This is a genomic window from Xylophilus sp. Leaf220 (assembly GCF_001421705.1).
Taxonomy (GTDB): Bacteria; Pseudomonadota; Gammaproteobacteria; order Burkholderiales; family Burkholderiaceae_C; genus Xylophilus.
This window is the reverse complement of sequence record NZ_LMKO01000024.1, coordinates 1-111247: the sequence shown is the minus strand read 5'-3', so window position 1 is coordinate 111247 and position 111247 is coordinate 1. Positions and strand designations below refer to the sequence as shown.

The 111247-nt window shown below is 69.4% G+C and carries 105 protein-coding genes and 2 pseudogenes (1 of these 107 cut by a window edge); 53 read left to right on the top strand and 54 right to left on the bottom strand.

Going from position 1 to position 111247, the window contains the following annotated elements:
- The 10 genes and pseudogenes from ASE76_RS16115 to ASE76_RS16070 form a co-directional block, all read right to left on the bottom strand.
- On the bottom strand, positions 1-517 hold the 5' portion of the coding sequence (locus ASE76_RS16115) for a glutathione S-transferase N-terminal domain-containing protein (protein ID WP_055841955.1). It extends 188 nt beyond the left edge of the window; the window shows 517 of its 705 coding nt (coding positions 1-517); it begins with the start codon at positions 515-517; its stop codon lies beyond the left edge, outside the window.
- 103 nt (positions 518-620) lie between these two features.
- A complete protein-coding gene (locus tag ASE76_RS16110; RefSeq protein ID WP_055841741.1) occupies positions 621-1232 on the bottom strand; it encodes a DUF4142 domain-containing protein in 612 nt (203 codons plus the stop codon).
- 173 nt (positions 1233-1405) lie between these two features.
- Positions 1406-1849, bottom strand: a complete 444-nt coding sequence (gene cynS / locus ASE76_RS16105; RefSeq protein ID WP_055841738.1) for a cyanase — start codon at positions 1847-1849, stop codon at positions 1406-1408.
- A 37-nt stretch (positions 1850-1886) separates the two neighbouring features.
- Positions 1887-2717: an ABC transporter ATP-binding protein gene (locus ASE76_RS16100; RefSeq protein ID WP_055841736.1), complete on the bottom strand. Its 831-nt coding sequence runs from the start codon at positions 2715-2717 to the stop codon at positions 1887-1889.
- 22 nt (positions 2718-2739) lie between these two features.
- Complete coding sequence (gene ntrB, locus ASE76_RS16095) at positions 2740-3654, bottom strand: nitrate ABC transporter permease (protein WP_055841734.1); 915 nt, start codon at positions 3652-3654, stop codon at positions 2740-2742.
- On the bottom strand, positions 3617-4987 hold the full coding sequence (locus tag ASE76_RS16090) for a CmpA/NrtA family ABC transporter substrate-binding protein (RefSeq protein ID WP_055841730.1): 1371 nt from the start codon (positions 4985-4987) through the stop codon (positions 3617-3619). The genes ntrB and ASE76_RS16090 overlap by 38 nt, the downstream gene beginning before the upstream one ends.
- A 145-nt stretch (positions 4988-5132) precedes the next feature.
- Entirely contained in the window at positions 5133-5804 is a 672-nt protein-coding gene (locus tag ASE76_RS16085) for a response regulator transcription factor (protein WP_055841726.1), read from the bottom strand.
- Between the two features lies 1 nt (position 5805).
- The gene (locus ASE76_RS16080; protein ID WP_055841724.1) at positions 5806-7005 is read right to left on the bottom strand and encodes a PAS domain S-box protein; all 1200 of its coding nucleotides are present in this window, start codon (positions 7003-7005) and stop codon (positions 5806-5808) included.
- 42 nt (positions 7006-7047) lie between these two features.
- On the bottom strand, positions 7048-7380 hold the full coding sequence (locus tag ASE76_RS16075; protein WP_055841721.1) for a GNAT family N-acetyltransferase: 333 nt from the start codon (positions 7378-7380) through the stop codon (positions 7048-7050).
- Positions 7381-7631: 251 nt separating this feature from the next.
- A pseudogene (locus ASE76_RS16070) lies at positions 7632-8123 on the bottom strand (ferritin-like domain-containing protein); the annotation flags it as partial.
- 317 nt (positions 8124-8440) lie between these two features.
- On the opposite strand from ASE76_RS16070, the gene ASE76_RS16065 reads away from it, so the two are divergent.
- From ASE76_RS16065 to ASE76_RS16055, 3 genes are all read left to right on the top strand, one after another.
- Complete coding sequence (locus tag ASE76_RS16065) at positions 8441-9535, top strand: ROK family protein (protein WP_156362822.1); 1095 nt, start codon at positions 8441-8443, stop codon at positions 9533-9535.
- A 131-nt stretch (positions 9536-9666) separates the two neighbouring features.
- Positions 9667-10821, top strand: coding sequence for an acetylornithine deacetylase (gene argE / locus ASE76_RS16060; protein ID WP_055841718.1), 1155 nt, complete (start codon positions 9667-9669; stop codon positions 10819-10821).
- 121 nt (positions 10822-10942) lie between these two features.
- Positions 10943-12769, top strand: coding sequence for a hypothetical protein (locus tag ASE76_RS16055; RefSeq protein ID WP_156362820.1), 1827 nt, complete (start codon positions 10943-10945; stop codon positions 12767-12769).
- A 13-nt stretch (positions 12770-12782) separates the two neighbouring features.
- Here ASE76_RS16055 and argC read toward each other — a convergent pair whose 3' ends face one another.
- The gene (gene argC / locus ASE76_RS16050; RefSeq protein WP_055841713.1) at positions 12783-13706 is read right to left on the bottom strand and encodes an N-acetyl-gamma-glutamyl-phosphate reductase; all 924 of its coding nucleotides are present in this window, start codon (positions 13704-13706) and stop codon (positions 12783-12785) included.
- A gap of 206 nt (positions 13707-13912) precedes the next feature.
- Here argC and sucC point away from each other — a divergent pair, with 206 nt between their 5' ends.
- The 7 genes from sucC (at position 13913) to ASE76_RS20185 (ending at position 21602) form a co-directional block, all read left to right on the top strand.
- Entirely contained in the window at positions 13913-15079 is a 1167-nt protein-coding gene (gene sucC / locus ASE76_RS16045) for an ADP-forming succinate--CoA ligase subunit beta (protein WP_055841710.1), read from the top strand.
- A gap of 12 nt (positions 15080-15091) precedes the next feature.
- A complete protein-coding gene (sucD, locus tag ASE76_RS16040) occupies positions 15092-15994 on the top strand; it encodes a succinate--CoA ligase subunit alpha (protein WP_055841707.1) in 903 nt (300 codons plus the stop codon).
- Between the two features lie 156 nt (positions 15995-16150).
- The gene (locus ASE76_RS16035) at positions 16151-16852 is read left to right on the top strand and encodes a TerC family protein (protein ID WP_055841704.1); all 702 of its coding nucleotides are present in this window, start codon (positions 16151-16153) and stop codon (positions 16850-16852) included.
- A gap of 186 nt (positions 16853-17038) precedes the next feature.
- Positions 17039-17845, top strand: a complete 807-nt coding sequence (locus ASE76_RS16030) for a PP2C family serine/threonine-protein phosphatase (protein ID WP_055841700.1) — start codon at positions 17039-17041, stop codon at positions 17843-17845.
- A gap of 29 nt (positions 17846-17874) precedes the next feature.
- A complete protein-coding gene (locus ASE76_RS16025; protein ID WP_055841698.1) occupies positions 17875-18576 on the top strand; it encodes an FHA domain-containing protein in 702 nt (233 codons plus the stop codon).
- A 37-nt stretch (positions 18577-18613) separates the two neighbouring features.
- Complete coding sequence (locus ASE76_RS16020) at positions 18614-20860, top strand: CHASE2 domain-containing protein (RefSeq protein WP_055841693.1); 2247 nt, start codon at positions 18614-18616, stop codon at positions 20858-20860.
- A 295-nt stretch (positions 20861-21155) separates the two neighbouring features.
- Positions 21156-21602: a pilin gene (locus ASE76_RS20185; RefSeq protein ID WP_304437654.1), complete on the top strand. Its 447-nt coding sequence runs from the start codon at positions 21156-21158 to the stop codon at positions 21600-21602.
- A 146-nt stretch (positions 21603-21748) separates the two neighbouring features.
- On the opposite strand, the gene ASE76_RS20180 is transcribed toward ASE76_RS20185, so the two are convergent.
- The 4 genes from ASE76_RS20180 to ASE76_RS16005 all read right to left on the bottom strand — a co-directional run bounded on the left by ASE76_RS20180 (position 21749) and on the right by ASE76_RS16005 (position 26648).
- Complete coding sequence (locus ASE76_RS20180) at positions 21749-22126, bottom strand: hypothetical protein (RefSeq protein ID WP_082448651.1); 378 nt, start codon at positions 22124-22126, stop codon at positions 21749-21751.
- Positions 22127-22683: 557 nt separating this feature from the next.
- Entirely contained in the window at positions 22684-23994 is a 1311-nt protein-coding gene (locus ASE76_RS16015; protein ID WP_201781876.1) for a phospholipase A, read from the bottom strand.
- Positions 23991-24512 (bottom strand): hypothetical protein, encoded by a 522-nt coding sequence (locus ASE76_RS16010; RefSeq protein ID WP_055841687.1) that lies wholly within the window; start codon positions 24510-24512, stop codon positions 23991-23993. Before ASE76_RS16010 ends, ASE76_RS16015 begins: the two co-directional genes overlap by 4 nt.
- Positions 24513-24533: 21 nt before the next feature.
- Complete coding sequence (locus tag ASE76_RS16005) at positions 24534-26648, bottom strand: ATP-dependent helicase (protein WP_055841685.1); 2115 nt, start codon at positions 26646-26648, stop codon at positions 24534-24536.
- A gap of 255 nt (positions 26649-26903) precedes the next feature.
- Here ASE76_RS16005 and ASE76_RS16000 point away from each other — a divergent pair, with 255 nt between their 5' ends.
- Positions 26904-28202, top strand: a complete 1299-nt coding sequence (locus ASE76_RS16000) for a phosphatidylserine/phosphatidylglycerophosphate/cardiolipin synthase family protein (protein ID WP_055841682.1) — start codon at positions 26904-26906, stop codon at positions 28200-28202.
- A 103-nt stretch (positions 28203-28305) separates the two neighbouring features.
- On the opposite strand, the gene ASE76_RS15995 is transcribed toward ASE76_RS16000, so the two are convergent.
- From ASE76_RS15995 to ASE76_RS15975, 5 genes are all read right to left on the bottom strand, one after another.
- Positions 28306-29181 (bottom strand): PhzF family phenazine biosynthesis protein, encoded by an 876-nt coding sequence (locus ASE76_RS15995; RefSeq protein WP_055841679.1) that lies wholly within the window; start codon positions 29179-29181, stop codon positions 28306-28308.
- Positions 29182-29239: 58 nt separating this feature from the next.
- Positions 29240-29869 carry a glutathione S-transferase family protein gene (locus tag ASE76_RS15990; protein ID WP_055841946.1) on the bottom strand — a complete coding sequence of 210 codons (630 nt, stop codon included), beginning with the start codon at positions 29867-29869 and terminating at the stop codon, positions 29240-29242.
- A 17-nt stretch (positions 29870-29886) separates the two neighbouring features.
- On the bottom strand, positions 29887-31086 hold the full coding sequence (locus tag ASE76_RS15985) for a PLP-dependent aminotransferase family protein (RefSeq protein WP_055841677.1): 1200 nt from the start codon (positions 31084-31086) through the stop codon (positions 29887-29889).
- A gap of 88 nt (positions 31087-31174) precedes the next feature.
- Positions 31175-32122 carry a DMT family transporter gene (locus ASE76_RS15980; protein ID WP_055841674.1) on the bottom strand — a complete coding sequence of 316 codons (948 nt, stop codon included), beginning with the start codon at positions 32120-32122 and terminating at the stop codon, positions 31175-31177.
- Positions 32119-32718, bottom strand: coding sequence for a LysE family translocator (locus tag ASE76_RS15975; protein WP_055841671.1), 600 nt, complete (start codon positions 32716-32718; stop codon positions 32119-32121). The genes ASE76_RS15980 and ASE76_RS15975 overlap by 4 nt, the downstream gene beginning before the upstream one ends.
- A gap of 103 nt (positions 32719-32821) precedes the next feature.
- Between ASE76_RS15975 and ASE76_RS15970 the strand changes: the two genes are divergently transcribed.
- Positions 32822-34273: a PLP-dependent aminotransferase family protein gene (locus tag ASE76_RS15970; RefSeq protein ID WP_055841669.1), complete on the top strand. Its 1452-nt coding sequence runs from the start codon at positions 32822-32824 to the stop codon at positions 34271-34273.
- A gap of 18 nt (positions 34274-34291) precedes the next feature.
- Here ASE76_RS15970 and ASE76_RS20175 read toward each other — a convergent pair whose 3' ends face one another.
- The 4 genes from ASE76_RS20175 to ASE76_RS15955 form a co-directional block, all read right to left on the bottom strand.
- On the bottom strand, positions 34292-34555 hold the full coding sequence (locus ASE76_RS20175) for a Txe/YoeB family addiction module toxin (protein WP_082448650.1): 264 nt from the start codon (positions 34553-34555) through the stop codon (positions 34292-34294).
- Positions 34552-34794 (bottom strand): type II toxin-antitoxin system Phd/YefM family antitoxin, encoded by a 243-nt coding sequence (locus tag ASE76_RS15965; RefSeq protein ID WP_055841666.1) that lies wholly within the window; start codon positions 34792-34794, stop codon positions 34552-34554. Before ASE76_RS15965 ends, ASE76_RS20175 begins: the two co-directional genes overlap by 4 nt.
- 89 nt (positions 34795-34883) lie before the next feature.
- Positions 34884-35795: an SDR family NAD(P)-dependent oxidoreductase gene (locus ASE76_RS15960; RefSeq protein WP_055841663.1), complete on the bottom strand. Its 912-nt coding sequence runs from the start codon at positions 35793-35795 to the stop codon at positions 34884-34886.
- A 180-nt stretch (positions 35796-35975) separates the two neighbouring features.
- A complete protein-coding gene (locus tag ASE76_RS15955; protein WP_236698499.1) occupies positions 35976-36911 on the bottom strand; it encodes a LysR family transcriptional regulator in 936 nt (311 codons plus the stop codon).
- Between the two features lie 199 nt (positions 36912-37110).
- On the opposite strand from ASE76_RS15955, the gene ASE76_RS15950 reads away from it, so the two are divergent.
- The 7 genes from ASE76_RS15950 to ASE76_RS15920 are packed head-to-tail and all read left to right on the top strand — an operon-like array spanning position 37111 to position 43401.
- Complete coding sequence (locus tag ASE76_RS15950) at positions 37111-38334, top strand: ABC transporter substrate-binding protein (RefSeq protein ID WP_236698498.1); 1224 nt, start codon at positions 37111-37113, stop codon at positions 38332-38334.
- A 16-nt stretch (positions 38335-38350) separates the two neighbouring features.
- Positions 38351-39232, top strand: a complete 882-nt coding sequence (locus ASE76_RS15945) for a branched-chain amino acid ABC transporter permease (protein ID WP_055841657.1) — start codon at positions 38351-38353, stop codon at positions 39230-39232.
- The gene (locus ASE76_RS15940; protein ID WP_055841654.1) at positions 39232-40119 is read left to right on the top strand and encodes a branched-chain amino acid ABC transporter permease; all 888 of its coding nucleotides are present in this window, start codon (positions 39232-39234) and stop codon (positions 40117-40119) included. The genes ASE76_RS15945 and ASE76_RS15940 overlap by 1 nt, the downstream gene beginning before the upstream one ends.
- The gene (locus tag ASE76_RS15935) at positions 40112-40885 is read left to right on the top strand and encodes an ABC transporter ATP-binding protein (protein ID WP_082448648.1); all 774 of its coding nucleotides are present in this window, start codon (positions 40112-40114) and stop codon (positions 40883-40885) included. The genes ASE76_RS15940 and ASE76_RS15935 overlap by 8 nt, the downstream gene beginning before the upstream one ends.
- A gap of 1 nt (position 40886) precedes the next feature.
- Positions 40887-41591, top strand: coding sequence for an ABC transporter ATP-binding protein (locus ASE76_RS15930; protein WP_055841650.1), 705 nt, complete (start codon positions 40887-40889; stop codon positions 41589-41591).
- Complete coding sequence (locus ASE76_RS20900) at positions 41588-42148, top strand: GAF domain-containing protein (RefSeq protein WP_055841646.1); 561 nt, start codon at positions 41588-41590, stop codon at positions 42146-42148. The genes ASE76_RS15930 and ASE76_RS20900 overlap by 4 nt, the downstream gene beginning before the upstream one ends.
- Before the next feature lie 8 nt (positions 42149-42156).
- Positions 42157-43401 carry an amidohydrolase family protein gene (locus ASE76_RS15920; protein WP_055841643.1) on the top strand — a complete coding sequence of 415 codons (1245 nt, stop codon included), beginning with the start codon at positions 42157-42159 and terminating at the stop codon, positions 43399-43401.
- Between the two features lie 41 nt (positions 43402-43442).
- On the opposite strand, the gene gshA is transcribed toward ASE76_RS15920, so the two are convergent.
- The 14 genes from gshA to ASE76_RS15850 all read right to left on the bottom strand — a co-directional run bounded on the left by gshA (position 43443) and on the right by ASE76_RS15850 (position 58202).
- The gene (gshA, locus tag ASE76_RS15915; protein ID WP_055841640.1) at positions 43443-45002 is read right to left on the bottom strand and encodes a glutamate--cysteine ligase; all 1560 of its coding nucleotides are present in this window, start codon (positions 45000-45002) and stop codon (positions 43443-43445) included.
- A gap of 182 nt (positions 45003-45184) precedes the next feature.
- The gene (locus ASE76_RS15910; protein ID WP_055841638.1) at positions 45185-45856 is read right to left on the bottom strand and encodes an alpha/beta hydrolase; all 672 of its coding nucleotides are present in this window, start codon (positions 45854-45856) and stop codon (positions 45185-45187) included.
- A gap of 82 nt (positions 45857-45938) precedes the next feature.
- The gene (locus ASE76_RS15905; RefSeq protein WP_055841635.1) at positions 45939-47219 is read right to left on the bottom strand and encodes an HDOD domain-containing protein; all 1281 of its coding nucleotides are present in this window, start codon (positions 47217-47219) and stop codon (positions 45939-45941) included.
- 84 nt (positions 47220-47303) lie between these two features.
- Positions 47304-48545 (bottom strand): flagellar hook-associated protein FlgL, encoded by a 1242-nt coding sequence (flgL, locus tag ASE76_RS15900; RefSeq protein WP_236698497.1) that lies wholly within the window; start codon positions 48543-48545, stop codon positions 47304-47306.
- A 26-nt stretch (positions 48546-48571) separates the two neighbouring features.
- The gene (flgK, locus tag ASE76_RS15895; protein WP_055841629.1) at positions 48572-50503 is read right to left on the bottom strand and encodes a flagellar hook-associated protein FlgK; all 1932 of its coding nucleotides are present in this window, start codon (positions 50501-50503) and stop codon (positions 48572-48574) included.
- A 64-nt stretch (positions 50504-50567) separates the two neighbouring features.
- Positions 50568-51602, bottom strand: coding sequence for a flagellar assembly peptidoglycan hydrolase FlgJ (gene flgJ / locus ASE76_RS15890; protein WP_082448646.1), 1035 nt, complete (start codon positions 51600-51602; stop codon positions 50568-50570).
- A gap of 43 nt (positions 51603-51645) precedes the next feature.
- The gene (locus ASE76_RS15885) at positions 51646-52824 is read right to left on the bottom strand and encodes a flagellar basal body P-ring protein FlgI (protein ID WP_055841626.1); all 1179 of its coding nucleotides are present in this window, start codon (positions 52822-52824) and stop codon (positions 51646-51648) included.
- Positions 52825-52843: 19 nt separating this feature from the next.
- Positions 52844-53533, bottom strand: coding sequence for a flagellar basal body L-ring protein FlgH (locus tag ASE76_RS15880; protein ID WP_055841622.1), 690 nt, complete (start codon positions 53531-53533; stop codon positions 52844-52846).
- Positions 53533-54315, bottom strand: coding sequence for a flagellar basal-body rod protein FlgG (gene flgG / locus ASE76_RS15875; protein ID WP_055841619.1), 783 nt, complete (start codon positions 54313-54315; stop codon positions 53533-53535). Before flgG ends, ASE76_RS15880 begins: the two co-directional genes overlap by 1 nt.
- A 41-nt stretch (positions 54316-54356) precedes the next feature.
- Complete coding sequence (locus ASE76_RS15870; RefSeq protein WP_055841616.1) at positions 54357-55097, bottom strand: flagellar basal body rod protein FlgF; 741 nt, start codon at positions 55095-55097, stop codon at positions 54357-54359.
- Positions 55098-55278: 181 nt separating this feature from the next.
- The gene (gene flgE, locus ASE76_RS15865) at positions 55279-56481 is read right to left on the bottom strand and encodes a flagellar hook protein FlgE (RefSeq protein ID WP_055841613.1); all 1203 of its coding nucleotides are present in this window, start codon (positions 56479-56481) and stop codon (positions 55279-55281) included.
- A gap of 76 nt (positions 56482-56557) precedes the next feature.
- Positions 56558-57259, bottom strand: a complete 702-nt coding sequence (locus tag ASE76_RS15860; protein ID WP_055841610.1) for a flagellar hook assembly protein FlgD — start codon at positions 57257-57259, stop codon at positions 56558-56560.
- A 34-nt stretch (positions 57260-57293) separates the two neighbouring features.
- Positions 57294-57698: a flagellar basal body rod protein FlgC gene (gene flgC / locus ASE76_RS15855; RefSeq protein ID WP_055841607.1), complete on the bottom strand. Its 405-nt coding sequence runs from the start codon at positions 57696-57698 to the stop codon at positions 57294-57296.
- A 33-nt stretch (positions 57699-57731) separates the two neighbouring features.
- On the bottom strand, positions 57732-58202 hold the full coding sequence (locus ASE76_RS15850) for a flagellar basal body protein (RefSeq protein WP_055841604.1): 471 nt from the start codon (positions 58200-58202) through the stop codon (positions 57732-57734).
- Between the two features lie 470 nt (positions 58203-58672).
- Here ASE76_RS15850 and flgA point away from each other — a divergent pair, with 470 nt between their 5' ends.
- The 3 genes from flgA to ASE76_RS15835 all read left to right on the top strand — a co-directional run bounded on the left by flgA (position 58673) and on the right by ASE76_RS15835 (position 60414).
- The gene (gene flgA / locus ASE76_RS15845) at positions 58673-59440 is read left to right on the top strand and encodes a flagellar basal body P-ring formation chaperone FlgA (RefSeq protein ID WP_055841937.1); all 768 of its coding nucleotides are present in this window, start codon (positions 58673-58675) and stop codon (positions 59438-59440) included.
- Positions 59441-59621: 181 nt separating this feature from the next.
- Positions 59622-59978, top strand: a complete 357-nt coding sequence (gene flgM, locus ASE76_RS15840; RefSeq protein ID WP_055841601.1) for a flagellar biosynthesis anti-sigma factor FlgM — start codon at positions 59622-59624, stop codon at positions 59976-59978.
- 34 nt (positions 59979-60012) lie between these two features.
- Positions 60013-60414, top strand: a complete 402-nt coding sequence (locus ASE76_RS15835) for a hypothetical protein (RefSeq protein WP_055841598.1) — start codon at positions 60013-60015, stop codon at positions 60412-60414.
- Between the two features lie 356 nt (positions 60415-60770).
- Here the strand turns inward: ASE76_RS15835 and ASE76_RS15830 are convergent, their stop codons facing one another.
- The 10 genes from ASE76_RS15830 to motA all read right to left on the bottom strand — a co-directional run bounded on the left by ASE76_RS15830 (position 60771) and on the right by motA (position 70997).
- Positions 60771-61484 carry an RNA polymerase sigma factor FliA gene (locus tag ASE76_RS15830; RefSeq protein ID WP_055841593.1) on the bottom strand — a complete coding sequence of 238 codons (714 nt, stop codon included), beginning with the start codon at positions 61482-61484 and terminating at the stop codon, positions 60771-60773.
- Complete coding sequence (locus ASE76_RS15825; RefSeq protein ID WP_156362818.1) at positions 61484-62302, bottom strand: hypothetical protein; 819 nt, start codon at positions 62300-62302, stop codon at positions 61484-61486. Before ASE76_RS15825 ends, ASE76_RS15830 begins: the two co-directional genes overlap by 1 nt.
- Positions 62295-63875 carry a flagellar biosynthesis protein FlhF gene (gene flhF, locus ASE76_RS15820; protein WP_055841587.1) on the bottom strand — a complete coding sequence of 527 codons (1581 nt, stop codon included), beginning with the start codon at positions 63873-63875 and terminating at the stop codon, positions 62295-62297. Before flhF ends, ASE76_RS15825 begins: the two co-directional genes overlap by 8 nt.
- Before the next feature lie 2 nt (positions 63876-63877).
- Complete coding sequence (gene flhA / locus ASE76_RS15815; RefSeq protein WP_055841582.1) at positions 63878-65959, bottom strand: flagellar biosynthesis protein FlhA; 2082 nt, start codon at positions 65957-65959, stop codon at positions 63878-63880.
- Entirely contained in the window at positions 65956-67173 is a 1218-nt protein-coding gene (locus ASE76_RS15810) for a flagellar biosynthesis protein FlhB (RefSeq protein ID WP_055841579.1), read from the bottom strand. Before ASE76_RS15810 ends, flhA begins: the two co-directional genes overlap by 4 nt.
- Positions 67174-67298: 125 nt before the next feature.
- On the bottom strand, positions 67299-67895 hold the full coding sequence (locus ASE76_RS15805) for a hypothetical protein (RefSeq protein ID WP_055841577.1): 597 nt from the start codon (positions 67893-67895) through the stop codon (positions 67299-67301).
- Positions 67895-68614: a protein phosphatase CheZ gene (locus ASE76_RS15800; protein ID WP_055841573.1), complete on the bottom strand. Its 720-nt coding sequence runs from the start codon at positions 68612-68614 to the stop codon at positions 67895-67897. Before ASE76_RS15800 ends, ASE76_RS15805 begins: the two co-directional genes overlap by 1 nt.
- On the bottom strand, positions 68611-69003 hold the full coding sequence (gene cheY / locus ASE76_RS15795) for a chemotaxis response regulator CheY (protein ID WP_055841569.1): 393 nt from the start codon (positions 69001-69003) through the stop codon (positions 68611-68613). The genes ASE76_RS15800 and cheY overlap by 4 nt, the downstream gene beginning before the upstream one ends.
- A 59-nt stretch (positions 69004-69062) precedes the next feature.
- Positions 69063-70124 (bottom strand): flagellar motor protein MotB, encoded by a 1062-nt coding sequence (gene motB, locus ASE76_RS15790; RefSeq protein WP_082448645.1) that lies wholly within the window; start codon positions 70122-70124, stop codon positions 69063-69065.
- A gap of 12 nt (positions 70125-70136) precedes the next feature.
- Complete coding sequence (motA, locus tag ASE76_RS15785; protein WP_055841566.1) at positions 70137-70997, bottom strand: flagellar motor stator protein MotA; 861 nt, start codon at positions 70995-70997, stop codon at positions 70137-70139.
- 227 nt (positions 70998-71224) lie between these two features.
- Between motA and ASE76_RS15780 the strand changes: the two genes are divergently transcribed.
- The 7 genes from ASE76_RS15780 to ASE76_RS15750 are packed head-to-tail and all read left to right on the top strand — an operon-like array spanning position 71225 to position 80533.
- On the top strand, positions 71225-75619 hold the full coding sequence (locus ASE76_RS15780; protein WP_168389266.1) for a glycosyltransferase: 4395 nt from the start codon (positions 71225-71227) through the stop codon (positions 75617-75619).
- A 25-nt stretch (positions 75620-75644) separates the two neighbouring features.
- Positions 75645-76400 (top strand): class I SAM-dependent methyltransferase, encoded by a 756-nt coding sequence (locus ASE76_RS15775; RefSeq protein WP_055841560.1) that lies wholly within the window; start codon positions 75645-75647, stop codon positions 76398-76400.
- Positions 76401-76425: 25 nt separating this feature from the next.
- Positions 76426-77103, top strand: a complete 678-nt coding sequence (locus ASE76_RS15770; protein WP_055841557.1) for an acetyltransferase — start codon at positions 76426-76428, stop codon at positions 77101-77103.
- Positions 77100-78026 (top strand): hypothetical protein, encoded by a 927-nt coding sequence (locus tag ASE76_RS15765; protein ID WP_055841554.1) that lies wholly within the window; start codon positions 77100-77102, stop codon positions 78024-78026. The genes ASE76_RS15770 and ASE76_RS15765 overlap by 4 nt, the downstream gene beginning before the upstream one ends.
- A complete protein-coding gene (locus tag ASE76_RS15760; protein ID WP_055841551.1) occupies positions 78026-79012 on the top strand; it encodes a GNAT family N-acetyltransferase in 987 nt (328 codons plus the stop codon). Before ASE76_RS15765 ends, ASE76_RS15760 begins: the two co-directional genes overlap by 1 nt.
- Positions 79013-79019: 7 nt before the next feature.
- Positions 79020-79430, top strand: coding sequence for an FdtA/QdtA family cupin domain-containing protein (locus ASE76_RS15755; protein WP_055841548.1), 411 nt, complete (start codon positions 79020-79022; stop codon positions 79428-79430).
- Entirely contained in the window at positions 79427-80533 is a 1107-nt protein-coding gene (locus ASE76_RS15750) for a DegT/DnrJ/EryC1/StrS aminotransferase family protein (protein ID WP_055841545.1), read from the top strand. Before ASE76_RS15755 ends, ASE76_RS15750 begins: the two co-directional genes overlap by 4 nt.
- A 102-nt stretch (positions 80534-80635) precedes the next feature.
- Here the strand turns inward: ASE76_RS15750 and ASE76_RS15745 are convergent, their stop codons facing one another.
- Entirely contained in the window at positions 80636-81805 is a 1170-nt protein-coding gene (locus ASE76_RS15745; RefSeq protein WP_055841542.1) for a flagellin, read from the bottom strand.
- Positions 81806-82177: 372 nt separating this feature from the next.
- Here ASE76_RS15745 and ASE76_RS21400 point away from each other — a divergent pair.
- The 4 genes and pseudogenes from ASE76_RS21400 to ASE76_RS15725 all read left to right on the top strand — a co-directional run bounded on the left by ASE76_RS21400 (position 82178) and on the right by ASE76_RS15725 (position 85676).
- Positions 82178-83327: pseudogene (locus ASE76_RS21400) on the top strand (flagellin).
- Positions 83328-83500: 173 nt separating this feature from the next.
- A complete protein-coding gene (fliD, locus tag ASE76_RS15735; RefSeq protein WP_055841539.1) occupies positions 83501-84862 on the top strand; it encodes a flagellar filament capping protein FliD in 1362 nt (453 codons plus the stop codon).
- A gap of 87 nt (positions 84863-84949) precedes the next feature.
- A complete protein-coding gene (gene fliS / locus ASE76_RS15730) occupies positions 84950-85375 on the top strand; it encodes a flagellar export chaperone FliS (protein WP_055841536.1) in 426 nt (141 codons plus the stop codon).
- A 1-nt stretch (position 85376) separates the two neighbouring features.
- A complete protein-coding gene (locus tag ASE76_RS15725; RefSeq protein ID WP_055841533.1) occupies positions 85377-85676 on the top strand; it encodes a flagellar protein FliT in 300 nt (99 codons plus the stop codon).
- 465 nt (positions 85677-86141) lie between these two features.
- Here the strand turns inward: ASE76_RS15725 and fliE are convergent, their stop codons facing one another.
- A complete protein-coding gene (gene fliE, locus ASE76_RS15720) occupies positions 86142-86471 on the bottom strand; it encodes a flagellar hook-basal body complex protein FliE (protein WP_055841530.1) in 330 nt (109 codons plus the stop codon).
- A gap of 174 nt (positions 86472-86645) precedes the next feature.
- Between fliE and fliF the strand changes: the two genes are divergently transcribed.
- From fliF to fliR, 13 genes are all read left to right on the top strand, one after another.
- Positions 86646-88373, top strand: coding sequence for a flagellar basal-body MS-ring/collar protein FliF (gene fliF / locus ASE76_RS15715; RefSeq protein WP_055841528.1), 1728 nt, complete (start codon positions 86646-86648; stop codon positions 88371-88373).
- Positions 88374-88526: 153 nt separating this feature from the next.
- Positions 88527-89522 carry a flagellar motor switch protein FliG gene (fliG, locus tag ASE76_RS15710; RefSeq protein WP_055841934.1) on the top strand — a complete coding sequence of 332 codons (996 nt, stop codon included), beginning with the start codon at positions 88527-88529 and terminating at the stop codon, positions 89520-89522.
- Positions 89506-90285 (top strand): flagellar assembly protein FliH, encoded by a 780-nt coding sequence (locus ASE76_RS15705; RefSeq protein WP_082448639.1) that lies wholly within the window; start codon positions 89506-89508, stop codon positions 90283-90285. The genes fliG and ASE76_RS15705 overlap by 17 nt, the downstream gene beginning before the upstream one ends.
- A gap of 4 nt (positions 90286-90289) precedes the next feature.
- On the top strand, positions 90290-91735 hold the full coding sequence (gene fliI / locus ASE76_RS15700; protein ID WP_055841522.1) for a flagellar protein export ATPase FliI: 1446 nt from the start codon (positions 90290-90292) through the stop codon (positions 91733-91735).
- A gap of 2 nt (positions 91736-91737) precedes the next feature.
- Complete coding sequence (fliJ, locus tag ASE76_RS15695; protein WP_055841519.1) at positions 91738-92211, top strand: flagellar export protein FliJ; 474 nt, start codon at positions 91738-91740, stop codon at positions 92209-92211.
- The gene (locus tag ASE76_RS21265) at positions 92211-93839 is read left to right on the top strand and encodes a flagellar hook-length control protein FliK (RefSeq protein WP_055841517.1); all 1629 of its coding nucleotides are present in this window, start codon (positions 92211-92213) and stop codon (positions 93837-93839) included. The genes fliJ and ASE76_RS21265 overlap by 1 nt, the downstream gene beginning before the upstream one ends.
- A gap of 240 nt (positions 93840-94079) precedes the next feature.
- Positions 94080-94679 carry a flagellar basal body-associated protein FliL gene (gene fliL, locus ASE76_RS15685; protein ID WP_055841514.1) on the top strand — a complete coding sequence of 200 codons (600 nt, stop codon included), beginning with the start codon at positions 94080-94082 and terminating at the stop codon, positions 94677-94679.
- A gap of 12 nt (positions 94680-94691) precedes the next feature.
- Complete coding sequence (gene fliM / locus ASE76_RS15680; RefSeq protein ID WP_055841511.1) at positions 94692-95696, top strand: flagellar motor switch protein FliM; 1005 nt, start codon at positions 94692-94694, stop codon at positions 95694-95696.
- A complete protein-coding gene (fliN, locus tag ASE76_RS15675; RefSeq protein WP_055841509.1) occupies positions 95686-96120 on the top strand; it encodes a flagellar motor switch protein FliN in 435 nt (144 codons plus the stop codon). The genes fliM and fliN overlap by 11 nt, the downstream gene beginning before the upstream one ends.
- The gene (locus ASE76_RS15670) at positions 96120-96473 is read left to right on the top strand and encodes a flagellar biosynthetic protein FliO (RefSeq protein WP_055841506.1); all 354 of its coding nucleotides are present in this window, start codon (positions 96120-96122) and stop codon (positions 96471-96473) included. The genes fliN and ASE76_RS15670 overlap by 1 nt, the downstream gene beginning before the upstream one ends.
- Positions 96466-97257 carry a flagellar type III secretion system pore protein FliP gene (gene fliP / locus ASE76_RS15665; RefSeq protein WP_055841503.1) on the top strand — a complete coding sequence of 264 codons (792 nt, stop codon included), beginning with the start codon at positions 96466-96468 and terminating at the stop codon, positions 97255-97257. The genes ASE76_RS15670 and fliP overlap by 8 nt, the downstream gene beginning before the upstream one ends.
- A gap of 6 nt (positions 97258-97263) precedes the next feature.
- Positions 97264-97533: a flagellar biosynthesis protein FliQ gene (fliQ, locus tag ASE76_RS15660; RefSeq protein WP_055841501.1), complete on the top strand. Its 270-nt coding sequence runs from the start codon at positions 97264-97266 to the stop codon at positions 97531-97533.
- A gap of 22 nt (positions 97534-97555) precedes the next feature.
- Positions 97556-98320, top strand: coding sequence for a flagellar biosynthetic protein FliR (fliR, locus tag ASE76_RS15655; protein ID WP_055841498.1), 765 nt, complete (start codon positions 97556-97558; stop codon positions 98318-98320).
- A gap of 209 nt (positions 98321-98529) precedes the next feature.
- On the opposite strand, the gene ASE76_RS15650 is transcribed toward fliR, so the two are convergent.
- Positions 98530-99159 (bottom strand): response regulator transcription factor, encoded by a 630-nt coding sequence (locus ASE76_RS15650; protein ID WP_055841495.1) that lies wholly within the window; start codon positions 99157-99159, stop codon positions 98530-98532.
- Positions 99156-100310 (bottom strand): histidine kinase, encoded by a 1155-nt coding sequence (locus ASE76_RS15645; RefSeq protein WP_055841492.1) that lies wholly within the window; start codon positions 100308-100310, stop codon positions 99156-99158. Before ASE76_RS15645 ends, ASE76_RS15650 begins: the two co-directional genes overlap by 4 nt.
- A gap of 220 nt (positions 100311-100530) precedes the next feature.
- Here ASE76_RS15645 and ASE76_RS15640 point away from each other — a divergent pair, with 220 nt between their 5' ends.
- From ASE76_RS15640 to ASE76_RS15610, 7 genes are all read left to right on the top strand, one after another.
- Positions 100531-100977, top strand: coding sequence for a hypothetical protein (locus ASE76_RS15640; RefSeq protein WP_055841491.1), 447 nt, complete (start codon positions 100531-100533; stop codon positions 100975-100977).
- A gap of 57 nt (positions 100978-101034) precedes the next feature.
- Positions 101035-101397 carry a response regulator gene (locus ASE76_RS15635; RefSeq protein WP_055841488.1) on the top strand — a complete coding sequence of 121 codons (363 nt, stop codon included), beginning with the start codon at positions 101035-101037 and terminating at the stop codon, positions 101395-101397.
- A 57-nt stretch (positions 101398-101454) separates the two neighbouring features.
- Positions 101455-103668, top strand: a complete 2214-nt coding sequence (locus ASE76_RS15630; protein ID WP_055841485.1) for a chemotaxis protein CheW — start codon at positions 101455-101457, stop codon at positions 103666-103668.
- Positions 103669-103717: 49 nt separating this feature from the next.
- Complete coding sequence (locus ASE76_RS15625) at positions 103718-104215, top strand: chemotaxis protein CheW (protein WP_055841481.1); 498 nt, start codon at positions 103718-103720, stop codon at positions 104213-104215.
- 16 nt (positions 104216-104231) lie between these two features.
- Positions 104232-105107: a CheR family methyltransferase gene (locus ASE76_RS15620; RefSeq protein ID WP_055841478.1), complete on the top strand. Its 876-nt coding sequence runs from the start codon at positions 104232-104234 to the stop codon at positions 105105-105107.
- Positions 105094-105771, top strand: a complete 678-nt coding sequence (gene cheD / locus ASE76_RS15615) for a chemoreceptor glutamine deamidase CheD (RefSeq protein WP_055841475.1) — start codon at positions 105094-105096, stop codon at positions 105769-105771. The genes ASE76_RS15620 and cheD overlap by 14 nt, the downstream gene beginning before the upstream one ends.
- Before the next feature lie 70 nt (positions 105772-105841).
- Entirely contained in the window at positions 105842-106939 is a 1098-nt protein-coding gene (locus ASE76_RS15610) for a chemotaxis response regulator protein-glutamate methylesterase (protein ID WP_055841473.1), read from the top strand.
- A gap of 110 nt (positions 106940-107049) precedes the next feature.
- Here the strand turns inward: ASE76_RS15610 and ASE76_RS15605 are convergent, their stop codons facing one another.
- Positions 107050-108759, bottom strand: a complete 1710-nt coding sequence (locus tag ASE76_RS15605) for a phospholipase D family protein (protein ID WP_082448635.1) — start codon at positions 108757-108759, stop codon at positions 107050-107052.
- A 95-nt stretch (positions 108760-108854) separates the two neighbouring features.
- Positions 108855-110747, bottom strand: a complete 1893-nt coding sequence (locus ASE76_RS15600; RefSeq protein WP_055841467.1) for an ATP-binding cassette domain-containing protein — start codon at positions 110745-110747, stop codon at positions 108855-108857.
- Positions 110748-111247: the final 500 nt, after the last annotated feature.

Below are 111247 nucleotides of genomic sequence, written 5' to 3'. Positions count from 1 at the left end.
AGTCGCGGCCCTCCAGGCGCTGCTCCAGCACCGCCAGCAGGCGCTTCGATTCGGCCACGTAGCGGTCGCGCGGGCGCTTGTCCTCGTAGTCCTTGCCGGCGAACTTGTGGAAGAAGCCCAGCTGGCCGAACATCGGCCCGACGCCGCCCATCTGCCACATCAGCCACTGCAGCGTCTCGTAGCGGCCGGCGGCATCCGTGGGGATGCACTGGCCGGTCTTCTCGGCCAGGTAGACGAGGATCGCACCGGACTCGAACAGCGCCAGCGGCTGGCCGCCCGGACCGTCGGGATCGAGGATCGCCGGGATCTTGTTGTTGGGGTTGAGCGAGAGGAAGGCCGGCGAGGTCTGGTCGTTCTGCCCGAAATCCACCAGGTGCGGCTCGTACGGCAGGCCGGTCTCCTCCAGCAGGATCGAGACCTTCACCCCGTTGGGCGTCGGCAGCGAATAGAGCTGCAGCACGTCGGGGCGCTGCGCGGGCCACTTGGCGGTGATCGGGAAGGCGGAGAGATCGTGCATGTCGGGCATCCGGGGAAGGTCGGTGGGGAAGCGCGTGGCGAACGTGCCGCGCGGCCTGGGCTGCATTCTGGCCCGGCGCCGCAAGACCGCCCGGCCGGTGCGGCTACAACGCCTGTGCTTGTTCCAGGTGGCGGCGCATCACCGGCAGCGACTGGTCGATCCAGGCCCGGATGTCGGGGGTGCGGCTGGCGCGGCGGGCCCGCTCCATCAGCTTGATGTCGTCCTTGTGGTCCTCGATGCCCACCTGCAGCCGGAACACGGTGTCGAATTCCTTGCCCGAGAGGGACTGCAGCCGCGCCAGGATCGCGGCCTTGTCGTCCGGGGCGTGCTCTGGCAGCGGGTAGTTGTGGTCGAGCGAGATCTGCTTGAGGCCCCCCATCGCGCGCTGGTGGTCGCGCTGCAGGGTCTGGGCGTAGGCTTTCACCCGGGGGTCGGCGGCGCGGGATTCGGCGAGCTTGGCGGCTTCCATCTCGTAGAGCGAGGAGCCGGCCGCCTTGGTGACGAAGTCGCGGTCGGCCTTGCTGATGGCCGAGGGCGCCGACTTGGTCGTGCCTTCGCCCTCGGGATTGTTGTTGCGGGCGCCCGGCTTGTCGGCCTGGGCGCGCTGGCTGCGCTCGGGGGCGGCCGGGTGGCTCGCCTCGTTGGCCGCGTGGGCGGCGCCGGTGAAGGCCAGGGCGGCGAGCAGGCAGGAGGAGAGTGCGGTGGAAGGGGACATGGCGGGGTTCCGGCAAGGGCAGACAGAAGCGGCGGCGATGCCGACAAGGCAACACCGCCGCAGGAATGCCGCAAGACTGGGCCCGCCGACCCGCGCCGGCTGTACGGACAGACGCCCATCGCGTGTCAGCCCGGGCGGCCAACGCGGCCGTGTGGGCCGCCCGCGGGCCGGCCTCAGTAGGTCTTGTACGGCAGGAACTTGCCCGAGAGCACCACCCGCACCCGGTCGCCCTTCGGGTCTTCCTGGCGCTGCATGTCCATCGAGAAATCGATCGCGCTCATGATGCCGTCGCCGAACTCCTCGTGGATCAGTTCCTTGATGGTGGTGCCGTAGACGCTCACCAGCTCGTACCAGCGGTAGATCAGCGGATCGGTCGGCACCGGGGTGGGCAGCGAGCCCTTGTACGGCACCACCTGCAGCCACTTCTGGTCGTCGGCGCTCAGGTCGAAGATGCCGGCGATGGTGGCGGCCTGCTCGGCGGTCAGCGTCATCTGGCCCAGGCAGGCGGCGGTGGTCCATTCCTTCGACAGGCCGACCTGCTCGGCCACGCTGGCCCAGCTGATGCCCTTGAGGACCTTGGCGGTGATGATTTTTTCGGTGACGTCGTTGCGGCTCATGGGGTGGCTCCTTTGGTGTGAGGGAAGAGGCGGGGTGTCAGTCGGCGCGGGCGCGCCCGACCAGGAAATCGACGATGCCGTTGCGCAGCGGGTAGTAGCCGGGCAGGTGGTGCAGGCTGTGCCGGGTGCGGTCGCGCGGCAGCGGGTTGACCACCACCTCGGCGATGCCGCCGGGCCGGTAGCCGGCGGGCGTGTCGGCGCCGTTGCGCATCAGCAGGATGCGGTCGGCCAGCAGGATGGCCTCGTCCACGTCGTGGGTGATCATGAAGACGGTCTGCTGCGTCTGCCGCACGATGGCCATCAGCTCGTCCTGGATGGTGCCGCGGGTGAGCGCGTCGAGCGCGCCGAAGGGCTCGTCGAGCAGAAGCATCTTGGGGCTGATCGCGAAGGCGCGGGCGATGCCGACCCGCTGCTTCATGCCGCCCGAGAGCTGCGAGGGTTTCTTGTCGATGGCGCCGCTCAGGCCGACCAGCGCCACGTACTTCTCCACCTGCGCATCGACCTGCGCGCGGCTCCAATCGGGCCAGCGCGACTCCACCGCGAAGGCGATGTTGCGGCGCACCGTCAGCCAGGGCATCAGCGCATGGCTCTGGAACACCACGCCGCGCTCCAGGCTGGGGCCCGCGACCTCGCGGCCGTCCATGAAGATGTGGCCGGCGCTGGCGGTGTCGAGCCCCGCCAGCACGTTCAGGATGGTGGTCTTGCCGCAGCCCGAGTGGCCGATGATGCAGACGAACTCGCCGCGGTCCAGGGTGAAGGACACGTCGGCGAAGACCGGCCGCGCCGGCACGTAGGACCTGGCCAGGCCCTCGATCGACAGCAGGGGAGGGGAAGACCCGGAAGAAGCGGTGGAACGGTCGAGGGGCATGGCACGGCTCCGGGGCGGGGCGTCACTCCACATAGGTGACTCTCTTCTGCAGGGCGGCGAAGGCCAGGTCCAGGCACATGCCGACCACGCCGATCACCAGGATGGCGAAGATCACGTTGGTGAGCGAGAGGTTGTTCCACTCGTTCCACAGGAAGTAGCCGATGCCGGTGCCGCCGACCAGCATCTCGGCCGCGACGATCACCAGCCAGGCGATGCCCATGCTGATCCGCATGCCGGTGAGGATGGTGGGCGCCGCCGCCGGCAAGACGACCCGGAAGGCCTTGCGCAGCGGCCGCACCTCCAGCGTGCGGGCCACGTTGAGCCACTCGCGCTTGACCGAGGCCACGCCGAAGGCGGTGTTGAGCAGCATCGGCCAGACCGAGCAGATGAAGATCACGAAGATGCCGCTGGCCGACGAATCCTTGATGGTGTAGAGCGCCAGCGGCATCCAGGCCAGGGGCGAGATCGGCTTCAACACCTGGATGAACGGGTCGAGCGCCTTGTGGAACAGCGGCGACATGCCGATCAGGAAACCCAGCGGCAGCGCCACCAGGCAGGCCAGCAAAAAGCCGCTGCCCACCCGCAGCAGCGACCAGCCGAGCTGGATCGCGATGCCCTTGTCGTTGGGGCCGTTGTCGTAGAACGGATGGCGCAGCTGCCGGCCGATGGTGGCCGCCATCTGCGCCGGCGTGGGAAAGCCCGCGCCCTTCTGCTCGGCGCCGGCGGTCGGGTCCTTGCCGAGCATCTTGGCGTACTCGATCTGCTCGGGCGTCATGCCGCCCGCACCGGACGCGGCGCCGGTGGACTGGGTGGCGAGCTGCCACACGCCCACCAGCAGCAGGAAGACCGCCAGCGACAGCAGGGCCGCCTTGAGGTTGGTGCTTTTCACGTATGCACCTTCAGGCCGCGGCCTTGGAGATGGCGAAGCTCTTCGCATAGTCGTCGGCCTTGGCCGCGTCGAACACCTTGCCCATGATGGTGAACTTGGGGTAGGCGCCCTCGGGCGGCTTCTGGCCCAGCTCGGCCATGCGCTTCTTGGCGTCGGTCAGCAGGAACACCTTCTCGGCGATCTGCTTGTAGTCGACGTCGCCCTTCACGTAGCCCCAGCGCTTCATCTGGGTCAGCATCCAGACGGCCATCGACTGCCACGGGATCGGGTCGAAATCGGCCCGGTCGGGCACGGTGCGGATGTTGCCCAGGCCGTCGGCGAAGCGCCCTGTCAGGACCTGGGTCAGCACCGTCTCGGGCTGGTTGAGGTACTGCGCCGGCGCGATCACCCGGGCGATCAGCTCGCGGTTCTTCGGGTCGCGCGCCATCGCCGAGGCGGTGAGCACCGAGCGCACCAGCGCCGCGAAGGTGTTGGGGTTCTGCTGGATGAACGCGGCCGAGGTGCCGAAGGCGCAGCAGGGGTGGCCATCCCAGATGTCCTTGGTGAGGATGTGCAGGAAGCCTACTTCCTCGAAGACCGCGCGCTGGTTGAACGGGTCGGGGCCCAGGTAGCCGTCGATGTTGCCGGCGCGCAGGTTGGCGACCATCTCGGCCGGCGGCACCACCCGGATCTGGATGTCGGTATCGGGGTTCAGGCCGTGCTCCGCCACGTAGTAGCGCAGCAGGAAGTTGTGCATGCTGAACTCGAAGGGCACGGCGAACTTGAAGCCCTTCCACTTCTTCGGGTCGCGGTTGTCCTTGTGCTTGTTGGCGAGGGTGATCGCCTGGCCATTGGTGTTCTGGATGGTGGCGACCTGCATCGGCACCGGGTTGGAGCCCACGCCCATCGAAATGGCCAGCGGCATCGGCGACAGGAAGTGGGTGGCGTCGTACTCCTTGTTGATCATCTTGTCGCGGATCAGCGCCCAGCCGGCGGTCTTCACCACCTCCACGTTCAGGCCCTGCTGCTTGTAGAAGCCCAGGGGGTGGGCCATGATCAGCGGCGTGGCGCAGGTGATCGGGATGAAGCCGATCTTCAGGTCCTTCTTCTCCAGCGGGCCCTTGTCCTGGGCCATTGCCTGCAGTGCGCCCAGGGGCATCAGCGAGGCGATGGCGGCGCGGGCGGTGCTGGCGCCCACCGCCTGCAGGAAGCGGCGGCGCACGCTGTCGACCGGGAACAGCGCTTTCACCATCGCCGCCTCCAGCTTGTCGTGCGACAGGCTCTCGGCCGAGGCCGCCGCGGCGGCGTGTTCGCCCGGCGCATGGTCGGCGCCGCAGGCGCAGCGCGGCATCAGCGGGCGGTCGGCGTCGTAGGCGGCGGGAAGGGTCGGCAGTCGGGACATGGTGGGCTCTCCTGGTGGGGAAGCCTTCGCCCTCGCAACGGCCGGGCCAGCCGGCGGGTTTTCGGCGGGCCGCACGCCGTATCGCCGCAGAAGTGTGGGCCCGGCGTAGGGCTGGCACTACACGGCGGCCCTGCGCGGCCCTGGTTCAGGCCGGCGCGGCGTCGCGGCCGTGCCGCTCGGCGTAGAGCGCCAGCTCCACGTCGTTCTTGGTACCGGTCTTCTCGAGGATGCGGGCCCGGTAGGTGCTCACCGTATTGGGCGCCAGGCCGAGCTCCGCACCGATTTCGCTCACGGTGCGCCCGGTGGTGAGCAGGCGGAACACCTGGTGCTCGCGGTGCGACAGGGCGATGCCGGCCGCGCCCCTGCCCACCGCGAGGGCCAGCGCCTCGGCGGTGGCGGGCGTCAGGTACAGGCCGCCGGCGGCCGCCTTGCGCACCGCGGCCACCATCGCGTCGGGGTCGGCGCTTTTGTTGAGGTAGCCGGCCGCGCCCAGGCGGATGCAGCGCACCGCGTACTGGTTCTCGGGGTAGGTGGAGAGCATCAGCACCGGCAGGGCCGGCCAGTCGCGGCGCAGGGCCTGCAGCACGTCGAGGCCGTCGCGCTCGGGCAGGGCGATGTCGAGCAGCACCACGTCGAGCCCGGCGTTGCCGCCGCGCGCGGCCACCGCCTCGACCACCTCGGGGCCGGTCTGCGCCTCGGCCATCACGTGGATCTCGGGCGTGCCGTTGGAGGGGTCGCGCAGCACCTGCTTGATGCCTTCGCGCACGATGCGGTGGTCGTCGCCGATCAGGACGCGCAGGGCGTGGGGCAGCGGCATGTCAGGCACCGGTGAGGGGCAGCCGAAGGCCGAAGGTGCAGCCCCGGCCCGGCGCGCTGTGAGCCTCGACCGTGCCGCCGAAGTGCCGCGCCCGCTCCCGCATGCCGCGCACCCCGTAGGCGGTGGGCGCGCTGAAGGCCTGGGCTGCGGCGCCAACGCCGTCGTCCTGCACGTCCAGCTGCAGCAGCGTGCCCGAGGCCAGGATGCGCACCGCCACCCGCCGCGCCCGGGCATGCCGCGCCACGTTGGAGAGCATCTCCTGGAAGATGCGGAAGACGGCGGTGGCGGCCGGTCCGGTGGGTTCGTCCGCGGCGGCGGTCTGCATGTCCCAGTCGAGCGTCAGCTCGGCCTTCTGCGCGAAGTCGTGCGCCTGCCACTCCAGCGCGGCCCACAGGCCCTGGTGGTCGAGGATGCTGGGCCGCAGGTCGGTGATGATGCGGCCCACGTCGTCGACCGCCCGCTCGATCAGGCCGCTCATGCCCTGGCACTTGCAGCGCATCGACCGGCGCATCTCCTGGGCCGCCTCGGGCGCCCGGGCGGGCTGCTCGGCCAGGCGCTTGTCGAGCCAGCCGACCTCCATCTTCAGCGCCACCAGCAGGCTGCCCAGTTCGTCGTGGATCTCGCGGGCGATGCGGGTGCGCTCTTCCTCCCGCACCGAATCGGTCCAGGCCGACAGCGCCCGCAGCTGCTCCAGCGCGGCGGTCAGCTCGGCGGTGCGCTCGGCCACCCGCTGCTCCAGCAGGTTGCGCGACTGGCGCAGCGCCTGGTCGGCCCGCCGCCGCTCGGTGATGTCGACGAAGGTGATCACCGCGCCGCGCACCTTGGCGCCGTCGAGGATCGGGTGGCTCGAATACTCCACCGGCACCGCGCTGCCGTCGCGGCGCCAGAACACCTCGGTGTCGATGCGGCAGGGCTGGCCGCGGCGGAAGGCCCGGAAGATCGGGCAGGCGCTGTCGGGGTAGGCCGAGCCGTCCTGGTAGGAATGGTGGGTCAGCTCGTGCATGTTGCGGCCCAGCACCTCGGCCACCTCGTAGCCGAGCAGCGCGGCACCCGCCCGGTTGATGAACACGCAGTGCCCGTCGAGCCCGATGCCGAAGATGCCCTCGCCGGTCGATTCCAGCAGCAGGCCGGGCCGGTCGGTCCACACCGCCGCATCGGCTTCGGCGGGGCTGGAAGGGGGCGTTTCGGCGACGGCAGGCATGCCCGCCGTCGAAGCAAGGAGCATGCCCCCGCCCGGCGCGCCCTAGAGTCCCAGCCGCTCCCGCGCCGCCGGCGGCACCAGCGGCAGGTAGTCGGGATGGCGCTGCAGCCAGGCGGCCACGAAGCTGCATTCGGGTACCACCTGCAGGCCGCGGGCGCTGGCATCGTCGAGCACCGCGCGCGCCAGGAAGCTGGCGACGCCCTGGCCGGCGTGCTCGGGCGGCACGATGGTGTGGGTGAGCGCCATCGTGCCGTCGGCAGCGGTCTCGTACGCGAGGTGGCCCAGGGTGCGGCCGTCGCGCTGCGCTTCGTAGCGCCGGGCGGCGGTGTCGTGGTGCAGGTCGAGGGCGTGGGGAGGGGTGGACGGTGGAGACATCGGAACTCCGGCTTTTGAAGAAAAAATAGCCGCAGCCGGCGTTGCGCGCCGGCTTGCAGCTATCTATTTTATAGCAAAGGCGGCCCATGCCGCCGCTGCGGTTAGCCCGCGGTCTTGCGGGCCGGCGCCTTGCGGGGCGCGGGGGCGGCCGGCTTGGCCGCTGCGCTGCCGGCGGCGCCCTTGGCGGTCTTGCCGGCCGCCGACTTGGCCGGTGCACGGCGGGCCGGGGCGGGCTTGTCGTCCTGCGGCTTCGCATCGGCAGCGGCAGCGTTGCCGCCGCTCTCGGCCAGCAGGGTCAGCTTCTCGTCGGTGGATTTTTCTTCTTCCAGCGTTTCGCGCAGCAGCTGCATCGCCTCGGTATAGCCGAGCTGCTTGGCCAGGGCGCAGAGGGTGCCGTAGGTGGCGATTTCGTAGTGCTCGACCTTCTGGGCCGCGCCGATCAGGCCGGCGTCGAGCACCGGGCCCTTCTCCACTTCCTCGATCATTTCCTCGCCTTCCTCGACCAGGCCTTCCATCGCGGCGCACTTGATGCGCTTCAGCTTGATGCCGGTGGCTTCCACCGCGCGGTCGATCCGCTCGATCTGGCCCCGGGTCTCTTCCAGGTGGAGGGTGAAGGCCGCGGCCAGCGCCGGGTTGGTGGCGGCGCGCGCCATCTTGGGCAGTGCCTTGGTCAGCTGCTTTTCGGCGCTGTAGACGTCCGACAGAGCGTGGACGAACAGGTCTTCGAGGGTCTTGACGGCCATGGTGGATTCCTTTTTGGGCAGTGATGACGGAGGGAGTTCGCGGCGGTGCGAGGGCACTGCCGCCGGCCACGGCACCTGCCACGAAGGCGTGCGGGCCGGACAGCCCCGAGGGTGCGGGCGCGCCGGGCCGTCCCTGTCGTCTTGCGTCGGCGTGGTGCGTAGGCAGAGGGAGCGCCTTGCGTTTGGATGCAGCCGCGCCGCGCTTGTCGGTCATGCTGTCGACATGCGATGCGGCGCCGGCCGGTGGCGGCGCGGCCGCCCGGCCCTTCCGTACCGCATCCGCGTCGCCCTTCCACCACCGAACCTCCGACACCGCCATGCCCCGCTCCCCGCGCACCGATTCCCGCCCCGCCGACGACACCGCCGCCGACGTCGCGCCCCCGGTCCACGGCGACCTGACCCTGCCCGCCGTCACCATCGAGAGCTACAGCCTGGAGGTGCGCGACAGCGAGACCGACGGCTTCTACGGCGACCGCGCGAGCCGCACCGCCTTCGGCAAGATGCTCGACCTCTGGCGCACCCTGTTCACCGAGATGAACGACGGCAAGGACGCCTTCGGCGCCAAGCCGACCGCCGAGATCGGCAAGCGCCGCCTCGACGAGCTGCTGGCCGAGGGCGGCCCGGCGGCCGCGGCGATCCGCGCCGCCTCGGAGGACTATGCGGTGCAGCTGGCCCAGGTGGTGCGCCGCTTCCAGCGCCAGAAGTCGTGGCAGGGCGTCGAGCGGGTGGTGATCGGCGGCGGATTCCAGCAGAGCGAACTGGGCAAGCGGGCGGTGGGCCGCGCCGGCGAGCTGCTGGCCGAGGCGAAGGCGGGCGTCTCGCTGCGCACCCTGCACCACCATGCCGACGAGGGCGGCCTGATCGGCTGGCTGCACGTGGCGCCGCCCGAGGTGCTGGAGCGGCACGACGCGCTGCTGGCGGTCGACATCGGCGGCACCAACGTGCGCTGCGGCATCGTGCGGGTGCGCGGCAACGGCCCCGACCTGACCCGCGCCGAGGTGGTCGGCCGCGACAAGTGGGGCCATGCCGACGACGAGGACGTGAAGAAGCGCGACGACCTGGTCCAGGGCATCGCCGGCATGCTGGAGGACCTGATCCACGAGGCCAAGCGCGACGGCATCAAGCTCGCGCCCTTCGTCGGCGTGGCCTGCCCGGGCATGGTGCGGCCCGACGGCTCGATCGCCGGCGGCACCCAGAACCTGCCCGGCAACTGGGAGAGCACCCGGTTCCACCTGCCGCGCCACCTGTGCGAGAAGCTGCCCCGCATCGGCGGCGAGCCCACGCACGTGCGGCTGCACAACGACGCGGTGGTGCAGGGCCTGTCCGAGCTGCCCTTCATGAACGACGTCAGGCGCTGGGCGGTGCTGACGGTCGGCACCGGGCTCGGCAACGCGAGCTTCACCAACCGGTAGCGCGCGGCGGGTGGCGCCGGCCCGGCCGGCCGTCGGGCGGGGCGGCGGTCGATATCCGGGTGCGAGCCCTTACCAGAGGAGCCGGCCTACACTGGCGGCTTTCTTTTGTCTCTCTCCCGGTGCCTTCGTCCATGAATACCCGCCAATGGCTGGAACAGCTGGTCGCCTTCGACACGACCAGCCGCAATTCCAATCTCGACCTGATCGACTCCGTGCGCGAGGGCCTGGCTGCGCACGGCGTGCGCGCCGAGGTCATCGCCTCGCCCGACGGCCGCAAGGCCAACCTCTTCGCCACCCTGCCCGCCACCGACGGCCGCACCGAAGGCGGCATCGTGCTGTCGGGCCACACCGACGTGGTGCCGGTCGACGGCCAGGACTGGAGCAGCGACCCGTTCCGGATCGACGAGCGCGACGGCAAGCTGTACGCCCGCGGCTCTGCCGACATGAAGGGCTTCATCGCCACCACCCTCGCCCTGGTGCCCGAATTTTTGGCGATGCCGCGCCAGAAGCCGATCCACCTGGCCTACTCGTACGACGAGGAAGTGGGCTGCGTCGGCGCGCCGGTGATGCTGGCCGAGCTGAAGCAGCGCGGCCTGCGTGCCGAGGGCTGCGTGGTGGGCGAGCCCACCGGCATGCAGGTGGTGGTGGCCCACAAGGGCATCAACCTCTACCGCTGCCGGGTGCACGGCAAGGCGGCGCATTCGTCGCTCACCCCGCGCGGCTGCAACGCGATCGAGTACGCCGCCCGGCTGATCTGCCGCATCCGCGACATCGCCGACCACTACCGCGCCCACGGCCCGTACGACGAATTCTTCGACGTGCCCTTCACAACCCTCACCACCAACCAGATCCAGGGCGGCATCGCGGTCAACACGATTCCCGAGCTGTGCGAGTTCCAGTACGAGTTCCGCAACCTGCCGGGCATGTCGGTCGACAGCATCCACGCCCAGGTCGAGCAGTATGTGCAGGACGAGCTGCTGCCGAAGATGCAGAAGGAGTACGCCGAGGCCGGCATCGACATCACCGTCGGCGCCTCGGCGCCCGGCATGGAGACCGCCGAGCAGGAGGCGATCGTCGCCCTGGCCCGCGCGCTGACCACCGACCGCGAAACCCGCAAGGTCGCCTACGGCACCGAAGGCGGCCTGTTCCAACAGGCAGGCATCCCCACCGTCATCTGCGGCCCGGGCCACATCGAGAACGCCCACAAGCCCGACGAGTTCGTGGCGCTCGACCAGCTGGAGGCCTGCGAAGGGTTCCTGCGGCGGCTGGGGCAGTCGCTGGCGTAGACATCGCCGAACGCAGAGAACCCCCGCCTCTCGCGATGCGTCCGTAGGTTGCGACCGAGGTCCGCCAGGCGGCACCTGTACTTCAGTTGGACCAAGGCGCACGGTGCGCCGCTTTTAGATCATGACCGTTGCCGTCACTCAATCGTCTTTTGGGAAGACGCCAAAGCCAGTTCATTTTCTGCGAAGCAAGTGGTTCTGGCTCTGCTTGTTGGCAGGGTGCCTGTGGTCGCTGCTGATGCTGCTGCCGGTGATGGCACATCCGGGATGGCCGTCCAACCATGATGGAACGGCGCCGGTGATGCGCATGGCCGCAGTATTGGAGCAATGGCGGCTGGGGCATCTTCTACCTGTCTGGTCCACGGCACAGCAATTCGGCCATGGCTCGCCGCTGCCTGCGCTCTATCACAAGACGTTCATGTACACGTCGGCGGCGGTCCTGGCCCTCGCTGGCAGCGTCAAGGCAGCGCTGGTCGTGTCGACGTGGATATGGATGGTCATCGGCTTTTGCGGCATGTGCTTTTGCCTGCGGCAGCTCCTGCAGAAGCGGCACCCCTGGTTGTGGCTCCTCGGTGGTGCCCTTTTCCTGTCGTCGAACTATGCGTTTACCGACTGGCTGGTACGCGGGGCCTTCGCCGAGTTTTCTGCCATGGCGGTTTTGCCATGGTTATTCGCAGGGTGTCTGGTGCTGATTGCGGACGGACGATGGCCGGTCTGGATCGGCGCAGTGTTGGCAGTGCTGGTGCTGTCGCATAGCACCCTGGGCGCCTTCGCGCTGTTCCCGTTGGTGATCGCTGCCGTCGTAGCCGCATGGCGCTGGCGACGTGCTGCGTTTGGCTGGATCCGGCCGGGCATCGCCAGCGCAGCCGTATGCGCGTTGTTGATGGCGCCGTTCGTGTTGCCGATGGTGGCCATGGGTCGCTTCAACCGGATCGAGGAACTGGTGCGTCATCCGCGCTACACCCCGATGACCAACAATCTGCCTGGGGAAATATTCTTCTGGAACCAGGACTGGATCTGGGGGAACGAGTGGACCTACATCACCGTGCAGATGGATCCGGTACTTCTCTTCCTGCTACCAGTGTTTGTCGGTCTGTGCATTGTCCGTTTTCGGAACGCCGAGTGGAGATCCGTTGGCGTTTTTCTCTTGGCCGTGCTCGGTGCCATGGCATGGCTGCAGACCCGATACGCGTTCAGCTTCTACGAATACGTGCCCGGCGCGATCTATCTGCAATTTACGTACAGATTGCTGGCATATGAGACTGTGGTGCTGACGCTGTGCGTCTGCATGGCGTTGGGTGCTGGACTCGAATATGCGAGGCGCTGGCGTTTTTTTTCAATGCCTGACGGTCGCACCGCAGTGGGATGCCTCGCCATCGCGCTGCTGTCCGTGACTGCAGGGCCGAAAGTAGGGCGGGACAGTATTCGCTACGAGTGGATGACCGCGCAGCGCTTGCATGACGATTTGAAAAGCGACTATCTGGCCATGGGGGAGTTCTTCCCATTAGTGGACTGGACCCCGCTGGACGACATCCAGGCAGTCCTTCGGCAAACGCTCGACCACGCGAGGTCGTCTGGGCTGAAGAACTGCCAAGTACTGCAAACCGATATGGCAAAACCGCAAGAACGTAGCCGTGGGCACTGGCAGGTGGGATGTCCGACTGCGTCTTTGGTGTCGCTTGGCGTGTTTGCGGCACCGGGTATGGCGGTACGCATCCGGCCAGCGGGTTCTCAAGAATGGATAAAAGCCCCCGTCGTACGGACTTGTAGCGATCCACGACTGCAGGTGCGCCTGAGCGAAGGGGTAAGCGAGATCCAGGTCGTGTTCCCCACCTGGTGGCGGACCGTCAGGACTCTCTTACAGAAGCCGGCTTTCGATTTCCGCCGCGACTGCGCCCTTCTGCCGGCGGCAAGTTACATCGCGGGACATCGCGGCATGTCGCTGCCCTGACCGCAGGCCCGCGCTACAGGCCCAGCATCAGCTTCAGGTTCTGCACCGCCGCGCCGCTGGCGCCCTTGCCCAGGTTGTCCAGGCGCGCGACCAGCACCGCATGGTGGTGGTCGTCGTTCGGGTACACCCGGATCTCGAGCTGGTTGGTGTCGTTGAGGGCTTCGGGCTCCAGCTTGCCGTCGTCGGTGACGGGCAGCACCTTCACGAACTGCTCGGGCGTGTTGCTCCTGGCATAGTGCGCGGCCAGCGCGGCGTGCAGGTCGGCGGCGCGGGGCGCGCCGGGCAGCAGGTCCAGGTGCAGCGGCAGCTGCACCAGCATGCCCTGCCGGAAATTGCCCACCGACGGGACGAAGACCGGGCGGCGGGTCAGGCCGGTGTAGGCCATGATCTCGGGGATGTGCTTGTGCTTCAGTCCGAGCGCGTACAGCTCGAAGGCCGCGGCCTGGCCGGCCTCGTAGGCTTCGATCATCGCCCGGCCGCCGCCGGAGTAGCCGCTGACCGAGGGCAGGGCGACGGGGAAGTCGGCTGGCAGCAGGCCAGCATCGACCAGCGGCCGTACCAGGGCGATCGCGCCGGTGGCGTAGCAGCCGGGGTTGGCCACCCGGTCGGCGGCGGCGACGGCCGCGGCCTGGCCCGCGTCCAGTTCGGGAAAGCCGTAGGCCCAGCCCGGCGCGGTGCGGTGGGCGGTCGAGGCGTCGATGATCTTCGGCCGGCGGCCGTCGAGCGAGTCGACCAGCGCCACCGTCTCGCGGGCGGCGTCGTCGTGCAGGCACAGCACCACCAGGTCGACCTGCGCCAGCAGCGCCCGCTTGGCCTCGGGATCCTTGCGGCGGGCCGGGTCGATGCTGGCCAGGGTGATCTCGGGCATCAGCTGGAGACGTTCGCGGATCTGGAGGCCGGTGGTGCCGGCTTCGCCATCGATGAAGACCTGGGGCATGGGAAGGGTGTCCTGGCTGTCGTGGGAGGGGGAAGGGGCGCGGGCCCCGGGCGGGCACGGCGCTGCCGAGGCGCTCGGCAACTACGGGAAAACGCCCATGATACAGTCGGCCCCGCTGTGTCCCATGCCCGCTGCCAGCACAGATTTCGCACTTTTCCCTCGGCCGCCGGGTCTGCCTCCCCTCTTTTTCTCCTGAGAGAACCCTCATGAAGATTCACGAATACCAAGCCAAGGAAATCTTGCGCAAATTCGGTGTGCCCGTGCCCCGCGGCCAGGCAGCCTTCACAGTGCAGGAAGCGGTCGAAGCCGCCCAGAAGCTCGGCGGCCCGGTCTGGGTGGTCAAGGCCCAGATCCACGCGGGCGGCCGCGGCAAGGGCGGCGGCGTCAAGGTCGCCAAGACCATCGAGGACGTCAAGCGCATCTCCGGCGAGATCCTGGGCATGCAGCTCAAGACCCACCAGACCGGCCCCGAAGGCCAGAAGGTGCGTCGCCTCTACATCGAAGACGGCGCCGACATCCAGAACGAGCTCTACGTGTCCATCGTCACCGACCGCGCCACGCAGAAGCTGGCCTTCATCGCGTCGAGCGAAGGCGGCATGGACATCGAGGAAGTGGCCCACTCCACGCCCGACAAGATCGTCACCGAGTACATCGACCCGCTGACCGGCCTGGGCGACGAACAGGCCAAGAAGATCTCGGACGCCATCGGCATCCCGGCCGGCTCCACCGCCCAGGCCGTCGACATCTTCAAGAAGCTCTACACCTGCTACATGGAGACCGACGCGTCGCTGGTCGAGATCAACCCGCTGAACGTCGACAGCAAGGGCCAGCTGCTGGCCCTGGACGCCAAGTTCAACTTCGACAGCAACGCGCTGTTCCGCCTGCCCGAGATCGTCGCCCTGCGCGATCTGGACGAGGAAGACGCCGCCGAGATCGAAGCCAGCAAGTTCGACCTGGCCTACATCAGCCTCGACGGCAACATCGGCTGCCTGGTCAACGGCGCGGGCCTGGCCATGGCCACGATGGACACCATCAAGCTCTACGGCGCAGAGCCTGCCAACTTCCTCGACGTGGGCGGCGGTGCCACCCCCGAGAAGGTCACCGAAGCCTTCAAGATCATGCTGAAGAACAAGAAGGTCGAGGCCATCATGGTCAACATCTTCGGCGGCATCATGAAGTGCGACACCATCGCCACCGGCGTGATCACCGCCTGCAAGGCGGTGAACCTGTCCGTGCCGCTGGTCGTGCGCATGAAGGGCACCAACGAAGAACTGGGCAAGAAGATGCTGGCCGAATCGGGCCTGCCGATCATCAGCGCCGATTCGATGGCCGAAGCGGCCCAAAAAGTGGTTGCAGCCGTCAAGGCCAAGTAAGGAACTGAAGTCATGTCGATCTACATCAACAAAGACACCAAGGTCATCACCCAGGGCATCACCGGCAAGACCGGCCAGTTCCATACGGAAAAGTGCCAGGAATACGCGAACGGCAAGAACGCCTTCGTGGCCGGCGTGAACCCGAAGAAGGCCGGCGAGTCGATCTTCAACATCCCGATCTACGCCTCGGTCAAGGAAGCCGCGTCGCAGACCGGCGCCACCGTGTCGGTGATCTACGTGCCGCCCGCAGGCGCCGCCGCCGCGATCTGGGAAGCCGTCGAAGCCGACCTGGACCTGGCGATCTGCATCACCGAAGGCATCCCGGTGCGCGACATGCTCGAAGTGCGCAACAAGATGAAGGCCAAGGAAGCCAAGGGCGGCAAGAAGACGCTGCTGCTGGGCCCGAACTGCCCCGGCCTGATCACGCCCGACGAGATCAAGATCGGAATCATGCCCGGCCACATCCACAAGAAGGGCCGCATCGGCGTGGTGAGCCGCTCCGGCACGCTGACCTACGAAGCCGTCGCACAGTTGACCGAACTCGGCATCGGCCAGTCGAGCGCCGTCGGCATCGGTGGCGATCCGATCAACGGCCTGAAGCACATCGACGTGATGAAGGCGTTCAACGACGATCCGGATACCGACGCGGTCATCATGATCGGCGAGATCGGCGGACCCGACGAGGCGGACGCCGCCCGCTGGTGCAAGGACAACATGAAGAAGCCGATCGTCGGTTTCATCGCCGGCGTCACCGCCCCTCCCGGCAAGCGCATGGGCCACGCCGGCGCGCTGATCTCGGGCGGCGAAGACACGGCCGACGCCAAGCTGGCGGTCATGGAAGAGTGCGGCTTCACCATCACCCGCAACCCGTCGGAGATGGGCAAGCTGCTGCAGGGCCTGCTCAAGCGCGCCTGACCGGCACGGTGCACCGGCGCCACCCTCGGCCGGCGCGTACGCAATACTACGCACCGGCCCGGCCCGCAGTGCCGCTACACTCCGCTGCATAAATAGAAGCGCCCCTGGAATATTCCCGGGGCGCTTCTGCATTCATAACAGCAGGAGCCAGTCAGCATGGAAGTTCTACACAGCCCCGATTTCTGGATCGGTCTTCTCAAGATCGTCTGGATCAACATCATCCTGTCGGGCGACAACGCGGTGGTGATCGCGCTGGCCGCCCGCTCGCTGCCGCCGCACCAGCAGAAGCAGGCCGTCCTGTGGGGCTCGGGCGCCGCGGTGGTGCTGCGGATCGCGCTCACCGTCGTCGCGGCCAAGCTGCTCGAGCTGCCCTACCTGCAGATCGTCGGCGGCTGCCTGCTGCTCTGGATCGGCGTGCAGTTGCTCGGCGAGGAAGAGGAAGAAGACGGCGAATCCAAGGAATACGGCAACCTGATGGCCGCGGTGCGCACTATCCTGATCGCCGACCTGGTCATGAGCCTGGACAACGTGATCGCCGTGGCGGCCGCCGCGCAGGGCGACACCACGCTGCTGATCCTGGGCCTGGCGATCAGCATCCCGCTGGTGATCTTCGGCAGCACGCTGATGATCAAGCTGATGGAGCGTTTCCCGATCATCGTGCTGCTGGGCGCGGCCCTGATCGGCTGGGTGGGCGGCGAGACCATCGTCAACGACGTCTCGATGCGCGGCGTCCTGGCCGCGAACCCGTGGCTGCACTACGTGGCCGCCGCGATCGGCGCCGCCTTCGTGGTGGCGGTGGGCAAGTCGTTGCAGGCCCGCGCCGCGCGGCGCCATGCGGCGCGCCACGCGACGCACTGACGCTCCAGGGCCCGGCCTGCACCGCCGCGAGGCGGGCACGGCCGGGCGACGAGCGCGGCACGGGGCCGTCGCATCCCCCTGCCTGCGCCGTCATCCGGGCCTGGGGGCATTGCCGCCTGCTCTATCATCCGCGGCCAGCCGGTCCCTGCGGGACCTTTTCCCCGCCGACCGCGATTGCCGCCTTCCATGCATTACGAGTTCCATGCCCTGAGCGACACCGGCCGCGTGCGGGACAACAACGAAGACACGGTCGTCCACGACGCAGCCCTGGGCCTGGCGGTTCTGGCCGACGGCATGGGCGGCTACAACGCCGGCGAGGTGGCCAGCGGCATCGCCACCGATTTCGTGCAGCGCGAATTCGGTGCCTGGCTCCGGTCGCACGGCGGTGGCCATGGGGCCACGCCCCGCGAACTGCGCCGCGCGATGGAGGGCTGTGCCGAGGACGCCAACCGCGCGATCCTGGAAGCGGCGCAAGCGCAGCCCGCCTTCCGCGGCATGGGCACCACCCTGGTTTTCGGCGTGTTCCTGCCCGATCGGATCATGCTGGGTCACATCGGCGACTCGCGCTGCTATCGCCTGCGGGCCGGTCATCTGGAGCGTCTGACACGCGATCACTCGGTGCTGCAGGAGCATATCGACGCCGGGCTGGTCAGCCCGGCGCAGGCCAGTTCGGTGCCGTATCGCAACCTGGTGACACGGGCCCTGGGAGTGGAAACCGGCGCACAGCTGGACGTGGCCGAGCACACGCCCCAGCCGGGCGACCGCTACCTGATCTGCTCCGACGGCCTGACCGACATGCTCGGCGACCCCGAGATCGCGGCCCTCCTGGGCGCCGGAATGTCGATGGGCAACACCGCTACGGCCCTCGTCGACGCCGCCAATGCGGCGGGCGGGCGCGATAATGTCAGCGTACTGTTGGCACAGGCCGAGGGCGCCTCTCCCACACGCGGGCGCTGGGCGCGCCTGCTGGGTCTCTCGCCGCGCGGCAGCTAGCGAAAATAAGAACCGGAGCAGGAATCGGCATGGCCAAGCTGTTGTTGTCCCTAGAGGGAATCACGATCCGGGAGGTCGCGCTGGTCAAGGACCGTACCACCATCGGCCGCCGGCCCTACAGCGACATCGTCGTCGACAGCCTGGTGGTGAGCGGCGAGCATGCGGTTCTGCACCTGGCCCCCGACGGGCAGGCCGCCGTCGAAGACCTGCAGAGCGTCAACGGCACCGCGGTCAACGGTGTCCTGGTGCTCAAGCATGTCCTGAAGCATGGCGACGTGATCGAGATCGGCCGCCTGAAGCTCACCTTCGACCAGGAAGCGGGCAGTTCGGTCTCCGCGCGCCGCTCGGTCGCCGCCGACGCGGCCGCAGTGCAGGCCGCCGTCGATGCCGAGCGCGACGCGGCCCTGGCCGGCATCCCGCTGTTCGCCGAGACCGCCATGGCGCCCGACACCGTCGCCGCCTCGGTGCGGCCGGCGGCCATCCGCATCCTGTCGGGTGCGGCCGCCGGCCGGTCGGTCGATCTGCACAAGGTGGTCACCACCATCGGCAAGTCGGGCGTGGGGGTGGCGGCCATCACCCGCCGGCCGCAGGGCTTCACGCTCACCTATGTCGAGGGCGACGCGATGCCTTTCGTCAACGGCGTGAGCGCCCGCCATGCACCGGTGATGCTGCGCCCGGGCGACCTGATCGAGCTGGCGGGCATCCGCATGCAGTTCGACCAGGCGGCCTGAGCCGGCCAGCGGCCGCCGTGGCGAACCCGCCGGACGCATGAACTTCCTGCGCCGCCACGGCCCGCGCATCGCCGTCACCCTGCTGCCGGTGCTGCTGGCCCTGTGGCACGCGGCGCTCGGCACCGAGTGGGCGCCGATCCACCGGCTGGACGCCGCCCTCTACGACATCCGGCTGCGCGCCACCATGCCTGGCACCCGCGACGAGCGCATCGTCATCGTCGACGTCGACGAGCGGAGCCTCGACGAGATCGGCCACTGGCCCTGGGGGCGCGACAAGCTCGCCCAGCTGGTCGACGAGGTGTTCGATCGGCAGAACGCGGCCGTGCTCGGCATGGACGTACTGTTCTCGGAAGCGGACCAGAGCTCGGGCCTGGACAGCCTGCGCCGTCTGGCCGACGGGCCCTTGCGCGGCCAGCCGGGTTTTGCCGAGAGCCTGCGCCAGTTGGAGCCGGTGCTCGACTACGACGGCCGCTTCGCCCGGTCGCTGGTCGACCGCCCCGCCGTGCTCGGCTATTACTTCACCAGCGACCGGGAGGGCCGGACCAAGGGCGTGCTGCCCGCACCGGTCCTGCGCGGCGCCGATTTCGCCGCCCTGGCCCGCGGCCAGGGCCCGGTCGTGCCGCCGCTGCAGGCCTACGGCTGGAACGGCTACGGCGCCAACCTGGAAGGCCTGGTGTCGGCCGTGCCGCTGGCGGGCTTCTTCAACTCGATCACCGACGCCGACGGCGTGGTGCGCAGCGTGCCGGTCATCGCCCAGTACCAGGGCCACTACTACGAATCCCTGGCGATGGCGATGTTCCGCATGGTCCACGGCCGGGCCGACCTGCTGCCGGTGCTCGTGCCGGCGCCCGAAGGCGAGGGCGGGCTGCGGGTGATCGAGAAGCTGCTGCTGCAGACGCCGAGCGCCCTGCTGCCGGTGCGGGTCGATGCCAACGCCTCCACCCTGGTGCCGTACCGCGGCCCGGGGGGCGCCCGCGGCGGATCGTTCAGCTACGTCTCCGCCTCTGCCGTGCTGAAGGGCCAGCTGCCGGCCGGCTCCCTGCAGGGCAAGATCGCGCTGCTCGGCTCCACCGCGCCCGGCCTGCTCGACCTGCGGGTCACGCCGGTCGGCGAAACCTACCCCGGCGTCGAGACGCACGCCAACGTCATCTCGGGCTGGCTCGACGGCCGTAGCTTGATCCGCCCCGACTACGCCAACGGCTACGACGCCGCCGCTCTGCTGCTGGCCGGCCTGCTGCTGGCGCTGGCGCTGCCGTTTCTGTCGGTGGTGTCGGGCAGCCTGTTGACCGTCGCCGTCGCGGCGGTGCTGGCCGCGCTGAACTTCTGGTTTTACCGTGCGCACGGCCTGGTCATGCCGGTCGCCGCGCAGCTCATCATGGTGATCGCGGCCTTCGCGCTCAACATCGGCTACGGCTATTTCGTGGAAAGCCGCTCCCGTCGCCAACTGGCCCGCCTGTTCGGCAACTACGTGCCGCGCGAATTGGTCCGCGAGATGGTGAAGGACCCCGAGAGTTACAGCATGCAGGCGATCAACCGCGAGATGACGGTGATGTTCTGCGACATGCGCGGCTTCACCGCCCTGTCGGAGCAGATGGAGCCGCTGGCCCTGCAGGCGCTGCTCAACACCGTCTTCAGTCGCCTGACCCGCATCATCCGCAAGCACCGCGGCACCATCGACAAATACATGGGCGACTGCGTGATGGCCTTCTGGGGCGCCCCGCTGGAAACACCCCACCACGCCCGGCTGGCCGTGGCGGCCGCGTTGGACATGGTGGAGGAGCTGAAGGTGCTGAACGCCGAACACCGCCAGCGCGGCCTGCCTGAGATCGGTATCGGGATCGGCATCAACACCGGCACCATGTGCGTCGGCGACATGGGCTCCTACACCCGTCGCAGCTACACCGTGATCGGCGACGCGGTGAACCTGGGTGCGCGGCTGGAGAGTCTGTCGAAGTTGTACGGCGTGCAGGTCGTGGTGGGCGACCGGGCCCATGCGCAGTCGGCCGACCTTTGCGCCTGGCGGGAACTGGACCGGGTGGTGGTCCGGGGGCGGCAGCAGGCGGTCACGGTCTACATGCCGATGGCCGAGGTGCCCGAGAACGACACTTGGCCGGACATGCTGCGCGCATATAGGGAATGCCGCTGGGACGATGCCGCCGCCTTGCTCGCGGTGCAGCCGGTCGGGCCGGCGTTGCGCAGCCTTTATGCCTCGCGGATCGAGGCGGGGCGGCAGTGGCCGCCCATGGCGGATTGGGACGGGGCCTATCGGTTCGACAGCCGGTAGAGGTGTGTGGGCGACGATCGGGCGGTGTCCTTCTGCCAAAACGATATCCGTCGCTGGCGTCCGCGGAAGGCGACGCCCTGCGCTGGCTCGGCAGTCCCAACATGTGGCGTGTTGGTTTGAGGATCCGGACAAAAGTGTCAACTCGTATCTTTGTCGCGGTGCTGGTGACAAGCTGGGCGCGCGAAGTTGTCGGTTTCGAGGCTGAGCGTGCAGGTAACCGAGTGTTTGGGCCTTGGCATGGAAGCTGCTGGTGTACGACGTCTTCCCTTACCTCCCAACCTTTAGGAGTCTTTTCATGAAGCGTTCTATGTCTCGCGGTATTCAGCAAGTCCAGAAGGGCTTTACGCTGATCGAATTGATGATCGTTGTGGCGATTATCGGCATTTTGGCTGCTGTTGCGCTCCCTGCTTATCAGGATTACACCGTCCGTGCACGAGTGACTGAAGGCATGGGCCAAGCGTCGGCTGCTAAGACTACAGTCGCTGAGAATATCTCGAGCAATGGCGGAGCGCTTGCTGCGGACAACTGCAAAGGAGTAGGTGTAAGTACTTCTGCAGTTGGTGGAGTCGCATCCATCGCCTGCACTGCAGCTAGTGGAGTTATCTTGGTAACGATGGATGCCAAGGCAAAAAGCGTTCCAATCACTTTTACCCCTACTATCACTACCCAAGGTACAATTACTTGGGCATGCACCACTGATACGGCATCCCAAAAATATGTTCCAGCTAGCTGCAGGACGTAACCTGTTGCTTTGATTAAGGGCCTGGGATGAAAGTCTGGGCCCTTTTTGCTATATAAATCTGCCTAAGCTGCTGCAGATATGGTTTTTATTAATTGAAATTCTTGAAGCAATAAATGCATGGCGCGGTTGCGCATTGTTGTTGGCCATTAGTGTGTGGTATGCGCTGTGTGGACATATTTCCCATGGGGTACCGTTGCTAACCGACGAAATAACCGACGTGTGTACCCTGCGATTCTCAGGCAATTATTAATTTCCTCTACCGGCAACGGCCCCGACACCACCACGATATCGTTAGCCGCTGCCTGCGCCCCCTCGGCCCGCAGTCGACGCCGCGCCCCCAGCGCCCACGACTGAATGCGCGCCGGACTGCCATGTTGGTGAACCGTCCCGGTACTCGCATCGAACGCGATCGCCACGTTGTCCGTCTTCAGCCGCCAACGGCGCTCCCCTGTCGCCACGCTGGGCGCGTCGCCCATGTCGTACAGGTAGTAGCTGCCGGATTTCAATTGGTATTGCAGGTCCATCTGGAATCTCCTCGGTTGGATTGTCCAAGCGGGCTCCACCGAGGATGGGCAGAGAAAGGGTCGGAAAGCAAGGCAATTCCGCCACTTGAAAGTGGGCGGCCCCGGCGTTCTTGGGGGCCGCGGACTAAACCGTTGGCGACTGCGATTCTAGGAATGTGGGCAAGGGCGTGGGGAGAAATTTGCAGCGCGTTGCAGGTCGTGCGCCGTTCGCAGGGTTGCCCGGTTCACAGGCGAATGTGTTTCGACCCAGCATGGAGAGGCGAAATTCCGGTGCGATCGCGCATGTCGCAGTCGGGTCGAACTGGAAGAGCGGGCCGATGGATTGTTCGAAGGCATCGCCCGAGGCGGCGCGCTGACACCCGTCGAATGACGAGGGCCAGCGATCAGCCACTCGGGGGTCGCAACAAGGCGTGCATGCTTGGCCGCACGCGATCCGAACACTCGGGCCCGCGCAGCCGGCACGACGAACGCAATCAGGCGTTCGATTTCCTGACAGTCCGATCTGCAACGGTCGGCCGGCAGCCCCGCATCCTCGGCTGCACGCAGCAAAGCCCGGGTTAGAAGTCCACCAGGCTCAACCCCACGCTGAACACCGTCCGCTTGTAGTTGTAGTCGATCAGGCTGTCCCCGTACCCGCTGAACAGCTGCGTGTGCAGCCGCAAGCCGCTGAAGCTGTTCCCGGCGCCGTCGCCCAGCGACCGCAGCCACTCGATCCGGCCCGATCCGCGCTGGGTGCCGCCGAAGGAGCTGCGTGCGGTGGCGACGAAGGTGTTCTTGGTGTCGTAGTTCCAGGTGCCGGTCAGTTCGCCGCGGCCGATGTAGTTGGCGATCTGGGGGTTGTTGTCCTTGTCGGCCGATTCGTGCAGCCGCTTCCAGGCGCGGGCCTGCAGGCTGAAGTCGTTCCCCTTCTCGAACCCGGTCATCAGGTAGAAGCGGTTCCAGCTGCGGGAGAGCGGGTCGCTCTGGCCGTTGGACTGGTGGACCAGGCCGGCGCCGCTGTAGCGCCAGTTCCAGCCGCCGGGAAGGCTGGCGGTGGTGGGGTAGACGTAGATGACTTCGGGCTCGTAGTCGGTGCTGCGGAACGGGCGCGACAGGCCGCTGTTGAAGAACTGCCAGTACGACTGCTGGCTGTAGGCCACCCACAGCGAGTCGCGCAGGGTGGAGCCTGCGGGCGTCAGCAGGCCGCTCGCGACCTTGGTGCGCACCGACAGCTGCAGCCGCAGCTCTTCCTTGCGGTAGTCGAGCGCGGTGGTGGCGTCGTTGTTCGGGTTGCCCGACGTGGGCAGGCGGTTGACCGAGCTGGCACCGACGACCGACAGGCTGTTCGCGCGGAAGCCGCGCAGGCTGAAGGTGGGGCAGTTGCTGCCCGACTCCAGCTCCCAGAAGCGCGACAGGTTGGAGAACTGGCGGTCCTTGCAGCCCTGTTCCAGGCCGACGCCGATGATGCCCGCCGACGCGGTGACGCTGCCGCCCTCGGCCGTGGCCGGCTGGGCGGTGGCCAGGGCGGCGGCCACGTCGGCGCGCAGGGCCGAGGCCGCGGCGCCCGGCGGCGCGTTGCCGGTGCCGGCCGCCTCGGTGGAGCGGGCCTCGACGGCATCGACGATCTTCTGCTGGGACTTGGACCACTGGTCGAAGCAGACCAGGCGCTCGGTGTCGCCGGCCAGGGTGGTGCACTGCTGCCAGGCGGTGGCGGTGGCGACCCGGCCTTCGGTGACCGGCGCCAGCGGTGCGGCCTTGGCGCCGGGCCGGGCGGCCGGCGGCTTGGCGGTGGCGGCACGCGCCTTCGGCGCTGGCGACTGCGTTTGGGCCTGCGCCGCGCCGGCGGAGCCGATCGCCAGCAACGCCAGGGCGAGGGAGGCCTTCTTCATCGTGCGGCGGCCGGGCGCTGCAGCACGAACGGGCGCTTGGTGTTGGTGGCTGAATCGGTCCATATTCCTTCGATCTTCCTGCCGCAACTGCCGGCGGTGACATGCCCTTCCCAGAGGGCGGTGAGGTTCTTTCCGTCCGACGAGGCATCGACGGCGAACACGCCCTCGTCCACGTCGCCGGCGACGGTGCTCGAGGCATCGCCGTAGGCCACGGTGCCGCGCACCGCGCCCTCGAAATCCGGATGCACCACGAAGTCGACCGTGCCGCGGTCCGGCCGGTTGGCGAAGCGCACCTCCCAGCGGCCCAGCAGTTCGGCCTGGCCCACCTTCTCGGCGGCCGGGCATGCGGCGGCGCGGTTGGCGGGCGGTGCCGCAGGCGCGACGACCACGGCGGGGGGCGAAGCAAGCGGCGCGCCAGAGGCCGGCTCGGCCGCACCGGCGGCGGGCGCGAGCACCGCCGCGAGAATCGACAACAGCGCGGCCGAGACGGCGGCGGCGGCGGGGCGGCGGTAGGGCATGGGCATCGCGCGTGGAACGGGTCAGGTGGCCGGCTGGGCCGTCGCCGCCGCAGCGGCGGCCAGCGCCGAGGCGTCGGCCTTCTTGGCGAATTCGGCGCGCAGGGCGCGCAGCTTCTCGCGGGGGTCTTCGCGGGTGGTGGCCTGGTCCAGGCCCATCTCGGCGATGAAGCGGCTGGGGTGGGCGGCGACCATCTCGCGTCCCTTCTTGCGCTTGCGGGTCCAGCTGACGGCCAGGCTGCGCTGGGCGCGGGTGATGCCCACGTACATCAGGCGGCGCTCCTCCTGCAGGCGCTGGGTGGTGTCGTCGCTCACCACCTTCTGGCGGCCTTCGTCGTCGTCGAGCTTGAAAGGCAGCATGCCCTCGGTCACGCCGACCAGGATGACGTGCGGCCACTCCAGGCCCTTCGAGGCGTGCAGGGTCGAGAGGGTGACCACGTCCTGGTCCTGTTCGCGCTCGCTGATGGTCGAGAGCAGCGAGATCGTCTGCGCCACCTCCAGCAGGGTCTTGGCCTCGGTCGCGGCGCCGGCGCCCGAGGCGTCCTCGATCTGGCCGCCGCAGCGCTGGCTCATCCAGTCGCAGAAGTCGAGCACGTTGGTCCAGCGGGCGGCGGCGACCTTCTCGCTGTCCTCGCCGTCGTAGAGGTGCTGCTCGTAGCCGATCTCTTTCAACCACTCGAGCATGAAGGCCTTGGCGTCCTCGGCGCCGACGGTGCGCCGGGCGCGGAACTCCAGGTCGTTCACGTAGCGGCCGAATTCCAGCAGGCTGCCCATCGCGCGCTCGGGCAGCATCGACGGCAGCGACGCGCTGAAGAGCGATGCGAACATGCTCTGCCGGTAGCTCTCGGAGAACTCGCCGAGCTTGCCGAGCGTGGTGTGGCCGATGCCGCGCTTGGGCGTGGTGATCGCCCGCAGGAAGGCCGGATCGTCGTCGTTGTTGACCCACAGCCGGAACCAGGCGCACAGGTCCTTGATCTCGGCCCGGTCGAAGAAGCTCTGACCGCCCGAGACCTTGTACGGGATCTGCACCCGGCGCAGCGCCTTCTCGAACGCCTTGGCCTGGTGGTTGGCGCGGTAGAGGATCGCGAAGTGCCGGAACTCCTGGAACTGCCCGCCGCTGGTGACCACCGAGGTGCCGGCGCGCAGGCTCTGGATGCGGGCCACGGCGCGCTCGGCCTCGTGCTCCTCGGTGTCGGCATCGACCACCCGTACCGGGTCGCCCTCGCCCAGTTCGCTGAAGAGGGTCTTGGGGAACAGCTTCGGGTTGGGGCCGATCACGTTGTTGGCCGCGCGCAGGATCGCGCTGGTGGAGCGGTAGTTCTGCTCCAGCTTGATCACCTTCAGCTGCGGGAAGTCGACCGGCAGCTTCTTCAGGTTGTCGAGCGTGGCGCCGCGCCAGCCGTAGATCGACTGGTCGTCGTCGCCCACCGCGGTGAAGCGGCCGCGCTCGCCCACCAGGTGCTTGAGCACCTCGTACTGGGTGGCGTTGGTGTCCTGGTACTCGTCGACCAGCACATGGCCCATCGCCTGCTGCCAGCGCATCCGCACGTCGGGGTAGTCCTTGAGCAGTTTCAGGGGCATGCCGATCAGGTCGTCGAAATCGACGCTCTGGTAGGCCGAGAGACGCTCCTCGTAGCGGGCCATCACCTGGGCGATGATCCGCTCGTTGTCGTCGGCGGCCTGCGCCAGGGCGTCGGCCGAATTCATGCCGGCGTTCTTCCACTTGCTGATCACCCACTGCCACTGGCGGGCGGTGGCCGCATCGGCGGTGCCGCCGGCGGCGTCCTTCAGGATGCTGGTGACGTCGTCGGCGTCGAGGATGCTGAACTGCGGCTTCAGGCCCAGCACCTTGCCGTCTTCCCGCATCATCCGCACGCCCAGGGCGTGGAAGGTGCAGATCACCACGTCCTTGGCCTGCCGGCCGATCAGGCTCTTGGCCCGCTCCCGCATTTCCGAGGCGGCCTTGTTGGTGAAGGTGATGGCGGCGATGCGCTTGGGCGCCACGCCGTTCTGGATCAGGTTGCCGATCTTGTGGGTGATCACCCGCGTCTTGCCCGATCCGGCGCCCGCCAGCACCAGGCAGGGCCCGTGCATGTAGTTCACCGCTTCTTGCTGGGCGAGGTTCAGGCCGGCGGACATGGAGCAAAAAGGGGCAGGGGCTGCGGCAAAAAAGGGGGGGATGGGTCGGCCAGAGCCGGGCCGCGGCTCTGGCCGATCGGGCGGCAGGCGGGGCGCGCGCAATGATAGCGGCCCGGCCGACAGCCGGCTGTGGCGAATATCCCGATTTCTGGTAACGCCTGCTTGCGCATCCCGCCCCTGCGGGCCCTAGAGTGGCGCCGCCACCCCCTCGCCCGTTCCCCCGGCTCGTCTGCGCCTCCCCACCGATCGCCCCGCATGCATCTTCGCTCCCTGCCGCTGAAGGCGATCCTCATCACCTTCTTCCTGACGCTGGCCTCCACGCTGCTGCTGCTCAACTTCAGCTCGGGCGAGAAGAAGCTCGAGGAGCAGCTGCCGCGCCTCTACGGCCTGCACGATCCGCAGTACCAGCGCAGCATGGGCGTGCTGATGGGCCCGCCGATCCTCGAGGGCAACCGCACACAGGCGCTGGTCAACGGCGACCGCATCTTCCCCTCGATGCTCGAGGCGATCCGCGGCGCGCAGAAGACGATCACCTTCGAGACCTACATCTACTGGTCGGGCGACATCGGCCGTGCCTTCGCCGATGCGCTCACCGAACGCGCCCGCGCCGGGGTCAAGGTGCACGTGCTGCTCGACTGGCTGGGCAGCGCCAAGATCGACGAGGAGTTCCTGGAGCAGATGCGCGGCGCCGGCGTGGAGATCCAGAAGTTCCACGAGCCGCACTGGTACCACTGGGGCCGGATGAACAACCGCACCCACCGCAAGCTGCTGGTGGTGGACGGCCGCACCGGCTTCACCGGCGGCGTGGGCATCGCCCCCGAATGGACCGGCGACGCCCAGAGCCCCGAGCACTGGCGCGACACGCACTTCCGCGTCGAAGGCCCGGTGGTCGCGCAGATGCAGTCCGTCTTCATGGACAACTGGACCAAGGCCTCCGGCGAGGTGCTGCACGGCGAGCCGTACTTTCCCGCGCTGCAGCCGATCGCGGGCATCGCCGCGGGCCAGGGCCGCGCCCAGATGTTCAGCAGCTCGCCTTCGGGCGGCAGCGAGAGCATGCACCTGATGTACCTGATGGCGATCACCGCGGCCGACCGCCGCATCGATCTATCGAGTGCCTACTTCGTGCCCGACAAGCTGACGGTGCGGGCCCTGGTGGCCGCGATGCAGCGCGGGGTGAAGGTGCGCATCGTCACCCCCGGGCCGATCATCGACTCGCAGACGGTGCGCAGCGCGTCCCGCGCGCTCTGGGGCCCGCTGCTGGCCGCCGGCGCCGAGATCCGCGAATACCAGCCGACGATGTACCACTGCAAGGTGCTGATCGTCGACGGCCTGCTGGTCTCGGTCGGCTCCACCAACTTCGACAACCGCTCGTTCCGGCTCAACGACGAGGCCAACCTCAACCTCTACGACGAAGCCTTCGCCGCCGAGCAGACGGCCACCTTCGAGCGCGACCTGGCCGCGGCCAGGCAGTTGACCATGGCGCAGTGGCTCGACCGGCCCTGGCACGAGAAGCTGGTGGAGCGGGCGTCCGCGCTGTTCGCGGCGCAGCTGTGAGCCCGTCCGCGAATACCGCCGCTCTGCTATCGAATCGATAGCTGGTGGTCGGCGTCCTGCGCCGGCCACGGCTACTTTTCTAAAAAAGGGGCTGCGAGCGGCCTCAGAGCAGCACCGTCCCCTGGATGCACGGCGCCACGTCGCCGCCGACCCAGGTGGTGCCGTCGTCGTCCTGCTCCACGAAGATGCGGCCGGCGCGGCCCAGGCATTCGCCCTGGGAGGCGAGGTAGGCGCGCGGCACCGCGCCCTCGGCGATCAGCCACTGCGCCAGCGACGCGTTCAGGCTGCCGGTGACCGGGTCTTCCGGCACGCCGATCGGCGCGGCGAAGGCGCGTACCAGCAGGGCATGCGCGCCGGGCGCCGGCTGCGGGTCGACGTGCACCACGCCCACCTTCACGCCCAGCTGCTTCAGCCGGGCATGGTCCGGCGCCAGGGCCAGCACGGTGTGGGCGCTGTCGAGCTGCAGGCCGAGCCAGACCGGGCCGTTGTCGAGCAGCTGCGCCCCGCGGATCTCCTGCGGCTTCAGGCCCAGCGCCCGGGCCACCTGGGCCAGCACCGACGGGGCCGGATCGCGCCGCCGCAGCGGCGGGGCGGCGAACGCGGGCCGGTCGCCGGTCTGGCGGATGCGGACCAGGCCCGCGCCGCATTCCTGCACCACCAGGCCCGGGCGGCGGGGCGTGCCGCCGGAGGCGCGCCAGGCGTGGCAGCTGCCGAGCGTCGGGTGGCCGGCGAAGGGCAGCTCGCCGCCAGGCGTGAAGATGCGGACCCGGTAGTCGGCCTCGGGCGTGGTCGGCGGCAGCAGGAAGGTGGTTTCCGACAGGTTGGTCCAGCCGGCGAAGCGCTGCATCTGCGCGTTCGACAGGCCGTCGCCGTCGACCACCACCGCCAGCGGATTGCCCAGGCCGGCTTCGGCGGTGAAGACATCGACCTGCTGGAAGGGCCGCGCGCGGGGAGGTGCGGCGGGAGACGAGGACGGCATGGCGGGCTTTCGGGGTCGAAGGAGGGGGATGCGAAAAACTTCGCCGCGGCGGCGGCGGTCAGCTGAGGGACTGGTCCAGCACGCCCACCGCGCCGCTGCGCGCGGCGAGGCCGGCGTACCAGCGCTCGACGTTCGGCAGCACCGGTCGCGCCAGCGGCAGGCCGAACCAGCGGTGCACCTCGCAGGCCAGCGGAATGTCGGCCATGCCGAAGCGCGTGCCGACCATGTGGTCGCGGCCTTCCAGGTGCCGGTCGAGCCGCTCCAGCAGCGGCTGCATCTGCGTGACGGACGCATCGACCAGCGCCTGCTGGCGCTGCCCGGGCGGCGTGCGGATCAGCTGCAGGAAGGCGTGGCGGCCGGCGGGGTTGACGGTGGTCTGCTGCCAGTCCATCCATTTCTCGGCGGTGAAGCGCTCGGCCAGGTCCTGCGGGTACGGCGGGGCGGGCCTGTCGGCGCCGTACCGGGCGCAGAGGTAGCGCACGATCACGTTCGATTCCCACAGCGCCAGATCGCCGTCCTGCAGCAGCGGCACCAGGCCGTTGGGGTTCAGGCGCAGGTAGTCGTCTTCCTGCACCAGGCCGAAGTGGCCGCCCGCGTCGGTGCGCTGCACCGTCAGGCCCAGCTCCTGCGCGCACCAGACCACCTTGCGCACGTTGATCGAGCTGGTGCGGCCCCAGAGCCGCAGCACGGGTGTCGACGGGGCCATCACGGCAGCGCGTCGGCCAGGGCCGCCGCGCGCTGCGGCAGGGACTCGCGCACCGCGGCGGCCAGGGCGGCGATGCCGGTGTCGATCTGCGCCACGCTGGCGGTGACGAAGGACAGGCGCAGCGCGCGGGCATCGCCGGCACCGGCATAGAAGGGCAGGCCGGGGACGAAGGCCACGCCCTTCTCCACCGCGCGGGGCAGCAGGGCGGTGGCGTCCATGCCGGCGGGCAGGCGCAGCCACAGGAACATGCCGCCGACGGGGGTGTTCCACTCCACGCCCAGGCCGCCCATCTCGCGCTGCAGCGCGGCCAGCATCGCATCGCGCTGGCGCTTGTACAGCGCCCGGATGGTCGGCACGTGGCGGTTGAGGAAGCCGTCCTTCATCACCTCGGCCACCACCCGCTGGTTGAAGCTGGGGCTGTGCAGGTCGGCGGCCTGCTTGGCCATCGTCAGGCGGCGGTGCAGCTCGGGCGGCGCCACCACGAAGCCCAGGCGCAGGCCGGGCGCCAGCACCTTGCTGAACGAGCCCATGTAGATGCAGCCCTCGGGATTGCGGGCGGTGAGCGGGGCGGGCGGCGGCGCGTCGAACCACAGTTCGCCGTAGGGGTTGTCCTCGAGGATCGGCACGCCGCATGCGGCGGCGCGGGCCGAGAGCGCGACGCGGCGCGCCTCGTCCATCGTGCGGCCGGTCGGGTTCTGGAAGTTGGGCAGGGCGTACAGGAAGCGGGCGCCGGCGGCCTTGGCGGCCAGGTCGTCCACCTCGATGCCGCCCGCGTCGCTCGCCACCTCGACCACCTCGGGCTCCATCGGCGCGAAGGCCTGCAGCGCGCCCAGGTAGGTGGGCGTCTCCACCAGGATGCGGCTGCCCGGGTCGACCAGCACCTTGGCCGCCAGGTCCAGGCCCTGCTGCGAGCCGGTGGTGATCAGCACGTCGGCCGGGTCGACGTTCCAGGGCAGGCCGGCGGCGACCGCCTCGCGCAGCGCGGGCAGGCCTTCGGTGGTGGCGTACTGCAGCGCGGCGCGGCCGTCGTCCTTCAGTACCTTCTGGCAGGCCTCGGCGAAGGCCTCGACCGGGAAGGCCTCGGGCGAGGGCAGGCCGCCCGCGAAGCTGATGATGCCGGGCCGCTCGGTGAGCTTGAGCAGGTCGCGGATCGCGGAGGAGGTCATCTTGCGGGTGCGGGCGGCCAGGGTCCAGTGCATGTCGAAATCCTTCGGTGGGACGGGGGAAGGGGGAAACGTCGAAACGGGGCAGCGAGAAAAAAATCGGTTCGCAAAGCTGCGCGGCATCCTACGCCGGGCGCGGCGCCGCGGCATCGGCCGGCACGGGCGCCGGCACCGCGGGGCGGGCCAGCCGGCGGCCGAGCAGCACCGTGCCCACCACCGCGGCGGTGAACACCACCGTCATCGGGTCGGGCGATTCGCCCAGCAGCGGCACCGCGAACAGGATCGACAGAAAGGGCTGCAGCAGCTGCGTCTGGCTGACCCGCAGCGCGCCGCCGATGGCCAGCGCCCGGTACCAGGCGAAGAAGCCGATCCACATCGAGAACAGCCCGACGTAGGCGAAGCCGGCCCAGGCCGCCGCGCCCACCGGCTGCGCGGGCCAGGTGAGCCAGGTGCCCGGCAGTGTGACCGGCAGCGCCAGCACCGTCACCCAGCAGATCACCCGCTCGGCGCCGAGCGCGGGCGTGACCTGCGCGCCGTAGACATAGCCGAGCGATGCCGACAGCACCGCGCCCACCAGCAGCAGGTCGGCCCAGGCGAAGACTAGGCTGCCGCCCGCGCCGCCGCTGCGCAGCACCGAGAACGCCACCACCAGCCCGCTGCCCGCCACCGCGCAGAACCAGAACGCGGGCCGCGCCCGCTGGTGCAGCACCCAGGCCGCGACCGCGGCGGTCGCCAGCGGCAGCAGCGCCATCACCACCGCCGCATGGCCGGCCGTTACCGAGCGCAGGCCGTAGGCCAGCAGCAGCGGGAAACCGATCGCGTTGCCGAGCGCGGCGAAGGCCAGCGCCTTCCACTGCCGGGGCCCCGGCCGGGGCGCACGCCAGAGCAGCAGCACCACCACCGACAGCAGCCCCGCCACCGCGGCGCGGCCCAGCGTCACGAACCAGGGCGAGAGCTGGGGCGCGTCGGCGGTGCCGGTGGCCAGGCGGGTCATCGGCAGCGTCATCGCGAAGATGGCGACGCCCAGCACGCCGAGCAGCAGGCCCTTGGTTTCGTCCTTCATCATCGTCATGTCGTCGCCATCCAGCCGGCGGTCAGCAGCAGCAGCGCGGCCATCGCCCGGTTGAAACCCTGCAGCCGACGGCCTTGCGCCAGCCAGACGCGCAGCAGCGCGCCGCCGCTGGCGTAGAGCAGGTTGCTGAGGAAGCCGCAGCACACCATCACCGGCAGCACGATCGCCACCCGCAGCGGCGCGTCTGCATGCCCGGCCACCCAGCCCGCCACGATCGCCAGCACCGCGAACCAGGCCTTGACGTTGACGAACTGCAGCCCCACGCCCTGCCAGAAGCCCACCTGCATCCGGCGGCCGTCGGCCTCGGCCAGGCGTGTGCTGCGCGCCAGCTTCCAGGCCAGCCACACCAGGTAGGCGATGCCGGCGATCTTCAGCGCGATCCGCAGCGTGGGCGCCGCCTGCAGCAGCGCGCCGACGCCGGTGGCGCAGAGCAGCAGCAGGGCGCCCCAGCCCACCGGCACCGCGCAGACGAAGCGCATCGCGCCGCCCAGGCCCCGGTTGGCCGCCAGTGCGGTCGAGAGCATCGTGTTGGGGCCGGGCGTGAAGCTCATCGCCGCGGCCAGCAGCACCAGGGCGGTGAATTCTTGCCAGTTCATGGCCGCTACTTTAAAGTGCGCAGCCATCACAGTACCGGTACAGATGACCGATCAATCATCTCGTCTGTATCGGCTGTTCCACTGGCACACGTATCTCCGCAGCATGCTCACCCGCACTCCCACCCAGACCCTCACCGAACAACTGGCCGGACGCCTGGCCGAGCGGGTGCGCTCCGGCCTGCTGGTGCCCGGCGCCCGCCTGCCCTCGGTGCGCGAATGCGCCCGCCAGCAGGGCGTGAGCCCGCACACGGTGGTCGCCGCCTACGACCTGCTGCTGGCCCAGGGCCTGGTGGAGGCGCAGCGCCAGCGCGGCTTCTTCGTGCGGGATTCGGGGCCCAAACGGCCCGGGGCCGGCGATACGGGCCGGCCTTCAGCTACGAAAAACATAGCAGAGGCCGCGCAGCCGCTGCGCCCGCTCCATGCCTCGCCGATGCAGGCTACCGCCCTGATCCGCGGCATGTTCCACACGCCCTCGGGCCGTGCCCAGCCCGGCTCGGGCGTGATGCCGCCCGACTGGCTGGATCTGCCCGCGCTGCCCGCCGCGGTGCGCAAGGTGGTCGCCAGCGCCGCCTGGGCCCGCAGTGCGCTGCAGTACGGCGAGCCGCTGGGCGACGCGGGCCTGCGCGACGTGCTCTCGCGCCGCCTGGCGCAGATCGGCATCGAGGCGCCGCCCGCGCAGATCATGACCACCGTCGGCGCCACCCATGCGCTCGACATCGTCAGCCGCACCCTGCTGAAGGCGGGCGATCCGGTGATGGTGGAGGAGCCCGGCTGGTCGGTCGAGTTCGCGCGGCTCGCCTCGCTCGGCATGCGGGTGCTGCCGGTGCCCCGCAACGCCGCCGGCCCCGACCTGGAGGTGATGGCCCGTTATTGCGAGGCCCACGCGCCGCGCCTCTTCGTCAGCGTCAGCGTGTTCCACAACCCGACCGGCTACTGCCTCTCGCCCGGCAGCGCCCACCGGCTGCTGGAGCTGAGCGCCAAGCACGACTTCCACATCGTCGAGGACGACACCTACGGCCATATCGCCCCCGAACACGCCACCCGCGTCACCGCGCTCGACGGCCTGCGCCGCACCCTCTACGTGGGCGGCTTCGCCAAGATCCTGGCGCCCAACTGGCGCATCGGCTTCCTGGCCGCGCCGCCGGACTTGCTGGAGCGGATGCTCGACACCAAGCTGCTCGCCACCCTCACCACCCCGTCGCTACTGGAGAAAGCCATGGCCATCTGCATCGAGCAGGGCCAGCTGCGCCGCCACGCCCAGCGCGTCCGCGTCCGGCTGGACACCGCCCGCAGCCGCAGCGTCAAGCTGGCCCAGGCGGCCGGCTGCCGCTTCGTCGCCGAGCCGATGGGCATCTTCGGCTGGGTGGATACGGGGGTGGACACCGACATCCTGGCCCAGCGCATGCTGGACGACGGCTGGCTGCTGGCGCCGGGGGCGCTGTTCCACGCCACCCGCGCGCCGAGCACGCTGATGCGGATCAATTTCGCGAATACGCAGGAGGCGGAGTTCTGGCGGGCGTTCGAGAAGATGCGGGATGCGGTGCGGGGTGGGTGAGGTGGTCGTATTGGTGCGTCACTCGTAATGGGTCCACATCCGTAGCACCCGAACCGTGTGCTCTTGCGCGATGACTTCGTACACCAGGCGATGCTGGATATTGATGCGCCGCGAATACGCACCCGCCAGATCCCCGACCAGCTTTTCATAAGGCGGCGGATTACGGAAAGGGTCTGTTGCCAACACGCCCAGCAGGTCCTGTGCCTTGGGTTTCAGGCCGGTAGCCGCCAGTTTCTTGGCATCCTTCAGCGCATGTCTGCTGAAAACGATCTGCCAATTCACCAGTCGAGTTCCTTGGCGCTATCCGCCAGGGGTTCGGCCATCCCCGCTTTGATCGATTCCCGCATTCCAGGGACAGACAGCAGGTGCAGTGTTTCCTGGATCGCCTGCCAATCCTCGCTGGCGACCAGTACGGCACCGCCGCGCTTGCCCGCGATATGGATCGGTTGGTGCGACTCGGCAGTCTCGTCGATCAGACGATAGAGATTGGCGCGTGCTTCACTGGCGGTCAGGGTCGTCATGGGGATTCCTTGAACCGCCTATCGTACGTTTTTGCGTACGTTAGCTCAAGTGTTTCGATGACGAGTGCAGGAGAAGGCCGTACGACTGTTCAGTTCGCACCTGCTGCGACAGCTTTTCCCACCTCCACCGTTCCCTGCGCCGCCCCGCTCATCGGCACCTGCTCCCCCGCCCGGTCCGTCACCTGCGCCAGTCGCGCGGCCAACTGCTCCGCCGCATCCGCCCCGGTCCCCACGTAGATCCCCTGCGTCAGCGTGATGTGCGCCGCCTCGAAGCTGCCGGCCCCGGCGCAGAGCACCGTGCGGTTGGGCGCGTCGTCGGAGGCCAGCACCAGCATCGCCGGCACCACGGCGGCCGGGTCCAGGGCGGCCAGCACCTCGCGCGGCATCAGGCCCTCGGTCATGCGGGTGGCGGCGGTGGGGGCCAGGCAGTTGACGCGGATGCCGTGCTTCTCGCCTTCGATGCTCAGGGTCTGCATCAGGCCGACCAGCGCCATCTTGGCGGCGCCGTAGTTGCTCTGGCCGAAGTTGCCGTACAGGCCCGAGGACGAGGTGGTCATCACGATGCGCCCGTGCTTCTGCGCCGCCATCACCGGCCAGACGGCCTTGGTGCAGTGCACCGCGCCCATCAGGTGCACGTCGACCACCAGCCGGAAGTCGGCGATGTCCATCTTGGCGAAGCTCTTGTCGCGCAGGATGCCGGCGTTGTTGACCAGCACGTCGACCCGGCCCCAGGCATCGACCGCCTGCTGCACCATCGCCTGCACCGCCTCGGCGTCGGTCACCGAGGCGCCGTTGGCGATCGCCTGGCCGCCGGCCGCCACGATCTCGTCGACCACCTTCTGCGCCGCCGAGACCGAGCCGCCCTGGCCGTCCACCGCGCCACCCAGATCGTTGACCAGCACCTTCGCGCCGCGCGCGGCCAGGGCCAACGCATGCTGGCGGCCGAGCCCGCCGCCCGCGCCGGTGACGATGGCCACGCGGCCGGTGAAATCGAGGGTCATGGAGGTGTCTTTCGGTGTGGATAGGGGAGTGCGCCACCGCCTCGGCGGGCGGCGCTCGGTGCGAGGCACTGTACGGCGGATGCCCGGCGCGGCCTGTCGCCGGGCCTACAGGGCCGGAGACAAAGGCAGGTGTCTACGTTGTTCGATCGAAAGATCGATCTTCGAGGTGCCGATGCTCGATCAGCGGCCGTCGGCAGGCAGTGCATCCCGCACCGGCATCCCCGGATGGCAGAACAGCTGCGACAGCGTCTCCCGCAGCCACACGTGCGGCGCACTCGTGCCGTGGCGCTGGTGCCAGATCAGGCCCAGCGGGCGCACCGGCATCGGGATCGGGGCTTCGCGCTGGCACAGCTTCGAGGCATACGCGCTCAAGTCCAGCAGCGAGACGGGCAGCACCGCGATGCAGTCAGACGCGGCCAGCACCGCCAGGGCCTGGGTGTAGTGGTTGAGGGTGACGACCAGGTTGCGCTGCAGTCCGTGGGTCTGCAGCAGGCTGTCGTAGAGCGGCATGGTCATGCCGGGCAGGCAGACGTCGAGGTGGCGGGCCGCCAGAAAAGTGTCGACCGCCAGCGGGCCCTGCGCCAGCGGATGGCCCCGGCGCATCAGGCAGCGCGAGTGGATCGGCCACAGCGTCTCGGCGCGCAGGCCGTGGGAGCTCTGCGCATCGTCGAGGTTGGCGCCGATGGCCAGGTCGATGCCTTCGCGCTCGAACATCGGGAACATGTTGGCGACGCTGTAGGGCACCAGCTTGACCTGCACCAGGGGCGCGTGGCGTTCCAGATGCGCGCTCAGCCGCGGCATGACGCGCTCGACGGTGTAGTCGGACATCGCGATGGTGAAGGTGCCCTCGTAGGTCATCGGCGCGAACGCCGCCGGGCTCAGCGTCTTCTCGATCGCCAGGTAGTGCGGCTTCAATTGCTCCCACAGTTCCTGGCCGCGGCTGGTGGGCCGGATGCCGGTGGCGGTGCGCTCGAACAGCACGTCGTCGAGCGCGCCGCGCAGCCGCTGCAGCGAGTTGCTGACCGCCGACTGCGAGATGCACAGCACGCCGCCCGCGCGGGTCACGCTCTGCTCGCTGATCAACGCCGCGAAGACCCGCAGGAGGTTGAGGTCCATGCCCTGGAACGTGCCGCGCCGGCGGCCCTGCGGGACGAGCGCAGTGGCGGTTTCCGCAGGCCATATTGAGGTTGGATTATCAAGTTCGGAGTGCATGGCGGCGCTATTCATGCAATTGCTGTGCCCCATTTGCAGAATGCGTTAGACGAATGAATCGGCAGGCCCTGTAATTTGCCGCATGTCTTCTCTGGAGCAATGCGTGAAAACTCTCGATCGTCGTCAAATCCTGGTGGCCGGCGCCATCGGCGCTCTGCTGCAAGGCACCCGGTCGTGGGCCGCGGCGCCCGCGTCGGCCACCTTCCGCATCGGTGCGCTCAACCCCATCACCGGCGGCGGCGCCAACTTCGGCAGCGGCATGCAGCAGGCCATCCTGATCTCGGCGGCCGAGGTCAATGCCGCGGGCGGCGCCGCCGGCCGCAAGCTCGAGGTGTTCCCCGAGGACGACCAGACCAGCCCGACGGCCGCGGTGCTCGCCGCCAAGAAGCTGCTCGAGGTCAACAAGGTTCAGGCGATCCTCGGGACCTGGGCCTCGGGCGTGTCGCTGGCGGTGCTGCCGATGACCAACGCGGCCGACGCCATCCTGATGCACACCTCGGGCGCGGTGGCGCTGGCCGACCCGAAGGTCAACGCCCGGAAGATGGCGTTCCGCTACCAGGGCAGCTCCAAGCATCTCAGCAAGGCCTTCGCCACCGCCGCCCGCAAGGAGGGCCTGACCCGGCCGGCGGTGATGGCGCAGAACAACCCGGCGCTGGCGCCGCATGCCGAGGGTTTCCGCAAGGTGTGGACGGCCGACGGCGGCAAGCTGACCGATTTCGTGCTGTACGAGCCCAACCGGCCCAGCTACCGCTCGGAGCTGCAGCAGGTGCTGCGCTCGCGGCCCGACGGCATCATCCTGTCGGCCTACGTGCCCGACGCCAGCGCCATCGTCCGCGAGTGGGCGCAGCTCGGCACGCCGATGAAGTGGATCATCCCGGGCTTCGGCGCCAACGTGGACTTCATCAAGGCGGTCACGCCCGAGGTGGCAGAAGGCATCGTGGTGGTGGAATCGGTGGTCAACGACAAGAGCGGCGCCTACGCCCGCTATGCCCGGCAGTACGCGCTGGCGATGAAGCAGGCGCCCGAGAGCAACGTCTACGCCGCCATGTGCTACGACATGGTCCAGGTGCTGGCGCTGGCCATCGAGGCCGCCGGCCCGGGTGCCGATATCCAGGCGATCGTGGCCAAGATCCATGCGGTCACCACAGGCAACGGCCAGCCGGTCGACGGCTTCGTGGCCGGCAAGAAGCTGCTCGACCAGAAGAAGGCGGTCAACTACGTCGGCGCCTCGTCGAACATCGATTTCGACGCCGAGAACGATGTCGACCCGACCTTCGCCGCATTCGTGATCCGCGCCGGCAAGTGGTCGGCGGCCTACGCCATCTGAGCGACGGGGCCGCACCGTGGACCTTCTCTGGTACGACTACGCCAACCTGGCGCTCAACGGCCTGGCCGAGGGCCTCTTGATCGCGCTGCCGGCCCTGGCGGTGACGCTGGTCTTCGGCGTGGCGCGGTTCCCGAATGCGGCGGTGGGCGACTTCGTCTCGCTCGGCGCCTTCGGCGCGCTGCTGGCGCACCGGGCGTCGGGCGGCTCGATCGCGGCCTCGCTGGCCGGCGGGGCGGCCACGGGCGCGCTGGGCTCCTGGCTCAGCTGGAAGCTGGCCTTCCAGCCGCTCCTGCGCCGCCACGGCCTGGCGCTCCTGCTCACCTCCATCGGCCTGGGATTCGTGCTGCGCGCCGCCATGGGCCTGGGCTTCGGCCACGAGATCCAGCTGTTCGACGTGCCGCTGATGCGCGCGCTGCGCTGGGGCCCGCTGGTGGTCAACCCGGTCGATGCGCTGGTGGCGCTGTTCTCGGTGGTGTGCATGGCGCTGGTGTTCTCGCTGCTGCGCTTCACCAGCGCCGGCCGCACGATGCGGGCGATCGCCGACGACATGGACCTGGCCCGCGTCGTGGGCATCGACAGCCGCGCCGCGATGGCCCGGATGTGGCTGCTGTCGGGCGTCATCTGCGGCGTGGCGGGCCTGGCGCTCGGGCTGAAGACGCAGGTCAGCCCCGAGGCGGGTGCCGACCTGCTGTTGCCGGCTTTCTCTGCCGCGGTGATCGGTGGCCTGGGCAATCCGCTGGGGGCGGTGCTGGGCGCGATCTGCCTGGGCGTGTTCCAGGAGCTGTCGACGCCCTTCGTCGGCTTCACCTACAAGATCGCGCTGTCGTACGTCGTGATGCTGCTGGTGCTGCTGTGGCGGCCGCAGGGCCTCTTCAACCGTGTGCAGGGGGTGCGCTGATGGAAGCCTACCTGCTGGCCATCGCGATCACCGCGCTGGTCTACGTACTGCTCACGCTGGGCCTCAACTTCCAGTACGGGTTCACCGGGCTGATCAATTTCGGCTACGTCGGATTCTTCGCACTGGGCGCCTACGCCACCGCGATCTGCACCGCGCGCCAGGGCTGGCCGGCGTGGACCGGCTTCGCCATCGGCATCGTGGTTCCCGCGCTGCTGGCCTGGCCGATCGGCCGGGTGGCACTGCGGCTGCGGGACGACTACCTGGCGATCGTGACGCTGGGGTTCTCCGAGATCGTGCGGCTGGTGATCGTCAGCGAGAAGCAGTTCACCAACGGCAACCAGGGCATCGCCGGGGTGCCCAAGCTGTTCGCCGGCTGGACCGGCCCGGCCGGTGCCGACGTGGCCCTGGCCGTGGTGCTGGTGGCGGCCTGCGCCGGGGTGGTGTGGCTGATGCGCGCCATCGTGCGCAGCCCCTACGGGCGGCTGATCCAGGCGATCCGCGACGACGAGACCGCGCTGCTGGCGCTCGGCAAGAACCCGGCGCGCTTCAAGACGCAGGTGCTGATGCTGGGCGCGGCCATCGCGGGCCTGGCCGGCAGCTTCTACGCCCACTACATCGGCTTCGTGACGCCCGAGCAGTTCGTTCCGATCGTCACCTTCCAGGTGTGGATGGCGATGATCATGGGCGGCGTCGGCCGGCTGCGCGGCGCGGTGGTGGGGGCCTTCCTGCTGCTGGCGGTGCTGGAGGGCTCGCGGGTGGCGCGCGACGTGCTGCCGGGCATCTCCGAGGTGGCGATGTCCAGCGCGCGGCTGGGCGTCATCGGGCTGGCCCTGATCCTGTTCATCCGTTTCCGGCCCCAGGGGCTGCTGGGGATCAAGCGTGACTGATGCCGCCCGACCGACCATCCTCGCGGCACGCGACATCGTGCTGCGCTACGGCAGCAACACCGTCCTCGACGGCCTGACGCTGGAGATCGACACCACCCGGCTCACCGGGCTGATCGGCCCCAACGGCGCGGGCAAGAGCACCCTGTTCTCGGTGCTGAGCGGCTTCATGCCGCAGGCGGCCGGCAGCGTGTCGTACGAAGGCCGCTCGCTCGACGGCATGCGCGCGGTGCGGCGGGCCCGGCTGGGGCTGATGCGCACCTTCCAGGTGCCGCGCGAGTTCCGCCACCTGACGGTGCTGGAGAACATGCTGGCCGCACCCTGGGACCAGCCCGGCGAATCGCTGGCCGCGCTGCTGCTGCGGCGCGCCACCGTGCGCCGCGCCGAGCAGGAGAACACCGAGCGCGCCTGGGAATGGCTGCGTTTCCTGCGCTTGGACGCGGTGGCCGGCACCGCGGCCGGGCAGCTCTCGGGCGGCCAGAAGAAGCTGCTGGAGCTGGGCCGCATCCTGATGCTGCAGCCGCGCTGCGTGCTGCTGGACGAGCCGTACGCGGGCGTCAACCCGGTGCTGATCGAGCAGATCTCGGAGCGCATCCGCGAACTGCATGCGCGCGGCATCGGCTTCGTCATCGTCGAGCACAACCTGCATGCGCTCTCGCGCCTGGTAGACCGGATGCTGGTGATGGATACCGGCAAGTTGCTGGCCCAGGGCGCGCCGTCCGAGGTGCTGGACGACCCGCGGGTCCAGGCCGCCTACATGGGAGCATGAGATGCACGTCCTGACACTCTCCGGCGTGGCCGGCGGATACGGCGAGGCCGACATCCTGAAGGGCGTCGACCTGGTGGTCGCGCCCGGCGAAATCGTCACCGTGGCCGGCACCAACGGCGCCGGCAAGTCGACGATGCTGAAGGCGCTGATGGGCCTGTTGCCGCGGATGCGCGGCGAGGTGGTGTGGGAGGGCCAGGCGCTGGGCGCGAGCCCCACCGAGACGCGGCTCGCCGCCGGCATCGCCTACGTGCCGCAGATCGCCAACGTGTTCCCCCGCCTCACCGTGCTGGAAAACCTGCTGGTGGTACAGGGCGTCCCGGGCGTCAGGCAGCGGGCCCAGGAGATGGTGGCGGCGTTCCCGGTGCTGCAGCCGCTCCTGGGGCGCATGGCCGGCAGCCTGTCGGGCGGCGAGCGCCAGCAGCTGGCCTTCGCCCGCGCGCTGATGTCGAAGCCGCGCCTGGTCTGCCTGGACGAGCCGACCGCCGCGCTCTCGCCGATCATGGCCAAGAGCATCTTCGCCCACATCGCGCGGCTGCCGGCGCTGGGCGCCTCGGTGCTGATGGTCGAGCAGCGCGCCCGCGACGCGCTGGCGATCAGCCACCGCGGCTACATCCTCGACCAGGGCCGGGTGGCGCTGGAAGGGCCGGCCGCCACGCTGCTGGACGACCCGCGCGCGGTGGAGCTGTACCTGGGGCATGCCGCGTGAGCGCCGCGTCCGACGCACGCGGCCCCCACGACCCGGCCGACGTGCTGGCCCGGCTGGCCGACGCATCGGCCGTGCTCGCCGGCTCCGCCGACGATGCCGCGCTGTACGCGGCGGTGCAGGACGCGCTGGCGGCCCTGGCGGGTTTCCGGCTGCTGACCGTCCTGCGCACGACTCCCGCGGGCGACGGGCTGGAGCGGATGCACACCAGCGACCTCGCGGCCTATCCCGCCGGCGGCGTCAAGCCTGTCGGCGGCGATGCATGGCTGCAGTGCCTGCTGACCGCCTCCGAGCCGCAGCTGTCGCCCGACGCCGACGCCGTGCGGCGCCGCTTCTTCGACGCCGACGCCGTCTTCGCGCTGGGCTGCCAATCGGCGCTCAACGTCCCGGTCCGGTTCCGGGGCCGCACCCTCGGCACCCTGAACCTGCTGCACCGTGCCGGCTGGTACCGGCCGTCGGACAGCGCCACATGCCAGCTTTTCGCGAACCTGATCGGCGCCGCCTGGGCGGCCGGGCAGGCCGCTGCGACGCGTCCCGCACCCACTCTGCAAACCTTGTGAGAACTCCCTTGAAACGTCTCGTCTTTCGCAATGCCCACCTGTTCGACGGCGTGTCCGACGCGCTCAAGCCCCACGCCACCGTGGTGGTGGAGGACGGCACCATCGCGGCGGTGGATTTCGGCGACCTGCCGGTGGACGACGCCGAGGTGATCGACCTGGCCGGCCGCACCCTGATGCCCGGCCTGATCGACGCGCACGTGCACGTCACCGCCACGATCCCCGATTTCTTCAAGCTCTCGATGCTGCCGCAGTCGCTGGTGACCGCGCAGGCCAAGGACGTGCTGGCCGGCATGCTCGGCCGCGGCTTCACCACGGTGCGCGATGCGGGCGGTGCCGATGCCGGCCTGGTGCAGGCGGTGGAGCAGGGCATCTTCGCCGGGCCGCGCCTGTTCATCGCGGGCCGCGCGCTGTCGCAGACCGGCGGCCACGGCGACACCCGGCCGGCCTTCTTCCAGAACGTGGGCTGCGCCTGCTGCGGCGCGGTGGGCATCCTGGGCCACATCGCCGACGGCGTGGGCCCGGTGCGGCGCGCGGTGCGGGAAGAGATCCGCAACGGCGCCCACCAGATCAAGGTGATGGCCGGCGGCGGCGTCTCCACCCCCAGCGATCCGCTGGAAGGCACCCAGTATTCGATCGAGGAACTGACCGCCATCGTCGAGGAGGCCACCGCCGCCCGCACCTACGTGATGGCTCACGCGTACTCGCCCGAGGCGATCCTGAGGGCGGTGCGCTGCGGCGTGCGCTCGATCGAGCACGGCAACCTGCTCGACCAGGCGTCGGCCGAGGCGATGGCGCGCGCCGGGACCTTCCTGGTGCCGACGCTCGCCACCTACGCCGCGCTGGGCCGGGAAGGCGGAAGGCTGGGCTGGTCGGCCGCGATGCTGGAGAAGACCGAGCGGGTGAAGAACCAGGGCATCGAGGCGCTGCGTATCGCCCGGGCGGCCGGCGTGAAGATCGCGCTCGGCACCGACCTGCTGGGCGACATGCACCTGTCGCAGAGCGACGAGTTCACCCTGCGGCTGCCGGCCATGCCGGCGGTCGAGGTCCTGCGCAGCGCCACCGGCGTGAACGCCGAGCTGATGCGCCAGGAAGGCCGCATCGGCACCGTGGCCCCGGGTGCGCACGCCGACCTGCTGGTGATCGACGGCAATCCGCTCGAGGACATCACCCTGCTGCAGCGCGAGGCCGCGATGCCGATGGTGATGCAGGGCGGCCGCTTCCACCGCCGCGTCGGCCTGCCGGCCGCCGTCTAGCCGAACCGGCCGGAGCTGCGCACCCCGCGGCGCGCGGTGTGTCAGGCCGGCTGCGCGGCCCGCGCCTGCATCGTCCGCGGCATCAGCCGCGTGGGCGAGACGTACTGCTCGCGGTACTGCTCGAAGGGCAGCGTGTCGGCCGCCTCGATCGCCTTCTGCGCATCGACCGACTGCTGGGCCATCAGCGCGAACGCGGCCTGGCGATCTGCGGGCAGGGGCGTAGCCAGCAGCGCGTCGCGGGTGGCGAGCGAGCGGCTGCGGATGAAGTCGACGAAGGAGTTGCCGTGGTCCTGCGCCATCGCCTTCAGCACCCGGGCCGAGGGCAGCGTCTGCGGCGCGGCGAGCGACGCCTCGGCGGCGCGCACCGCCTCGGCATGCAGGCTGCCGCCGTCGACCGCGTCCAGCGCGGCGGCCAGGGGCACGCATTCGGCCAGGATCTCGGCGGCCCAGTCCATCAGCAAGACGGCGCGGCCGCGGCGCTGCAGCCGCAGGCCGGGCTCGCGGCCGCGGGCGGCCACCAGGTGCTGGTTGTGGCCGATCTCGGCGATCTCCTCGGGGCTGTCGTCGGGGCTTTCGGCCAGCAGGCAGTGCAGCAGGAACACGTCGAGCAGCCGCACGGTGCGCGGGCTGATGCCCAGCGGCTCGAACGGGTCCAGGTCCATCAGCCGCACCTCGACGTACTCCACGCCGCGTTCGCGCAGCGCGTGCAGCGGCCGTTCGCCGGGGAAGATGGTGCGTTTGGGGCGAATCGTGCCGTAGAACTCGTTCTCGATCTGCAGCAGCGTGGTGGCCAGCTGGTTGTATTCGCCGCCCAGGTTGCGCACGCCGATGGTCTCGTACGCCGGGTAGGGTTGGGTGAGGGCCTCGTGCAGCGAGGCGCCGTAGCCTTCCAGGCAGTTGTAGCTGACCGAGAGCGACGCCTGCGCCTCGCTCTGGTAGCCCAGCCGGCCCATGCGCAGCGAGGTGCCGTGGGGCATGTGCATCGTGTAGTCGCCGATGCGCTGCAGCTCGTGCGGCCGGCCTTCGACGAAGCTCTCGCACACCGCCGGCGAGGCGCCGAACAGCACCAGCGGCAGGAACGCGTGCCGGCGGAAGTTGCGGATCAGCGCGAAGTACTGCGCGCTGGAGAGGCCCGGCATCGACCAGTTGTAGTGGATGCCCGAGATGGTCTGCATCCGTCGGCCGTAGCGGTGGCCCAGGCCCATGCGGTAGACGCTCTTGGCGCGGCCGACGTTCGAGGTGCCGTAGCGGCCGATCGGGATCGTCTCGTCCGAGGGCAGGCCGCAGGGCATGCTCGATGCCCACATCAGCTCGTCGGCCCCGGGCGCGACCGACTGGGCGACGAAGCGGTGCACCTCGTGCAGCTCGTCCAGGCAGGCCTCGACGCCGGCGTGCACGCCGGTGATCAGCTCCAGCTGCGATTCGCTGAAATCGGTGGTGATGTGGGGATGCGTCAGGGCCGAGCCCAGTGCCGCCGGATGCGGCGTCAGCGACAGCTTGCCGTCGGCACGCGATCGCAGGCTTTCCTTCTCGATGCCGCGCCGGATGCCGGTGAGGCTGCCGGGCGTCAGTGCCTCCAGCCGCTGTTGCAGTTCGCCCATGGTTTCTTCATTCTTGGAATTTGCTGGCCCGCACGGTAACACCGCCCGGAGATTTGCGCCCGTATTCGCCGCAATGCCCGCCCGCCGCCGACCGCGTGCTATCGAATGTATAGCTGGTGGTCGGCTTGCAGCGCCGGCTGGAGGCCGATCCGGTCAAAAGATCATGCGCGCAGGATGCAGGTTCAGCCCAGAACCTGCAGCAGGAACCGGTTGAGGTCGGCCACTTCCTGCGGGCATACCGTGTGCTGCATCGGGTAGGTATGCCACTCGACCGGGTAGCCCAGCGCCTGCAGCGCGTCGCGCGTCGCCTCGGCGCGGGGCAGCGTCACCACGCCGTCCTGCCGTCCGTGGGCCAGGAAGATCGGCGTGCGCCGGTTCGCGGCGCTGCGCTCGGCGGCGGTGGTGGCCGCCACCGGCAGGTAGCCCGACAGGCCGACGATGCCGGCCAGCGGCTCGGCATGGCGCACGCCGGTCATCAGCGCCATCGCGCAGCCCTGCGAGAAGCCGGCGACGACGATGCGGCCGGCCGGCACGCCCCGGGCCTTCTCCTGCGCGATCAGCGCCTCCAGCAGCGCCTGCGAGCGGCGCAGGCCGGCGTCGTCCTCCTGCCGCTGGCCGCCGACCTCGGGGAAGATGTCGTACCACGCGGGCATCGCATAGCCGCCGTTGATGGTGACCGGCTGCACCGGCGCGAAGGGGAACACGAAGCGCACCGGGCCGACGGCGGCCAGGTCCAGTTCGTCGGCGAAGGGCACGAAATCCTCGCCGCTGGCGCCCAGGCCGTGCAGCACGACGATGCTGGCGCGCGGCTGCGGGCCGGTCTCGATCTCGATGGGGGAGGAAGTGGGGGTCATGCGCCGTCTGCCGGGTGAAGGGGCGACGAGCATACCGCCCGGGCCGGGGCGAGAGGCAGGCCTGCCGCCGCAGGCCGGCTCGCTAGATCAGCAGCGCATCTGCCTGCAGGCCGGCCACCACCCGCAGCAGCGAGCGGTTGACGTCCTCGGGCGGCATGCCGTGGCGCTTGCCCAGCGCATGGGTGGCGGGCGTGTCGGCCGATTCCAGGGCCATCGCCATCTGCAGCGCCTCGGCGTAGGGGCCGGTGTGGAGCACCGCCGCGTCGTAGAGCCGGCTCGACAGCGGCAGGCTGTTGAGGATCGCGCCCAGCGGCTGGTCGAGCAGGTGGTCCAGGCCCGAGAACAGGCCGCACATCGCGACTTCGCGGCGCAGTGCGCCTTCCACGCCCGACTCCAGCAGGTGCTCCATCAGCCGGCCGCGCAGCACCAGGGTGGCCTTCACCGGCCGCAGCGCGGTGTCGTGGCTGGCGTGGGGCAGCTGCTCGGCCAGCCAGCGTGCCAGGGTCGAGGTGCCCAGCATCATCAGCGCGTGCCGGACCGATTCGGCCTTGCCGCGCAGTCCCACGCCCGGCGAGTTGGCATACACCAGGAAGCGGTAGGCGAGCAGCGGGTCGTCGCAGAGGATGCGGTCGACCTGCTCGGCCGGGCGGTCGGCCTCCAGCGCCTGCAGCGTCGCCAGCACCACCGCGTGCTCCGGCTCCAGCGGCTTGTGGCGCAGGTGGTAGACGGTGTCTTCGGCCGGCCAGCCGGCCACGGCCAGCGCGCCGCAGCGCTGCAGGCAATAGTCGGCCAGGGCCAGGCTCGGCAGCTCGCCGAAGATGTGGCCCGGCGGCCAGATGCCCGGCGGCACGGCCTGGCCGCTGCCGTAGTCGGGCGCAGGGCGCCGTGCCTCGTGCAGCGCCTGGGCGGCCATGCCGGGCGGCAGCGTCAGCCAGTGGCGGGCGAAGCAGTTGGCGATCGTGTGGTCGGGCGGCAGGGCGGCGTCGCCCTTCCAGACCAGCTGCAGCCCGCGGCGGTAGGCGCGCCGCACCGATTCGGCCACGCCCGGCCGGCCCAGGGCCTCGGCCATCACGACGATGGTGGGGGCGAACAATCCGTTGGTGGAGAAGGTGGGCGTGCGGCCGGCGGGCAGCGGCGGCCGCGCATGGTCGAGCAGGTCGATCAGCAGGCGCTGCGACTGCACCACCAGGAAGAGGGGCGGTGCCTCGGCCGGCAGCAGGTCCTGGATGGCGTCGAGCAGATGCTGGGCGTCCACCCCGGCGTCCACGGTGCGCACGAAGAGCGCCACGCCCGCCAGCGTGCGGCGCGGTCCCCAGAGCGGCTGGTAGCCGAGGGTGATGCTGTCGAGAACGGAAGCGGTCATGCAGTGCGCGGCGCAGAGGCGTGGGATCGGATCGAGGGCGCCATCGTAGCCGGGCGGCCCGGCCTGCGGCCCCGGGGCAAACGATCAGCCGCCGATGAAGTTGAACAGCGACAGCTTCTGGATCTGCGCGTACGACTGCAGCGCGGCCGAGTAGCCGGTCTGCTGGTTCTGGAAATCCGAGATGCGCTTGATCTGGCTGTCCTGGTCGGAGCCCTCGGCCACCGACAGGTCGGAGGTGACCTGCGTGGTGCGCGCATCCTGCACGTCGCTGATCCGGTCGGCCCGGTTGAGCAGCTCGCCGGCGTAGCCGCGGCTGGCCGAGGTACGGGTCAGGCCCGCGTCGAGCTGCACCAGCGCGTTGGTCACCGCCTGGCCGATCGCGCCGACGTTGGCGCCCGCCTTGCCGATGGTGGAGATCGCGTCGTCCAGCGTCTTGAACAGGTTGCTGGTGGTGCTGGTGCCGACGTTGATCGTGTCGCCCACCGCCGGGTTGCCCTTGACGGTCAGCGAGAGGCCGTCGAACGCGATCGCGTTGCCGGCGACATAGGGCTGGTTGGTGAGCGCGGCGGTGCCGGTCGTGGTGTTGGTGACGGTGTAGGTGGTCTTGCCGGCCGCGTCGAGCGCGAAGCTGATGCTGTAGCCGTTGCCGGTGAGGGCCGACGGGTCGGTCACCTTGCCCGCGTCGGTCGAGGCGGTGCCGGTGTTGGTCACCTTGCCGGTCGCGTCCTTGGCCAGGTCGACGGTGAACACGCCGTTGCCGGTGGGCACGTTCATGAAGGTCGCCTTGCCGTCGATCGTGTTGGAGATCGCGTTGCCGGCGCTGGCGTTCTGGCCGGCGACCGCGTCGTAGCTCACGTTGCCGCTGCCGTCGACGAAGGGCGCCACGCCGCTGCCCAGGCCGCCGAAGAGCGGCTGGCCGTTGGTGTCCTTCTCGTTGGCATAGGCCAGGATCTGGTCGCGCAGCGAGGTAAGCTGCTGCGCGATGCTGGCCCGGTCGGTCGCGTTGTAGACGCCGCTGCCGGCCTGCACCACCAAGTCGCGGAAATCCTGGATCGCCGAGTTGACGCTGCCGAGCGTGCTCTCGGCGTTCTGGATCGTGTTGCGCTGGGCGGCCAGGGCGCGCTGCTCCGAGTCGATGCGCGAGAGCCGGGTGGTGGCGCGCTCGGCCGCGGCAGCGGCGGTCGGGTCGTCGCTGCCGCGCAGCACCGACTTGTTGGCGCTCATCTGGCCCTGCAGGGTGACGAGCGAGTTCTGCCGGGCCGAGAGGTTGCGCAGCGCCGTCTCGTAGGAGTTGGCGGTGCCCATGCGGGAAAAGGGTGCGGTCACGGGGTGGTCTCCTGCAATGCGGCGCGTCAGCGGCCCATGGTCTGGATCAGCGAGTCGAAGATGCTCTGCGACACCTGGATCAGCTTGGCCGACGCCTGGTAGGCCTGCTGGTACATCAGCAGGTTGCCGGCTTCCTCGTCGAGGTTGACGCCCGAGATGGCGGTCTTGTCGGCCGTCAGGCTCTTGGCGATGGACGACGACACCTGCGACGCGTACTGCGCGTTCTGTACCCGCAGCCCCACGCCGGCGATGATGCCGGAGTAGCCGTCCGAGACGGTCGCGCCGTCGAACGCCGCCACGTCGGCGATGCCGGCCAGGGCGCCCGCGTTGCCGGCGCTGGTGCCGCGGTAGGCCGCAGTGGCCGCGCCGATGGTGACGGTGTCGCCGGCCGCGGGCGTGCCCTTCAGGGTGATGCTGCGGCCTTCGACCACGATCGCCTGGCCCGGCACGTAGTTGGCCATGACGGTGGCGCCGCCGGCGTCGGTATAGCTGTAGGTGTCCTGCGTCGACGGGGCCACCGCCTTCGCGAAGGTCAGCGTCAGGTTGCTGGTGGGCAGCGCCAGCGCCGGCGTGGCGGCGATCGAGGCCACCGCCAGCGTGCCGGTGTTGGTGGTGCCCAGCGTCGGCTGGATCGGGCTGGCCACGGCCAGTGCGCGCGGATCGGAGACGGTGCTCTTGATCTTCGCGGCCGACACCTCGAAAGGCTTGGCGGTGAGGGTGCTGTTGCCCGCGGGCGCCGGCGTGCCGACGGCGAAGCGCAGTCCGTCGAGCGTGGCGGCGGTGCCGCCGGCGAAGGTCAGGGCGCCACCGGCGATGGTGAACGCTTCCTTGCTGCCGTCGGAGGTGCGGATCAGCGTGCCGCCGGTTCCGGCGGCGTCGAAGTGCAGTTCGTAGTTGGTCGCCTTCAGCGCGGTGGTGTCGGTGAGCGTCACGCCCACCGCGGTGCTTTTCACGCCGGTGCTGTCGTAGACGTTGTCCACCTGCGGCGTGGTGAAGAGCGCGGTGCCCTGCTTGCCGTTCAGGTCTACGCCCACCGCATGCTGCGCATTGACCAGCGAGGACACGGTCACCGCCATCCGGCCCAGCTGGTTGCGGGCGTCGGCCAGGTCGCCGTTGTTGAACTTCAGCAGGCCGGCGATGCTGCCGCCGCCGATGGTGTTCTCGTCGAGCACCGTCGTCGCGTTGTTGCGCACGATGGTCAGCTTGGCGCCGGTCGGGTCGTCGGTGTTGAGCGTCAGCGGCGTCACCGTCACGCCCAGCACCAGCGGCTGGCTGCCCAGGAACACGTTGACGGTGCCGTCCTCGGCCGCCAGCTGCGAGGTCTGCACGTAGCCGTTCAGGTCGTTGATGAACTGGTCGCGCTTGTCCAGCAGGTCGTTGGGCGCATGGCCGCTGCTGGTGGCGCGGGCGATCTGCTCGTTGACCTCGGCGATCTGCGCGGTGAGCCGGTTGACCGCGGTGACGGCCGAGCCCAGCTCCTGCTTGGTGGAGCTGGCCAGGTCGTCGAGCCGGGCCGACGCGTTGTTGAAGCGGGTGGCCAGCTCGTCGGTGCGGGCCAGCGCGACCGAGCGGGCGGTCAGGTCGGTGGGGGTGATCGCCGCGTCGCTGAAGGCGCCCATCAGGTCGGTGATCGCCGCGCCCAGGCCGGTCGCGCCGCCGGGGAACACGTCCTCCATCTGGTAGAGCTTGGTGGCGCGCGCGGTGTCGCCTGCGGCGACCGAATTGGCCGCGGTGCTCTGCTTGATCAGGAAGTCGCTGTGCTGGCGGTCGACCGTGACGATCTGCACGCCCTTGCCGATATAGCCGCTGCCGGTGTTCTGGCCCTGCACCTGGCCCATCACCACCGTCTGGCGCGAGTAGCCGACGGTGTTGACGTTGGCGATGTTGTGGCCGGTGGTCGAGAGCGCGGCCTGGTTGGCCAGCAGCGCCCGGGTGCCGACGTTCAGCAGCCCGCTCATGGCGCGGCCCCTGCGCCGCGCAGGGCGGCGGCCGGGCGGCTCGACCGGACGGCGGCGTGCGGTGTCATGCCGCGTTGCCCGCGAAGACGGTGGCGGTGCCGTTGCCGGTACCGGCCGCGGGTGCCGGCACGGCGGCCTGCGCCTGCTGGGCGCGCTGCAGCTGCTCGGTGCTCTTGATCGCGCGGCTCAGCTTGCTGGCGTAGGCCGGGTCGGTGGCGTAGCCGGCGCGCTTCAGTTCGGTGGCGTAGCCGAGGGCCGAATCGGTCTTGCCGCGGGCGGCGGCGTAGCGCGGGCTCTCGTTGATCATCCGGGCGTAGTCGCGGAACGAATCCTCGTAGCTGTCGTAGGCCCTGAACTTGGCCGTGACCTTCTGCGCCTTGCCGCCGACGTATTCGGTGGTGGTGATCTCGGCGACCTTGCCGGTCCAGCCGCCGCCGGCCTTGATGCCGAACAGGTTGTACGAGTTGCTGCCGTCCTTCATCCGGATCTCGCTCTTGCCCCAGCCGGTCTCGTGGCCGGCCTGGCCGACCATGAAGGCGGCCGGGATGCCGCTGTCCTGGCCCACGCGGGCGGCGACGTCGGCATGCTGTTCCACGAAGCCCGCCTGCGTCTGGGTGGTGCGCACCCGGCTCGCCGGCGCCACGGTGGCCGCGGCGGCGGCGGCGCCGGCCGCACCGGTGATGCCGCTGGCGTCGAACCGGCCGAGCGACAGGGTCGAGGGCACCTTGAATTCCATCGGCGCGGCGTCGCCGTCGGCATCCGCGCCGCTGGTCTGCCGCGAAAGCTGCTTGGCGATCAGGTCCGACAGGCCGCCGCGCTGGCCCGACATCTGGACCGCGAACTGCTGGTCGAGCATGTCGGTGCCCAGGTCGGTGCCGGCGTTGTCGGTCAGGCCCGATTTCATCGTGGCCTCGCGCATGCTCTTCAACAGCTCGCGCATGAAGAGCGACTCGAGCTGCTTGGCCGTCTCGCGGATCGCCTTGGGGCTGTCCTGTCCGGCCTGGGCCTTGAGCGAGTTGAGGTTGCGCGCATCGGCCGCCAGGGCGTTGGACGAGACGGCGTTCTGCCCACCCGTCCCGAGCAGGGACGCGTTGGACATCACGGAGGAGGCAGCGGAGGAGATGGCCATGCAGGTGCTCCCGTCAGATCACTTCCAGCTCGGCATTGAGCGCGCCGGCGGCCTTGATGGCCTGCAGGATGGCCAGCAGGTCCTGCGGCGTGGCGCCGAGCGAATTCAGCGCCCGCACCACGTCGGCGAGCTGCGGCGATGCGGGCAGCGTCAGCAGCGTGCCGGGCTCCTGCTTGATCTGGATGTCGCTCTTCTGCGCCACCACCGTCTGGCCGCCGGAGAAGGCGCCGGGCTGGCTGATGACCGGGCTCGAGCTGATCGTGATCGCCAGGTTGCCGTGCGCGATGGCGCAGGGGCCGAGCGTGACCGACTGGTTCAGCACGATCGAGCCGGTGCGGGCGTTCACCACCACCTTGGCCGCGGGCGTGGACAGTTCCAGCGGCAGCTCTTCCAGGTCGGCGATGAAGCCGACGCGGGTGCTCGGGTCGAGCGGCGCCTGCACCTGCACCGTGCGGCCGTCGAGCGCCTGGGCGGTGCCGGCGCCGATGCGGCTGTTGATGATCTGGGCGACGCGGCGGGCGGTCTGGAAATCGGTGGCGTTCAGGTCGAGGTTGATCGTCGTGCCCTCCTGCAGCGGCGACGGGATGATCCGCTCGACCTGCGCGCCGCCGGGGATGCGGCCGGCGCTCAGGTGGTTGATCTGCACCTTGCTGCCGCCGGCGGCGGCGCCGGCACCGGCGATCACCATGTTGCCCTGGGCCAGGGCGTAGATCTCGCCGTCCACCCCGCGCAGCGGCGTGACGATGAGGGTGCCGCCCTTGAGCGACTTGGAGTTGCCGATCGACGACACGTTGATGTCGATCGCCTGCCCCGGCTGGGCGAAGGCCGGCATGTCGGCGGTGACCATCACCGCGGCCACGTTCTTCAACTGGAGCTGGGAGAGGGCGGCGGCCGGCAGCGTGATGCCGAGCTGCTGCAGGTAGTTGGACAGGCTCTGCGTGGTGACCGGCATCTGGGTGGTCTGGTCGCCGGTGCCGTCGAGGCCCACCACCAGGCCGTAACCCGTCAGCTTGTTGCTGCGGGCGCCGGCGATCTGGGCCACTTCCTTGATGCGGATCGCCTGGGCCGGCAGGGCCATGCCCAGGCCCGCCAGGGCCAGCAGCGCCGCGGCGGCCAGCCGGGCCGCCTGCAGCAGGCCGGATGCGCCGCGGGGAGCGGCGGCGACGGAAGCGATGGGGGAATGCAGTGCCATGGCTGCATTCTGCGGACGATCAGAAAGGGCTATAGCTGGAAAAGACGCGGGAAAACCAGCCTACTGTCTGCGCTTCGTCCTGCGCGCCCCGGCCGCGCGAGTCGACCCGCACGTTGGCCACCTGGGTGGACGGGATCACGTTGCCCGGCAGGATCGCCCGCGGATCGACGGTGCCGGTGAAGCGCATCACGTCGACGTTCTGGTTCACCCCGATCTGCTTTTCGGCGGCGATCATCAGGTAGCCGTTGGGCAGCACCTGCACCACGGTGCCGGTGATCGTGCCGGTGAAGGTGTTGGCGCTTTCGGTGCCGCCCTTGCCGGCGAAGGTGTTGGCGGTCGAGGCGCCGATGCCGGTGTTGGCCGCGAGCGACGCGGCGCCGAAGAAGGGCAGGGCGGTGATGCCCGCCTTGGCGCTGCTGGCCCGGTCGGTGGTGGACGACGACTTCTGGCTGGCCGAAACGTTCTCCGAAATCAGGATGGTCAGGCTGTCGCCCACCAGCCGGGCGCGCCGGTCCTCGAAGGCCGGGCGGAACTGGCTGACGTGGAACAGGCCGCCGGTCACCGGCGGCTTGGCCGCGGTGGTGTAGGTGATCGGCGGGGCCGAGGTGATGGCCATGTCGACCTGCGGCCGGGTGGTCTCGCAGCCGGCGAGCAGCAGGCCGGCGGCTGCGGCCAGCACGGGGATCAGAAGAGTGCGGAGGTTCGTCATCACAGTTGTCCCAGCTTCTGCAGCATCTGGTCGGAGGTGGTCACGGCCTTGGAATTCATCTCGTAGGCGCGCTGGGTCTGGATCATGGTGACCAGCTCCTGCACCACGTTGACGTTGGAGGTCTCGGTGTAGCCCTGCATCAGCGAGCCCAGGCCGTTCAGGCCCGCGGTGCCCTGCTGGGGCTGGCCGGAGGCGGCGGTCTCGGTGAACAGGTTCTGCCCGCGCGGCTCCAGGCCGGCCGGATTGATGAAGTTGGCCAGCGCGATCGTGCCGACCTGCTGCGGCGCGGCGGCGCCGCTGGTGGTGACGCTCACCGTGCCGTCGGCCGCGATCGAGACGCTCTGCGCGTTGGCGGGAATGGTCACGCCGCTGGCGACCGGCAGGCCGGTGGCGGTGACCAGCTGGCCCTGGGCGTTGACCTGGAAGGAACCGTCGCGGGTGTAGCCCAGCGTGCCGTCGGCCTGGGTCACCTGGAAGAAGCCGTTGCCCTTGATCGCCACGTCCATCACGTTGCCCGACTGCTGCAGGCTGCCCTGGGCGAACGAGCGGCTGGTGGCGACGGTGCGCACGCCCAGGCCGAGCTGCAGGCCGGTGGGCAGCTGCGCCTGCTCGGTGCTGTTGGCCCCCACCTGGCGCATGTTCTGGTACATCAGGTCCTCGAACACCGCCGTGGCGCGCTTGTAGCCGTTGGTGGAGACGTTGGCCAGGTTGTGCGAGATGACGTCCAGCTGGGTCTGCTGGGCTTCCATGCCGGTTTTGGAGATCCAGAGCGAATTGATCATGGCGGGCTACCTTGGAAATGTGGGGGCTGGTGGCGCGGGCATCAGCCCTGCATGCTCAGCAGCTTGCTGGCGGTCTTGTCGTTGGTCTCGGCGTTCTGCATCAGGCGCATCTGCTGCTCGAACTGGCGGGCGGCGGCGATCATCCCGACCATCGCCTCGACCGGGTTGACGTTGGAGCTTTCCACCGCGCCGGTCTGGATGCGGGCCAGCGCGTCCTGCGGCACGGGGTCGCCGGAGCGGGCGCGGAACAGGCCGTCGTCGCTGCGCTTCATCGGGTCTTCGGGCGTAGGCGTGGCCAGCTTCAGGCGGCCCAGCGTGGCGGGCGGCTGGCCGTCGGTCTTGGCGGTGATGGTGCCGTCCTGGCCCAGCGCGATCTGCGCGCCCGGCGGTACGTCGATCGGCGCGCCGCCGTCGGAGAGCACCGTCAGGCCGACGCTGTTGACCAGGGTGCCCTGGGCGTTGATCTCGAGCGTGCCGTTCTTGGTGTAGGCCTCGGTACCGTCGAGCCCCTGCACCGCGAACCAGGCGTTGCCCTGCGCCATCGCGTCCATGTTGCGGCCGGTGGGCTGCATCGCGCCGCGCCGGTCGTCGAAGCCCGCGGTCGTCTCGACCGAGAACACACGGGTGCTGGCGCCGTTGCCGTTGAGCGGCACTGCCCGGAATTGCGACAGCTCGGCCCGAAAGCCGTTGGTCGAGGCATTGGCCAGGTTGTTGGCCAGCACCGTCTGCCGCGCCGCAGCGGCGCTGGCGCCGGTCATCGAGGTGTAGATCAAACGGTCCATGCACAACCTTTCAAAAATCGACGCAGCCCGCGCGCTCCGCGCAGACCGCAACCCAGGCCACCCACGCGGCTCCCTCCCAGCGGACGCCGCGGAACAGGCTTCGCCTGGCCGCCGGCGTCGCCCCCCTTCGCGCAGCGGAAGGGGGGTAGGCGAAGCGCGCAGCGCGCAGCCTGGGGGGATGTCACCTCAGATTCACCAGGGTGGACATCACCTGGTCCTGCGTCTTGATGGTCTGCGCATTGGCCTGGTAGGCCCGCTGCGCGGTCATCATGTTCACCAGCTCGCCGGTCAGGTCGACGGTGGAATCTTCCAGCGCGCCGGAGCGCAGCTGGCCGAAGCTGCCCGAGCCGGGGTTGCTGGTGATGGGTGCGCCCGAGGCGGCGGTCTGCTTCCAGTAGCCGCCGTTGGAGACCTCCAGGCCCTGCACGTTGCGGAAGTTCGACAGCGTCACCCGGCCGGCCGACTGGGTCTGGCCGTTGGAGTAGCGGGTGGTCAGCGTGCCGTCGTTCTCGATCGACATGCCGGTGAGCTGGCCGGGCGCGTAGCCGTTCTGGGTGAGGTCGGACACCGCGAACGACGAGGCGTTCTGGGTCATGCCGCTCAGGTCGAAGGCGACGGTGACCGGGTCGCTGGTGCTGCCCGCGTTCTGCAGGCCGGTCAGCGTCATCGTGGCCGGGCTGGGGGTCAGCAGCTTGCCGCTGGTGTCGAAGGTCAGCGCGGTGGGCGTGTCGCTGGCGTCGGGCTTGGTGTAGGCGTTCCAGGCGTTGGGGCCGGTCTTCACGAAGTACAGGTTCACCGGGATCGCGGTGCCCTGCTTGTCGTAGACGTTGAGCGACGTGCCGTAGGTGGTGGTGGGCGTGGGCGGCACCTGGGCCGAGGCCACCGGGGCGCGGGTGTCGAGGTTCAGCTCCAGCTTGCCGGTGGTGGTCTCCTTGCCGGCCACGCCCTTGCCGGTGGGCACGGTGAGGGCGCCCTTGCTGATCGCGCCGGTCACCGGGTCGATGATGTCGCCCTGCAGCTTGGCGCCGTCGTTGGTGATGATGTTGCCGGCCGCGTCCAGCTTGAAGTTGCCGGCGCGGGTGTAGGCCAGGTCGCCGTTGGGCTGGGCCACGGTGAAGAAGCCGCTGCCGTTGATCGACACGTCGAGGCTGTTGCCGGTGGTGGTGATGTTGCCCTGGCTGAACTGCTGCGACACGGTGCTGACCGCCACGCCGATGCCCGCCGCGGTGCCGCCCGAGGTGCCGATGTTGCCGGCGTACAGCTCCGAGAATTCGGCGCGCGAGGCCTTCATGCCGGTGGTGTTGGCATTGGCGATGTTGTGGCCGATGACGTCGAGGTTGCGGCTGGAGGCGTTGAGGCCCGAAAGCCCTTGCTGGAATGACATGGTCGGTGCTCCTGGTGGATGGTGGCCGTGGCGGGTGGAAGAGGGGGGGGGGGACGGGGCGGTGCGGCGGGGCCGGTCAGCTGATCGCCTTGACCTTGCCGTAGGCGACGCTGCTGCCGTTGCCCAGGTTGAGCGTCAGCGCGCCGCTGCTGTCGGAGCCGACGCTGGTGACGGTGCTCCTGGTGAGCGAGGTGCTGGTGACGGCGGTGCCCTTGTTGGTGGCCTCCACCGTGAACTTGAGCGGCTCGGTGCCGGTGTAGCCCGAGGCGTCGAAGCTGAAGTCGTGCGCACCGGCGCCAAGGGTGCCCATGTTGATGCTGCCGAGCGACTTGCCGCTGGCGGTGGCCACGTTCACCACCACGCTGGAGGCCGAGCCGGCCAGCTCGAAGCTGCCGGTGCCGGCCTTGCTGGTCTTGTCGATCGAGAGCGTGTCGCCCTCGGCCTGCACCGTGCGGCCGACGAGCGCCGCCGCCTGCATGCCCTGCGTGGCCGCCAGCTGGGCCGCCATGTCCTTGACGGTGCTGTTGAGCTGGGTGATGCCGGTGACGGTGTTGATCTGCGCGATCTGCGAGGTCATCTGCGCGTTGTCCATCGGGTTCATCGGGTCCTGGTTGGTGAGCTGCGCCACCAGTAGTTTCAGGAACCGGTCCTGCGCCGTGGCCGGATCGTTGGCCGCGTTGGCGGCCGCGCCGGTCGCCGCCTTGCTGGCGTCGGTCGTCGGCGTGTAGGTGTAGGTGCTACTGGAGGTGGCGGCAGCGACGTTGTTGGTGGTGGCCATGGCGGTTTCCGGTGGTGTCTGGGGGGCTCGGGGCCTACTGGCCCATCTGCAGGGTCTTGAGCAGCAGCGACTTGGCGGTGTTCATCACCTCGACGTTGTTCTGGTACGCCCGCGAGGCCGAGATCATGTTGACCATCTCCTCGACCGCGTTCACGTTGGAGTGGGTCACATAGCCCTGCGCGTCGGCGGCGGGGTTGCTCGGGTCGAGCAGCTTGCGGCCGGGCGCGGTGTTCTCGGAGATGGACGACACCTTCACGCCGGCGGTGCCCTCGTTGCCGTAGGGCACCGTCTGGAACACCACCTGGCGCGCCTGGTAGGCCTTGCCGTCGGGGCCGGCCACCGCGTCGACGTTGGCCAGGTTGCTGGCCACCACGTTCAGGCGCTGCGACTGCGCGCCCACCGCGCTGCCCGAGATATTGAAGATAGAGAACATCGACATGGCAAAACTCCTGGGTGATGCGTGCGCCCGGGCCTACTGGCCCTGGATGGCGGTCAGCATCGTCTTGGCCGAGCCGTTGATGAAACGCAGCGTGGCCTCGTAGCGGACCGAGTTGTCGGTGAAGGCCGCGCGCTCGCGGTCGAGGTCTACGCTGTTGCCGTCCATGCTGGGCTGGCTCTGCACCGTGTAGTCCATCCTGGGGCCGGTGCCGGTTTGCAGCGAGCCCATCGACGAGGTCAGCGGGATGTGGCCGGCGCCGGAGCCCATCGCCACCGTGCTGCCGGCCGCGCCGCCCGACTGGGGCGCCGCCAGGCGCAGCGCGCCGAGGGCGGTGCCGCCGCTGCCGGTGGCGTCGCGCATCGCGTCGGCGAACTTGAAGTCGCGGGCGGCGTAGCCGGGCGTGTCGGCATTGGCGATGTTGCTGGCGATGTTGCGCTGACGCTCGGCGCGCATCACCAGGGCCTTGCCTTGGAAATCAATTGCCTGTGTGAGCTTGTCGAGCATGGGCGCGGCCGTCGTCGGCGTTGGGTGGTGGGGCAGGAGGGCGGTACCGGGGGTGGCACGGTTCTCCACGTGGGAGGAATTATGAAAACCGAAGCCGCCGCCCGAACCGGCGATGAAGGGGGTGAAGCCGCCGCAGTTCGCCCCCTTGCCCGCCGCGGGCCGTCCTACAGTCGGTGTCCCGGCCACTGTGGGAGACCACCGCCATGCGCACCCCTCTTTCGACTTCGCTCTGCCTGCTGGCGGCGGCATGGCTGCCGGCCGGCGCCTTCGCCGCGGCCGAGCTTGCTGCTTCCGCTACCGCGCCTGGCGCCGCGGCACCCGCCAAGCCCGTGCAGACCCCGGCATCCGTCCAGGCGATGCAGGCCGCCCAACTGGCCGCGCTGACCAAGGCGCAGCCGGTGGCCGCCGCCGCTGCCTCTCCGGCCGTTGCCCCCAAGGCGCCGGCCGCGGTGGTCGCCTCCGCCGCCCCGATGGCGCCGGCCTACCCCATGCCGCCGATCGGCGCCGCCGTGCCCGCGGCACCCGTTGCCGCCGTGGCCGCCGCCGCGCCTGCGCCGGCCGCCGTGCCCGCTGCCGCAGCGGCGGCGCCGGGCCTGGAGGCGGCCCCCGACATCGCCGCCGCCAGCCGCCAGTTCCTCGATGCCGCCGTCGCCCAGGCGCCGGCGTCGGCCAACATGCCGCTGCGGATGGAGGTGAGCCTGGGGGCCCTCGACAGCCGGCTGCGGCTGGCGCCCTGCGCCCGGGTCGAGCCCTATCTGCCGCCCGGCATGCGCCTCTGGGGCAAGACCCGGCTGGGCCTGCGCTGCCTGGAGGGTGCGGTGCGCTGGAACGTCTTCTTGCCGGTCACGGTGAAGGCCTTTGGGCCCGCCTGGGTGGTGCAGGGGGCGGTGGCGCCCGGCACCACGCTGGCGGCGGGCGACGCGGTCGAGGCCGAGGTCGACTGGGCCGAGGACGCCTCGCCCATCGTCTCCGACCCGGCCCAGTGGATCGGCACCACCGTCACCCGCGCCCTGCAGCCCGGCCAGCCGCTGCGCCAATCGTTGGTGCGGGCGCCGCAGGCCTTCGGCGCCGGCAGCCAGGTGCGCATCGTGGCGCAGGGCCCGGGCTTCGCCGTCACCTCGGGCGGCCAGGCGATCAACGCCGGCTTCGTGGGCCAGCAGGTCCGGGTACGGATGGACAACGGGCGCATCATGAACGGCACCGTGGTCGATTCGCAGACGGTACAGATGGCGCTGTAGGCGCCGATACAACGACCATGGCGCTCCGCACCGACGGCTCCTCCCCTGCGACGGCCCTGTGCCGGCCGTCGGGCGTGACCCGGGTGCTGCAAAAAGTTGCAATTGGCCCTAAAGTTCCGGCCCCGACCGCCGAAACAACTCCTGTGCCGCCTCCTACCCTGCGAGGCGATGGAGAAAAGCCATGAAGATCAACCCCTCACCGCCAGCCGACCTGCCCAAGGCGCCCGCCGCCCGACCGGGTGCGCCCGCCGCCGGCAGCGCCGCCCCGGCCGCACCGGCTGCGGCGGCAGCGCCCGCCGCGACGGTCACCGTGTCGAACCTGGCCCGCTCGATGGAGACGCGGGCCACCGCCGGCGTCGCCGCCGACACAAGCGGCGACTTCAACGCCGCCAAGGTGGCCGAAGTGAAGGCCGCCATCGCCCAGGGCACCTACAAGGTCAATGCCGGTGCCATCGCCGACAAGCTCCTGTCCAACGCACAACAGGTGCTGCGCCGCAACGCTTCGGACGCAGACCGCTCCGAAGCCGGCGGCGCCTGACGCCCCACCCCAGCGCCCCGACGCTCCCACCGCCATGACCGCAGCCCACACGCCCACCGCCCCCTCCGCCGAACGCCTCCAGGCCTTCGTGTCGCAAGGCCTGGCCCCGGTCGAGGTGCAGCTGGCCGCCATGGCCGAGGCGATGGTGTCCGGCCACCCCGACGGCCTGCAGGCCGTGGCGACCGCGCTGCGCAACGCCACCGCCGACTTCTCCCGCTGCCTCGACGTCCCCGGCGCCGCCCAGGCCGTCGCCGCGTGCAGCCCGCTCCAGGCCCGTGTCCGCCAGGCCGGCGCCGCCCTCGCCCAGCACCGCACCCAGATGGCCCGCCGCATGGCCATCGTCGACCGCGCCGTCGCCTCCTTGCTCCCCGACGTCGCCGCCAAGAAAGCCGTCACCTACGGCGCCGGCGGCGCGATGCGCAGCCGCTTCGGCTGATTGCTACTAAATAGATAGCTGGAGGCCGGCGCGGGACGCCGGCTACAGGCCTGTCAGGCACTGAAAAAACAGTCTAGGCCCCTACGGAGAGGCTCCGGGCCATTCGATCCGGGGTGAACCGTGTGGCGTTGTCAGACACCGATCTTCCCCACCCCTCTGTTTTCCACGCCCCCGCACTCGCACACCGAGACCGGGCGTCCGAGGACGCCGACCCGCAGGTGGATCTCCCGTGCTGACGGTCTAGAGCAGATTGCTATGAATTAAATAGCTGAAAGCCGGCGCATGACGCCGGCTACAGCCCTGTTTGGCTGGAAAGTAAGGCGAAGACGCGCGAAGTGCGCGCCGCCCCGGGGACGTCAGTGCGCCCGCATCCGCGCCCGCAGGCGCGCGATTGACTGGCTGTGCAGCTGGCACACCCGCGACTCGGTGATGCCCAGCACGGCGGCGATTTCCTTGAGGTTCATGTCGTCGTCGTAGTACATGCTCATGATGAACTTCTCGCGCTCCGGCAGGCCCTCGATGGCGGCGACCAGGCTGGTGCGCAGGCGCTGGTCGCGCAGCTGCTGCATCGGGTCGGCGTCGCTGTCGGCCACGTGGCGGTCGAGGAAGCTGTCGTCGTCCTGGCCGGCGCCCATGTCTTCCAGGTACACCAGCTGGGTGCCGCGCACCTTGGCCAGCAGGCTCTGGTAGTCGGTGAGCGTCATCTCCAGCTCGGCGGCGATCTCGGATTCGAGCGGGCTGCGGCCCAGGCGCTGCTCCAGCCGGCGCACCGCGTGCTCGATGTCCTTCTGGCTCTTGCGCGAGCCGCGGCTCATCCAGTCGCCCTCGCGCAGCTCGTCGATCATGGCGCCGCGGATCCGCTGGGTGGCGAATGTCTCGAACTGCACGCCCTGGCTGGCCTGGTAGCGCGACAGCGCCTCGGCCAGGCCCATCATCCCGACCTGGATCAGGTCGTCGATCTCGATGTTTGGCGGCAGCTTCGCGATCATGTGGTGCGCCAGCCGACGCACCAGCGGCACGTACTGGCGGATCATGGCCTCGCGGTCGAGTTGGCCTTTGGCGGTGTACATCAATGGCTCCGGACGATACGTTCAGCCGCGTAGTGTGCGCCCGTGGCGGGCGCAGGGAAAGGCAGGGCGTGCGCCGCGAGGGTGGCGGCGCCTTCGATCAGCCGCAGCGCGAGCCGGTGCACGTCGCCCGACGCGGCGGGCAGGCCGTTCTCCGGCGGCACGGCGCGCACCCGCAGCACCTCGATCTGCAGGCCCAGCCAGGCCTCTGCGCAGCGGGCCAGGTTCTCGCGGGCCGCCTGCGCGCTGGCGGCGGTGGCCATGCCGGTGCGGGTGACGACCGAGGCCACTGTCGGCGCGATGCCGGCCGCATGCAGGGTGCGCAGCGACCGGTAGGCCGCCAGCACGCCCGACTGCAGGGGCGCGGCCGGCAGCACCGGCGCGATGGCGCAGTCGGCCGCCCAGTGGGCGACCACCTCGGCCGGCGCGTACAGCAGCACGATGTCGTGCGGCCGCAGCAGCCGCGCCAGGCGCAGGGCGTCTTCTGCGCGCAGGTTGTGCTCGCCGGCCATCGCCCGCAGGCCCAGGGCCGCGGGGAACACAGACAGGCCGCACGGCGCGGACGCGGGGTCGAAATCGTCGTCGGCGCCGATGCTGCCGTCGAGCAGCTGCAGCAGGCCGGGCGAATGCAGGTGCTCGGCGCTGGTGCCGTCCAGCACCGCGACCTGGTAGCCGAGAGCCTGCAGGGCGGCGCAGAGCTGCCAGAGCAGCGGCAGCTCGGTATCGGCATCGCCCTGGGCGACGAGCGCGGCCAGGCGGGTGGCGGCCTGGGGCGTCTGCATCCGCAGGCCGGCTCCCTGGTCCAGCAAGGCGTCAAGCATGGAGCATGCTCCGGCCACGGGTGTCGGACGGCGCGCCGGCGGAAGACGACGACGAGGCCTGCGAGAAGAAGAAGCTCAGGTCGGCCGCCTTGGGGTCGAAGGCCGACTTGGCGGGCGAGCGCATCGAGGCGCGCACCAGTTGGCCGGCATCGGCCTCTTCCCAGTCTTCGGGCACGCGCTGGCCGTTGGCCACGCCGCGCAGCACCAGCTGGTGGCGGATCAGGGCGTCTACCGCGGGACCGAGCTTCACCGCTTCGTCGGTCTTCGACAGGATCGCCTGCTGGGCGCCGCTGGTCTTGAACGAGGTGACGACGTCGTCGAGGGTGTCGCCGTGGCCGCCGGCATTCAGCACCATCAGGCGCTGCACGCCGGGCAGGTCCAGCACGTCGAGCATGTCGCGCTTGCGCGGGTCGCGCGGCGCCACGCCGGTGGTGTCGATCAACACCATCTTCTTGCCCGCCAGCAGGCCCAGCAGGTCCTGCAGGGCGGCGCGGTCGTGGGCCAGGTGGGCCACCACGCCCAGCATGCGTCCGTAGGCGCGCAGCTGCTCGTGGGCGGCGATGCGGTAGGTGTCGAGCGTGATCAGGCCGACGCTGGCCGGGCCATAGAGCCGGGCGCACTGGGCGGCCAGCTTGGCGGCGGTGGTGGTCTTGCCGACGCCGGTGGCGCCGACCAGCGCGAAGATGCCGCCTTCCTCAGCCAGCGGACGGGCTTCGGCGTCGGTGCGCAGGTTGCGCTCCAGCACGTCCATCAGCCAGCGCACGGCTTCGCCGGCATCGGCGTCGGGCGGCATGCGCTCCAGCACGGCGCGGGCCAGCGCGGGAGAGTAGCCGGCGCGGATCAGCTTGAGCATCAGGTTCGACTGGATCGGGTCCTGGCGCGCCTGGCCCAGCCAGGAGAGGGTGTTGAAGCGGTCCTCGATCAGCTCCTTCATCGCCTGCAGCTCGTCGACGATGCCCTGCTGCGACGGGGCCGGGGCCGAGGCCATGACCGGCGCGGCGGCACGGGCGCGGGGGGCCGGCGCCTCGAACTGGTGCTGCACCTGGCGGGCCGGCGCGGGGCGGGCGGGGGCGGCGGCCGGGCGCACCGCGATCGGGGCGACGGGGGCCGCGACGGCAGGTGCCGGGGCAGGCGCGGCGGGCATGTCGGCCAGGGCTTCGTCGGTGCGCAGGCCGTCGGCCTGGCCGTTCAAGGCCTCGTGGCGGCGGCGCAGCATCCGCTCGCGCACATAGTCCTGGAACGAGAGGGTGCTCATCGCGAGCTGTTCGGTGTCTTCCTGCACCAGGTTGCGGGCGGCCGGTTTGGCGAGCGGCTTGGGCGTGGCCTTGGCCAGGGGCTTGTCGATCTGGGCGGCGGCGCGGGCCTGCAGCGGCGAGGGCGAGGCGGCGGCCGGGGCGGCTGCGGCCTGCGGTTCCTGGTCGAGCGCGGAGAGGGCATCCTCGGCCGTGGCCACCACTTCCACCCCGGTCGCCGTCGGGCGGTTGGAGAGAATCAGCGTGCCGTCGCCGAAGGCGGCGCGGGCCTTGGCCAGGGCTTCGCGGGACGTGGCGGCGTGGAAACGTTGGATGTTCATGCTCATGCACCTCGGAGGATGGGACCGATGCGGATCGTGTGGGTCTCAGGGATCTCGCTGTGGGCGAGCACCTGCAGTCGGGGGGCCACGCGCCGCACCAGGCGGGCGATGGCAGAGCGGATGACGTCGGGCACCAGCAGGCAGGCGGGCAGGCCCAGCTCTTCCTGCTTCAGGGCCACTTCGGCGGCGGAACGGGTCAGCACGTCGGCCACGCCCGGGTCGAGCGCGGGGCCTGCGGCGTTGCCGAGGGCCTGCACCAGCAGGCGCTCCAGGCCCGGCTCGATGGCGATCACCGCCAGCTCGCGGATCGGGCCGTAGATCTGCTGGACGATGGCCGGGGCCAGGGCGACGCGCACGCGGCGGGCCAGCTCTGCCGGGTCCTGCACGCTGCCGGCGTGTTCTGCGAGGGTCTCGACGATGGTGCGGATGTCGCGGATGTGCACCGACTCTTCCAGCAGCAGCTGGAGAACCTTCTGGAACACGGCGATGGACACCATTTTCGGAACCACTTCCTCGATCAGCTTGGGGGCCAGCTTCGCCACGTGTTCGACGAGCTGCTGGGTCTCGGTGCGGCTCAGCAACTTCGCGGCCTGCACTTGCATCAAGTGTGAGAGATGCGTGGCCATCACGGTTTCTGAATCAACGACGGTAAAACCCGCCATTTGTGCCGCTTCCTTCTGGCGTTCGTCGATCCAGTGGGCGGGCAGGCCGAAGGCGGGGTCGGTGGTGGCGGTGCCGATCAGGGGGGTGGTGATGCCGCCGGGGTTGATCGCCAGGAACATGCCGGGGAAGGCTTCGCCGTCGCCCATGACCACGCCGCGCAGGGTGATGCGGTAGCCGCTGGGCTTCAGCTCCAGGTTGTCGCGCACGTGGACGGCCGGCGGCAGGAAGCCGACCTCCTGCGCGAACTTGCGGCGCACGCCCTTGATGCGGGTCAGCAGGTCGCCCTGGCGGTTCTTGTCGACCAGGGTGATCAGGCGGTAGCCCAGTTCCAGACCCAGCAGATCGACCGGCTGCAGGTCGTCCCAGCTGGCTTCGCCGTCGGGCGGGGGCGCCGCCGCGGCGGCTGCGGCGGCCGGGTCGGGCGGGGGCGGCCGCTTGTGCAGGCGCCAGGCCATCCAGGCCATGCCGCCGCCCACGCCCAGGAACACCAGGTGCGGCATGCCGGGGATCAGGCCCAGCAGGATCAGGATGCCGGCGGTCAGCCCCAGCACCTTCGGCGAGTTGAACAGCTGGCCGATGATCTGGCCGCCCACGTCCTGCTCCTTGCCGACGCGGGAGATGACCATCGCCGCGGCCACCGAGATCAGCAGGCCGGGGATCTGCGCCACCAGCGCGTCGCCGACGGCCAGCAGGATGTAGCTGTCGGCGGCCTGGCCGGCCGACAGGCTGTGCTGGATCATGCCGATGGCGAAGCCGCCGACGATGTTGATCAGCAGGATCAGGATGCCGGCGATCGCGTCGCCGCGCACGAACTTGCTGGCGCCGTCCATCGCGCCGAAGAAGTTGGCTTCCTCGCCCACTTCGGCGCGGCGCTTGCGGGCGGTGGCCTCGTCGATCAGGCCGGCGTTCAGGTCGGCGTCGACCGCCATCTGCTTGCCGGGCATCGCATCCAGGGTGAAGCGGGCCGACACCTCGGCGATCCGCTCGGCGCCCTTGGTCACCACCACGAAGTTGATCACCACCAGGATCGCGAACACGATCAGGCCGACCGCGAAGTTGCCGCCGATCAGGAAGTGGCCGAAGGCCTCGATCACCGCGCCGGCCGCGCCCGCGCCGGTGTGGCCTTCGAGCAGCACCACCCGGGTGGAGGCGACGTTGAGCGAGAGCCGCATCAGCGTGGTCAGCAGCAGCACCGACGGGAACGCGATGAAATCGAGCGGCTTGACCATGTAGGCCGCCACCATCATCACCATCAGCGCGACGGCGATGTTGACGGTGAAGAACACGTCCAGCAGCCAGGTCGGCATCGGCAGGACCATCATGGCGAGGATCATCACCACGAACAGCGGCGCCGCGATGCCCTGGATCATCGCGGCGTTCTTGCCCAGCCAGTTGCGGGCGTTCCCGAGCGAGGCGTTCATCGGTCAATCCTTCCCGGCGACGAGAGCGGCGCCACCGGGGCGACCGGGGTGCCGTCGCCGGCGGATGCGGCGGCGGCGGGCTTGTGGTGCGGATCGAGCTCGGGAGGCACCAGCGGCTCGGGGCGCGGCTCGACGGCCGGCATCGCGCCCTCGCCGCGCAGCGCGGCCTTCAGGCGGTAGACGTAGGCCAGCACCTGGGCCACGGCGGCGTACAGGGTGGAGGGAATGCCCTGCTCCAGCTCGGCATGGGCGTACAGGGCCCGGGCCAGCATCGGCGACTGCAGCACCGGGATGTCGTGGCTCTTGGCCACTTCGCGGATCCGCATCGCCAGCAGGTCGGCGCCCTTGGCGATCACCTGGGGCGCGGCCATCGTCTTCTCGTCGTACTTGAGCGCCACCGCGTAGTGGGTCGGGTTCATCAGCACGAAGTCGGCCTTCGGCACGTTGCCGATGCTCTTGCGCTGCGCCACTTCGCGCTGCAGCTGGCGGATGCGGCTCTTGACCTCGGCGCTGCCTTCGCTGTTCTTGTGCTCCTGCTTGACTTCCTCGTGGCTCATCTTCAGCCGCGAGCGGTGGAAGAAGGCCTGCAGCGGCACGTCGATGATCGCCGCGGCGAAGACCACCAGCAGCAGCAGCGACACGCCCGAGACCAGCCACTGGCCCAGGTCGTGCAGCGCCAGGTTGGAGGGCTGCAGCATCAGGCTGGCGACCTTCTGGATGCTGTCCTTCAGGTAGAACCAGCCGACGCAGCCGAGCACCGCGGTCATGAACACCAGCTTGCCGACGTTGACCAGCTGCTGCTTGCTGAACAGGTTGCCGATGCCCTTCAAGGGGTTGAGCCGGCCGACGTCGGGCGTCAGCGGCTTCAGGCTGGTCACCCAGCCGCCGGCGGCCACGGTGCTCAGCAGCGCGGCGCCGCCGACCGACACGGCGAAGGCCATCGCGACCAGCAGGCCCAGCACCGCGAAGTCCTGCATGCGGTTGAGCATGGTGCCCGGGTCCTGCAGCGTGACCGCGTTGAAGGCCAGCTGCCGGCCCAGGCCGAGCTTCAGGCGGTCGAACACGATCGGCATCAGGACTAGCACCGCGACGGCGCCGGCGCCCAGCACCGCCAGATGCGACAGGTCGCGCGAGCGGGCGGCCTGCCCGTCCTTGCGGGCTTGCTGGAGCTTGTGCTCCGTAGCGGGTAGTTGGCGGTCTTGGCTGGAGCTCATGGCGGTGTGGGGTGCCGCCCATTGTCGGAATCCCGCGCCGTTCCTAAAGGCCGATAAGCCGGGCTTCGCGGCCCTTGTTCAGGCAGGCCCGGGCTCCGGTGCCGCCCCCGCGCGGAGCCGCAGGGTCAGGAGGCGCCGCCGGTCGGCCGGCAGGGGAGGGCGCGGCGGGCGCCGGGCGGCATGCCGGGCACGGCCGGGCTGTCGCGGTTGTCGGCTTCGGTGGCGCTGCGCACCACGCCCTCCTCGATCCGCCAGCGCAGCGTCGTCTGCCGCAGGTCGCCGCCCTGGGACCGGCTGCACAGCACCGGGCCGCGCTGGGCGACCAGCTCTGCGCTGATCCAGGTCGCCATCACCGGCTCGCCGCTGCCGCCGAAGACCTCGTGCAGCGCAATGTCGCCGCCGCAGCGGCGCAGCCGCATCAGCCACAGGCGTCCGCCATCCACCCGGTAGACGCCGCGCGGCCCGCCGAGCGCGGAGCAGCGCTCGGCGCGCGCCATGTCGCGCAGCAGGTCGGAGGGCGGCAGGTCCAGCCAGCCGGTGGCGCGGCGGCCCGGCGGCGGCAGCGCCTCGACCGGCACGGTCTCGCCGCCGATCTCCAGCAGGTCGCGCAGCGGCTCGGTCGCCTGCACGGAGGCGCTGCCCAGGAGCCCCAGGAGCGCCAGCAGCCCCGGCACCGCGCCGGCCAGCCGGCCGCGCAGCGGGACGCGCCGGCGCAGGGGCATCAGAAGCCCAGGCTGGCCAGCAGGTCGTCGACTTCCGACTGGTTGGTGACCACGTCGGAGGCGTTTTCGGGGTCGACCACCGGGCCCTGCAGCTTGGGCGTGGGCACCGGCGGCATCGGCGGCAGCTCGCCGTCGTCGACCGCGGTGGCGGTGGCGGCGGCCGCGGTGGCGGCAGCGGCGGTCGCGGCCGTGGCGGCAGCGGCTGCGGCCGGCGGCGCGCTGCCGGGCGGGGCGGTCTGGATCAGCAGCTGCACCAGCTGGTCCTCGATGGTGGCCGCCAGGCTCACCACCCGGGCGATCACCTGGCCGGTCAGGTCGTGGAAGTCCTGCGCCATCATGATTTCGGTCAGATGGTCGTCGGCTTCCTTGGTGACCCGCTCCATGTCGGTCAGGAAGTTCATGATCTGGCCGGTGGCCACCGCCGCGACCGGGTCCTTGACCAGCTCGGTCACCATGCGCCGGGTCTCGTCGGCGATGTAGGCGTGCTGGGTCTTGGCCTGGTCGACCCGGTTGAGCACCTTCTCGGCGGCCTCGCCGGTCAGCCGGGCGATATAGGAGAGCCGGCTCTTGGCGTCGGGCAGCTCGCCCACGCTGTCGCGCAGCTTCTCGGCGTAGCCCAGCGCATTGAGCGAATCGTGCAGCTGCCGGGTGAGCTGGCCGATCTTGGTGTGTACGTCGGCCGGTGCGGCGCCCGGGTTCTCGACATCGTCGGGGCTCATACCGCCAGCCCCGTCTTCTTCAGGATGTTGAGAACCTTCTCCTCCAGCGTTGCCTTGGTGAACGGCTTGACGATGTAGCCGGCCGCGCCACCCTGGGCGGCGGCCACGATGTCTTCCTTGCGGGCCTCGGCCGTCACCATCAGCACCGGCAGGTGCTTCAACTTGTCGTCGGCCTTGATCTGCTTGAGCAGTTCGAAGCCGTTCATGTTGGGCATGTTGATGTCGGTCACCACGAAGTCGAAACGTCCGTTGCGCAGCTTGTTGAGCGCTGCAACGCCGTCCTCGGCCTCGTCGGCGTCGGCAAAGCCGCTCTCCTTGAGCAGATTGCGGACGATTCGCCGCATGGTCGAAAAATCGTCGACGATCAGAAAGCGCAGGGCAGTGGCCACGGAAAACCCTTTCGGTAGGGAGGAGTGTGTTGTTGGTAAATCGGCGGGTCTTGCCGATGCTAGCGTGCGGGCGGGGTCGGCAGGGGCGCGGGCGTGCGCGGCGCTGCCGCTGCATCGGCCGGGCGCGGGGCGTCGGCCACCGCGGGAACAGGGGGCGCGGCGGATGGTAAGCCCTGCACGGGCGCCGGTGCAACGAGGCGGTCGGCTTCCTGGATCACGTCGGCGATCTCGGCGGCCGCGGGTGCGCTTTTGTGGCCGTTCCCCAACAGACGGCTTTCCGCCTCGCGGGTCATCACGGTGATGCTGATGCGCCGGTTGATCGGCGCGTTGGGCTTGTCGGGCTCCATCAGGTCGCTGGCGGCCAGGCCCACCACCCGCACCAGCTTGGCGTCGGGCATGCCGGCGGCCACCAGTTCGCGGCGGGAGGCGTTGGCCCGGTCGGCCGAGAGCTCCCAGTTGCTGTAGCCGCGGTCGCCGTTGCCGTAGGGCGAGGCATCGGTGTGGCCGGCCAGGCTGACCCGGTTCTCGACGTTGTTGAGCGCGGTGCCCACCTCGCGCAGGATGTCGCGCATGTAGGGCTTCACCAAGGCGCTGCCGCTGTCGAACATCGGCCGGTTCTGGTCGTCGACGATCTGGATCTGCAGCCCGTCCGGCGTGATCTCCATCCGGATCTGCGACTTGTACTCCTTGAGCTTGGGGCTCTCGGTGATCAGGGATTCGATCTTGGCCTGCAGCGCCTGCATGCGCTTTGCGTCCTGCTTGGCGACCTCGGCCTTGGCCGCCTCGGGCGAGATGCGCGACTTCTTCTCGGCATCCGATTCGGACCGCCGCACCTGGCCGTGCACCTTGGAGAGGTCGTTGCCGCCGCCCGGGATGATGCTGGAGCTGTTGCCCGCGCCGTTGCCGCCGGCCATCGCCACCTGCAGCGGCGAATTGAAGTACGCGGCGATGCCCTGGAGCTCGCCCTTGGCGGTGGAGCCGAGCAGCCACATCAGCAGGAAGAACGCCATCATCGCGGTCACGAAATCGGCATAGGCGATCTTCCACGCGCCGCCGTGGGCCGCGTGGCCCTGCTTCTTGATCCGCTTGACGATGATCGGTTGGAGTTTCTTGTCTGCCATGGGGAAACCCGCCTACTTCTTGCCCTTCACGTGGCTTTCCAGCTCGGCGAAGCTCGGCCGGACGTCGGAGAACAGCACCTTGCGACCGAATTCGATCGCGGTGGTGGGGTTGTAGCCCTGCATGCTGGCCAGCAGCGTGGTCTTGATGCACTGCAGCTCCTTGCTGCCGTCCTCGGCCTTCTGGTCCAGCAGGCCCGCCAGCGGCTCCACCACGCCGTAGGCAAGAAGAATGCCCAGGAAGGTGCCGACCAGCGCCGAGCCGATCATGCCGCCCAGCACCGACGGCGGCTGGCCCACCGAGCCCATGGTGTTCACCACGCCGAGCACGGCCGCCACGATGCCGAAGGCCGGCAGCGCGCCGGCCAGCCGGGCCAGGGCCGCCACCGGCGCGTGCGCCTCCTGGTGGTGCGTCTCGATCTCGCTGTCCATCAGGGACTCGATCTCGTGCGAATTGAGGTTGCCCGACACCATCATGCGCAGGTAGTCGGTGGTGAACTCGATCACATGGTGGTCGGTACCCACCGCGGGGTATTTCTTGAAGATCTCCGATTCCTCGGGATTCTCGACATCGCTTTCGATCGCCATCAGGCCGTCCTTGCGGGCCTTCTGCAGGATGTCGTAGAGCATCGCCATCAGCTCCATGTAGCGCGCCTTGGTGTACTTGGAGCCCTTGAACGCCTGCGGCAGCGTCTTCAGCACCGCCTTCAGCACCTTGCCCTGGTTGTTCACCACGAAGGCCCCCAGGGCGCCGCCCAGGATGGTGATGATTTCGAACGGCAGCGCATGCAGGATCACCGCGATGTTGCCGCCGTGGGCGACGTACACGCCGAAGATGCAGGCGAGACAGACGACGTAACCGATGATGACGAGCATGGTGGGAAATGGCTTCAGCCTTGCCAGCACCCGCAGGAGGCGGGTGCGCAGTCAAGCTGGCAACGGCAAAATGAGTTGCTGAATGTTAGATGCAGACGCCACATCGTACAGACGGAACAGCCATGGAATCGAAGGAGTGTTCGGCGCTTAGTCACCGTTGGGGTCCCTTATCGTGCGACCAGCCTTCCGCGCGTAAGTCGTTCGACCGAAAAGAAAACCTGGAACCCATGAACTCTGCAGGATTCTCCCCGCACATTGCCGGCGACCCGCCTTCTCCGGTGCAGGTCACGGTCATTGTGACGTCCTACAACAACGGGCAATACATAGGCGACACGATTGCATCGGTTCTGGCGCAGGAAGGCGCCGTGTTCGAGCTGATCGTGAGCGACGACTGTTCCACCGACGACAGCCTTGCGGTCATCCGGTCCTTCGAGGCCGACGCCCGGCTCAGCGTGGTGGCGCAGCCCCGCAACCTGGGGGCCATCGGCAATTTCAACGACAGCATCGGCCGCGGTTCGGGCCGCTACGTCATGGTGCTCGGGTCGGACGACGTGCTCTATCCCGGCTACCTGCAGACCCTCGTGTCGCAACTTGACGCGCATCCCGAGGCGTCGCTCGGCTACAGCCAGTGCAACTGGATCGACGAGCACGGCACGGTGCTGTCGCTGGCGGACCACCCCGGCCACCTGCCGCAGTCGTATGCGGGCGGGCGCGACGAGGTCGTGGCGCTGCTGAGCCACGACAACTACATCACCCCTTCATGTGCGATGCTGCGCCGCAGCGTGCTCGACACGGTGCGGCGTGCGGACGGGCTGGTCCACCACCCCGACATGCTGGCGGGCGACTGGGAGCTCTACATCCGCGTGGCCCGGGCCGTGCCCGACGTGGTCTTCGTCCGGGTGCCGCTGGTGGGCTACCGGATCCACAGCGGCCAGATCTCGCAGAAGTTCTACGGCTCCGAGAAGCCCCTGTCGGAGCATGCGGAGATCCTGGAAGCCAATCTGGCCGACGACGCGGTGCGGCCGCGTCTGGTGGCACATGCCGACGCGGTGTGGGCCCTCTTCGAGCGCCGTCTGAAGGCGTACCCGCCCGCCACCCAGGACAAGTACCGCGACCAGGCCGACCGCATCCGCATCGGCCTTTTCGCGCCCGCGCGCCGGCCGGTGGCAGAGCCGCTCTTCACCGTCGTCGTCACCACCTTCAACCGGCCCGAGCTGCTGGTGCACGCCCTGCGCAGCCTGGAGAACCAGACCCTGCGGGATTTCGAAGTGGTGCTGGTCAACGACCACGGCGCCCCTGTCGAAGCCGAGGCGCTGGCATGGCGCTTTCCGCTCGCCTATCTGCGGCTGGGCCGCAACAGCGGCCTGCCGGCCGCGCGCAACGCCGGTATCCGGATCGCCCGCGGTCGTTATCTTTGCTACCTGGACGACGACGACATCTACCTGCCCGAGCATCTGCAGACGCTGGCCGATGCCCACGCGGCCCGGCCCGATACCGTGGCCTACACCAACGTGGTGTACGTTCAGGAGCGGGTGCAGGACGGACAGCGAACCGAGGTGGGCCGGCACGCGCCCTTCGTCCACACCGAGTTCTCGAAGGAGAACCTGTTCGTCCGCAACTACCTGCCGGTCAACACCTGGAGCCATCCGCGCAGCGCGGTGGAGCGCATCGGGTATTTCGACGAATCGCTCACCGCCCTGGAGGATTGGGATTTCCTGCTGCGGCTGGCGGCCCACTACCCGCTGCAGTGCCTCTCGGCCATCACGGCCGAAGTGCACATGCGGGTCGAGAGCGCGGGAGGCGACCATATGCAGGACCGCGAGCAGCGGGCCCTGCCGGCTCTCTATCGCCTGCTTTACCGGCGCCACGGCCATCTGGACCAGCCCGCGCTGCGCACCGCCCAGCTCAGCATGCTGGAGCACCTAGACACCGTGGCCGACGAGGCCCGGCAGCGGGCCCGCGCGACACCGCTGCACCAGCTCGATGCCTGGGTGAACCGGCGGGTGCCGCTTACGTTCCAGGGGCAGCAGATCGACCGGCGGCTGGCGGAACACGGCGGAGGGCCGGTCATCGGCATTCTGGTCCGGGATGGGGGCGCCGACCAGGAGCGGCTTCTGGCCACTCTGGCGAGCCTCCAGTTCGGTACCTGCCTCTACGACAACATCCGGGTCTACGTGCTGACCCCGCAGCCGGCGGTGCCGACGCCGCCCGATAGCAAGGTGCAGTTCGTCCATGCCGAAGGCGAAGGCCTGGTGCACGCCGTCAACCTGCTGGTCGCCCAGGGCGCGTGCGCCTGGTGGATGGTCTGCGACGCGGGCGACCAGTTCACCCGGTCCGGCCTGCTGGCGGCGGCCTTGCATATCGTGGGCGCGCCGGATTGCCGCGCCCTCATGGCCGACGAGATACGGCGGCTGGCCGAAGGTGGGCTGGGCGCCGCGTTCCGGCCCGATGTCAACCTCGACTACATGCTGAGCTTTCCGGCGACGATGGCCCGGCACTGGCTGGTGCGCGGCACCGAGTTCCTGCTGGCGGGCGGCTTCGACCCTGCGCTGCCCGAGGCGCTGGAGTTCGACCTGGTGCTGCGGTTGATCGACCGGGGTGGCATGGCCGGGCTGGACGCGGTGCACGAGCCGCTGTTGACGGTCGACGCGCCGGTGCTCGCCGATGCCCCGCAGGAAGAAGCCGCGCTGTTGCGACACCTGCATGGCCGGGGCTACCCGGACGCCGCGGTGCACCGGGTGCAGCCCCGGCGCTACCGCATCGACTACCGGCATGTGGCCCGGCCTCTGGTGTCGGTGTTGCTGCCGGTGCACGGCGCGACGCTGGCGCAGTTGCAGCGCTGCATGGAGACCCTGCTGGAGAAAACCGGGTACGCCGAGTACGAGGTGCTGATCGTCGCCAGCAACGCGCCCGATGTCGAGGTGAAGGCATGGCTGTCACAGATCGAGGCCTGGCAGTCGCCGCAGATCCGGGTGGTCCGCCATCTGCAGGCATCGGCGCGCGCGTCGGCCGTGGCGGCGGCGCTGGCGGATGCGCAAGGCGACTATGTCGTGACGGTCGAGGGCGCCACCGCCTTCGTGCGCGACGACTGGATGCAGTGCATGCTCAACCACGCCCAGCGGCCCGAAGTGGCGGTGGTGGGGGCCAAGCTGCTGCGGCCCGATGGCACGGTGGAGCATGCGGGCTTGGTCCTCGGACTGCGCGGCGCGGCCGGTTCGCCCTTCGTGGGCGAATCGCTCGATGCGTTCGGCTACATGCACCGGCTGGAGGTCGACCAGAACTACAGCGCCGTCTCGGGTGCCTGCATGATGGTGCGCCGGTCGGTGCTGCAGGAGGTGGCCGCGGCCGCCCTGCCGTGGACGGACGACCTGCACCAGGACGTGGAACTGTGCCTGCGGGTACGCAACGCCGGCTACCTGGTGGTCTGGACTCCGCATGCCGTCGCGCTCCACGATACGGCCGCGGCGGAGCCGGCGTCCGGTGCGCCGGGCGAGGCCGAGGCCGAGGCGTTCCATGCCACCTGGCTGCCGGTGCTGGCGCGCGACCCGTCGTACAACCCGAACCTGGAGCTGGAGGGCGCCGGCTTCAGCGTGGATGCCGATCTCTCGGTCAACTGGCAGCCGCTCGCCTGGCATCCGCTGCCGCGGGCGGTGGTGCACCCGGCCGACGCATATGGCTGCGGCCACTACCGCATGATCCAGCCGTTCCAGGCCCTGCGCGATGCCGGCATGGTCGACGGCATGCTGTCGCAACGCTTCATGCCGCCGGTGCAGTTGGAGCGCTACGCGCCCGACGTGCTGGTGTTCCAGCGCCAGATCGACGACGACCAGATCGAGAACATGCGCCGTGTCGGCGCCCTCTCCCGCGCATTCAAGATCTACGAACTGGACGACTACCTGCCCAACCTGCCGGTGCGCAGCGTCCACAAGCGCGACATGCCGGCCGACGTGGTGCGCGCCCTGCGCCGCGGCGTGTCGCTGGCCGACCGGTTTGTGGTCTCGACCGAGGCCCTGGCAGAAGCCTTCGACGGCATGCATCCGGACATCCACGTGGTGCAGAACCGGCTGCCGGTGCCGTGGTGGTCCGGCCTGCAGGCGTTGCGCCGGCAGGGGCGCAGGCCCCGCGTCGGCTGGGCGGGCGGCATGGGCCACACCGGAGACCTGGAGCTGGTGGCCGACGTGGTCGCAGCCCTGGCCAAGGAGGTCGACTGGGTCTTCTTCGGCATGTGTCCGGAGAAGATCCGGCCCTTCGTGCACGAGGTGCGGGCTGGCGTGCCGATCGAGCACTACCCGGCGGCGCTGGCGGCCCTGAACCTGGACCTGGCCATCGCTCCGGTCGAGCACAATCTTTTCAACGAGTGCAAGAGCAACCTGCGCCTGCTGGAGTACGGCGCCTGCGGCATTCCGGTGGTGTGCAGCGACGTCCGCTGCTACCAGGGCAACCTGCCTGTCACCCGGGTCAAGAACCGCTTTCGCGATTGGGTGGACGCGATCCGCGCCCATGTGCAGGATCTCGATGCGGCGGCCCTCCAGGGCGACCGCCTGCGCCAGGCGGTGATGGCAGACTGGATGCTGGAAGGCGAAGGCCTGGAGGCCTGGCGCCAGGCCTGGCTCGTCCGTTGATCCCCAGACTGTCTTGCAAGGGCCCATGAGCAACGCACCCCATCGTTTCGACGACCTCGACTTCGAGGGTTTCCGCCGCCTGGCGGGCGACCCGTCCCTGAGTCGCCACGAGAAGGTGGGCTTTCCCGACGAGTACCGTGAAGGCCGCGAGGCGGCGATCTTCCGGGACGTGGTCGCGAAGATGCCGAGCCTGGGTCGCCAGGGCGGCACGGTGCTGGAGATCGGCCCGGGCTGCAGCGACCTGCCGCGGATGCTGGCCCGGCGCTGCCAGGACCATGCGCAAAGCCTGGTCCTGGTGGACAGCCCCGAAATGCTCGCGCTGCTGCCCGACGGCCCCGGAATCTCCAAGCTGCCGGGGCGCTTCCCCGAGGCGCTCCTGACGCCGGGCGCACCGTCGCCGGGCAGCGTGGATGCGATCGTCGTCTACAGCGTGGTGCAGTACGTGTTCGCCGAGGGCAACCTGTGGCAGTTCCTGGATGCGGCCATGGCGCTCCTGACCGAGGGTGGCGAGATGCTGCTGGGCGACATCCCCAACATCGCTATGCGCAAGCGCTTCTTCGCCAGCGCGGCCGGCGAAGAAAGCCACCGTCGCTACACCGGCCGCGACGAGAAGCCGGTGGTCGGGTTCAACCGGCTCGAGCCGGGCCATATGGACGACAGCGTAGTGCTGTCGGTGCTGATGCGCGCCCGCGCGCAGGGCTTCCACGCGTGGGTGCTGCCGCAGGCGCCGGACCTGCCGATGGCCAATCGGCGCGAGGACCTGCTGATCCGCCGCCCTTGATGCAACCATAACGCGGGAGACTCGCATGCAGAAACAACGCAAGCTGGTGATCGTCGGCGATTCGGCCTTCGCCGAGATAGCGCTGGAGTATTTCGATGCCGATTCGGACTACGAGGTGGTCGGCTTCGCGGTGGAGAGCGCCTACCTGAAGCGCCGCGAACTGCACGGGCTCCCGGTGGTCGCCTTCGAGCAAATCGCCGAGCACTTTCCGCCTGCCGACCACGAGGTCTACGTGGCCACCGTCTACACCCAGCTCAACCGCCTGCGGGCGCGGCTAGCGGCACTCGCCAAGGCGCAGGGCTACCGGCTGGCGTCCTATGTCAGCTCGCGCGCCTTCGTCTGGCGCAATGTCCGCATGGGCGAGCACTGCTTCGTTTTCGAAGACAACACGCTCCAGCCTTTCGTGACCCTCGGCGACAACGTGGTGCTCTGGAGCGGCAACCACATAGGCCACCATTCCACGGTAGAGAGCCACTGCTTCATCGCTTCGCATGTCGTGGTTTCCGGCTTCTGCACCGTAGGGGAGAGCAGCTTCCTCGGCGTGAACGCCACCGTCTCCAACAACGTCAGGATCGGCCGCGACAACTGGGTGGGGCCCAACACCGTGATCATGAAGGACACCGAGGACGACCAGCTCTTCAAGACCGAGTCGAGCCTGCCCTCGGCCGTGTCGGCACGCCGCTTCTTCAAGGTCCGCGCATGAAGTGGGACCGCATGGGCCTGGTGTGGGCGCCCGACGGCACCAAGGCCTGGGCCGTCACGCACGCCACCTGCCCGACGCCGTTTCGCCGGCGCGACGGCGGGCTGCGCATGTACCTGCAGTGCCGCGACGCGCACAACGTGGGCCGCGTCGGTTACGTCGACCTCGATCCCGACCGGCCCCACCGGGTGGTCGGCATCTCCGCCGAGCCGGTGCTCGACATCGGCGTGCCGGGCGCCTTCGACGACAACGGCGTGTTCCAGACCTCGCTGGTGCGGCTGCCCGACGGGCGCGTCTTCCTCTATTACGTCGGCTTCGAGCTGTGCCACCACATCCGCTACCGCCTGCTCACCGGGCTGGCGGTGAGCGAGGACGACGGCGACAGTTTCGTCCGTGTGCAGGCCACGCCGATCCTGGAGCGCTCCTCGGCCGAGCTGCATTTCCGCTGCGGCCCGTGCGTGCTGTACGAGGACGGCCGGTTTCGGATGTGGTACGTCGCGGGCAGCCGTTGGGAAACGATCGAGGGCAAGCCGATGCCGGTGTACGACATCCGCACCATGGAGTCGGACGACGGGATCCACTGGCCCGAGCAGGGACAGCCGGCAATGGCGGTCGACCTGGCGGTCGAGCACGGCTTCGGCCGCCCGTGGATCATGCCCCGCGCCGGCGGCGGCCTGCAGATGCACTATTCGGTGCGCCGCCGCAGCCCCGCGCACTACCAGTTGGGCTGGGCGCACTCCGCCGACGGCCTCACCTGGGTGCGGCAGGACGATGCGCTGCAACTCTGCGGCTCCCCGCAGGCGTGGGAGCAGGAAGCCCTTTGCTACAGCGCTGAGTTCGAATCGAACGGCGCGCGCTGGCTGGTCTACAACGGGCGGGACTTCGGCGCCGACGGCTTCGCCATCGCCCGCCTGTCGGAGGCCTGATGCAGATCCGGCCCTTCGACACCGGCGACACGGCGCAGTGGGACGCCTTCTGCGAGGGCGCCTGGTCGGCCACCTTCCTGCACAGCCGGCGCTTTCTGTCATACCACGCCGACCGGTTCCAGGACCGCTCGCTGATCCTGGAAGAGAAGGGTGCCGTCGTCGCGCTGCTGCCGGCCGCGCTGGACCCGCAGGACCCGACGACCGTCGTCTCGCACCCCGGCATCAGCTACGGCGGGCTGGTGCACGCCGGCGCGTTGCGCGGCGAGGGCGCGCTCCAGGCCCTGCAGGCGGTGTGCCGCCACTACGCCGGTCAGGGCCTGGCGCGGCTGCGCTACAAGGCGCTGCCCCATATCTACCACCGGGTGCCGGCGCAGGACGATCTGTACGCGCTCTTTCGGCTGCAGGCCCTGCGCTACCGGTGCGACCTGTCGGCCTGCATCGACCTGGGGGCGCGGCCGCCCGCCGGATCGCGCCGCCGCAGGGGCGCTCGCCGGGCCGAGGCGGCGGGACTGCAGTATGTGCAGGGGATCTGCCAGGCGCCGGCGCTGTGGGCCATCCTCGAAGAGAACCTGCAGCGCAAGCACGGCGCCCGGCCGGTGCATTCGCTCGCCGAGATCGAATTGCTCGCCGGCCGGTTCCCCGACCGCATCACCTTGCATGCCGCATTGCACGAGGGCCGGGCGGTGGCCGGCCTGGTGCTGTTCCGGACCTGTCACGCCGTCCATGCGCAGTACATCGCGACCAGCGCCGCCGGCGAAGCCTTGGGAGCGCTCGACGGCCTGTTCGAGCACGCGATCGGCCTGGCCGCCGCACAGGGCCTGCGCTGGTTCGACTTCGGCATCAGCAACGAAGACGCCGGCTGGCGGCTGAACGCCGGGCTGCACCAGTTCAAATCCGAGTTCGGCAGCGGCGGCGTGGTGCACGAGTTCTACGAGCTGCCGCTCACGGACAATGGACGCCTTCCACCCCCGCAACTACCAGGATGAAACGGACATGTCGCTGGCCGATTGCAAGATGATCGAATTGCCGAAGATCCACGATCCCCGCGGCAACCTCACCTTTATCGAAGGGGGACACCACATTCCCTTTTCCATCGAGCGGGTGTATTACCTCTACGACGTACCGGGCGGCTCCGACCGCGGCGGGCACGCGCACAAGACGCTGCACCAGTTCATGGTGGCGATGTCGGGCAGCTTCGACGTCGTGCTCGACGATGGCCGCGACCGCAAGCGGGTGCACCTGAGCCGCTCCTACAACGGGCTCTACATCTGCCCGATGATCTGGCGCGAACTCGACAACTTCTCCTCCGGTTCGGTGTGCATGGTGCTGGCGTCGGCGCATTTCGACGAGGCCGACTACCACCGCGACTACGGCGACTTCATGGACGCCCGGTGGCGGAAATGATCGATTTCCTCGACCTGAAGGAGGTCAACCGGCCGCACGAGCCCGCCCTGCGTGCCGCCTTCGACCGGGTGCTGGCCTCGGGCTGGTACATCCTGGGCCAGGAGGTCGAGACATTCGAGCAGGCCTTCGCGTCCTACTGCGGTGCGGCGCACTGCGTGGGCGTGGCCAACGGGCTGGAGGCGCTCCACCTGGTGCTGCGGGCGTGGGGCATCGGCCCCGGCGACGAGGTGATCGTGCCGGCCAACACCTTCGTCGCCACCTGGCTGGCGGTCAGCCATGCGGGCGCGCGGCCGGTGCCGGTGGAGCCGGTGGCAGAGGGTTTCAACATCGACCCGGCCCGCATCGAGCAGGCCATCACCCTCCGGACCCGGGCTATCCTGCCGGTGCACCTGTACGGCGAGGTCGCCGCGATGGACGAGATCACCGCCATCGCCGCGCGGCATGGGCTGCGGGTCCTGGAGGACGCGGCCCAGGCCCATGGGGCGTCCCACAAAGGCCGCCGCGCCGGAACCTTGGGCGATGCGGCGGGTTTCAGCTTCTATCCCGGCAAGAACCTGGGCGCGCTGGGCGACGGCGGTGCGGTCGTGACCGACGATGCCGACCTGGCCGCCCGGCTGCGGATGCTGCGCAACTACGGCTCCGAGGTGAAGTACCACCATGCGGTCGCCGGCTACAACGCCCGGCTGGACGACCTGCAGGCGGCATTCCTGTCGGCCAAGCTGCCGCAGCTCGACGCCGACAACGCTCACCGGCGGGCCTTGGCCGCCCGGTACCGCGCGCAACTGGAGGGCGTGCCCGGCATCGTCCTGCCGGTGGACGTGGCCGGCGGGCAGAGCGCCTGGCACCTGCATGTCATCCGCTCCGAACGGCGCGACGCGCTGGCCGCTGGGCTGCGGGCCCGGGGCATCGGCACGATGGTTCACTACCCGGTGCCGCCGCACCTGCAGCCTGCCTACGCGTCGCTGGGGCTGGCTGCGGGCCGCTTTCCGCTCACCGAGCGTCTGCACCGCGAGGTGCTGAGCCTGCCGCTGGGGCCTACCATGCCGCTGGAGGCGGTGGATGCCGTGGCGACGGCGATCCGGGAACTCGCGCGTGGCCACTGACTTGTAAGCGGCGCCCGCAACAGGAAAGGCCGGCGCCGCATCTGCGGCCCGGCCTTTTTCTCTTGCGGCCGACAGCCCTCGCGGGCTGCGGTGCCCGCGGTATCAGCCCTTCAACAGCGACAGCACGCTCTGCGGCAGCTGGTTGGCCTGGGCGACCATCGCGGTGCCGGCCTGTTGCAGGATCTGGGCACGCGAGAGATTCGCGGTTTCCTTGGCGAAGTCGGCATCGACTATCCGGCCGCGGGACGCCGAGATGTTCTCGTTCTGGCTCTCGATGTTGCCGATGGCATTTTCGAACCGGCTCTGCAGCGCGCCCAGATCCGCGCGTGAGCTGTTGACCTGGTCGATGGCGCTGTCGATCTTCTTGATCGCGGTCCAGGCGTCTGCCTGGGTACCGACCGACACGTTGTCGATGCCGGTGGTGGCGGTGCCAGCGGCGGCCGTCGTGGTGGTGACCGAGAAGCCCGAATTCGCGGCGCTGAAGCCCGAAAGCGTCACGGTCTGGGCAGTACCGCCGGAAGTGACGGCGGACGAACGGATGTCGATCGTCGTAGCACCGGCACTGTCCTTGGACAGGAAAGCGGTCAGCTCGTCGGCCGAGCTGGCGGCCTTGATTTCGCCCAGGTCTACGGCGGTGGAGCCGCTGACGGTGATGGAGAAGGTGCCCGAGGCGATCTTGGCGTCGAAATTGCCCGTGGCACCGCCCGACGAGATGCTGGAGGAGGTGACACTGCCGCTGGTGGTACCGTAGGCGACCTTGGCCAGGCCCTTGCCGGTCGTGTTGGCCAGGCCGCCGATGGTGATGTTGTCGCCGGAGTTGGCACCCACCTGGAACACGGCGCCGCCGAAGCTGCCGTCGAGCACCTTGGTGCCGTTGAAACTGGTGGTCTTGGCCACGCGGTCGATTTCTTCCGAAAGCTGCTTGACTTCCGACTGAAGAGACTCGCGGTCTGTCTTGCTGTTGGTGGCGTTGCTCGACTGGACGGCCAGTTCCCGCATCCGCTGCAGCATGTCGCCGACCTTGCCGAGAGCGCCTTCAGCCGTCTGGGCGAGGGAAATGCCGTCGTTGGCATTGCGCGACGCGACGGTCAGGCCCTTGACCTGGGTATTCATGCGTTCCGCGATGGCCAGGCCGGCGGCATCGTCCTTGGCGCTGTTGACCCGCAGGCCGGAGGACAGGCGCTGCATCGAGGTGGCGAGGGTCGACTGCGAGCCAGAGAGGTTGCGTTGCGCATTCAGCGAAACGACGTTGGTATTGATGGTCGAAGCCATGTCGGAATTCCTTTTCGAGACAAAGAACCGGCATGCCGCCGGACAGGGGGCGCCGGTATGGTGACCGACGGGCTGGACTGGATTCTGGGCACTCGACGCGCGGCCATGCCTTTGAAAAACGGGTGAAAACCGCGCCAATTCGGTGGCTTCCATGGCCTGCAACCCCCGAAGATCGCCGGGTGATTTCGTGGAACTGCGCTTCTTGGTCAACAAATTTCGCAGCAGACCCTCAAGTTTCCGTACCGGAGCCCGAAAACATGTGCAATGGACCTGCAAGGGTGCATTGACCGGCATCCACCGGTCCTGGTGCCAGCCTCCCGCTGGCGTTGAGATCGGCGTTTTTGCCGGACCACTTAGTTTCAGGAGCTTTTCATGGCCTCTACCATCAATACCAACGTCGTTTCGCTGAATGCACAGCGCAATCTGTCCGGCTCGCAGTCCGCGCTGGCTACGTCCATGCAGCGTCTGTCCTCCGGCCTGCGGGTCAACAGCGCCAAGGACGACGCCGCCGGCCTGGCCATCTCGGAACGCATGAACACCCAGGTCAAGGGCCTGACAGTGGCCTCGCGCAACGCCAACGACGGCATCTCGCTGGCCCAGACGGCTGAAGGCGCCTTGGGCAAGGTCGGCGACATGCTGCAGCGGATGCGGGAACTGGCCGTCCAGTCGAGCAACGCCACCAACAGCAAGAGCGACCGCGAATCCCTGCAATCCGAAGTGAAGCAACTGTCGGACGAAATCGACCGCGTGGCCAAGACCACCAGCTTCAACGGCACCAAGGTGCTCGACGGCAGCTTCGGCGGCGCCGTGTTCCAGGTGGGTGCCAACTCCGGCGACAACATCTCGATAGGTTCCACCGCCAACGCCACCGGCAAGGGCCTGGCCAAGGTGGCTTACGGCACCGCCAGCGGCAGTGTGAGCTCCTCCGGCATTTCGTCCGGTGGCGGACCTGGGCGAAATCAAGGCCGCCAGCTCGGCCGACGAGCGCGTCGGCCAGATCGTCGCCGCGATCAATGCCAAGACCAACGACACCGGCGTGACCGCYTTCCTGTCCAAGGACGATGCCGGCGCCACGACGATCGACATCCGTTCGTCTGCCGTTACGTCCGGTGGCACCGCCCAGACGGTCACGCTGTCGGGCTTCTCGGCCTCGAACGCCGGCTTCTCGGTGACCACCACCGCTGCGGCGACAGGTACGGCCACCACCGGCATCGACAACGTGTCGGTCGGCACCCAGGCAGACGCCTGGACCGCGATCAAGAAGATCGACAGCGCCATCGACCAGGTCAACAGCTCACGCGCCAACCTGGGTGCTCTGCAAAGCCGCTTCGAAAACGCCATCGGCAACATCGACGTGCAGAGCGAGAACATCTCGGCGTCCCGCGGCCGGATCGTCGACGCCGACTTTGCCAAGGAAACCGCGAATCTCTCGCGTGCCCAGATCCTGCAACAGGCCGGCACCGCGATGGTCGCCCAGGCCAACCAGCTGCCGCAGAGCGTGTTGACTCTGCTGCGCGGCTGATCGCCATGAACGAGCGGGCGGGTTTCCGTCCCGTTCAGGCGGCGAGGGCTCCGGGCCCACGCCGCCTTTCGTCGTTTCTGCAGATCCCTGCCGTGCGCGGGTTCGCAGATGCCGTGTGTCCGTCACGCGTTATCTGCAAACTCCACACGCCGTCCCCCGTCTAGGAGAAGACCATGGCCATTTCGTCCGTCGGCATCGGCAGCGGCATCGATGTCAAGTCCATCGTGAGCCAGTTGGTGGAGCTGGAAAAGAAGCCGCTGGTAGGCCTGCAGACCAAGGAAGCGTCGATCCAGAGCCAGATATCCACGTTCTCCCAGATCAAGGCCCTGACGTCGACCTTCTCCGACGCCGCGTCGGCGCTGACGCGCGACAGCGGCTGGAACAGCATGACGGTCGGCTCGACCGATTCGGCCTCGGCCAACGCCAGTGTCACCGGCATCGCCACTGCCGGCAGCTACAGCTTCGAGGTCTCGAAACTCGCCCAGGCCCAGACCAGCGTCTCGGGTACGGCGGTCGCCAACGGTACCACCTTCGGCACCGGCACACTGAGCATCCAGGTCGGCACCAACACGGCGGTCGACGTGACGCTCGTCGACGGAGACGACACCAGCCTGGCGGGCATCGCCAGCAAGATCAACGACAAGAACGCAGGCGTGATCGCCACCGTGATCACCGACAGTTCGGGCCAGCGACTGATGCTGCGGGGCAGCAAGACCGGGGCCGACAGCAGCTTCACCGTATCGACCTCGTCCGGTTTCGCCACGGCGCCCTCCGGCGCGTTGAATTTCGCAGTCACCCAGGCAGCGCAGAACACCGAAGGCAAGCTCAACGGTCTGCCGATAAGCTCGACCACCCGTGATTTCACCGATGTCATTCCGGGCCTGAAATTCACCGCGTCCAAGGTGACGACCGGCCCCGTCGGCCTCACCGTCACCGCCGATACCGCCACTACCAAGAAGGGCATCCAGACCTTCGTCGATGCGTACAACGCGATCAGCGACCTGCTCTCGAGCTCGACCAAATACGACGCCGACACCAAGACTGCCGGGCTGCTGCAGGGCGATTCCACCGCACTCAACCTGCAGAACATCCTGCGCTCGATGATGGGCGCGGCCACCAAGGGAGGCGCCTACGCGACGCTGTCGGACATCGGCATCGCGGTGCAGCGCGGCGGGCGGCTGGCGGTCGATTCGGCCAAGCTCGACAAGGCGCTGGCCGCCGACCCCGCCAGCGTGAAGAACCTGTTCGCCAACGCCACCGGTGCCGAGGCGGACAAGGGCATCGCGGTGAAGTTCAAAACGCTCACTAGCAGCATGCTGTCCTTCGACGGCAGCTTCAACTCCAAGACCGATGCGCTGACCGCGGCCGACAAGCGCAATGCGAGCGAGCAGGACAAGGTCAACGCGCGCGCGGCGGTGCTCGAGAAGCGGCTGAACGCCCAGTACACCGCGCTCGACAAGCAGATGGCCTCGCTCACCTCGCTCAACAGCTACATCGCGCAGCAGGTCACCAACTGGAACAAGAGCACCAGTTGAGCCGCTTCAAATAATCTCGATAAAACCTCTATTTTTCCGCGCAGCGACCGATAACTAAATCAAGAGACCCAGCACAGGAAACACACCATGTTTACCCCCGCAAGCGCCCGCGCCGCTTCCACCTATCGCCAAGCCAGCATCGACAGCTCCACCCCGCACCAGCTGGTGAACCTGCTGCTCGACGGCCTGCTGCAATCGGTCCGCATGGCCCGTGCCAGCCTGCAGCGCGGCGACCTGCCGGCCAAGGGCGAGCAGATCGCCCGGGCGGTACGCCTGATCGAGGAAGGCCTGCGCATGGGCCTGGACGATGAGCAGGGCGGCGACATCGCGGCCAACCTGCGCCGCCTCTACGACTACAGCGTTCGCCGCCTGACGGTGGCCAACTTCCGCAACGACGACGCCCCGATGGCCGAAGTGCAATCCCTGTTCGAGACCCTGGCCGAAGGCTGGCGCGGTATCGCAGGCACTCCGGCGACGGCCCTTCCACGACTGTCCGCCCAACACGGAGCCTGAGATGCCCGGAATGCTCATCGACTATTACAAGGCCATCGAGAACAGCAGCCGCAAGATGCTCGACGCCGCCAAGGCCCGCGACTGGGAAGAGGTCGTCCGCTACGAAGGTGCCTGCGCCGTGCTGATCGAACAGCTCCGCTTCCGCGCCCAGGACGAAGACCTGCTGCCCGAGCACCGCTCCGAGAAGGTCCGGATCATGCAGCGCATCCTGCGCAACGATGCCGAGATCCGCTGCCTGGCCGAACCCTGGCTCGCCCAGTTCGACCGCCTGGTCGCCGGACAGCCGCAGATGGTCCACTGACCTTATCGCTCCCAAGCAAAAAGGGCGCTGGTACCACCAGCGCCCTTTTTGCATTGCATTCGAACAAAATGCTGCTCCAGCCGGCGCTGCGAGCCGACCAGTAGCTATAAAAATAAGAGCAATTGTGTGGATGACGGTACGAGGCGCCCAGGAGCGCGCGTGACACGCTACGCTACGCCCGCCGACCGTCTGCATCCAGGCCCAGGCCCAGCGCCGTTGCGCGCACCTCGCATCGCGCGAAAAAGCCAACGCCGATTCGGCCGCCAGCCGGCACCAGCCGCCGACCACGCGCTATGAAAAAAGAAGCGCACCGGCCTTCCCCGGAATGCCGAGGATCCGGCTCCGCCGGTCCGCCGGCATTGCCCCCTGCAAGGGGGTGGCGAACTACACGCCGCGGCAGCGGCGTGAGGAGCCTGGGGGTTGAGCTAAGTCTTGCGGTAGCGGCGTGAGAAGCCTGGGGGTGTGCTAGACCTGCATGTTCATGATGTCGGTATACGCCTGCACCATCCGGTTGCGCACGTGCAGCGTGGCCTGGAAGCCGATCTGCGCCTTCTGGATCGCCACCATCGTCTGCTCCAGGCTGACGTTGGGGTTCTCCATCTGCACTTCGCGCTGCATGTTGCTCGACTGGTTCTGGGCGGCGCTCACCGACTGCAGCGCACCGCGCAACGCCCCGCCGAACCCACCGCCCTCGGCTCCTTCCACGCCCTGGCGCGCCTGGGTGGCGGCCGCGCGGGCGGCAGCCACGGCAGGGCTGGCGATGGGAAGGGAGGCAGAGGCGATGCGCAGGTCCATGGAAGGTCCTCGTTCATTTCGGGATGTAAGCGATCCTAAAGTTTCGCTGTCGCTTGCCGAGTCGGAATAGCGGGGGGAAACCGCGCCTTATCCCGGCAACGGCGGCGGGCCCGGGCCGAATAATCCGTGACGTCCAGATGGCGATTCCCGCCTCTGGTCCACCGGAAAGCCCGCATGTCCGCCGTCGCCGAACTCCCTGCCGCTCCCCTCGTGCCCACCGCTCCGGCGTGGTCGCAGAAGCTCGCCGCCCTCGACAGGGGCCAGCGCATGCGGCTGGGGCTGGGCGTGGCGCTGCTGGTGGTGGTCGCGATCGTCGGGATGGTCATGGGGCGGCAGGCCGAGTGGCGGGTGCTGTTCTCCAACCTGGCCGACAAGGACGGCGGCGCGATCGTGGCCCAGCTCACCACGATGAACGTGCCCTACAAGTATTCCGAGGGCGGCGGCGCCATCCTGGTGCCGGCCGACCGGGTGCACGACCTGCGCCTGCGCCTGGCGTCCCAGGGCCTGCCCAAGGGCTCGGTCGCCGGCTACGAGCTGATGGAGGGCAACCGCTTCGGCATGACCCAGTTCCAGGAGCGCCTGACCTTCCAGCGCGGGCTCGAGGGCGAGCTGACCCGTTCGATCCAGGCCCTGTCGTCGGTGCAGAGCGCCCGGGTGCACCTGGCGCTGCCCAACCAGAACGGCTTCTTCCGCGAGCAGCAGAAGCCCTCGGCCTCGGTGCTGATCACCCTCAACGCCGGCCGGGTGCTCGACCGCGCGCAGATCGCGGGCATCGTGCACCTGGTCGCCTCCAGCGTGCCCGAGCTGTCGCCCACCGCCGTCAGCGTGCTGGACGACACCGGCAAGCTGCTCTCCAACCCGCCCGACGGCGCGGCCGGCGCCGGTGCCGGCGGCGGCGACGCCCAGCAGATGCAGTACGTGCAGCAGCTCGAAGCCCTCTACAGCCGCCGCATCCTCGACATCCTGGAGCCGGTGGTGGGCCGCAGCAACGTCAAGGCCCAGGTCACCGCCGACATCGATTTCTCGCAGACCGAATCCACCTCGGAGCAGCATCGCCCCAACCAGTCGACCGAGGCCGGCGCGATCCGCAGCCAGCAGGTGGTCGAGAGCACCGGCGCCGGTGCCACGCCGCCCGGCGGCATCCCCGGTGCCACCACCAACCAGCCGCCGGCCCAGCCGGCCGCACCGATCAACGGCCAGGCGCAGGCGCTGACGCCTGGCGCGCCGGCCACCGCCGGCACCACCGCCGCCACGGGCGGCGACCGCAAGCGCGAGTCGATCACCAACTACGAAGTCGACAAGACGGTCAAGACGGTGCGCGGCGGCAGCGGCGCGGTGCGCCGGCTGAGCGCGGCGGTGGTCGTCAACTACCAGCCGGTGCCGGTCGCCCCGGGGGCCGCCGCCAAGCCGGGCTCCCAGGCGCTCAGCGCCCAGCAGATCGAGCAGATGACCGCGCTGGTGCGCGAGACCATCGGCTTCAACAAGGAGCGCGGCGATTCGGTCAACCTGATGAACACGCCGTTCCTGGTGGAGGCCGCCGACACCACCGAACTGCCCCTCTGGAAGCAGCCCCAGGTGCTGGAGCTGGTGCGCAGCATGGCGTGGCCGGTGGGCACCCTGGTGCTGGCGATGGTGGTGCTGATGGGCTTCGTGCGGCCGGCGCTGAAGGCCGTCGGCCGGCCGCTGCCGGCCCCTGCGACGGCGCAGCCGCAGCTGCGTGCCGTGGTCGAGGACACGCCGCCGCGCGCCGCCCTGCCGCCGCCCGAGTCGGCGGTCGCCACCCTGCAGCCGGCCACGGTCGAGCAGGTGCGGCTGGAGGATGCGCGGCAACTGGCCAAGAGCAACCCGATCGCGGTCGCGAACATCGTCAAGGGCTGGGTCAGTGGCGATGTGCCTAACTAACGCCCGCCCCCAGGCTGCGCACTGCGTGTCTTCGCCAACCCCCTCACGGGGGCGACACCGGCGGACCGGCACAGCCGGATCCACTGTGTCTCTGGAATTGAAGTCCGCGGCCGCGTGCATCATGGCGCCTGTGGCGACTGCGAAGGACGAATGATGGACGACCAGGGACTCAACGACGCGGCGATTCTGCTGATGTCGCTCGGCGAGGAGGAGGCGGCCGAGGTGTTCAAGCACCTCTCGCCGAAAGAGGTGCAGAAGCTGGGCGAGACGATCGCCCGGATGCGCAACGTCTCGCGCGACCGGGTCGACGAGGTGGTCAACAAGTTCACCGACGCCGCGGCCCAGCAGAGCCTGCTGGTGTCCGACACCGGCGACTACGTGCGGGCGGTGCTCAAGCGCGCCCTGGGCGACGACAAGGCCGCGCTGCTGATCGACCGGATCCTGCAGGGCGGCGACGTCTCGGGCATCGAAAGTCTGAAGTGGATGGACCCGGTGTCGGTGGCCGAGCTGCTGCGCAACGAGCATCCGCAGATCATCGCGGCCATCCTGGTGCACCTGGATTTCGAGCAGGCGGCCGGCGTGCTGGTGCACCTGACCGAGCGCCAGCGCGGCGAGGTGATGCTGCGCATCGCGACGCTCGAGGGCATCCAGCCCACCGCGCTGAAGGACCTCAACGAGGTGCTGTTCAAGGTGCTGGCCGGCGGCGACAAGATCCGCAAGACCTCGCTCGGCGGCGTCAAGACCGCGGCCGAGATCGTCAACCTGCTGGGTACCGCCATCGAGGGCCCGCTGCTCGACGCGATCCGCGGCTACGACGCCGACCTGGCCCAGAAGATCATGGACAAGATGTTCGTCTTCGACGACGTCGGCAAGCTCGACGACAAGTCGATCCAGCTGGTGCTGAAGGAAGTGGCCACCGAGACCCTGGTGGTGGCGCTCAAGGGCGCCTCGTCCGAGCTGCGCGAGAAGTTCCTCGGCAACATGTCCAGCCGCGCCGCCGAGGCGATGCGCGAAGACCTGGAATCGCGCGGCCCCATGCGGCTGTCCGAGGTCGAGGCGCAGCAGAAGGAAATCCTGAAGGCGGTCCGCCGCCTGTCCGACGAAGGCCAGATCGTGCTGGGAGGCGGCAGCGATGACAGCTTCGTCTAGCGGCAGCCGCTACGCTCGCTTCATCCCCAGCGAGGAGATGGGGCAGCAGCGGGTCGCGCAGTGGCACTTCGGCTCGGTCGACGAGACGGTGCGCGCGGCCGAGCACGAAGCCGCCCGGGTGCAGGCCCTGCAGGACGAGGCCGGCAGCCCCGCCGTCCAGGAAAAGCTGCAGCAGATGCGCGACGCCGCCCATGCCGAGGGCTACGCCACCGGCCACGCCGACGCCACCCGCGAGGCCAACGCCCGGCTCGACGACTACGTCAACGGCCAGGGCCGCACCGCCGCCGAGCAGCTGGCCGCGGCCGTGGCCGCCGCGCAGCAGGGCCTGGACGCGTCGCAGCAGCGGATCGCCGACAGCGTGCTCGAGATCGCCTGCGCCCTGGCCCGCCAGGTGCTGCGCCGCGAGCTGGCGGTCGATCCGCAGGCGCTGCAGCCGGTGGTCCGCGAGGCGCTGGGCATCCTGTCGGCCGACGGCCGGCCCTCGGTGGTGCGGCTGCATCCGCAGGACCTGGAGCTGCTGCGCGCACCGCTGCAGGAAGAATTCGCCGGCGTGCTGTGCACCTGGATGGGCGACGCCACGTTGGCCCCGGGCGATTGCCTGGTCGAATCCGCCGGCACCGTGATCGACGGCCGGCTGGCGGCGCGCTGGAAGGGCGCCGTCGCCACCCTCGGCCTGGACGTGCCGTGGGAAGCAGGGGAGGGCGACGGCATGCCGCCCGCCGACGATGCGCCGGCAGCCGCCGCGCCGCAGGACGCGGATTGACCCGATGCACGCCTTCGACGCATCCCCCCTCGCCGCCGACGCCGCTGCGGACGTGGCCGACCACTGGTCCCGCTTCGCCGCCGCTGCCACGGCCCGCGCCACGGCCCCGCTGCCACTGGCCAGCCGCGGCACGCTTAGCCGGCTGACCGGGCTGGTGCTGGAGGCCTCCGGCATCCGGGTGCCGGTGGGTTCGCAGTGCCATGTCAGCATGCCCGGCCAGGCGCCGGTGCTGGCCGAGGTGGTGGGCTTCTCGAACGACAGGGCGTTTCTGATGCCGGCCGGCGACATCCAGGGCCTCTCCAGCGGCGCCCGGGTGGAGCCCGCCCGCTCGCCGGCGCTGCCGCTGCGCTGGGGCCCCGAGACCGAGGCCGAAGCGCAGGCCGCCCGCCACGCCGGCAGCAGCGCCCTGCGCCTGCCGCTGGGCGACGGCCTGCTCGGCCGGGTGGTCGACGCCTGCGGCGTGCCGCTCGACCACCAGGGCCCGCTGGAGAACGCGCCGGCCCTGCCGCTGGAGCGCCGCCCGCTGAACGCGATGGAGCGCGACCCGGTGCGCCAGGTGCTCGACACCGGCGTGCGGGCGATCAACGCGCTGCTCACCGTCGGCCGCGGCCAGCGCCTGGGCCTGTTCGCCGGCTCCGGCGTCGGCAAGAGCGTGCTGCTGGGCATGATGGCCCGCTACACCGAGGCCGACGTGATCGTGGTCGGCCTCATCGGCGAGCGGGGCCGCGAGGTCAAGGAATTCATCGAGGATATCCTGGGCGAGGACGGCCGGGCCCGCTCGGTCGTCGTCGCCGCGCCGGCCGATGCGCCGCCGCTGCTGCGGATGCAGGGCGCCGCCTACGCCACCGCGGTGGCCGAGTATTTCCGCGACAAGGGCCAGCACGTGCTGCTGCTGATGGACTCGCTCACCCGCTACGCGATGGCCCAGCGGGAGATCGCGCTGGCCATCGGCGAGCCGCCCGCCACCAAGGGCTACCCGCCCAGCTGTTTCGCCAAGCTGCCGGCCCTGGTCGAGCGCAGCGGCAACGGCCTGCACGGCGTCGGGTCGATCACCGCCTTCTACACGGTGCTGAGCGAGGGCGACGACCAGCAGGACCCGATCGCCGACGCGGCCCGCGCCATCCTCGACGGCCACATCGTGCTGTCGCGGGCGCTGGCCGAGTCGGGCCACTACCCGGCCATCGACATCGAGCAGTCCGCCTCGCGGGTGATGCACAACGTGGCCACGCCCCAGCATTTCGAATCGGCACGGCGCTTCCGGGCGGTGTATTCGCGCTACCAGAAGGGCAAGGACCTGATCCAGGTCGGCGCCTACGCCCAGGGCTCCGACCCGGCGCTCGACCAGGCCATTGCGCTGCAGCCGACGATGGTCGAATTCCTGCAGCAGGGCATGCACGAAGCGGCGACGATGGAGCAGTGCCAGGACGCCCTCGCGGCGGTGGTGGGCTAGCCATGGTCAACGCACTGCACGGCGGACTGCAGGTGGCCATCGACCTGGCCACCCGCCAGCGCGACCAGGCCGCGGCCCAGCTGTCGCAGGCCCGCAGTGCCGAGCGCGGGGCGCAGGAGCAGCTCGACCAGCTGCAGACCTACGCCGCCGAGGCCGAGAGCCGCTGGACGCTGCAGGCCCAGGTGCAGGCCTCGCCCGAGCTGATGCAGCACCACTACCAGTTCATGGCCCGGCTCTACCAGACGGTGGAGATGCAGCGCGGCGTGATGGCCCAGCATGCCCGCCAGATGAACGCCTGCGCGCTGCGGCTGCGCGACACCGAGCTGCGCCTGGGCAGCCTGCAGAAGGTGGTCGCGCGCAAGCACCTGGAGGCCGAGCGCCTGCAGGCCCGGCGCGACCAGAAGGACGTAGACGAATTCGCCGCGGTGCAGATGCGCCGGCTGGCGGCCGCACCCGCATTTGGAGGAGAAGACTGATGGCCATCGAATCGAAACCCATCGCCGCGTCCCACGCGCGCCCCGTCCGCAACGAGGCCTCGCGTGCCGCCGGCGCGGGTGCAGCGCCGCCGGCCGACGCCTTCTCGTCCCTGCTGGGCGGCTTCGGCGCCGAAGACTCGGTGGCCGAAGGCGATGCGGCGGCCGGCGACGGCACCGGCACCGCCGCTGCCCCCGGCACGCCGCGCGGCCGTGGCAAGGGCGGCGTGCCGGGCATCGCCCCCGCGGACGGCCAGCAGCCCGACGCGGCCGCTGTCGCCCTGTCCGCCGCCCAGCTGGCCGATGCCCGTCCCGCGCCCCCGCCGGCGGGGGCCGGCGGCGATGCGGTCGCCGACACGGCGAGCGGCCTGGCCGGGGCGGTCGGTACCGCGGTTCCTGCGGCGGCCGGATCGGCCGGCGCAGGCTCCACGGTCGCTGCCGCCGGCGCGGCGGTGCCCGGCGCCCTGCCGGCCACCGGCGCCGCCACGCCGTCACAGCGCGCGGCGGGCGAGGCCGGTCGTGCGGCGATGGCGAAGGCCGACGCATCTGCCGCCGCGGCGGCCGCCACGGCCACCGGCGCCGCGCTCGCTACCGCGGTCGTCGGAACCGGTACGGCGGGTTCGCCGCCGCAGGGATCGGACGCATCGCCGGCCGACGGCACGGCCGCCCGTCTGGTGGCCGCGGCCGCAGGTGCTGCCGCAGGCGCCGGCAACCCGGCTGACGGGGCGGCCGGCAAGACCGCCGCCGGCCTGGCGGGCTTCACCAGCATCCTGGCGCAGATGCAGCACGCCTTCGCCCGCAACAGCGCGGCGCGCGACGCCGGCACCGCGGGCGGTGCGGAGTCCGTCGGCGCGGTGGCGACCGGCACGGCAACCGGTGCCGCCGGCCTGTCGGGCCTGGCCGCCAGGAGCGGCACCGGCAGCGCGGCCACCGATGCGCGGGACGCGCTGCGCACCGGCGCCGACCCGGTCCGCGGTCTTTCCGCCGTCGACCTGCTGCCGCTGGCCTCGGCCGGCGCCGACACGCCGCGCGGCGGCCACGGCGGCGGCGACCGCCCTGCCACCGGCGCACCGGATGCTGCCACCACCGCCGGCTTCGGCATTTCCGGCACCGGCGATGCGGCCGCCTGGCGCAGCGTGTCGGCGGCGGACGCCAGCGCCGCCGCGGTGCAGGACGGCACGGCCCAGCTCTCGGCCGAAGACCGGCTGGCCGACCAGGTCAGCTACTGGGTCAACCAGAAGACGCAGAGCGCCGAGATGACGCTCGACGCCTTCGGTGGCGTGCCGGTGGAGGTGCGCATCTCGCTCACCGGCTCCGACGCCCAGGTGTCGTTCCGCAGCGACCAGGCCGACGCCCGGGCCCTGCTGGGCGGCGCCGAGGCCGACCTGCGCGAGATGCTGCAGAAGGAGGGCCTGAACCTGACCGGCCTGAGCATCGGCGGCTCCGATGCGCGGGGCACGGCGCAGTCCGGCCACGGCGGCAGCGGGAACGGCACCGGCCGCGACGGTGGCCGGGACGGCCGCGGCGTGCGCCAGGGCGGGGTCGCCGCCATCGACGGCGTGGCGGGCGGCGGCGCGGCGCGCGCGCCGGCCGGCGCGGTGGCGGGCCGGGCGCTCGACCTGTTCGTGTAGGGCGCGCACAACGCTGCACCGCATCCAGCACTCCGGGGCATTCCGGCGCGCAGCGGGGTGGCGGGCGGCCGAATCGCCGGCCCTGGAGGGGCGGCGACGGGTGAAAGCCCTGTTTTCCGCCCCTATTCGCCGGACCGGAGGGGTCTGCAGGGCGAATAATCGCGTCATCTGCCGACGATCCGGGCGCCGCGCGTACCGGGCGGACGGCAGCCACCCGATCCGCCCCGAGGAAAGACCCACGTGTCCAAAGCCGCCGCCGCCCCTGCCACCGATGCCGCCGCACCGGTGAAGAAGTCCAAGAAGAAGCTGATCCTGGCCCTGCTGGTATTGGTCGTCTTGCTGGGCGCGGGCGGTGCGGGCGCCTGGTGGTTCACCCACCGCGCCGCGGCCGATGCCGACGACGAGGACGGCGCCCCCGCCGCCGAGGCGCACCACGACGCGCCGGCCGCCAAGCCCGGCACGCCGCCCACGTTTTTGCCGGTCGACAACATGGTCGTCAACCTGGCCGACCCGGGCGGCGACCGCTTCGCCCAGATCGGCGTGACCTTCGAGGTGACCGACGCCAAGGTGGCCGACCAATTGAAGCTCTACATGCCCTCGATCCGCAGCGCCATGCTGATGCTGGTCTCGCAGCGCACCGCGGCCGAGCTGCTGCAGCGCGACGGCAAGGAGAAGCTGGCCGCCGACATCATGGCCGAAGCCGGCAAGCCGCTGGGTTACGTGCCGCCCGACGAGGGCGAGGACGCCACCGCAAAGGCAAAGGCTACGAAGAAGAAAAAGGCCAAGTCGGCGCCCAACCCGGTGCGCGGCGTGCTCTTCTCCAGCTTCATCATCCAGTGACGGAGCCACGACATGAGTGAAGCGTTTCTATCGCAGGAAGAGGTCGATGCCCTTCTCGAAGGCGTCACCGGCGAGAGCCAGAAGATCGTCGAGGACGTGCCCGAGGCGGGCTCGATCCGCAACTACGACATCTCGAGCCAGGAGCGGATTGTCCGCGGCCGGATGCCGACGATGGAAATCGTCAACGAGCGCTTCGCCCGCAACCTGCGCGTCGGCCTGTTCAACTTCATCCGCCGCAACCCCGAAGTCTCGGTGGGTACGGTGTCGGTGCAGCGCTACAGCGCGTTCCTGCGCGAGCTGGCGGTGCCGACCAACTTCAACATCGCGGCGATCCGTCCGCTGCGCGGCAGCGGCCTGATCGTCTGCGAGCCTTCGCTGGTGTTCGGCGTGATCGACACGCTCTACGGCGGCGTCGGCAAGTTCCAGACCCGGATCGAGGGCCGCGACTTCTCCGCCACCGAGCAGCGGGTCATCAACCGCCTGGTCGACGTGATCTGCGAGGAATACAAGAAGGCCTGGAAGGGCATCTACCCGCTGGAGCTGGAGTACCAGCGCTCGGAGATGCAGCCCCAGTTCGCCAACATCGCCACGCCCAGCGAGATCGTGGTGTCGACCCAGTTCCAGCTGGAGATCGGCGACATCGCCGGCTCGATCCACCTGTGCATGCCCTACGCCACGCTGGAGCCGATCCGCGACGTGCTGTTCTCGTCCACCCAAGGCGATTCGATCGAGGTGGACCGCCGCTGGGTCAAGCTGCTCTCGCGCGAGATCCAGGCGGCCGAGGTGGAGCTGGTGGCGCAACTGGCCACGGCCGACGCCACGGTGGAGCAGCTGCTCGCGATGAAGCCGGGCGATTTCATCGAGCTGGACCGCCTCCCGCGGATCCAGGCCACGATCGGCGGGGTGCCGATGTTCGACTGCCAGTACGGCACCCACAACAACAAGTACGCCATCCGCATCGAGGAAAGCCTGCGGGGCCAGGATCTGAACTGGATTGGAGATAAGAATGTCAACTGACGATACCAACGGTGGTGGCGGCGACGACGACATGTCCGCCTGGGCAGAGGCCCTGGAAGAAGCCAAGACCGCGCCCTCGCGCGACGAGGTCGAGCAGGGCGGCCCGCTCTTCGGCAACGTGGCGCAGGCCACCTCCTCGTCGATGGCCGACGCGGCGCTCGGCGACATCAACCGGGTGCTCGACATCCCGGTGCAGCTCTCGGTGGAGCTGGGCCGCACCAAGGTGCCGATCAAGTACATCCTGCAGCTGGCGCAGGGCTCGGTCGTCGAACTCGACGCCCTGGCCGGCGAGCCGATGGACGTGCTGGTCAACGGCTACCTGATCGCCCAGGGCGAGGTGGTGGTGGTCAACGACAAGTTCGGTATCCGGCTGACCGACGTGGTCACCCCGTCCGAGCGGCTGCGCCGGGTCAGCAAGGGATGATGACGCAGGCGCTCCTCTCGGTCGTCGCGTTCGTCGCGGTGCTGGCCCTGCTGCCCTGGGGCATCAAGTGGGTGCAGCGCCGCACGGCCGCGGGCGGCGTGGCGGGCACCGGCCATGCCACGTCGCGCATCGTCGCGGCGGTCGCCGTCGGCCCGCAGCAGCGGGTGATGACCATCGAGGTGGGGCCCGAATCGGCCCGCACCTGGATCGTGGTGGGCGTGACGCCGCAGGCGATCACCGCCCTGCACACCCTGCCGGCCCCCGATTTCGCCCAGGCCGCCGCCGCGGCCGCCCGCCTGCAGCAAGCGCACGACCACGCCGAGCCCGGCCATACCGGAGGCCCGCATGCCTGACGCGGTGCAGACCCGCAGGGCACCTGCGGTGCGCAACGCCCTGCGCTGGGCGGCGGCCGCCGCGCTGGTCGTGGCCCTGCCGCTGGCCTCGGCCCAGACGGCCACGCCCAACGGCCAGCTGCCGCTCCTGATCGGCAACGGCGCGGCCGGCACCAGTTTCTCGGTGCCGATCCAGACGCTGCTGTTCTTCACCGCGCTGTCGTTCCTGCCGGCGGTGCTGCTGATGATGACCTCGTTCACCCGGATCGTCATCGTGCTGTCGCTGCTGCGCCAGGCGCTCGGCACCCAGTCGGCGCCGCCCAACCAGATCGTGATCGGCCTGTCGCTGTTCCTGAGCTTCTTCGTCATGGGCCCGACCTTGGACAAGGTGTATGCCGACGCCTACCAGCCCTACAGCGCCAACCAGATCTCGTTCGAGCAGGCGCTGGAGCGCGGCGAATCGCCGGTGCGCCAGTTCATGCTGAAGCAGACGCGCCAGTCCGACTTCGCCCTGTTCGCCCGCCTGGCCCGGCTGCCCGCCGGCACCACCGCCGAGACCGCGCCCTTCCGGGTGCTGGTGCCGGCCTTCGTCACCAGCGAGCTGAAGTCGGCCTTCCAGATCGGCTTCATGATCTTCATCCCGTTCCTGGTGATCGACATCGTCGTCGCCAGCATCCTGATGTCGCTCGGCATGATGATGCTGTCGCCGGTGCTGGTGGCGCTGCCGTTCAAGCTCATGCTCTTCGTGCTGGCCGACGGCTGGAACCTGCTCATCGGCTCCCTGGCGGCTAGTTTTGTTCAGTAGGCACCCATGAACCCGCAATTCGTCCTCTCCACCGGCCAGGAAGCGCTGCTGCTGATGATCACCGTCTCGATGCCGATGCTGGCGACGGTGATGGTGGTGGGGCTGGTAGTCAGCATCTTCCAGGCGATCACCCAGATCAACGAATCGACCCTCTCCTTCGTGCCCAAGCTGATCGCCGCGATGGTCGTCTTCGCCGTCGCCGGCCCGTGGATGCTGACGACCCTGGTCGACTACCTGCGCCGCACGATCGAATCCATTCCCACGCTGGCGGCATGACCCGCCGCTCCGGGCCGCGGCCGTGATCTCGATCACCGAGGCGCAGCTGGCCGCCTGGCTGTCGCCGATCCTCTGGCCGTTCCTGCGGGTGATGGCGCTGTTCAGCGTGGCGCCGGTCTTCTCGCTGCGGTCGATCCCGATGCGCGCCAAGATCGGCCTGGCGTTCCTGGTGTCGCTGGCGGCGCAGGCCAGCCTGGTGGGGCAGCCGGTGATCAGCATCAACGGGCCCGGCGCGCTGGGCGCGGTGGTGCAGCAGGTGGGCGTGGGCCTGGCGATCGGCTTCGCGGTGCGGCTGGTGTTCGCCGCGGTGGAGCTGGCCGGCGAACTGATCGGCCTGCAGATGGGCCTGAACTTCGCCGCCTTCTTCGACCCCAGCACCAGCACCCAGGTGAGCGCCGTCTCGCGCTTCCTGGGCCATATGTCGATCCTGCTGTTCGTGGTGATCAACGGCCACCTGACGCTGCTGATGGCGGTGATCCGCAGCTTCGAGGCGTTCCCGGCCGATGGCAGCTTTCTCGACGTGGTCGCCACCACCCGGCTGCACCTGCTGGGCACCGAACTCTTCGCCAGCGCCCTGTGGATCGCGCTGCCGCTGATCGGGCTGATGCTCTTCGTCAACCTGGTGCTGGGCGTGATCTCGCGGGTCGCGCCGCAGATGAACATCTACGCGATCGGCTTTCCGGTGACGCTGACCATGGGCATGGTGGGCATCGCCGCGACCTTGCCGATGCTCGACCAGCCGGTGATGGCGCTGATGCAGAAGGTGATCGACCTCTTCGCCAGATGAAGCCCACCCCCAGGCTGCGCGCTTCGCGTCTTCGCCTCCCCCTGCGAAGGAGCACGACCGGTGGACCGGCGGGCTGCGCCGCTGCAGGGAGCCGATTGCGCTATGGTCGCTGCAAAAATCATAGCGTGTGGTCGGCGTGCATGGCGGGCTTCGGCATGATTTGTGCCTGAAATGCTTGCTGGACGCCGGCTACCTGCTATCGTTTTCGATCAAACCAATCCGTTGCGAATGGCGTACACCGTCAGTTCGGCGTTGTTCGACAGGCCCAGCTTCTCCAGCACCCGGGTGCGGTAGACGCTGACGGTCTTGGGGCTGAGCATCAATTCCTCGGCGATGTCCGAGAGGCGTCGGCCGGAAGCGATCTTGAGCAGGGTCTGCAGCTCGCGCTCCGACAGGCTGGCGTGGGGCGAGTCGGCGATCGGCTTGGAGACGCTTTCAGCCAGCATCTGTGCGACTTCGGGGGTCAGGTACTTGCGGCCCTGGGCCACGACGCGCACCGCGGCGACCAGCTCTTCCGGCGCGCCGGCCTTGTTCATGTAGCCGTAGGCGCCGGCGCGCAGGCAGCGGATCGCATACTGGTCTTCGGGGTACATCGACACCACCAGGACGCGGATCTCGGAATCGGTTTCCTTCAGGGCGGCCAGCACCTCCAGGCCGCCGCGGCCGGGCATCGAGAGATCGAGCAGCAGCACGTCGCAGGCGGCGGTGCGCATCGCCTCGCGCAGCTCGGCATAGCTGCCGGCCTCGGCGGTGACGGTGATGTCGACCGCTTCGCAGAGCGTGTCGCGCACGCCGCGCCGCACCAGGGCATGGTCGTCGCACAGGATGACGCGGATCATGGCGCTACTTCCCCTTGTTCTGCTTCCTCGTCCGGGTCGGCCAGGGCGGCGGCACCGGCGGCGCCGGGCAGCGGCACCGACAGGACCAGCGCCGTGCCCTGGCCGGGGGCCGAACTGATGTCGAGCCAGCCGTCGACCGTCTTGGCCCGCTCCTGCAGGCCGCGCAGGCCGAAGGCCTTCGGCGTGTCGCGCGCGCCGGCGGGCAGGCCGCGGCCGTTGTCGGAGACCTCCAGGGTCAGCAGGCCGCCGCCGTCGGAGATGTCGATCGTCACCGCGGTGCACTGGGCGTACTTGGTGATGTTGGTCAGCGCTTCCTGCGCGGTGCGGTAGGCGACCAGTTCCACCTCGGCCGAGAGCGCCGGCTTCTTCAGCGGCGCGTGGACCTGCACCGCGATGCCGGTGCGACGCTCGAAACCCTCCACCAGCCACTGGATCGCCGCGGTCAGCCCCTGGTCCAGGATGGGCGGGCGCAGGTTCATCATGATCCGCTGGCTGGCGCCGATCGCGTGGCGCAGCATGTCGCCGGCCGCCTGGGCGTGGCGCTGCATCTCGTCCTGGGTGGCATGCCGGGCGATCCAGGCCAGGTCGAACTTGACGGCGGTCAGCGCGCCGCCGATGTCGTCGTGGATCTCGCGGGCGATCGCGGCGCGCTCCTGCTCGATGCTGGTCTGCAGGTGCTCGGTGAGTTCGGCCAGGCGGCGCTCGGACGCGGCCAGCTCCCGCACCGCCTCTTCCCGGGCGAAGCGGGCGTGGCGCACCTCGATCGACCGGGCGATGACGTGCGGCAGCTTGGCCATGTCGTCCTTCAGCAGGTAGTCGCTGATGCCGCGCCGGATCGCGTCGACCGCCGCCGCCTCGCCGATCGCGCCCGACAGCAGCACGAAGGGCGGCAGGGCCGCCGCGCCCCGGGCGGAGACCGCCTCCCAGGCATCGACCGCGGTGAAGCCCGGCAGCCGGTAGTCGGCCACCACCGCGTCGAAGCCGCCGGCGTCCAGGGCCGATTGCAGCGCCTCGAGTGTTTCGACCCGGCACATTTCGAATGGCGCGCCGGAGCGTTGTAGGGTATGCCGCACCAACGCATGGTCGGCGTCGGAGTCTTCCAGGTGGAGAATCCTCAGCGTCGGGGAGTCGGAGGAGGCGTAGGGCTGCATGCGGACCCCATCATAGGCGCCGACCCGCACGGCGCGAAGACAGGCAGCTGCTGCGCCGTCGCACCGCGGGATGGCACGGGTGTTGCAAATATGTGTGAAGTCTCCGGATTTTGTGCCGATATGTACAGGACCCAGGCCAGATGCACCAGAATAAGCAAACAGGCCCCGGCCGCCGAAAGGCGTCCCCCGCACTGCAGGGATTGGCAGGGACGGAGAATCCATGCAACAGACGTTCGCATCCCACGACGGTCCAGCCGTTCAGCTACCCCTGATGGTGGTGGCCGAGGTCCAGGACTCGCTGCTCGTGGTCATGCACGACCTGCAGCGCCTCGAGGGCCTGCTCAGCCACGCCGCGGACAATCTGATGGAGCGTTTCGGCGCTGCGTCGCAGAGCCTGAACGGTGTCGAGGGCGCGCCGCACGACGCCGACGCGGTGGAGAGCGCGCGCTCGGCGCTGCGCCACGCCGTGACCGAGCTGCAGTTCCAGGACATGGCCTCCCAGTTGATCGTGCACACCACGCGGGTCCTGCAGGGATGTGCCTTCCGTCTCGCCTCCGAGGCCATGGGCCAGGAGGAGGGCGAGGAAGCGATGCCCGAGATCGCGCCCGAGCGGCCCAACCCGGTGACCCAGAGCGAGATGGACGCCGGGTCCATCGAACTCTTCTGAAGCGCGCGCCGCGCCTGTTCAGTCTCTCACTATCACGTTCTTTGCTGGAGCTCCCACATGCTGTCGATCCTCGCTGTTGATGATTCACCATCCATGCGAAAAATGGTTTCCTTCACCCTGACCAGCGCCGGCTACCACGTGGTCGAGGCGGTGGACGGACAGGACGCCTTCGAGAAGGCCCAGACCGAGAAGATCGACCTGGTGCTGGCCGACCAGAACATGCCGCGTCTCGACGGCATCGGCCTGACCCGCATGCTGCGCGACACGCCCAAGTTCAAGACCACGCCGATCCTGATCCTCACCACCGAGTCGAGCGACCAGATGAAGCAGGCCGGCCGCGCCGCCGGCGCCACCGGCTGGCTGGTCAAGCCGTTCGATCCGAACCGCCTGATCGAAGTCATCCAGAAGGTCACCCGCTGAACGCGGCCCGACCTGTCCATCCAGTTTCCATGCCAATGATTTATCAGGGACCCCGCCATGTCTGATGTCCACCAAGAGAGCGCAGGTGGCGCCGGGGCCGATTTCGACCTCAGCCAGTTCTACGAGATCTTCTTCGAGGAGGCCGGCGAGAACCTCGACCAGATGGAGCAGATGCTGCTCGACCTGGACCTGAGCGCCGCCGACGACGAAGAGCTCAACGGCATCTTCCGCTGCGCCCACTCGATCAAGGGCGGCGCCGCCACCTTCGGTTTCGCCGACGTGGCCGAGCTGACCCACCAGATGGAGTCGCTGCTCGACCGCCTGCGCCGCCACGAGCTGCAGCCGGTGCCGGCGATGGTCGACGTACTGCTGGAGTCGGCCGACGCCTCCCGTAGCCTGCTGGCCCGCCACCAGGCCGGCGGCGCGGGCGAATCGCTCGACACCTCCGCCCTGGTGCGCCGCATCGCGGCCCTGGCCGCCGGCGAAGTGCCGGCCGCCGCACCCGTGGCCGCACCGGCACCGGCACCCGCGCCGGCACCAGTTGCTGCCGCACCGGCGCCTGCTCCGGTCGCAGCGGCTCCGGCGGCCGCCGTCGAGCCAGGCGGCACCCGCTCGCTCGAGATCCGGATCGGGCCGCTCGACAATCCCGGCCAGGCCGACGCGCTGCGCGAACTGTTCCGCGACATCCCCGGCCTGGGCACGATCGAGACGCTGCCCAGCAGCAGCGCCGACACCCGTGTCTTCGCGGTCGAGACCACCTCGTCCGACGAAGACCTGCTCGACCTGTTCGTCTTCCACGTCGCCAAGGAGCAGGTCCGCATCTCCGTCCGCGGCGCCGCTGCCGCGGAGCCGGCACCGGCACCGGCCGCCGCGCCCGCCGCCGAAGGCCCGCACGACAACGACCCCGACCTGGTCGAGGCCGCGATCGCCGCCAAGGCGCCGTTCGGCTTCTTCCACGACGCACCCGGCTCGCCGATCGCTTCCTACGGACTGTTCGACGGCGCACCCGGTGCGCCGGCATCGGCCGGCGGCACCGCCAAGCCGGCCGAGGGCCGCGCACCCACCGAGGCCGCAGGCCCCAAGCCGGGCGCACAGGCGCAGCAGCTCGAAGCCACCACGATCCGCGTCGGCGTCAGCAAGGTCGACCAGCTGATCAACCTGGTCGGCGAGCTGGTGATCACCCAGGCGATGCTGGCGCAGAACAGCCAGGGGCTCGACCCGGCCGCCTATCAGCAGCTGCTGAGCGGCCTGGCCGACCTGGACCGCAACACCCGCGATCTGCAGGAATCGGTGATGTCGATCCGCATGATCCCGATGTCGACCGTGTTCAGCCGCTTCCCGCGGATGCTGCGCGATCTGGCCACGAAGCTCGGCAAGAAGGTCGACTTCGTCACCCAGGGCGAGGCGACCGAACTAGACAAGGGCCTGGTCGAGAAGATCACCGACCCGCTGACCCACCTGGTGCGCAACAGCTGCGACCACGGCATCGAGCCGCCCGAGCAGCGCCTGGCCGCCGGCAAGTCCGAGAACGGCACGATCACGCTCTCGGCCTCCCACCAGGGCGGCTCGATCGTGATCGAGGTGCGCGACGACGGCCGCGGCCTGAACCGCGACAAGATCCTGTCGAAGGCACGCGAGCGCGGCATCGAGGTCTCCGACCAGATGACCGACGGCGACGTCTGGGGCCTGATCTTCGCGCCCGGCTTCTCCACCGCCGACGTGGTGACCGACGTGTCGGGCCGCGGCGTCGGCATGGACGTGGTCAAGAAGAACATCACAGCCCTCGGCGGCTCGGTCGAGATCGACTCGGCCGAAGGCTACGGCATGAAGGTGTCGGTGCGCTTGCCGCTGACGCTGGCGATCATGGACGGCATGTCGGTCCGGGTGGCGGGCGAGGTCTACATCCTGCCGCTGGCCTCGGTCATCGAATCGTTCCAGGTCGACGCGGCCGCGCTCAACACCATCGCCCAGGGCTCGCAGCTGGTGAAGGTGCGCGACGACTACATGCCGGTAGTGGCGCTGGAGAAGGTGTTCCAGATCCCGCGCGACCCGGACGACAAGGACGGCAACATCATGGTGGTGGTCGAGTCCGACGGCAGCCGTGTCTCGCTGCTGGTCGACGAGCTGCTCGGCCAGCACCAGGTGGTGGTGAAGAACCTCGAATCCAACTACCGGCGGGTGCCCAACATCTCGGGCGCCACCATCCTCGGCGACGGCAAGGTCGCGCTGATCCTCGACACCAGCGGCCTGGTGCGCCGCGCGCGGCACTGAGCGCCGCGCCCTTTCGCCCCCCGCAACCCCTTTCGAAGGAGAGAACCCCATGAGCAACGTTATCGGCAAGATCGGCGGCCAGGCCACCATCGGCGCCCGCGAGTACCTGACCTTCCGCCTGGACCAGGAGGAATACGGCATCGACATCCTGAAGGTGCAGGAGATCCGCGGCTACGAGCCGCCGACCCGCATCGCCAACGCGCCCGAGTTCATCAAGGGCGTGGTCAACCTGCGCGGCACGATCGTCCCGATCGTCGACATGCGGCTCAAGTTCAACTGCGCCAACGCCGACTACAACAGCTTCACCGTCGTCATCATCCTCAACCTGCGCAACCGGGTGGTCGGCATTGTGGTTGATTCGGTGAGCGACGTGCTCGAGCTGACGCCCGACAACATCAAGGCCGCGCCCGAGATCGAGAGCGTGGTCGACAACAACTGCATCCTGGGCCTGGGCTCGGTCGCCGAGCGCATGCTGATCCTGCTCGACATCGAGAAGCTGATGTCCAGCGTCGACATGGGCCTTGTGCCGCCCGCCCTGGCCGCCTGAGGCTGCGAGGACTCCCATGGCCGTTGCCGCAGCGCGCGAAAACCTCCTGGCTCCCGTGGCCGCCGCGGCGGCGCAGGGCCGGGAGTTCGTCTGGACCGACGCCGACTTCACCCGGGTCCGGGCGCTGATCTACCAGCGCGCCGGCATCAGCCTGCACGAGGGCAAGCATGCGATGGTCTACAGCCGGCTCTCGCGCCGGCTGCGCGACACCGGGCACACCAGCTTCCAGGAATACCTGGGCTGGCTGGAATCGGCCGACGGCGCGGCCGGCGCCGAATGGCAGGAGTTCGTCAACGCCCTCACCACCAACCTCACCGCCTTCTTCCGCGAGCAGCACCATTTCGAGATCCTGGCGCAGCACCTGGGCACCCGGCCCTCGGGCACGCCCTGGAGCGTCTGGTGCAATGCCGCCTCGACCGGCGAGGAGCCGTACTCGATCGTCATGACCGCGCTGGAGACGCTCGGCCCCAACGCCGCGTTCAAGCTGTCGGCGAGCGACATCGACTCGAAGGTGCTGGCCCATGCGGCGCAGGGCATCTACCGGCTCGACGCGCTCAAAGGCCTGTCGCCCGAACGCCAGCAGAAGTTCTTCATGCGCGGCAAGCAGAGCAATGCGGGCCTGGTGCGCGTCAAGCCCGAGCTGCGCCGCTTCATCGATTTCCTGAGCGTCAACCTGATCCGCGACGACTGGCCGTTCCGCGACCCTTTCGACGTGGTGTTCTGCCGCAACGTCATGATCTATTTCGACGCGCCCACCCAGCGCCGGGTGCTGGAGCGCATCCACCGCGTGATGAAGCCGGGCGGCATGCTCTTCGTGGGCCATGCCGAGAATTTCAGCGAATCGCGCGACCTGTTCACGCTGCGGGGAAAGACAGTCTATGAACGTCGCTAGCACCGCGACCCGTACCGCGGCCCCGGGCGCTGCGCCCTCCGCGGCGCCCTCTTCGCTGGAAAAGCTCAAGTCCCAGCCGCGCAAGGCGGGCGAGGCCTCGTTCTTCTACTTCGACCACCACTTCCAGTACAACGCGGTCAAGGTGCTGCCGGGCGAGTACTTCGTCTCCAACGAGCAGGTGGTGATCATGACGGTGCTGGGTTCGTGCATCGCGGCCTGCCTCTGGGACAGCCGCGCCGGCATCGGCGGCATGAACCACTTCATGCTGCCCGAGAGCGACGCGAGCGACGTCTCGGGCCGCTACGGCTCCTATGCGATGGAGCTGCTGATCAACGAGATGATGAAGGCCGGTGCGCGCCGGGAAAACCTGCAGGCCAAGATCTTCGGCGGCGGGCAGGTGATGGCCGGCTTCACCACGATGAACGTGGGCGAGCGCAACACCGCCTTCGTGAAGGAGTACCTGCGCACCGAACGGATCCCGATCCTGTCGGAAGACGTGCTCGACATCCATCCGCGCAAGGTCTGCTTTTTCCCGGTGATGGGCAAGGCGATGGTCAAGCGGCTGGCACACGCGCACCCGGAGTCGCTGCTGTCGCAGGAGCGGCGCGGCAATGCGGCCACGGTGGCGCACACTACGGCGGGCGGGTCGGTCGACCTGTTCTGAGAGCGCGCGGCGACCTGCACGGCGGGCCGCGGCGCCGCAGGCAACCTGAGAGACGGAAAACGAGAAGAGCATGAAGAAGATCCGCGTCATCGTGGTGGACGATTCGGCGCTGGTGCGCAGCCTGCTGTCGGAGATCATCAACCGCCAGCCCGACATGGAGTGCATCGGCACCGCCAACGATCCGCTGATCGCGCGCGAGATGATCCGCGAGCGCAACCCCGACGTGATCACGCTCGACGTCGAGATGCCGCGCATGGACGGCATCGACTTCCTCGGCCGGCTGATGCGGCTGCGGCCGATGCCGGTGGTGATGATCTCCACCCTGACCGAGCGCGGCGCCGAGGTCACCCTGCGCGCGCTGGAACTGGGCGCGACCGATTTCGTAGCCAAGCCCCGGGTGGGCGTGGCCAACGGCCTGAGCGAGCTGGCGACGCAGATCGTCGACAAGGTCCGCATCGCGGCCAAGGCGCAGATCCGCCGCGCACCGGCGCCTGCAGCCGCCCCGGCCGCGGCCTCTGGCACGACGGCCGCCCCGCCGCCTGCGACCAGCAGCGCCCTGCTCGGCCGGGTCTCGACCGAGAAGCTGATCTTCATCGGCGCTTCCACCGGCGGTACCGAGGCGATCCGCCATGTGCTGACCCCCCTGCCGGCCGATTGCCCGGCGATCCTGATCACCCAGCACATGCCGCCGGGCTTCACCACCAGCTTCGCCGCGCGGCTCAACGGGCTGTGCCGCATCACGGTGAAAGAGGCGACGCACGGCGAGCGCATCCTGCCCGGCCATGCCTACATCGCGCCGGGCGGCCGCCAGTTCAGCATCGGCCGCAGCGGCGCCAACTACATGGCGGTGGTGGAAGACACCGAGCCGGTCAACCGCCACAAGCCGTCGGTCGAGGTGCTGTTCCGCTCGGCCGCAGCCATGGCCGGCCGCAACGCGTACGGGATCATGCTGACCGGCATGGGCGCCGACGGCGCGAAGGCGATGCGCGAGATGAAGGACGCCGGCAGCTACAACTACGTGCAGGACGAGGCGAGTTGCATCGTCTTCGGCATGCCGCGCGAGGCGATCGCCCACGGTGCCGCCGACGAGGTGCTGCCGCTCGACCAGATCGCGCCCGCGCTGATCGGCCGGCTGCATGCGCCGGACCGGGTGCACCACCGCATCTAGCGCAGCGGCGGATTCCCATTGAAAAGTGGCTGCAGCCGGCTTGCGATGCCGGCTTCTAGCTACGAATTCGGTAGCAAGCGACTGTTTGTCGTATCGGACCGGCGCAGGGGTCAGAGCATCTCGTCGGGCGCGAACGGCCCGACCAGCTTCAGCATGATCTGCAGGCCGGTCCCCGCCTCCGGTTCGCTGTCGTAGACCTGGCCGGCGCGGGCGGTGTCGTGGGACGGCGCGTGCCAGCGCAGCCGGCCCTCGGGCGTCAGCTCCACCCGGTAGCAGTCGCCCATCGTCGATTCGAGGTTCTCGGTCAGTTCCTTCGACAGCACCTGGCTGCGGATCACCAGGCCCAGCTCGGTGTTCTGCAGGGCAGATCGCAGGTCGAGGTTCATCGACCCGACGACCAGCAGCCGGCCGTCCATCACCAGCGCCTTGGCATGCAGGCTCGACCGCGACTGCGGCGTGGAGCCGAAGATGCGCCGCCGGGTCTCGCCCTGCGCCTGCAGCTCGTACAGCTCCACCCCGGCGCGCAACAGGGCCTCGCGGTAGCGTGCATAGCCCACGTGGGCCAGCGGCGCGTCGTTGGAGGCCAGCGAGTTGGTCAGCACCCGCACCCGCACGCCGCGCTGGCGCAGGTCGGTGAAGGTCTTCATCATCGCCTCGCCCGGCACGAAATAGGGCGAGACGATCAGCAGGTCCTGGCGGGTGCGGCCCAGCAGGTGGACCAGGTCGTCGACCACGGTGCCGTCGGCGTCGGCCGGGTCCTGCTCGGAGTCTTCGGGGTCGATCTTCGATGGCTTGTCGGCCAGCAGCACCGCGGGCGCCCAGACCAGTTCGAGCCGGCCTTCGGCGATCTGCCGCGCCACATCGCCGGCGCCGGGGACGGTGCGGGCCTGGGGCTCCGCCGCCTGTGCGGTGGCGGAAGCGGCTTGATCGTTGTTCTGTTCGGCCTGCGCCGGGGCGGGCGCCGCCGGCGCGGCTTCTGCGCGGCGCTGGGCCGCCGCCGCTGCCTGCGCCTGGGGCCGCAGCTTGTCGCGCTCGCCCGGGCTCAGCAGCGTCGCGACCGGATAGGCCAGGTCGTCGTTCCAGTACCGGTCGAAGCTGCGCGACAAATCCTGCACCAGGCTGCCGGCCACCAGCACGTCCAGGTCGAGGAAGTTGCTCTTGTCGCCCTGGCCGAAGTATTCGTCGCCCAGGTTGCGGCCGCCGGTGACCGCCAGCGCGCTGTCGGCGATGAAGACCTTGTTGTGCATCCGCTGCTGGATACGGCTGAAGTCGAACAGCGAGCTGACGAGCCGCCCTGCCTGCGAACTGCGCGGGCCGAAGAGCGGATTGAAGAGCCGCACCTGGATGCCGGGCACCTCGTCGAGCATCAGCACCCGGGCATTCAGGCCGGCACTGTTGAAGTCGTCCAGCAGCACACGGATGCGCACGCCGCGGCCCGCGGCCTCGCGCAGCCGTTCGATCAGGGCCTCGGTTGAGCTGTCGTAATGGATGCTGTAGTACTGCAGGTCGAGCGTCTTCTCGGCGGCGGCGATCAGCGCCAGCCGGCTGCCGTAAGCGGTTTCCGAACTGCCCAGCAGGCGCATGCCGGAGGCGTTGCGGCTGGTGGGCGGCTGGGGCCGCAAAGCTGCCGTGGTGGCCGCGAGCGTGGTGCCGCCGACCGGCAGGGCCTGCGATGCCTCGCGCTGGGTATTGGGCGGCAGGCTGCCGCAGGCCGACAGCAATCCGACCAGTCCTGCGACCAGTGCTGCCTTCCATCGGCCATGCCACCGACCGGCGTCGTCGAGGCTAAACGGGAGGGCGGCAGCGGCACGAGCAAGCATGGGGGCGTCTTTCTGAACGCCTCGCGGCGTGGCGCCACTCTATCGGTCTGCCGCGCCGCGTCTGTCGGACGACAGCGCTGGCGGCATTTGCCCGGTCAGGAAGACAGCGTTTCCCAGCGATCGAGCGCTGCCAGCAGCAGGTCGTCGATCTCGGCGTTGCGCGCCGCGAGCGTCGCCGCACGCTGCGGATCGGTGCCGTACAGGCTGCCGTCGCCCAGCACGGTGTTGATCTCCGCCTGCTCGGCCTCCAGCGCCGCGATCTGCTCGGGCAGGCCGTCGAGCACACGCTGGTCCTTGTAGCTCAGCTTGCGCTTGGGGCTGGCCGAAGCGGCGGCCGCAGCAACCGGTGCGGGTGCGGGCGCCGGTGCAGCGGGCGCAGAGAGTGCCGCCGCCGGACCGGCGCGCTGCGCCAGTTCGCGCGCGCGGCGCGACTGGGTCAGCCAGTCCTGCACGCTGCCCTCGTATTCGCGCCAGTGGCCGTTGCCTTCGGCCACCAGCGTGCTGGTCACCACGTTGTCGAGGAAGGTCCGGTCGTGGCTCACCAGGAAGACGGTGCCCTCATAGTTCTGCAGCAGGTCTTCCAGCAACTCGAGGGTTTCGATGTCCAGGTCGTTGGTCGGCTCGTCGAGCACCAGCACGTTGGCCGGCCGCGCGAAGAGGCGGGCCAGCAGCAGCCGGTTGCGCTCGCCGCCGGAGAGCGAGCGCACCGGCGAGGTGGCGCGCGCCGGCGAGAACAGGAAGTCGCTCAGGTAGCTCTTGACATGCTTGCGCTGGTTGCCGATCTCGATCCACTCGCTGCCGGGGCTGATGAAGTCCTCGAGCGTGGCGTTCAGGTCGAGCGACTGGCGCATCTGGTCGAAGTACGCCACCTGCAAGTTGGAGCCCTGCCGCATCTTTCCGGAGTCGGGCTGCAGATCGCCCAGGATCATCTTCAGCAGGGTGGTCTTGCCCGCGCCGTTCGCACCGATCAGGCCGACCTTGTCGCCGCGCAGGATGGTGCCGGTGAAGTTGCGCACGATCGTCTTGTCGCCGAAGGACTTGCTCACTTCGGTCAGCTCCGCCACGATCTTGCCGGTCGGTACGCCCGAGGCCACGTCCAGCTTCACGCTGCCCAGCGCCTCGCGCCGTGCCGACCGCTGCGCACGCATGCTCTCCAGCCGGCCGATGCGGCTCTGGCTGCGCGTGCGGCGCGCCTCCACGCCCTTGCGGATCCAGATCTCTTCCTGGGCCAGCAGCTTGTCGGCCTTGGCGTTGACCACGTCCTCCTGCGCCAGCTGGTCGGCCTTCTGCACCAGGTAGGTGGCGAAGTTGCCGGGGTAGGAGCGCAGGTGGCCCCGGTCCAGCTCGACGATGCGGGTGGCCACCTTGTCGAGGAAGGAGCGGTCGTGGGTGATGGTGACCAGGCTGCCCTTGAAGTCGACCAGCAGCGTCTCCAGCCACTCGATCGAATCGAGGTCCAGGTGGTTGGTCGGCTCGTCCAGCAGCAGCACGGTCGGCTTCGCGACCAGCGCCTGGGCCAGCGCGACCCGCTTGCGCGTGCCGCCGGAGAGGTCGCCCACCAGCGCGTCGGGCGTCAGATGCAGCTTGGCGAGCGTTTCCTCGACCCGCTGCTCCCAGTTCCAGGCGTCGAGCGATTCGATCTCGGTCTGCAGCGCGTCGAGGTCTTCGCCTTCGTCGCCTGACAGGTAACGCTCACGTGCCGCGATCGCGCTGGCGATGCCGGCGCTGGCCGATTCGAAGACCGTGTGGGTCGGCACCAGGATGGGCTCCTGCGCCACATAGGCGATGCGGGTGCCCTGCTGCACCTGCACATGCCCGTCGTCGGGCTTCTCCATGCCACCCAGTATCTTGAGGAGAGAGGACTTGCCTGCGCCGTTGCGGCCGATCAGGCCGACCCGCTCGTTGGTTTCCAGGGAGAAGCCTGCGTGGTCGAGCAGCGCCACATGGCCGAAAGCCAGCTGCGCATCGAGAAGTGTGATGAGTGCCATATGGAGGGGGATTATCCGGACTGGAGGGCCTGCAGCGCGGCCTATGTTGCAGTGCACCGTCCAGCGGAAGGTGTGTTCGATTCCCCGCAAGAGAACGGAATGGGGCCTATGCTCAAAACAGGTTGTTTTGCTGTGCTACAGTCGAGGGCTTCGCTGCACGGAGGTGGTCTTCAGGGACTGGCTGATGCGCAGCGAGGTGAGTAGCCAAGAATTTGTCTCTTCTTCGAAAGATCTTGANAGTCGAGGGCTTCGCTGCACGGAGGTGGTCTTCAGGGACTGGCTGATGCGCAGCGAGGTGAGTAGCCAAGAATTTGTCTCTTCTTCGAAAGATCTTGAGACGCCCCGGATTTCCGGTATATAATTCGAGGCTCTGCAGAATTCGGCGGTCTGGTTGCGGTGCTGCTTCGGTGGTGTGTGCGGCGGGATGGTTGAAAGAGGCGGAAAGCAAAAAAAGTTTGACGGTACTTAAAAAACCGTGCTAGAATTTGAGGCTCTGCTGA

Bases quoted from the DNA above. Each gene is read 5' to 3' on its own strand.
- flgK (WP_055841629.1), bottom strand. From the start codon at position 50,503: ATGAGCGGGCTGCTGAACGTCGGCACCCGGGCGCTGCTGGCCAACCAG.
- ASE76_RS15760 (WP_055841551.1), top strand. From the start codon at position 78,026: ATGCAGATCCGGCCCTTCGACACCGGCGACACGGCGCAGTGGGACGCC.
- ASE76_RS16015 (WP_201781876.1), bottom strand. From the start codon at position 23,994: ATGAAGAAGGCCTCCCTCGCCCTGGCGTTGCTGGCGATCGGCTCCGCC.
- fliJ (WP_055841519.1), top strand. From the start codon at position 91,738: ATGGTCAACGCACTGCACGGCGGACTGCAGGTGGCCATCGACCTGGCC.
- ASE76_RS15725 (WP_055841533.1), top strand. From the start codon at position 85,377: ATGCCCGGAATGCTCATCGACTATTACAAGGCCATCGAGAACAGCAGC.
- ASE76_RS15600 (WP_055841467.1), bottom strand. From the start codon at position 110,747: ATGGCACTCATCACACTTCTCGATGCGCAGCTGGCTTTCGGCCATGTG.
- ASE76_RS15650 (WP_055841495.1), bottom strand. From the start codon at position 99,159: ATGATCCGCGTCATCCTGTGCGACGACCATGCCCTGGTGCGGCGCGGC.
- ASE76_RS16080 (WP_055841724.1), bottom strand. From the start codon at position 7,005: ATGCCTGCCGTCGCCGAAACGCCCCCTTCCAGCCCCGCCGAAGCCGAT.
- ASE76_RS15955 (WP_236698499.1), bottom strand. From the start codon at position 36,911: ATGGACCTCAACCTCCTGCGGGTCTTCGCGGCGTTGATCAGCGAGCAG.
- motA (WP_055841566.1), bottom strand. From the start codon at position 70,997: ATGCTCGTCATCATCGGTTACGTCGTCTGTCTCGCCTGCATCTTCGGC.
- fliP (WP_055841503.1), top strand. From the start codon at position 96,466: ATGCCTGACGCGGTGCAGACCCGCAGGGCACCTGCGGTGCGCAACGCC.
- ASE76_RS16065 (WP_156362822.1), top strand. From the start codon at position 8,441: ATGCCCCGCTCCCCGCGCACCGATTCCCGCCCCGCCGACGACACCGCC.
- cheD (WP_055841475.1), top strand. From the start codon at position 105,094: ATGAACGTCGCTAGCACCGCGACCCGTACCGCGGCCCCGGGCGCTGCG.
- ASE76_RS15670 (WP_055841506.1), top strand. From the start codon at position 96,120: ATGACGCAGGCGCTCCTCTCGGTCGTCGCGTTCGTCGCGGTGCTGGCC.
- fliN (WP_055841509.1), top strand. From the start codon at position 95,686: ATGTCAACTGACGATACCAACGGTGGTGGCGGCGACGACGACATGTCC.
- ASE76_RS15965 (WP_055841666.1), bottom strand. From the start codon at position 34,794: ATGACGACCCTGACCGCCAGTGAAGCACGCGCCAATCTCTATCGTCTG.
- ASE76_RS16000 (WP_055841682.1), top strand. From the start codon at position 26,904: ATGCATCTTCGCTCCCTGCCGCTGAAGGCGATCCTCATCACCTTCTTC.
- fliI (WP_055841522.1), top strand. From the start codon at position 90,290: ATGCACGCCTTCGACGCATCCCCCCTCGCCGCCGACGCCGCTGCGGAC.
- fliQ (WP_055841501.1), top strand. From the start codon at position 97,264: ATGAACCCGCAATTCGTCCTCTCCACCGGCCAGGAAGCGCTGCTGCTG.
- ASE76_RS15980 (WP_055841674.1), bottom strand. From the start codon at position 32,122: ATGACGATGATGAAGGACGAAACCAAGGGCCTGCTGCTCGGCGTGCTG.
- flhF (WP_055841587.1), bottom strand. From the start codon at position 63,875: ATGAACATCCAACGTTTCCACGCCGCCACGTCCCGCGAAGCCCTGGCC.
- ASE76_RS16010 (WP_055841687.1), bottom strand. From the start codon at position 24,512: ATGCCCTACCGCCGCCCCGCCGCCGCCGCCGTCTCGGCCGCGCTGTTG.
- fliS (WP_055841536.1), top strand. From the start codon at position 84,950: ATGTTTACCCCCGCAAGCGCCCGCGCCGCTTCCACCTATCGCCAAGCC.
- gshA (WP_055841640.1), bottom strand. From the start codon at position 45,002: ATGGGCGAACTGCAACAGCGGCTGGAGGCACTGACGCCCGGCAGCCTC.
- ASE76_RS15810 (WP_055841579.1), bottom strand. From the start codon at position 67,173: ATGAGCTCCAGCCAAGACCGCCAACTACCCGCTACGGAGCACAAGCTC.
- ASE76_RS16090 (WP_055841730.1), bottom strand. From the start codon at position 4,987: ATGTCCCGACTGCCGACCCTTCCCGCCGCCTACGACGCCGACCGCCCG.
- ASE76_RS15970 (WP_055841669.1), top strand. From the start codon at position 32,822: ATGCTCACCCGCACTCCCACCCAGACCCTCACCGAACAACTGGCCGGA.
- ASE76_RS15905 (WP_055841635.1), bottom strand. From the start codon at position 47,219: ATGACCGCTTCCGTTCTCGACAGCATCACCCTCGGCTACCAGCCGCTC.
- ASE76_RS16020 (WP_055841693.1), top strand. From the start codon at position 18,614: ATGAACTTCCTGCGCCGCCACGGCCCGCGCATCGCCGTCACCCTGCTG.
- ASE76_RS15800 (WP_055841573.1), bottom strand. From the start codon at position 68,614: ATGAGCCCCGACGATGTCGAGAACCCGGGCGCCGCACCGGCCGACGTA.
- ASE76_RS15705 (WP_082448639.1), top strand. From the start codon at position 89,506: ATGACAGCTTCGTCTAGCGGCAGCCGCTACGCTCGCTTCATCCCCAGC.
- flgC (WP_055841607.1), bottom strand. From the start codon at position 57,698: ATGTCGATGTTCTCTATCTTCAATATCTCGGGCAGCGCGGTGGGCGCG.
- ASE76_RS15640 (WP_055841491.1), top strand. From the start codon at position 100,531: ATGCAACAGACGTTCGCATCCCACGACGGTCCAGCCGTTCAGCTACCC.
- ASE76_RS15880 (WP_055841622.1), bottom strand. From the start codon at position 53,533: ATGACGAACCTCCGCACTCTTCTGATCCCCGTGCTGGCCGCAGCCGCC.
- ASE76_RS15745 (WP_055841542.1), bottom strand. From the start codon at position 81,805: ATGGCTTCGACCATCAATACCAACGTCGTTTCGCTGAATGCGCAACGC.
- ASE76_RS15930 (WP_055841650.1), top strand. From the start codon at position 40,887: ATGCACGTCCTGACACTCTCCGGCGTGGCCGGCGGATACGGCGAGGCC.
- ASE76_RS15755 (WP_055841548.1), top strand. From the start codon at position 79,020: ATGTCGCTGGCCGATTGCAAGATGATCGAATTGCCGAAGATCCACGAT.
- sucD (WP_055841707.1), top strand. From the start codon at position 15,092: ATGTCGATCTACATCAACAAAGACACCAAGGTCATCACCCAGGGCATC.
- ASE76_RS16035 (WP_055841704.1), top strand. From the start codon at position 16,151: ATGGAAGTTCTACACAGCCCCGATTTCTGGATCGGTCTTCTCAAGATC.
- ntrB (WP_055841734.1), bottom strand. From the start codon at position 3,654: ATGCGAAGAGCTTCGCCATCTCCAAGGCCGCGGCCTGAAGGTGCATAC.
- ASE76_RS15750 (WP_055841545.1), top strand. From the start codon at position 79,427: ATGATCGATTTCCTCGACCTGAAGGAGGTCAACCGGCCGCACGAGCCC.
- cynS (WP_055841738.1), bottom strand. From the start codon at position 1,849: ATGAGCCGCAACGACGTCACCGAAAAAATCATCACCGCCAAGGTCCTC.
- ASE76_RS15885 (WP_055841626.1), bottom strand. From the start codon at position 52,824: ATGGCACTGCATTCCCCCATCGCTTCCGTCGCCGCCGCTCCCCGCGGC.
- ASE76_RS21265 (WP_055841517.1), top strand. From the start codon at position 92,211: ATGGCCATCGAATCGAAACCCATCGCCGCGTCCCACGCGCGCCCCGTC.
- ASE76_RS15995 (WP_055841679.1), bottom strand. From the start codon at position 29,181: ATGCCGTCCTCGTCTCCCGCCGCACCTCCCCGCGCGCGGCCCTTCCAG.
- ASE76_RS15975 (WP_055841671.1), bottom strand. From the start codon at position 32,718: ATGAACTGGCAAGAATTCACCGCCCTGGTGCTGCTGGCCGCGGCGATG.
- fliM (WP_055841511.1), top strand. From the start codon at position 94,692: ATGAGTGAAGCGTTTCTATCGCAGGAAGAGGTCGATGCCCTTCTCGAA.
- ASE76_RS15625 (WP_055841481.1), top strand. From the start codon at position 103,718: ATGAGCAACGTTATCGGCAAGATCGGCGGCCAGGCCACCATCGGCGCC.
- ASE76_RS15870 (WP_055841616.1), bottom strand. From the start codon at position 55,097: ATGGACCGTTTGATCTACACCTCGATGACCGGCGCCAGCGCCGCTGCG.
- ASE76_RS20185 (WP_304437654.1), top strand. From the start codon at position 21,156: ATGAAGCGTTCTATGTCTCGCGGTATTCAGCAAGTCCAGAAGGGCTTT.
- fliE (WP_055841530.1), bottom strand. From the start codon at position 86,471: ATGGACCTGCGCATCGCCTCTGCCTCCCTTCCCATCGCCAGCCCTGCC.
- sucC (WP_055841710.1), top strand. From the start codon at position 13,913: ATGAAGATTCACGAATACCAAGCCAAGGAAATCTTGCGCAAATTCGGT.
- ASE76_RS15850 (WP_055841604.1), bottom strand. From the start codon at position 58,202: ATGCTCGACAAGCTCACACAGGCAATTGATTTCCAAGGCAAGGCCCTG.
- ASE76_RS15940 (WP_055841654.1), top strand. From the start codon at position 39,232: ATGGAAGCCTACCTGCTGGCCATCGCGATCACCGCGCTGGTCTACGTA.
- ASE76_RS15835 (WP_055841598.1), top strand. From the start codon at position 60,013: ATGACCGCAGCCCACACGCCCACCGCCCCCTCCGCCGAACGCCTCCAG.
- motB (WP_082448645.1), bottom strand. From the start codon at position 70,124: ATGGCAGACAAGAAACTCCAACCGATCATCGTCAAGCGGATCAAGAAG.
- ASE76_RS16100 (WP_055841736.1), bottom strand. From the start codon at position 2,717: ATGCCCCTCGACCGTTCCACCGCTTCTTCCGGGTCTTCCCCTCCCCTG.
- flgJ (WP_082448646.1), bottom strand. From the start codon at position 51,602: ATGTCCAACGCGTCCCTGCTCGGGACGGGTGGGCAGAACGCCGTCTCG.
- flhA (WP_055841582.1), bottom strand. From the start codon at position 65,959: ATGAACGCCTCGCTCGGGAACGCCCGCAACTGGCTGGGCAAGAACGCC.
- fliG (WP_055841934.1), top strand. From the start codon at position 88,527: ATGGACGACCAGGGACTCAACGACGCGGCGATTCTGCTGATGTCGCTC.
- ASE76_RS15830 (WP_055841593.1), bottom strand. From the start codon at position 61,484: ATGTACACCGCCAAAGGCCAACTCGACCGCGAGGCCATGATCCGCCAG.
- ASE76_RS16075 (WP_055841721.1), bottom strand. From the start codon at position 7,380: ATGTCTCCACCGTCCACCCCTCCCCACGCCCTCGACCTGCACCACGAC.
- ASE76_RS15770 (WP_055841557.1), top strand. From the start codon at position 76,426: ATGCAGAAACAACGCAAGCTGGTGATCGTCGGCGATTCGGCCTTCGCC.
- ASE76_RS15825 (WP_156362818.1), bottom strand. From the start codon at position 62,302: ATGCTTGACGCCTTGCTGGACCAGGGAGCCGGCCTGCGGATGCAGACG.
- fliF (WP_055841528.1), top strand. From the start codon at position 86,646: ATGTCCGCCGTCGCCGAACTCCCTGCCGCTCCCCTCGTGCCCACCGCT.
- flgA (WP_055841937.1), top strand. From the start codon at position 58,673: ATGGCGCCGGCCTACCCCATGCCGCCGATCGGCGCCGCCGTGCCCGCG.
- ASE76_RS15645 (WP_055841492.1), bottom strand. From the start codon at position 100,310: ATGCAGCCCTACGCCTCCTCCGACTCCCCGACGCTGAGGATTCTCCAC.
- ASE76_RS15985 (WP_055841677.1), bottom strand. From the start codon at position 31,086: ATGCACTGGACCCTGGCCGCCCGCACCCGCAAGATGACCTCCTCCGCG.
- flgM (WP_055841601.1), top strand. From the start codon at position 59,622: ATGAAGATCAACCCCTCACCGCCAGCCGACCTGCCCAAGGCGCCCGCC.
- argE (WP_055841718.1), top strand. From the start codon at position 9,667: ATGAATACCCGCCAATGGCTGGAACAGCTGGTCGCCTTCGACACGACC.
- ASE76_RS15610 (WP_055841473.1), top strand. From the start codon at position 105,842: ATGAAGAAGATCCGCGTCATCGTGGTGGACGATTCGGCGCTGGTGCGC.
- ASE76_RS15805 (WP_055841577.1), bottom strand. From the start codon at position 67,895: ATGCCCCTGCGCCGGCGCGTCCCGCTGCGCGGCCGGCTGGCCGGCGCG.
- flgG (WP_055841619.1), bottom strand. From the start codon at position 54,315: ATGATCAATTCGCTCTGGATCTCCAAAACCGGCATGGAAGCCCAGCAG.
- ASE76_RS15780 (WP_168389266.1), top strand. From the start codon at position 71,225: ATGAACTCTGCAGGATTCTCCCCGCACATTGCCGGCGACCCGCCTTCT.
- ASE76_RS15775 (WP_055841560.1), top strand. From the start codon at position 75,645: ATGAGCAACGCACCCCATCGTTTCGACGACCTCGACTTCGAGGGTTTC.
- ASE76_RS15605 (WP_082448635.1), bottom strand. From the start codon at position 108,759: ATGCTTGCTCGTGCCGCTGCCGCCCTCCCGTTTAGCCTCGACGACGCC.
- ASE76_RS15635 (WP_055841488.1), top strand. From the start codon at position 101,035: ATGCTGTCGATCCTCGCTGTTGATGATTCACCATCCATGCGAAAAATG.
- ASE76_RS15960 (WP_055841663.1), bottom strand. From the start codon at position 35,795: ATGACCCTCGATTTCACCGGCCGCGTGGCCATCGTCACCGGCGCGGGC.
- ASE76_RS16005 (WP_055841685.1), bottom strand. From the start codon at position 26,648: ATGTCCGCCGGCCTGAACCTCGCCCAGCAAGAAGCGGTGAACTACATG.
- ASE76_RS15630 (WP_055841485.1), top strand. From the start codon at position 101,455: ATGTCTGATGTCCACCAAGAGAGCGCAGGTGGCGCCGGGGCCGATTTC.
- ASE76_RS16025 (WP_055841698.1), top strand. From the start codon at position 17,875: ATGGCCAAGCTGTTGTTGTCCCTAGAGGGAATCACGATCCGGGAGGTC.
- argC (WP_055841713.1), bottom strand. From the start codon at position 13,706: ATGCCCCAGGTCTTCATCGATGGCGAAGCCGGCACCACCGGCCTCCAG.
- ASE76_RS15620 (WP_055841478.1), top strand. From the start codon at position 104,232: ATGGCCGTTGCCGCAGCGCGCGAAAACCTCCTGGCTCCCGTGGCCGCC.
- ASE76_RS16110 (WP_055841741.1), bottom strand. From the start codon at position 1,232: ATGTCCCCTTCCACCGCACTCTCCTCCTGCCTGCTCGCCGCCCTGGCC.
- ASE76_RS16030 (WP_055841700.1), top strand. From the start codon at position 17,039: ATGCATTACGAGTTCCATGCCCTGAGCGACACCGGCCGCGTGCGGGAC.
- ASE76_RS15910 (WP_055841638.1), bottom strand. From the start codon at position 45,856: ATGACCCCCACTTCCTCCCCCATCGAGATCGAGACCGGCCCGCAGCCG.
- ASE76_RS15765 (WP_055841554.1), top strand. From the start codon at position 77,100: ATGAAGTGGGACCGCATGGGCCTGGTGTGGGCGCCCGACGGCACCAAG.
- ASE76_RS15860 (WP_055841610.1), bottom strand. From the start codon at position 57,259: ATGGCCACCACCAACAACGTCGCTGCCGCCACCTCCAGTAGCACCTAC.
- ASE76_RS16085 (WP_055841726.1), bottom strand. From the start codon at position 5,804: ATGCCGCTGCCCCACGCCCTGCGCGTCCTGATCGGCGACGACCACCGC.
- flgE (WP_055841613.1), bottom strand. From the start codon at position 56,481: ATGTCATTCCAGCAAGGGCTTTCGGGCCTCAACGCCTCCAGCCGCAAC.
- ASE76_RS16055 (WP_156362820.1), top strand. From the start codon at position 10,943: ATGACCGTTGCCGTCACTCAATCGTCTTTTGGGAAGACGCCAAAGCCA.
- ASE76_RS20180 (WP_082448651.1), bottom strand. From the start codon at position 22,126: ATGGACCTGCAATACCAATTGAAATCCGGCAGCTACTACCTGTACGAC.
- fliD (WP_055841539.1), top strand. From the start codon at position 83,501: ATGGCCATTTCGTCCGTCGGCATCGGCAGCGGCATCGATGTCAAGTCC.